The 115,343-nt window shown below is 34.4% G+C and carries 103 protein-coding genes and 2 tRNA genes (2 of these 105 cut by a window edge); 38 read left to right on the forward strand and 67 right to left on the reverse strand.

The window, feature by feature from the left end; all coding sequences use genetic code 11:
- Window positions 1-610: the 5' portion of a dihydrodipicolinate synthase family protein gene (locus tag OLM58_RS03635; protein ID WP_264531238.1), read on the reverse strand. The gene continues 305 nt to the left of window position 1, outside the view; the window shows 610 of its 915 coding nt (coding positions 1-610); its start codon is at window positions 608-610; its stop codon lies off the left edge, out of view.
- A 178-nt stretch (window positions 611-788) separates the two neighbouring features.
- Between OLM58_RS03635 and OLM58_RS03640 the strand changes: the two genes are divergently transcribed.
- The gene (locus OLM58_RS03640; protein ID WP_264531239.1) at window positions 789-1,634 is read left to right on the forward strand and encodes an AraC family transcriptional regulator; all 846 of its coding nucleotides are present in this window, start codon (window positions 789-791) and stop codon (window positions 1,632-1,634) included.
- A 190-nt stretch (window positions 1,635-1,824) separates the two neighbouring features.
- On the opposite strand, the gene OLM58_RS03645 is transcribed toward OLM58_RS03640, so the two are convergent.
- The 6 genes from OLM58_RS03645 to OLM58_RS03670 form a co-directional block, all read right to left on the reverse strand.
- Window positions 1,825-2,841 (reverse strand): endonuclease/exonuclease/phosphatase family protein, encoded by a 1,017-nt coding sequence (locus tag OLM58_RS03645; protein ID WP_264532420.1) that lies wholly within the window; start codon window positions 2,839-2,841, stop codon window positions 1,825-1,827.
- A gap of 48 nt (window positions 2,842-2,889) precedes the next feature.
- Window positions 2,890-3,753, reverse strand: a complete 864-nt coding sequence (locus OLM58_RS03650; protein WP_264531240.1) for a rhomboid family intramembrane serine protease — start codon at window positions 3,751-3,753, stop codon at window positions 2,890-2,892.
- Between the two features lie 43 nt (window positions 3,754-3,796).
- Window positions 3,797-4,609, reverse strand: coding sequence for a rhomboid family intramembrane serine protease (locus OLM58_RS03655; RefSeq protein ID WP_264532421.1), 813 nt, complete (start codon window positions 4,607-4,609; stop codon window positions 3,797-3,799).
- Complete coding sequence (mutL, locus tag OLM58_RS03660; protein WP_017494852.1) at window positions 4,609-6,567, reverse strand: DNA mismatch repair endonuclease MutL; 1,959 nt, start codon at window positions 6,565-6,567, stop codon at window positions 4,609-4,611. The genes OLM58_RS03655 and mutL overlap by 1 nt, the downstream gene beginning before the upstream one ends.
- A 218-nt stretch (window positions 6,568-6,785) precedes the next feature.
- A complete protein-coding gene (gene ribH, locus OLM58_RS03665; protein ID WP_264531241.1) occupies window positions 6,786-7,358 on the reverse strand; it encodes a 6,7-dimethyl-8-ribityllumazine synthase in 573 nt (190 codons plus the stop codon).
- A gap of 76 nt (window positions 7,359-7,434) precedes the next feature.
- On the reverse strand, window positions 7,435-8,214 hold the full coding sequence (locus tag OLM58_RS03670; protein ID WP_017494854.1) for a tetratricopeptide repeat protein: 780 nt from the start codon (window positions 8,212-8,214) through the stop codon (window positions 7,435-7,437).
- Window positions 8,215-8,593: 379 nt separating this feature from the next.
- Here OLM58_RS03670 and recF point away from each other — a divergent pair, with 379 nt between their 5' ends.
- From recF to OLM58_RS03725, 11 genes are all read left to right on the forward strand, one after another.
- Window positions 8,594-9,688 carry a DNA replication/repair protein RecF gene (gene recF, locus OLM58_RS03675; protein WP_264531242.1) on the forward strand — a complete coding sequence of 365 codons (1,095 nt, stop codon included), beginning with the start codon at window positions 8,594-8,596 and terminating at the stop codon, window positions 9,686-9,688.
- Window positions 9,689-9,795: 107 nt separating this feature from the next.
- Window positions 9,796-10,494 (forward strand): thioredoxin domain-containing protein, encoded by a 699-nt coding sequence (locus tag OLM58_RS03680; RefSeq protein ID WP_264531243.1) that lies wholly within the window; start codon window positions 9,796-9,798, stop codon window positions 10,492-10,494.
- Between the two features lie 10 nt (window positions 10,495-10,504).
- Window positions 10,505-11,182 (forward strand): DUF2461 domain-containing protein, encoded by a 678-nt coding sequence (locus OLM58_RS03685; RefSeq protein WP_264531244.1) that lies wholly within the window; start codon window positions 10,505-10,507, stop codon window positions 11,180-11,182.
- Window positions 11,183-11,469: 287 nt separating this feature from the next.
- On the forward strand, window positions 11,470-12,531 hold the full coding sequence (locus OLM58_RS03690; RefSeq protein ID WP_264531245.1) for a glycosyltransferase: 1,062 nt from the start codon (window positions 11,470-11,472) through the stop codon (window positions 12,529-12,531).
- Between the two features lie 109 nt (window positions 12,532-12,640).
- Complete coding sequence (gene hisC / locus OLM58_RS03695; RefSeq protein WP_264531246.1) at window positions 12,641-13,756, forward strand: histidinol-phosphate transaminase; 1,116 nt, start codon at window positions 12,641-12,643, stop codon at window positions 13,754-13,756.
- Between the two features lie 129 nt (window positions 13,757-13,885).
- Window positions 13,886-14,899: a UDP-N-acetylmuramate dehydrogenase gene (murB, locus tag OLM58_RS03700; RefSeq protein ID WP_264531247.1), complete on the forward strand. Its 1,014-nt coding sequence runs from the start codon at window positions 13,886-13,888 to the stop codon at window positions 14,897-14,899.
- Between the two features lie 156 nt (window positions 14,900-15,055).
- Window positions 15,056-15,670, forward strand: a complete 615-nt coding sequence (locus OLM58_RS03705; protein WP_264531248.1) for an FMN-binding negative transcriptional regulator — start codon at window positions 15,056-15,058, stop codon at window positions 15,668-15,670.
- Window positions 15,671-15,753: 83 nt separating this feature from the next.
- Window positions 15,754-16,860, forward strand: a complete 1,107-nt coding sequence (locus OLM58_RS03710) for a glycosyltransferase (RefSeq protein WP_264531249.1) — start codon at window positions 15,754-15,756, stop codon at window positions 16,858-16,860.
- Complete coding sequence (locus tag OLM58_RS03715) at window positions 16,851-17,402, forward strand: RNA polymerase sigma factor (RefSeq protein WP_264531250.1); 552 nt, start codon at window positions 16,851-16,853, stop codon at window positions 17,400-17,402. Before OLM58_RS03710 ends, OLM58_RS03715 begins: the two co-directional genes overlap by 10 nt.
- 155 nt (window positions 17,403-17,557) lie before the next feature.
- Window positions 17,558-18,382: an energy transducer TonB gene (locus OLM58_RS03720; RefSeq protein ID WP_264531251.1), complete on the forward strand. Its 825-nt coding sequence runs from the start codon at window positions 17,558-17,560 to the stop codon at window positions 18,380-18,382.
- A gap of 165 nt (window positions 18,383-18,547) precedes the next feature.
- Window positions 18,548-18,928: a PH domain-containing protein gene (locus tag OLM58_RS03725; RefSeq protein ID WP_264531252.1), complete on the forward strand. Its 381-nt coding sequence runs from the start codon at window positions 18,548-18,550 to the stop codon at window positions 18,926-18,928.
- A gap of 67 nt (window positions 18,929-18,995) precedes the next feature.
- Here the strand turns inward: OLM58_RS03725 and OLM58_RS03730 are convergent, their stop codons facing one another.
- Window positions 18,996-19,859, reverse strand: a complete 864-nt coding sequence (locus tag OLM58_RS03730) for a M48 family metalloprotease (RefSeq protein WP_264531253.1) — start codon at window positions 19,857-19,859, stop codon at window positions 18,996-18,998.
- Window positions 19,860-20,191: 332 nt separating this feature from the next.
- Here OLM58_RS03730 and lipA point away from each other — a divergent pair, with 332 nt between their 5' ends.
- The 3 genes from lipA (at window position 20,192) to OLM58_RS03745 (ending at window position 24,343) form a co-directional block, all read left to right on the forward strand.
- Window positions 20,192-21,058, forward strand: coding sequence for a lipoyl synthase (gene lipA / locus OLM58_RS03735; RefSeq protein WP_202701570.1), 867 nt, complete (start codon window positions 20,192-20,194; stop codon window positions 21,056-21,058).
- Between the two features lie 91 nt (window positions 21,059-21,149).
- Window positions 21,150-22,148, forward strand: a complete 999-nt coding sequence (gene gap / locus OLM58_RS03740) for a type I glyceraldehyde-3-phosphate dehydrogenase (RefSeq protein WP_264531254.1) — start codon at window positions 21,150-21,152, stop codon at window positions 22,146-22,148.
- A 26-nt stretch (window positions 22,149-22,174) separates the two neighbouring features.
- On the forward strand, window positions 22,175-24,343 hold the full coding sequence (locus tag OLM58_RS03745; protein WP_264531255.1) for an ATP-binding protein: 2,169 nt from the start codon (window positions 22,175-22,177) through the stop codon (window positions 24,341-24,343).
- A gap of 23 nt (window positions 24,344-24,366) precedes the next feature.
- Here the strand turns inward: OLM58_RS03745 and lpxK are convergent, their stop codons facing one another.
- On the reverse strand, window positions 24,367-25,389 hold the full coding sequence (gene lpxK, locus OLM58_RS03750; protein ID WP_264531256.1) for a tetraacyldisaccharide 4'-kinase: 1,023 nt from the start codon (window positions 25,387-25,389) through the stop codon (window positions 24,367-24,369).
- A gap of 84 nt (window positions 25,390-25,473) precedes the next feature.
- Here lpxK and OLM58_RS03755 point away from each other — a divergent pair, with 84 nt between their 5' ends.
- The 5 genes from OLM58_RS03755 (at window position 25,474) to rluF (ending at window position 29,919) form a co-directional block, all read left to right on the forward strand.
- Entirely contained in the window at window positions 25,474-26,568 is a 1,095-nt protein-coding gene (locus OLM58_RS03755) for a Nif3-like dinuclear metal center hexameric protein (RefSeq protein ID WP_264531257.1), read from the forward strand.
- Between the two features lie 4 nt (window positions 26,569-26,572).
- Window positions 26,573-27,352: a zinc ribbon domain-containing protein gene (locus tag OLM58_RS03760; RefSeq protein WP_026109806.1), complete on the forward strand. Its 780-nt coding sequence runs from the start codon at window positions 26,573-26,575 to the stop codon at window positions 27,350-27,352.
- Between the two features lie 192 nt (window positions 27,353-27,544).
- Window positions 27,545-28,396, forward strand: a complete 852-nt coding sequence (locus OLM58_RS03765; protein WP_264531258.1) for an alpha/beta fold hydrolase — start codon at window positions 27,545-27,547, stop codon at window positions 28,394-28,396.
- A gap of 146 nt (window positions 28,397-28,542) precedes the next feature.
- Window positions 28,543-28,890 (forward strand): antibiotic biosynthesis monooxygenase family protein, encoded by a 348-nt coding sequence (locus OLM58_RS03770; protein WP_264531259.1) that lies wholly within the window; start codon window positions 28,543-28,545, stop codon window positions 28,888-28,890.
- Between the two features lie 216 nt (window positions 28,891-29,106).
- Window positions 29,107-29,919 (forward strand): 23S rRNA pseudouridine(2604) synthase RluF, encoded by an 813-nt coding sequence (gene rluF, locus OLM58_RS03775; RefSeq protein ID WP_264531260.1) that lies wholly within the window; start codon window positions 29,107-29,109, stop codon window positions 29,917-29,919.
- Between the two features lie 73 nt (window positions 29,920-29,992).
- On the opposite strand, the gene OLM58_RS03780 is transcribed toward rluF, so the two are convergent.
- The 12 genes from OLM58_RS03780 to OLM58_RS03835 all read right to left on the reverse strand — a co-directional run bounded on the left by OLM58_RS03780 (window position 29,993) and on the right by OLM58_RS03835 (window position 46,663).
- A complete protein-coding gene (locus tag OLM58_RS03780) occupies window positions 29,993-30,919 on the reverse strand; it encodes a magnesium transporter CorA family protein (protein WP_017494877.1) in 927 nt (308 codons plus the stop codon).
- A 211-nt stretch (window positions 30,920-31,130) separates the two neighbouring features.
- Window positions 31,131-32,516 carry a DUF4173 domain-containing protein gene (locus tag OLM58_RS03785; RefSeq protein WP_264531261.1) on the reverse strand — a complete coding sequence of 462 codons (1,386 nt, stop codon included), beginning with the start codon at window positions 32,514-32,516 and terminating at the stop codon, window positions 31,131-31,133.
- Between the two features lie 143 nt (window positions 32,517-32,659).
- Window positions 32,660-32,950 (reverse strand): winged helix-turn-helix domain-containing protein, encoded by a 291-nt coding sequence (locus tag OLM58_RS03790; RefSeq protein WP_017494879.1) that lies wholly within the window; start codon window positions 32,948-32,950, stop codon window positions 32,660-32,662.
- Window positions 32,951-32,958: 8 nt separating this feature from the next.
- Window positions 32,959-33,576 (reverse strand): hypothetical protein, encoded by a 618-nt coding sequence (locus tag OLM58_RS03795; RefSeq protein ID WP_264531262.1) that lies wholly within the window; start codon window positions 33,574-33,576, stop codon window positions 32,959-32,961.
- Between the two features lie 634 nt (window positions 33,577-34,210).
- Complete coding sequence (locus tag OLM58_RS03800; protein WP_264531263.1) at window positions 34,211-35,095, reverse strand: bifunctional 5,10-methylenetetrahydrofolate dehydrogenase/5,10-methenyltetrahydrofolate cyclohydrolase; 885 nt, start codon at window positions 35,093-35,095, stop codon at window positions 34,211-34,213.
- A 130-nt stretch (window positions 35,096-35,225) separates the two neighbouring features.
- Window positions 35,226-36,578, reverse strand: coding sequence for a signal recognition particle protein (gene ffh, locus OLM58_RS03805; RefSeq protein WP_017494882.1), 1,353 nt, complete (start codon window positions 36,576-36,578; stop codon window positions 35,226-35,228).
- 306 nt (window positions 36,579-36,884) lie between these two features.
- The gene (locus OLM58_RS03810; protein WP_017494883.1) at window positions 36,885-38,570 is read right to left on the reverse strand and encodes an MBOAT family O-acyltransferase; all 1,686 of its coding nucleotides are present in this window, start codon (window positions 38,568-38,570) and stop codon (window positions 36,885-36,887) included.
- 1 nt (window position 38,571) lies between these two features.
- Window positions 38,572-39,903, reverse strand: a complete 1,332-nt coding sequence (locus OLM58_RS03815) for a GDSL-type esterase/lipase family protein (RefSeq protein WP_264531264.1) — start codon at window positions 39,901-39,903, stop codon at window positions 38,572-38,574.
- Window positions 39,904-39,985: 82 nt separating this feature from the next.
- A complete protein-coding gene (locus OLM58_RS03820) occupies window positions 39,986-41,470 on the reverse strand; it encodes an SGNH/GDSL hydrolase family protein (RefSeq protein WP_264531265.1) in 1,485 nt (494 codons plus the stop codon).
- A 249-nt stretch (window positions 41,471-41,719) separates the two neighbouring features.
- Entirely contained in the window at window positions 41,720-43,015 is a 1,296-nt protein-coding gene (locus tag OLM58_RS03825; RefSeq protein WP_264531266.1) for a T9SS type A sorting domain-containing protein, read from the reverse strand.
- Between the two features lie 76 nt (window positions 43,016-43,091).
- The gene (locus OLM58_RS03830) at window positions 43,092-44,501 is read right to left on the reverse strand and encodes an HmuY family protein (RefSeq protein WP_264531267.1); all 1,410 of its coding nucleotides are present in this window, start codon (window positions 44,499-44,501) and stop codon (window positions 43,092-43,094) included.
- Between the two features lie 8 nt (window positions 44,502-44,509).
- The gene (locus OLM58_RS03835; RefSeq protein WP_264531268.1) at window positions 44,510-46,663 is read right to left on the reverse strand and encodes a TonB-dependent receptor plug domain-containing protein; all 2,154 of its coding nucleotides are present in this window, start codon (window positions 46,661-46,663) and stop codon (window positions 44,510-44,512) included.
- Window positions 46,664-46,767: 104 nt separating this feature from the next.
- Here OLM58_RS03835 and OLM58_RS03840 point away from each other — a divergent pair, with 104 nt between their 5' ends.
- Window positions 46,768-47,670, forward strand: coding sequence for a DUF6607 family protein (locus OLM58_RS03840; protein WP_264531269.1), 903 nt, complete (start codon window positions 46,768-46,770; stop codon window positions 47,668-47,670).
- Between the two features lie 650 nt (window positions 47,671-48,320).
- On the opposite strand, the gene argS is transcribed toward OLM58_RS03840, so the two are convergent.
- Window positions 48,321-50,099 carry an arginine--tRNA ligase gene (gene argS, locus OLM58_RS03845; RefSeq protein ID WP_264531270.1) on the reverse strand — a complete coding sequence of 593 codons (1,779 nt, stop codon included), beginning with the start codon at window positions 50,097-50,099 and terminating at the stop codon, window positions 48,321-48,323.
- A gap of 313 nt (window positions 50,100-50,412) precedes the next feature.
- Between argS and OLM58_RS03850 the strand changes: the two genes are divergently transcribed.
- Together OLM58_RS03850 and OLM58_RS03855 are read left to right on the forward strand one after the other, a co-directional pair.
- The gene (locus tag OLM58_RS03850) at window positions 50,413-52,827 is read left to right on the forward strand and encodes a TonB-dependent receptor family protein (protein ID WP_264531271.1); all 2,415 of its coding nucleotides are present in this window, start codon (window positions 50,413-50,415) and stop codon (window positions 52,825-52,827) included.
- A 382-nt stretch (window positions 52,828-53,209) separates the two neighbouring features.
- Window positions 53,210-55,624, forward strand: a complete 2,415-nt coding sequence (locus OLM58_RS03855; RefSeq protein WP_264531272.1) for a TonB-dependent receptor domain-containing protein — start codon at window positions 53,210-53,212, stop codon at window positions 55,622-55,624.
- 98 nt (window positions 55,625-55,722) lie between these two features.
- Here the strand turns inward: OLM58_RS03855 and OLM58_RS03860 are convergent, their stop codons facing one another.
- Together OLM58_RS03860 and OLM58_RS03865 are read right to left on the reverse strand one after the other, a co-directional pair.
- Window positions 55,723-56,394 carry a copper homeostasis protein CutC gene (locus OLM58_RS03860; protein ID WP_264531273.1) on the reverse strand — a complete coding sequence of 224 codons (672 nt, stop codon included), beginning with the start codon at window positions 56,392-56,394 and terminating at the stop codon, window positions 55,723-55,725.
- Window positions 56,395-56,769: 375 nt separating this feature from the next.
- A complete protein-coding gene (locus OLM58_RS03865; protein ID WP_264531274.1) occupies window positions 56,770-57,777 on the reverse strand; it encodes a 3-oxoacyl-ACP synthase III family protein in 1,008 nt (335 codons plus the stop codon).
- A 264-nt stretch (window positions 57,778-58,041) separates the two neighbouring features.
- On the opposite strand from OLM58_RS03865, the gene OLM58_RS03870 reads away from it, so the two are divergent.
- Window positions 58,042-60,453, forward strand: a complete 2,412-nt coding sequence (locus OLM58_RS03870; protein ID WP_264531275.1) for a prolyl oligopeptidase family serine peptidase — start codon at window positions 58,042-58,044, stop codon at window positions 60,451-60,453.
- 162 nt (window positions 60,454-60,615) lie between these two features.
- Here OLM58_RS03870 and OLM58_RS03875 read toward each other — a convergent pair whose 3' ends face one another.
- From OLM58_RS03875 to OLM58_RS03890, 4 genes are all read right to left on the reverse strand, one after another.
- The gene (locus tag OLM58_RS03875; protein WP_264531276.1) at window positions 60,616-61,344 is read right to left on the reverse strand and encodes a DUF998 domain-containing protein; all 729 of its coding nucleotides are present in this window, start codon (window positions 61,342-61,344) and stop codon (window positions 60,616-60,618) included.
- 108 nt (window positions 61,345-61,452) lie between these two features.
- Window positions 61,453-62,403: an ABC transporter ATP-binding protein gene (locus OLM58_RS03880; RefSeq protein ID WP_017494898.1), complete on the reverse strand. Its 951-nt coding sequence runs from the start codon at window positions 62,401-62,403 to the stop codon at window positions 61,453-61,455.
- A 105-nt stretch (window positions 62,404-62,508) separates the two neighbouring features.
- Entirely contained in the window at window positions 62,509-63,204 is a 696-nt protein-coding gene (locus OLM58_RS03885; RefSeq protein ID WP_017494899.1) for an OmpA family protein, read from the reverse strand.
- 18 nt (window positions 63,205-63,222) lie between these two features.
- On the reverse strand, window positions 63,223-63,726 hold the full coding sequence (locus OLM58_RS03890; RefSeq protein WP_264531277.1) for a lipocalin family protein: 504 nt from the start codon (window positions 63,724-63,726) through the stop codon (window positions 63,223-63,225).
- 204 nt (window positions 63,727-63,930) lie between these two features.
- On the opposite strand from OLM58_RS03890, the gene htpG reads away from it, so the two are divergent.
- The 3 genes from htpG to OLM58_RS03905 all read left to right on the forward strand — a co-directional run bounded on the left by htpG (window position 63,931) and on the right by OLM58_RS03905 (window position 67,676).
- A complete protein-coding gene (gene htpG / locus OLM58_RS03895; protein ID WP_264531278.1) occupies window positions 63,931-65,814 on the forward strand; it encodes a molecular chaperone HtpG in 1,884 nt (627 codons plus the stop codon).
- Between the two features lie 183 nt (window positions 65,815-65,997).
- Window positions 65,998-66,828: a hypothetical protein gene (locus OLM58_RS03900; RefSeq protein WP_264531279.1), complete on the forward strand. Its 831-nt coding sequence runs from the start codon at window positions 65,998-66,000 to the stop codon at window positions 66,826-66,828.
- 131 nt (window positions 66,829-66,959) lie between these two features.
- Entirely contained in the window at window positions 66,960-67,676 is a 717-nt protein-coding gene (locus OLM58_RS03905; protein ID WP_264531280.1) for a DUF4369 domain-containing protein, read from the forward strand.
- 67 nt (window positions 67,677-67,743) lie between these two features.
- On the opposite strand, the gene OLM58_RS03910 is transcribed toward OLM58_RS03905, so the two are convergent.
- The 7 genes from OLM58_RS03910 to idi form a co-directional block, all read right to left on the reverse strand.
- Window positions 67,744-68,202: a hypothetical protein gene (locus OLM58_RS03910; protein WP_264531281.1), complete on the reverse strand. Its 459-nt coding sequence runs from the start codon at window positions 68,200-68,202 to the stop codon at window positions 67,744-67,746.
- Window positions 68,203-68,740: 538 nt separating this feature from the next.
- Window positions 68,741-68,814: transfer RNA gene (locus tag OLM58_RS03915), tRNA-Thr, on the reverse strand.
- A gap of 104 nt (window positions 68,815-68,918) precedes the next feature.
- Window positions 68,919-68,992 (reverse strand) — tRNA-Thr (locus tag OLM58_RS03920).
- Between the two features lie 76 nt (window positions 68,993-69,068).
- Window positions 69,069-69,335, reverse strand: coding sequence for a hypothetical protein (locus tag OLM58_RS03925; protein WP_017494905.1), 267 nt, complete (start codon window positions 69,333-69,335; stop codon window positions 69,069-69,071).
- A gap of 143 nt (window positions 69,336-69,478) precedes the next feature.
- Window positions 69,479-69,937: a peroxiredoxin gene (locus OLM58_RS03930; RefSeq protein WP_264531282.1), complete on the reverse strand. Its 459-nt coding sequence runs from the start codon at window positions 69,935-69,937 to the stop codon at window positions 69,479-69,481.
- Window positions 69,938-70,351: a 6-pyruvoyl trahydropterin synthase family protein gene (locus tag OLM58_RS03935; RefSeq protein WP_017494907.1), complete on the reverse strand. Its 414-nt coding sequence runs from the start codon at window positions 70,349-70,351 to the stop codon at window positions 69,938-69,940.
- Window positions 70,352-70,373: 22 nt separating this feature from the next.
- Complete coding sequence (idi, locus tag OLM58_RS03940) at window positions 70,374-70,901, reverse strand: isopentenyl-diphosphate Delta-isomerase (protein ID WP_229998834.1); 528 nt, start codon at window positions 70,899-70,901, stop codon at window positions 70,374-70,376.
- Between the two features lie 292 nt (window positions 70,902-71,193).
- Here idi and msrB point away from each other — a divergent pair, with 292 nt between their 5' ends.
- On the forward strand, window positions 71,194-71,748 hold the full coding sequence (gene msrB / locus OLM58_RS03945) for a peptide-methionine (R)-S-oxide reductase MsrB (RefSeq protein ID WP_017494909.1): 555 nt from the start codon (window positions 71,194-71,196) through the stop codon (window positions 71,746-71,748).
- 8 nt (window positions 71,749-71,756) lie between these two features.
- Window positions 71,757-72,383, forward strand: coding sequence for a peptide-methionine (S)-S-oxide reductase MsrA (gene msrA, locus OLM58_RS03950; RefSeq protein ID WP_264531283.1), 627 nt, complete (start codon window positions 71,757-71,759; stop codon window positions 72,381-72,383).
- 57 nt (window positions 72,384-72,440) lie between these two features.
- Here the strand turns inward: msrA and OLM58_RS03955 are convergent, their stop codons facing one another.
- The gene (locus OLM58_RS03955; RefSeq protein ID WP_264531284.1) at window positions 72,441-72,878 is read right to left on the reverse strand and encodes an META domain-containing protein; all 438 of its coding nucleotides are present in this window, start codon (window positions 72,876-72,878) and stop codon (window positions 72,441-72,443) included.
- A gap of 596 nt (window positions 72,879-73,474) precedes the next feature.
- Between OLM58_RS03955 and OLM58_RS03960 the strand changes: the two genes are divergently transcribed.
- A complete protein-coding gene (locus OLM58_RS03960; RefSeq protein ID WP_264531285.1) occupies window positions 73,475-73,852 on the forward strand; it encodes a cupin domain-containing protein in 378 nt (125 codons plus the stop codon).
- Between the two features lie 141 nt (window positions 73,853-73,993).
- Window positions 73,994-74,953, forward strand: a complete 960-nt coding sequence (locus OLM58_RS03965) for a quinone oxidoreductase family protein (protein WP_264531286.1) — start codon at window positions 73,994-73,996, stop codon at window positions 74,951-74,953.
- A 90-nt stretch (window positions 74,954-75,043) separates the two neighbouring features.
- Here the strand turns inward: OLM58_RS03965 and OLM58_RS03970 are convergent, their stop codons facing one another.
- Both OLM58_RS03970 and OLM58_RS03975 read right to left on the reverse strand, forming a co-directional pair.
- Window positions 75,044-76,126, reverse strand: coding sequence for a hypothetical protein (locus OLM58_RS03970; protein ID WP_264531287.1), 1,083 nt, complete (start codon window positions 76,124-76,126; stop codon window positions 75,044-75,046).
- Between the two features lie 68 nt (window positions 76,127-76,194).
- On the reverse strand, window positions 76,195-77,754 hold the full coding sequence (locus OLM58_RS03975) for an NAD(P)/FAD-dependent oxidoreductase (protein WP_264531288.1): 1,560 nt from the start codon (window positions 77,752-77,754) through the stop codon (window positions 76,195-76,197).
- A gap of 332 nt (window positions 77,755-78,086) precedes the next feature.
- Here OLM58_RS03975 and OLM58_RS03980 point away from each other — a divergent pair, with 332 nt between their 5' ends.
- The gene (locus tag OLM58_RS03980; protein WP_264531289.1) at window positions 78,087-78,326 is read left to right on the forward strand and encodes a hypothetical protein; all 240 of its coding nucleotides are present in this window, start codon (window positions 78,087-78,089) and stop codon (window positions 78,324-78,326) included.
- Between the two features lie 110 nt (window positions 78,327-78,436).
- Here OLM58_RS03980 and OLM58_RS03985 read toward each other — a convergent pair whose 3' ends face one another.
- From OLM58_RS03985 to recQ, 3 genes are read right to left on the reverse strand one after another with little or no spacing between them, the layout of a single operon-like run.
- Window positions 78,437-78,856, reverse strand: coding sequence for a hypothetical protein (locus tag OLM58_RS03985; protein ID WP_264531290.1), 420 nt, complete (start codon window positions 78,854-78,856; stop codon window positions 78,437-78,439).
- Window positions 78,857-78,860: 4 nt separating this feature from the next.
- Window positions 78,861-79,619 (reverse strand): hypothetical protein, encoded by a 759-nt coding sequence (locus OLM58_RS03990; protein WP_264531291.1) that lies wholly within the window; start codon window positions 79,617-79,619, stop codon window positions 78,861-78,863.
- Between the two features lie 8 nt (window positions 79,620-79,627).
- On the reverse strand, window positions 79,628-81,823 hold the full coding sequence (gene recQ / locus OLM58_RS03995; RefSeq protein WP_070907816.1) for a DNA helicase RecQ: 2,196 nt from the start codon (window positions 81,821-81,823) through the stop codon (window positions 79,628-79,630).
- Between the two features lie 87 nt (window positions 81,824-81,910).
- Here recQ and OLM58_RS04000 point away from each other — a divergent pair, with 87 nt between their 5' ends.
- From OLM58_RS04000 to lptB, 4 genes are all read left to right on the forward strand, one after another.
- Entirely contained in the window at window positions 81,911-82,876 is a 966-nt protein-coding gene (locus OLM58_RS04000) for a KpsF/GutQ family sugar-phosphate isomerase (RefSeq protein WP_264531292.1), read from the forward strand.
- The gene (tatC, locus tag OLM58_RS04005; RefSeq protein WP_017494917.1) at window positions 82,876-83,691 is read left to right on the forward strand and encodes a twin-arginine translocase subunit TatC; all 816 of its coding nucleotides are present in this window, start codon (window positions 82,876-82,878) and stop codon (window positions 83,689-83,691) included. Before OLM58_RS04000 ends, tatC begins: the two co-directional genes overlap by 1 nt.
- A complete protein-coding gene (locus tag OLM58_RS04010; RefSeq protein WP_017494918.1) occupies window positions 83,684-84,037 on the forward strand; it encodes a carboxymuconolactone decarboxylase family protein in 354 nt (117 codons plus the stop codon). The genes tatC and OLM58_RS04010 overlap by 8 nt, the downstream gene beginning before the upstream one ends.
- Before the next feature lie 87 nt (window positions 84,038-84,124).
- Window positions 84,125-84,865 carry an LPS export ABC transporter ATP-binding protein gene (gene lptB / locus OLM58_RS04015; protein ID WP_202702454.1) on the forward strand — a complete coding sequence of 247 codons (741 nt, stop codon included), beginning with the start codon at window positions 84,125-84,127 and terminating at the stop codon, window positions 84,863-84,865.
- Window positions 84,866-84,928: 63 nt separating this feature from the next.
- Here lptB and OLM58_RS04020 read toward each other — a convergent pair whose 3' ends face one another.
- Together OLM58_RS04020 and OLM58_RS04025 are read right to left on the reverse strand one after the other, a co-directional pair.
- Window positions 84,929-85,789: a glycoside hydrolase family 25 protein gene (locus tag OLM58_RS04020; RefSeq protein WP_264531293.1), complete on the reverse strand. Its 861-nt coding sequence runs from the start codon at window positions 85,787-85,789 to the stop codon at window positions 84,929-84,931.
- A gap of 10 nt (window positions 85,790-85,799) precedes the next feature.
- Window positions 85,800-86,516, reverse strand: coding sequence for a CDP-alcohol phosphatidyltransferase family protein (locus tag OLM58_RS04025; RefSeq protein WP_264531294.1), 717 nt, complete (start codon window positions 86,514-86,516; stop codon window positions 85,800-85,802).
- A gap of 296 nt (window positions 86,517-86,812) precedes the next feature.
- On the opposite strand from OLM58_RS04025, the gene OLM58_RS04030 reads away from it, so the two are divergent.
- Both OLM58_RS04030 and OLM58_RS04035 read left to right on the forward strand, forming a co-directional pair.
- Complete coding sequence (locus tag OLM58_RS04030) at window positions 86,813-87,796, forward strand: PorV/PorQ family protein (RefSeq protein ID WP_264532422.1); 984 nt, start codon at window positions 86,813-86,815, stop codon at window positions 87,794-87,796.
- Window positions 87,797-87,833: 37 nt separating this feature from the next.
- Window positions 87,834-88,970, forward strand: coding sequence for a DUF4105 domain-containing protein (locus tag OLM58_RS04035; RefSeq protein WP_264531295.1), 1,137 nt, complete (start codon window positions 87,834-87,836; stop codon window positions 88,968-88,970).
- 1 nt (window position 88,971) lies between these two features.
- Here OLM58_RS04035 and OLM58_RS04040 read toward each other — a convergent pair whose 3' ends face one another.
- From OLM58_RS04040 to OLM58_RS04155, 24 genes are all read right to left on the reverse strand, one after another.
- Window positions 88,972-90,366 (reverse strand): sugar transferase, encoded by a 1,395-nt coding sequence (locus tag OLM58_RS04040; RefSeq protein WP_264531296.1) that lies wholly within the window; start codon window positions 90,364-90,366, stop codon window positions 88,972-88,974.
- 56 nt (window positions 90,367-90,422) lie between these two features.
- Entirely contained in the window at window positions 90,423-91,772 is a 1,350-nt protein-coding gene (locus tag OLM58_RS04045) for an O-antigen ligase family protein (protein ID WP_264531297.1), read from the reverse strand.
- Window positions 91,772-92,797 carry a glycosyltransferase family 4 protein gene (locus OLM58_RS04050; protein ID WP_264531298.1) on the reverse strand — a complete coding sequence of 342 codons (1,026 nt, stop codon included), beginning with the start codon at window positions 92,795-92,797 and terminating at the stop codon, window positions 91,772-91,774. The genes OLM58_RS04045 and OLM58_RS04050 overlap by 1 nt, the downstream gene beginning before the upstream one ends.
- Before the next feature lie 47 nt (window positions 92,798-92,844).
- A complete protein-coding gene (locus OLM58_RS04055; RefSeq protein WP_264531299.1) occupies window positions 92,845-93,963 on the reverse strand; it encodes a glycosyltransferase in 1,119 nt (372 codons plus the stop codon).
- 13 nt (window positions 93,964-93,976) lie between these two features.
- On the reverse strand, window positions 93,977-94,975 hold the full coding sequence (locus OLM58_RS04060; protein WP_264531300.1) for a glycosyltransferase family 2 protein: 999 nt from the start codon (window positions 94,973-94,975) through the stop codon (window positions 93,977-93,979).
- A gap of 6 nt (window positions 94,976-94,981) precedes the next feature.
- Window positions 94,982-95,722: a class I SAM-dependent methyltransferase gene (locus OLM58_RS04065; protein WP_264531301.1), complete on the reverse strand. Its 741-nt coding sequence runs from the start codon at window positions 95,720-95,722 to the stop codon at window positions 94,982-94,984.
- A 7-nt stretch (window positions 95,723-95,729) separates the two neighbouring features.
- Window positions 95,730-96,800, reverse strand: a complete 1,071-nt coding sequence (locus OLM58_RS04070; protein WP_264531302.1) for a lipid II:glycine glycyltransferase FemX — start codon at window positions 96,798-96,800, stop codon at window positions 95,730-95,732.
- On the reverse strand, window positions 96,800-98,467 hold the full coding sequence (locus tag OLM58_RS04075) for a hypothetical protein (protein WP_264531303.1): 1,668 nt from the start codon (window positions 98,465-98,467) through the stop codon (window positions 96,800-96,802). Before OLM58_RS04075 ends, OLM58_RS04070 begins: the two co-directional genes overlap by 1 nt.
- Window positions 98,422-99,963: a glycosyltransferase family 2 protein gene (locus OLM58_RS04080; RefSeq protein WP_264531304.1), complete on the reverse strand. Its 1,542-nt coding sequence runs from the start codon at window positions 99,961-99,963 to the stop codon at window positions 98,422-98,424. Before OLM58_RS04080 ends, OLM58_RS04075 begins: the two co-directional genes overlap by 46 nt.
- Window positions 99,960-101,123, reverse strand: a complete 1,164-nt coding sequence (locus tag OLM58_RS04085; RefSeq protein ID WP_264531305.1) for a glycosyltransferase family 4 protein — start codon at window positions 101,121-101,123, stop codon at window positions 99,960-99,962. Before OLM58_RS04085 ends, OLM58_RS04080 begins: the two co-directional genes overlap by 4 nt.
- The gene (locus OLM58_RS04090; RefSeq protein WP_264531306.1) at window positions 101,124-102,005 is read right to left on the reverse strand and encodes a hypothetical protein; all 882 of its coding nucleotides are present in this window, start codon (window positions 102,003-102,005) and stop codon (window positions 101,124-101,126) included.
- Complete coding sequence (locus tag OLM58_RS04095; protein ID WP_264531307.1) at window positions 102,005-103,438, reverse strand: MBOAT family O-acyltransferase; 1,434 nt, start codon at window positions 103,436-103,438, stop codon at window positions 102,005-102,007. Before OLM58_RS04095 ends, OLM58_RS04090 begins: the two co-directional genes overlap by 1 nt.
- 10 nt (window positions 103,439-103,448) lie before the next feature.
- Entirely contained in the window at window positions 103,449-104,285 is an 837-nt protein-coding gene (locus OLM58_RS04100) for a hypothetical protein (RefSeq protein WP_264531308.1), read from the reverse strand.
- Between the two features lie 49 nt (window positions 104,286-104,334).
- A complete protein-coding gene (locus OLM58_RS04105; RefSeq protein WP_264531309.1) occupies window positions 104,335-105,732 on the reverse strand; it encodes a UDP-glycosyltransferase in 1,398 nt (465 codons plus the stop codon).
- A gap of 66 nt (window positions 105,733-105,798) precedes the next feature.
- Window positions 105,799-106,608: a polysaccharide pyruvyl transferase family protein gene (locus OLM58_RS04110; RefSeq protein WP_264531310.1), complete on the reverse strand. Its 810-nt coding sequence runs from the start codon at window positions 106,606-106,608 to the stop codon at window positions 105,799-105,801.
- Window positions 106,609-106,619: 11 nt separating this feature from the next.
- Window positions 106,620-107,495 carry an N-acetylneuraminate synthase family protein gene (locus OLM58_RS04115; RefSeq protein WP_264531311.1) on the reverse strand — a complete coding sequence of 292 codons (876 nt, stop codon included), beginning with the start codon at window positions 107,493-107,495 and terminating at the stop codon, window positions 106,620-106,622.
- Window positions 107,488-108,648, reverse strand: a complete 1,161-nt coding sequence (locus OLM58_RS04120) for an acylneuraminate cytidylyltransferase (RefSeq protein ID WP_264531312.1) — start codon at window positions 108,646-108,648, stop codon at window positions 107,488-107,490. The genes OLM58_RS04115 and OLM58_RS04120 overlap by 8 nt, the downstream gene beginning before the upstream one ends.
- 6 nt (window positions 108,649-108,654) lie before the next feature.
- Window positions 108,655-109,278, reverse strand: coding sequence for a class I SAM-dependent methyltransferase (locus tag OLM58_RS04125; protein ID WP_264531313.1), 624 nt, complete (start codon window positions 109,276-109,278; stop codon window positions 108,655-108,657).
- The gene (locus OLM58_RS04130) at window positions 109,247-110,407 is read right to left on the reverse strand and encodes a glycosyltransferase (protein WP_264531314.1); all 1,161 of its coding nucleotides are present in this window, start codon (window positions 110,405-110,407) and stop codon (window positions 109,247-109,249) included. Before OLM58_RS04130 ends, OLM58_RS04125 begins: the two co-directional genes overlap by 32 nt.
- A gap of 2 nt (window positions 110,408-110,409) precedes the next feature.
- A complete protein-coding gene (locus OLM58_RS04135; RefSeq protein WP_264531315.1) occupies window positions 110,410-111,480 on the reverse strand; it encodes a glycosyltransferase family 2 protein in 1,071 nt (356 codons plus the stop codon).
- Between the two features lie 43 nt (window positions 111,481-111,523).
- On the reverse strand, window positions 111,524-112,708 hold the full coding sequence (locus OLM58_RS04140; protein WP_264532423.1) for a glycosyltransferase family 4 protein: 1,185 nt from the start codon (window positions 112,706-112,708) through the stop codon (window positions 111,524-111,526).
- Window positions 112,708-113,610 carry a glycosyltransferase gene (locus tag OLM58_RS04145; protein ID WP_264531316.1) on the reverse strand — a complete coding sequence of 301 codons (903 nt, stop codon included), beginning with the start codon at window positions 113,608-113,610 and terminating at the stop codon, window positions 112,708-112,710. Before OLM58_RS04145 ends, OLM58_RS04140 begins: the two co-directional genes overlap by 1 nt.
- Before the next feature lie 25 nt (window positions 113,611-113,635).
- A complete protein-coding gene (locus tag OLM58_RS04150) occupies window positions 113,636-114,514 on the reverse strand; it encodes a glycosyltransferase family 2 protein (protein ID WP_264531317.1) in 879 nt (292 codons plus the stop codon).
- Window positions 114,511-115,343, reverse strand: partial view of a glycosyltransferase gene (locus OLM58_RS04155; RefSeq protein ID WP_264531318.1) — the 3' portion only. It continues 154 nt past the right edge of the window; 833 of the gene's 987 nt are visible here — the last part of the coding sequence; the start codon falls outside the window, past its right edge; the stop codon is at window positions 114,511-114,513. The genes OLM58_RS04150 and OLM58_RS04155 overlap by 4 nt, the downstream gene beginning before the upstream one ends.

Below are 115,343 nucleotides of genomic sequence, written 5' to 3' on the forward strand. Positions count from 1 at the left end.
CATCGGACCCCATCAATAAACTCTCTAAAGCCAGAGTGTCTACTCCTGATAAAATCTTTAATCGGTCACCGAAACGGTTAATCATTCTGGTAACATTCGAAATATCTCTTGTTGATTCTTTTACTGCCTGAATATTATCAAATTTCAACAGTTCTTCAAACATATCCAGTGTAACTTCAATTTTGTAATCTACCGGATTATTGTATATCATTATTGGAAGTGATGTATTTTTTGCGACTTCAGAAAAATACGTTACCGTTTCGAAATCAGAAGCTTTATAACGCATTGGAGGCAGCATCATTAAACCTTTTGCTCCATCTTGTTCGGCTTTATTGGCTGCTAAAATTGCGGCACGTGTAGTTTGCTCTGCAATATTCATAATTACCGGTACCTGATTGTTTACCAGACTAACCGTATTTTTCACTAATTCTCTTCTTTCCTCTTCCAAAAGAGTACTGGCTTCTCCTAATGTTCCGCCCAGAATTATTCCTTCAACACCTGCCTCTAATTGTGCTTGTAAGTTAACTTCAAACATTCTGAAGTCTAATTTATCATCTGCAGTAAATTTAGTTGTTACTGCCGGCATAACGCCTTTCCATTGAATACTCATAATATCGATTTTAATTAAAACCAAAATTATTTATATTGAACAAAGCAAGAGGCTTAAAAATTACCTCAAAACAATACTATATTACCCTATATAAACTGATTACACAAAAAACCAATTAATATATTGCTATTTTTTTGACAAAATAAAATATATTTGAATGAACTAACCTTGACCAACCATGAAAGTTTTTCCATTTAAAATCCCTAAATCGGGAGAAGATCCTCTTATATATCAAGAGGATAGAGAGATTGTTTTTTACGACAAACTCCATCAGCACGAAGAAATACAAATTAGTTTTATCGAAAAAGGACAGGGTGCCATTTTTGCCGGAGATACCATCTCGCATTACCGCGAAGGTGATATCTTAATGATTGGAAGCAATTTACCTCATGTTTTCAGAAGTGAAGTATATGACAATGAATCTTCCATTATGCGTACCTTATTCTTTACTACAAGCTCGTTTGGAAAAGATTTCTTCTCCCTAACCACTTTCAAAAACATCCAGCCTTTTTTAGAAAACAGCAAAAATGGATTTATTACGCACAATCCCCCAAAAAAAATCGTCAAATCTTTCAAAAAGCTGAATAAATCAGACAACTACGAACGCTTCATTTTGTTTCTGGAAATCATAAAGTGGCTTTCCAACAGTGAGAGAGAACAGCTCTCCAACCATTTGTACGATAAAAAAATTACGGATAATGAAGGCAAACGAATGCAGACGGTATTCGAACATGTAATGACCAACTACCAAAAAAACATTAACCTGGATGAGATTGCCTCGATTGCCAATATGACTAAAAACGCATTCTGCCGGTATTTTAAAGTCCGGACCAACAAGTCATTTTTCCAGTTTTTAATAGAAGTGAGAATCGAACATGCTTCCAAACTGCTGGCCAACAACAGTGAACTTTCGGTTCTCGAAATTGCCGAATTATGCGGCTTTAACAACATCTCCAATTTCAACAGAAAGTTTAAAGAACTGAAGCAGACTTCTCCGTTGCAATACCGAAAACTGAATCTATAAGTAGTTTATTGTGACTTAACCGCAAGGGACGCAAAGTTTTTTTGTCTAAGTTTACACATATAAACGCAAGGTTCGCAAAGCAATAAGATAAAGCTTTGCGAACCTTGCGTTTATATAAAATCTAATAAGTAAAAATTCCTTGCGTCCTTTGCCGTTAAATATTCTCGCTCCTTACGTGGTCCCAAAAACGCTACTCAATAAAAAGCCTCGTCATAATAGGATAATGATCTGAATTTTCAAAGTCCGAAAAACTCTCAAATTGTTTGACTTTCATTTTACTGTCCGTAAAAATATAATCAATACGTGCCGGATAATAACGAAACTTATAGGTGGCTCCAAATCCTTCTCCAGCTTCTTCAAAGGCATCCTTGAGTTTTCCTTTGATATTTCGGTACACATATGAAAACGGACTATTATTCATATCGCCACAAATAATAATCGGATTTTTGCATTGTTTGATATTTTCTTTAAAGATCTCGGCTTGTTCCTGCTGTTGTCTGAATCCTTTACTGATTCGGGTATAAATTAACTGCGATTTTTCCTGATTAACATGATCAATATTATCTGAAATATCACTTACATCCGGCGAAATTTTTATAGACTGCAGGTGCATGTTGTACACCCGAATAACCTCTTTGCCTCTTTTAATATCGGCATAGATTACGTTATTATCTGAGTTTGGAAAGATGATATTTCCCTGATCAATAATAGGAAATTTTGAAAAGATCGCCTGACCGGTTTTAATTTTATTTCCTTCGATGAAAATGTAACGATGCGGATACACTTTCAAGTCCAGATGAGCCGAGTTGGAATACTCCTGAATACACAGAATATCCGGATCTTTTTCGTCTATAAAAGCTTTTATATTGGAAGGAATATCGTCGCGATCGAGCCATTTAAAAACATTAAAAAGACGCACGTTATAGCTCATTACCGAGAAATCTCTCTCGTCTTTAACATATTCTTTTGTTGAGAATTTATAAAATTTACTGATAAAAGTAATTCCGGTTAACAATACCAAACCGGATAAAATAAGACGTTTTTTAAACTGAATTCCCCAATAGACGAAGAACAAACCATTGAGAACGAAGAAAGCCGGCATAAAGAGCGTTAAAACCGATAGAAGCGGAAAACTCTTTGGTGCCAGAAATGGTAAAATATAAATACTAAACGTCAGTACAGTTAGCACTATATTCAAAAAGAACATTATTTTATTAAACCATGAAAGGTTTTTCATATTGCGGGCCTAAAACGATTATTTTCCAGCTTTAAATAAAAACTCTTTTTCTTCTTTTGTCAGACAATCATAACCGGACTGGCTGATTTTGTCTAAAATTTCATCTATTTGTTGTTGCGTTTTGTCTTTCGTAACAATTCTTGACGTCACTTTTTCAGTAGGTTTTTTGTAATTTTTATGAACTTTTGTGAATGGGGTCGATGGGGATTTTTTAAATAAATTGGCAAAGAAATCTAATGTTCTGGAAACAATTTTACTAAGATCTGTACCGTTCTGAAGCAGCTTGATAAAAAGGAATCCAAAGAAAGCTCCTGCCAAGTGCGAGATATGTCCTCCGGTATTGTCTAAACGAAACTGCATTAAATCAAGAACCAGAATCACAGCTGTAATGTGCCAAAGCTTTACATTACCTATAAGCAGCAAACGCACATTCATCAAAGGCTGATAAGTGGTAACACCCATCAGGATTGCCATGATTGCAGCCGACGCTCCTACTATAGGCGCTGAAATATTTAAAAAATAAAAACTCAGTGCAAAAACAATCCCCGAAAAAATGGCTCCCAAAATATACAGTCCGAGATATTGTTTTTGGGTAAAGAAAGCCAGGAATAACTGACTCGCAAAATTCAACACCATCATATTAAACAATAAATGCAGAAAGCCATAATGAAAGAAAGCATACGTCAAAAACGTCCAGGGCTTGAACATAAAAACGGCAGGATCTGATGACAATGCCAGCCAGTTCGGAAAAGCAAACTGAGCTGTAGAAAAGTTATAGAATAACACTAATGAAATCAGGAAACAACCAATGTTCCAAAAAATAACACGCATGGCTATTCCGCCTAATCGATATTGTAATTTTAAATCATCCAGAATGTTCATAAAAGCTTTCTTTAATTTTTATTTGCAATATTAAAGTTAAAAATTAATTCCAACGATTGTTATTAAACTGATTTTTTTTCCAGTACCACATCATGAAGTACCCAATGACCGCACCTCCAATATGAGCGAAGTGAGCGACCCCTGTACCTCCTCCTCCGAATATAGAATCTCCTTTGAAACCTAAAAACAAATCAATGGCTAAAATTCCGGGTACAAAATATTTCGCCTTAATCGGAATTGGTATAAACATCAATGCAAGCTCAGCATTTGGAAACATAAAAGCAAAAGCCACCAAAAGTCCGTAAATAGCTCCCGAAGCTCCTACCATTGGTACCTGAGTAATTACAGAAGCATTAAATAATCCTTTAAACCCTTCTTCAGTAAGATTAGTCTTTCCAACCCCTTCCAATATTGGCTTAATTTGATCTAAAAACATATCGGATCTAAAACTCGTCCCGTCACTAAAATTTACATTTAAGATCTGATGTAATGTCGCATCTGATAACCCTAAGCTTCTTACCGGCTCTAAAGCTGCCTGGAATTGCAAATAATTTACCCCTATTTGTAATAAAGCGGCACCTAATCCACATGAGATGTAAAAGAAAATAAACTTCTTTCCTCCCCAGAAATGTTCCAAGGCCGATCCGAAAGAAACCATCGCAAACATATTAAAAGCAATATGTAAAATACCACCGTGCATAAACATGTGTGTTATAGGCTGCCAAAGCTTAAAAAAATCGCTTTCCGGAAAAAATAATGCGAAAAACTGCTCGGAAACAGGCACTAACTGAGCACCTATAAAAAATATGATATTAATTATAAGCAGTTGTTTTACGACAGGAGTCATGTTGTTCATCATAAGGCAAACTTTTTATCTATATCTTCTACACGCATGGTGATGAAGGTAGGTTTTTGAAAAGGTGAAATGTTTGGATCTTTACAGGCAAATAATCCGTTGACCAGATTGTCCTGTTCTTTTTCGGTTAAATAGGATCCGGTTTTAACCGCTAAACTTTTAGCCATCGACTTGGCAATGGTATCATTCTGACTGTAACTGTTGGCCGGAATTCCATCTTGTAAATCACTTAATAATTGTTCGATAACCAGAGAGACTTCACTTTCGGTAATATTTACCGGAATTCCCGAAATCACAATATGATCGGTCTGAGCTTCATCAAAAACGAAACCGGTTGTTTCTAAAGAAGGTTTCAATTCTTCAATCAGTTTCATTTCGGCCGAAGAATAAAATAAATTCAACGGAAACAATAATTGCTGACTGGAAGCCTGATTGACTGTCATATTCAACAAAAACTGCTCGTACAAAATACGCTGATGTGCTCTTTGCTGATCGACAATCACCATTCCGGATTTAATTGGCGAGACTATATATTTTTTATGAATCTGATACGTTCCCTGACTCGCTTGTTCAATTTCATTATCGTTAAATAAGGAGGAGGTCACTTCTTCGTTTTCGAAGGTAAACGGTGAACTTTCGATACTTTCTGTCTCCAAACCGGTATACAAACTTTCCCAGCTTGCCGTTGGCTCGACTCTTTTAGAATAACCGGAATAAGAATTTGCTCCTGAGCTATAACTTGAGCCTGAACCTGAATTGGAACCCGAGCCAGATCCTGAGCTAAAACCAGAACCGGAACTAAAACCGGAACCTGAGCCCGATTTGGCATAATGCTGATTGGTTTTATCATCTGTAAACGGATTAAAAGTCCCGTCAACCTGAATCGTTGGCGTTTCGGCTTCTAAATCTTTATAATGGTACGGAGTATCTAAATTCGCGTCACGTTCAAAATCTAAAACAGGCGCGACATTAAACTGTCCCAAACTGTGTTTTATAGAGGCTCTTAAAATAGCGTACAAGGCCTGCTCATCATCAAACTTAATTTCTGTTTTGGTAGGATGAATATTGATATCAATCGTATTGGGCGGAACTTTCAAATATAAAAAGTAACTTGGCTGCGAACCGTCTTTCAAAAGTCCGTCATAAGCCGCCATTACTGCATGATGCAGATACCCGCTTTTAATGAAACGATCGTTTACAAAAAAGAATTGCTCTCCTCTGCTTTTCTTTGCAAACTCTGGCTTGCAAACAAATCCCTGAACGTTAATAATCTCTGTATCTTCACTGACCGGAACTAATTTTTCATTGGTTTTTCCGGACATGATTCCCACAATTCGCTGACGATAACCTGCCGCAGGCAAATTATACAATTCGCTTCCATTGTGGTAAAAAGTAAAATGAATATTAGGATGCGCCATTGCCACACGCTGAAACTCATCCATAACATGACGAAATTCCACCGTATCCGATTTTAAGAAATTACGGCGTGCAGGAATATTAAAAAATAAATTTTTAACCGCAAAAGAAGTTCCCTTAGGCAAAACAGCTTCTTCCTGCGACACAAATTTACTTCCTTCGATTACAATATGCGTCCCCAGTTCTTCCTGATCCTGTTTCGTTTTCATCTCCATGTGCGCAATCGCAGCAATAGAAGCCAATGCTTCTCCACGAAATCCTTTAGTATGAAGCGAAAAAAGATCTTCGGCCTGGCGTATTTTTGAAGTAGCGTGACGTGCAAAACACAAACGTGCATCAGTTACACTCATCCCCATTCCATTATCGATAACCTGAACTAATGATTTTCCGGCATCTTTAATAATCAATTTAATGTCAGTTGCTTTCGCATCAACAGCATTTTCTAACAGCTCTTTTACAACCGAAGCAGGTCTTTGAACTACCTCTCCGGCAGCAATTTGATTCGCAACGTGATCAGGAAGTAATTGAATGATACTCGACATTAAAAAATTTGGGTTAAAGGTTGTCCATCGATTTTTATCGAAAATAATCCGCAAAATCTCAGGGTAATATTATTATTTCAATTCTGGTTTTTGAAACCAAGGTGTACAAATTTAATGAATTTCTGTTGGCTTTTTAAACAACAGCTATCATAAAAAAAACAAAAAACCTATACTATTTTACACAGTATAGGTTTTAGTATTATTAAAACAATTGTGTTTTATTCGTTCTCAATTTTTCTTGGCTTATCTTCGATCTGAAGTGCTCCTGAAGACAACAATGGCTGATTGAACGGGTGTGACATAGAAGCCTGTTGGCGAATATAAGCCATTTTAATTGCTGCGATTGCGGCTTCAGTTCCTTTGTTTCCGTGAATTCCTCCACTTCTGTCAATTGACTGCTGCATGTTATTGTCTGTTAAAACACAAAAAATAACCGGAATATCAGTCTGAACATTCAAATCTTTTATGCCCTGAGTAACACCTTCACATACAAAATCAAAGTGTTTTGTTTCTCCCTGAATCACACATCCAATTACAATTACCGCATCAACGTTTTGCGTTTGCAGCATTTTCTTGGCACCATAAACAAGCTCAAAACTCCCTGGAACATTCCAGCGGATAATTTGATGAGCCGGAACTTCACAATCTGTTAGAGCGTCAAAAGCGCCATTATAAAGTCCTTCTGTAACCTTTTCATTCCATTCAGAAACAACAATCCCAAATCGAAAATCTTTCGCATTTGGGATTGTGTTTTTATCGTATTCTGATAAATTTTTATTTTGAGTAGCCATCTGTATATTTTAGAGTATAAATTTTAGATTGCTAAAATACGAATCTAAAATCTAAATCTGAACTCTGCAATTAAAATTATTGTGCTAATCCGATCAATACATCAACAGCAGCAGCTTCCGGAGTCGCGTCGTAGTTGTCTTTGATATCTGTTAAGTACTTCAAAGCGTCTTCTTTTTGACCTAAAGCCAAAGCTGTTTTACCTGCTTTTAACAAGAAACGAGGAGTAGTGAAATCATTTTTATTAGATTCAGCTGCTTTCACGTAATAGTCTAAAGCTTCTTTTTGTTGGTTCTTTTGAGAATAAGCATCTCCAATAGCACCAATTGCCAAAGCTCCAACAATAGCTTCTTTTGATTTAAATTCTCCTAAATATTTAATCGCATCATCGTATTTACCAATGTTCAAAGAAGCAATACCTGCATAATAGTTCGCTAAATTTCCGGCATCAGTTCCTGAATATTCGTCAGCAATTTTAACGAAACCGAATTTACCTTCAGAACCATTTAAAGCCAATTTGTACAGAGAATCACTTGCTACACCATTAGTCGCTTTTTCGAAGTTTTGCTGAGCAACAAACATTTCGCTTGCAGCCTCATCCTGCTTAGGATTTTCAACAAATTTCTGATACGCTAAATATCCTATAGTAGCAATTGCAATACCAGCAACTAAACCAATAATGATTTTTTGATTTTTAGCTACCCAATCCTCAGTTTTTGAAGCAGTTTCATCTAACTTTGAAAAAACACCTGCTGTTGTACTGTCTTTCTCGTCAATAACTACCTGTGTTTCCTCATTTACTTCTTTAACTTCTTTCTCTTTTGGTGCTTTATATCCTCTTTTATTGTAAGTTGCCATTTAAAATTAATTTAGTGAACGGCAAAAATAAAATTTTTATTGAAACCGACGTAAAAAAAATCAATTTTATCACTATTTTAAAAAAAATAATTTCATCCACAGCAAGTCCTTCCTCCTCAAGCTGAAAATAATTCCGCTTCAAACCGATCAAAAGCCTTTTATATCGATAATTTTCGATAATTTGCACACTCAAATTTTTGATGATTTTAAACGACACTTTTCTTAGCCAAAACTATTTTTTTGCCACTGATTTTAAAGATTTACACCAATTAAAAGAGTTTTAGTGTAAAATTCCTTTTCATCCTTTTATCTATAGTAGAAGAAAAAGCTCAAAGAGTTCCTTAGAAAGCATCAAATTTTATCTTAGTATGTCTTAAAAATGTATTTAAACAAAATTTCTTTATTCAATTATAAAAACTTCACCGAAATCAATTTCGATTTCGACCGCAAGATCAATTGTTTTGTCGGCAAAAACGGAATTGGAAAAACCAATGTGCTTGATGCGATTTATCATCTGGCCTACGGGAAAAGTTACTTCAACCCTTTGGCCGTTCAAAATATCAAACACGGAGAAGAGTTTTTTGTAATTGATGCCGAATTAGAAAAAAACGACAGGACCGAACAGATTGTCTGCAGTTTAAAAAAAGGGCAGAAAAAAGTTTTAAAAAGAAACGGCAAAGCTTACGATAAATTCTCCGATCATATCGGGTTTATTCCGCTGGTTATTATCTCTCCGGCCGACCGTGATTTAATTGTAGAAGGAAGCGAAACGCGTCGTAAGTTTATGGACAGTGTGATTTCGCAACTGGATTCAACTTACTTGCATCAGCTCATCCAATATCAGAAAGTAATTGTACAACGCAATGCACTGCTGAAATATTTTGCACTGAACCATACTTTTGACAATGATACTTTATCCATATACAACGAACAGCTGAATACTTTTGGTCAATCGATATTCGAAAAACGAAAAGATTTCCTGGAACAATTTATACCTATATTTAATGTACACCATCAAGCCATAACCGGATCGGAAGAAACCGTACAATTGGTTTACGAAAGTCATTTGTTCGAAAAAGACTTATTGGCTCTGCTTAAGGAGAACATCAACAAAGACCGGGCATTACAATACACAAGCGTAGGCATCCACAAAGATGACCTCTCCTTTGAAATTGATTCACATCCCATTAAAAAGTTTGGATCTCAAGGGCAGCAAAAATCTTTTCTGATTGCTTTGAAACTGGCTCAATTTGAGTTTTTAAAAAAACAAAGTGGCGTAAAACCTCTGCTGTTGTTTGATGATATTTTTGATAAATTAGATGAAACCCGTGTGGCTAAAATTATCGAAATGGTTAACAGCGAAACTTTCGGACAGCTTTTTATTTCAGACACGCATCCTGAACGTACCGAAGCTATTGTAAAATCGACGCATCAGAGTTACAAAATATTTAAATTAGACAATTATACCAATTAGATAATGTGTCAATGAGATAATTAAATAATGATTTTGATTTATCTCATTAACTAATTGACTAATTAAAAATCATTATTTTAGCAGTTCCATTTTTTAAACACAATCTTATGAAGTTCTCTAAAATTCTATTCCTTATACTTTCGGTCGTATTCATTTCCTGCAACGAAAAAAAATCCGGCATTATTGAAGAAATTACTCCGAAGGATTTTGCTGAAAAAATTAAAACAACCGAAAACGCTCAAATATTGGATGTTCGAACTCCGGAAGAATTTGAATCCAATCATATTGACAATGCGGTAAATGTTAACTGGAACGGTGATGATTTTGAGACCAAAGTCGCGGCTTACGACAAATCGAAACCTGTTTTTGTTTATTGTTTAAGTGGCGGAAGAAGTAAAAAAGCAGCTGCAAAACTTAACGAATTGGGCTTTACCACCATCTATGAATTAGAAGGCGGTATCATGAAATGGAATGCAGAAGGATTTTCCAAACCTTCAACAGCTAACGCAGGAATGACCATCGATGAATTTAACAATTTGCTAAAGACAGATAAAAAAGTTCTGGTAGATTTTTATGCGGAATGGTGTGGTCCCTGCAAACTAATGGAACCATATCTTTTGAAAATGCAAAAAGAAATGGCGGACAAAGTGGTTATCATTCGTATTGATGTGGACAAAAACGAAACTTTAGCAACTCAGATGAAAATCGAACAGCTTCCTACTCTGATTTTGTACGAAAACAAAGCCGAAAAATGGAAAAACATCGGCCTCATCAAAGAAAAAGACTTAAAAAAACAACTGCAATAACAGAGAAGATATGTTAACGAAAGAATCATTGCAATTTTTAGACGATTTAAAGAAGAACAACAATCGGGATTGGTTTCTGGACAACAAGAAACGATATGAAGTTTTCAAAAAAGATTATCACCAATTAGTTAGTGATTTACTGGATGCGATGAAACCTCTGGATCCGGCACTGGAACTATTAGAAGTTAAAAACTGTACTTTCAGGATTAATCGTGATATTCGGTTTTCTAAAGACAAATCGCCATACAAAGCACATTTAGGAATATGGATGTCTTCAGCCGTCAAAGGCCTCAACCGAGCCGGATATTATGTACATATTGAAAAAGGAGCCAGTTTTATTGCGGGAGGATTTTATTCGCCTGAAGCCGAAGATCTGAAAAAAATACGCAAAGAAATTGCTTTTTTCCATGAAGACCTGGAAGCGATACTGGGAGATAAAAACTTCAAAAAAGAATTTGGCAGTCTGGATGTCAACGAAAGCAACGCTCTCAAAAACCCGCCAAGAGGTTATGAGAAAGACCATCCTGCCATTGCGTTTTTAAAATTAAAAAGCTTTACCGCTACCCAAAAATATGACATCGACGAAGTGACTCAAAAAAACTTCGTTTCGAAAATGAGCCAAAAACTCATCGCTTTAAAACCTTTAAACGAATTCTTTAATCGCGCTTTAGACATCGAAGAATTTTAGAGAAAAACACCGCCACGAATTCACAAATTTTTTAAATTAATTCGTGAATTCGTGACGAAAAGACTTTGTTTCGAAAATAAGCAAAAAACTCATCGCTTTAAAACCCTTAAACGAATTCATCAATCGCGCTTTAAACCATGAAGAATTCCGGAAAAGATACTTCAAAAAGGATATGCTGCGCCCCAGAAATGCGAGATAAAGTTTGGCGACAAATTTCACCTATTGCTCTACATCAAAAAATCCATTAAAAATCTTTTAATCTGTGGCAAAAAAATTAAGTTTGCCGAATGAAAAAAAGGAAAATACTTTTTCTTGGAGAATCTTATCGTGCTGACGCCATTACGTGGATGAAAGGCCTTGAAGAATTTGGCGGTTTTGAAATTTGCACCTGGGAACTTCAGACCCCCAACCATTCCAAACTCAGCCGATTCAAACGTATTTTAGAATATCTTTTCTCTCCCCTTTCGATTCGAAAAAAAATCAAACAGGAAAAACCGGACATGATTATTGCCGAAAGAACCACTAGTTATGGTTTTCTGGCTGCAATTTCAGGAATGCATCCTATTGCGATTGCACAACAAGGCAGAACCGATTTATGGCCGGAAGGTTCAATACTACTTCCTTTTAAAAAATTCATTCAGAAACACGCGTTCAAAAAAGCAGATTTAATACACGCCTGGGGACCGGTCATGACCTTTTCGATGAAAGCAATTGGCGTAGACATGAGCAAAGTTTTAGTCCTCCCAAAAGGAATTGATTTATCCCTTTTCACACCATCAATAAATAATTCGACAAAAATCGAAGCGATTGTCACCCGCTCTTTACAGCCGGAATACCGTCATGATTCCATTTTAAAAGCCTTTGGTATTTTACACCAAAAAGGAATTGACTTTTCATTAACCATCGTGGGCGACGGAACCCGACTGCAATCTTTGAAAGACTTAGCCGCAGCATTGCAAATTGAAAAAAAAGTAATTTTCACCGGAAGAATTCCGAATACAGAACTCCCTAAATTATTACAGCAATCTAACATTTACATCAGCATGCCCATTACCGAAGGGGTCTCGGCATCTTTATTTGAAGCCATGGCCTGCAATTGCTATCCAGTTATCTCGGACATTCCCGGAAACCAAAGCTGGATCAGACATCGCGAAAACGGACAATTGATTGAAATCGACAATATCGAAATGCTTGCCGAAGAATTGATCTGGTCTTTTGAAAATTCGGAATTAAGAAATCAAGCTATCATCCGAAATAGAAAATTTGTCGAGGAAAATGCAAATTACAGTACCAACATGAAGATTATTTCTGAGAAGTATCATGAATTGCTTGATTTAAAAAGAAATTAAGCTTTCTCAGAAAAATCTGTAAATTCCTTAACAAAAAAAAACGTAACTTTTCTTCCGTCGCAACGACCTACTTATTTCATTGAATTGTTTAATTTAATCTGATAAAAAGATGAGCAACAGAAGAATTTGGTTAAAACAAATTGGCCTAGGAACTATTGGACTAGGAACTATTGGACTAGGACTTTATCCTTTTGAAACATTTGCCACCGGCACTACTGAGCCTATAATACCCTCTACAGATAATTCACCCATATTGCTCCGTTCCAACGAGAACCCTTATGGTCCGTCACCAAAAGCACGGGAAGCAATGGCCAAAAGTATCAACATCAGCAATCGATACGGCTGGAATCTTTCACCAGAATTAATCGCTCTCCTGGCAAAAAAGAATACGGTTTCAGACAACAATATCCTTTTGGGCGCAGGCTCCACCGAAATTTTAGATTTAATACTTCAATATACCGCATTGCAAAAAGGCAATTTTATAATCGCCGAAACAACCTTTGACTACTGGACAGCTCCTGCTGAAAAATTAGGCATAAAAAAAATTGCCGTTCCCTTAACCAAAGACAAAAAACACGATTTAGCTGCCATGCTAAAAGCCATTGATAATGATACCAAAATGGTTTACATCTGCAACCCAAACAACCCGACGGGAACGCTATGTCAAAGAGAAGAACTGATTTCTTTCATCAAAGAAGCAACTCAAAAAACACTTGTTTTTGTAGATGAAGCGTACATCGATTTTACAAACGAACGATCGTTAAGTGATTTAGTGGTCACCAATAAAAATCTGATTATTACCAAAACTTTCTCTAAAATGTATGGCCTGGCAGGCGCCCGTATTGGCTATGCTCTCGCACATTCTGCCACGATTGAGGAATTAAGCATTTTGAAATCGTCTCCCAACTTATCCGTCAGTGTTGTCTCTATTGCCGCGGCGATTGCCTCCCTAAACGATGAAAGTTTCATTCGTCAGGTACGCACCTCCAATGAAGAAGTAAAAAAATACACCATAACACAACTGAATCTTCTTAATTTAACCTGCATCCCTTCCTATTCTAATTTTATTTACTTCTCATTAGAAAATTACAAAAAAGACTATTTCCAGCAATTGAAAGACCACAACATATCAGGAACAAAAATTTATGAAGAAAACGGCAAATGGACCCGAATTACCATAGGCACCATGAAAGAAATGCAACAATTTATTCAAGCCATAAAATAACATCAGAGAAAAGATCCAAGCTATTTTGTATCCTAATTAATAATGGTTATTTTTTAGAAATCCAATTCAAATAAATTATAATCCTTACTTTTGGAGTCAGAATTAATTCTTCAAAAAAGCCTTTTATTTATGGAAATCCAATCCAATTTTTCTTTAAAAAACTACAATACTTTTGGCATCGAAGCCAAAGCCAGACAATTTGTTGCCGTACATACGGTTGCTGAACTGAAAACTATTTTAGAAGAAAACAAAGACGAACAAAAATTTATTTTAGGCGGAGGAAGCAATATGCTTTTAACCAAAGACATCGACGCTCTGGTCATTCATATTGATTTAAAAGGAAAAACAATCCTCAAAGAAGACGATGATTTTGTCTGGGTAGAAAGTCAGGCCGGTGAAACCTGGCACGACTTTGTTCTTTGGACCATCGATAATAATTTTGGTGGTTTAGAAAACATGTCATTAATTCCCGGAAATGTGGGAACAACCCCGGTTCAGAATATCGGTGCTTACGGAACCGAGATCAAAGACACTTTTGTTTCGTGCGAAGCGATCAATATTGCTTCTCAGGAAATAAAAACATTCACCAATGCCGACTGTAAATTTGGCTACAGAGAAAGTGTCTTCAAAAATGAAGTAAAAGATCAATATATAATTACCTCGGTAATTTACAAACTAACGAAACGAAATCATAAAATCAACATTTCATACGGAGATATTACCGCTGAACTGGCTAAAAATAACATCACTATTCCTACCTTAAAAGAGGTCAGCAATGCTGTAATTGCGATTAGACAAAGTAAATTACCTGATCCGAAAGAATTAGGAAATAGCGGAAGCTTCTTTAAAAATCCAATTTTATTAAAATCGGATTTCGAAAAAATACACCAGAAGTTTCCCGAAATGAAATATTACGAGGTTTCGGAAACCGAAGTAAAAGTTCCGGCTGGCTGGCTGATTGAGCAGGCCGGTTTTAAAGGAAAACGTTTTGGTGATGCCGGAATTCACAAAAATCAGGCTCTGGTTTTAGTCAATTATGGCAATGCCACAGGGCAAGAAATTCTGGCAGTTTCCAAAGATGTTCAAAAAACTGTTTTTGATACTTTTGGAATTCAGATTGAAGCTGAAGTAAATGTGATCTAAAAATTAGATCTTTAGATTATTCGATTGTTGGATTGTTGGATTGTTGGATTATTAAACTTTTAACGGATTGAAAAATCAGAAAACTTCAAACCTTTGAAACTTTGAGCCTTTGCTTCTTTGTCCCTTTGAACCTTTGAACCTAAAAAAAGAAAAAAAATGTACACACCCGACTTATACAAAAACGAAGATCCGGAATCGATCCGAACTTTTCTAAAAGAAAACAGTTTTGGCATCCTGATCAATCAGACACACGGAAAATTATGTGCAACACATATTCCGATAGAACTTGAAGTGAATTCGGACGGAAAAGAAATTTTACAAGGCCATCTTTCCAAACTCAATCCACAAGCAGAAGGTTTTGCCGAAAACGATCAGGTATTAGCTGTTTTTACAGGTCCGCACAGTTACATTTCATCGTCCTGGTACGATCATGAAAATGTTCCAACATGGAATTATATAGCGGTACATGTTTATGGCCGAATCAAAATTGTCGACGAAACCACATCCATAGAACAGCTAAAAAAATTAGTCGACAAATACGAAGCGAATTCAGTGAATCCGGTTCGCGTTGAAAATTTATCGGCCAAAACCATGCGGGAAGCCAGAGGTATTTTTGGCTTCGAAATTGAGATTGACGAAATTCAGGCTACTAAAAAACTCTCCCAAAACAGGGACGATCACAATTATAAAAACATAATTTCGGAGTTAGAAAAAACCGAAAACCCTCAGGCTATTGCTGTTGCAAAAGAAATGGCAAAATGCCGAAAGTAAATCCGTTTTCGGCATTGAAAATTAGGATTTCATGAGTACATTTGCACTCGCAAGATTCAGAAATTAAAAGACATTAAAATCAGATGCTTATAACTTTATTTTACTTCTTTATTGCTATCGTTTTCATTCAGATTTTCTATTACTTAGGGATTTTTGGAAAGTTCGCTTTCGGCAAACCTCAGGAAATAACTCCAAAGAAAATTCCGGTATCTGTTATCGTCTGCGCAAAAAATGAAGAAGAAAATGTAAAAAAGTTCATCCCTCTTCTTGCGGAACAAAACTACCCTGATTTTGAAATTGTTTTAATTGATGATGCCTCAAGTGATGAAACTCTGGAGGTTTTTGAAGAATTCGAACAGCAGTACAGCAATATTCGTCTGGTAAAAGTGCAAAACAATGAAGCTTTCTGGGGAAACAAAAAATATGCATTAACTTTAGGAATCAAAGCTTCAAAAAAAGACTACTTACTCTTTACCGATGCAGATTGTTATCCAACCTCAACGGAATGGATCACGGCAATGACCTCAAGATTCACCATGAACAAAACGATTGTTTTAGGCTATGGCGGTTATGAAAAAGTAGAACGTTCTTTATTAAACAAAATCATACGTTATGAAACCGTTTTAACGGCTGTTCAATATTTTTCATGGGCCAAACTAGGACTTCCATACATGGGTGTCGGTCGAAACTTAGCCTATAAAAAGGAGGAATTTTTTAATGTAAACGGCTTTATTGAGCACATCCAGATTCGTTCAGGTGATGATGATTTGTTTATCAATCAGGCTGCAACTAAAAACAATACTACCATTGCTTACAACCCTGAAAGTTTCACTTACTCTAAACCAAAGGAAACTTACAGAGAATGGTTTACTCAAAAAAGAAGACATGTTTCTACCGCAGAACATTACAAATTTTTTGATAAAATGCAATTGGGGCTGTTTTTCACCTCACAGTTATTTTTCTTTTTATCAGCAATTGTATTGTTAGCATTTCAGTTTCAATGGATCGCTGTATTGGCTATTTTAGCAACACGTTACACTGTAGCATGGATTGTTATAGGATTTTCTGCCGGTAAGCTAAAAGAAAATGACCTAAAAGTTTGGTTTCCTTTTGTTGAAATCATTCTTATATTCACGCAAATTAATATCTTTATAACTAATATCTTTTCAAAACCGGTATATTGGAAATAAATTCTAAAATAGAAAAAGCTAAAAAAGGCGATCAGATCGCCTTTACTTTTTTATTAGATTATTTCTGGAATGAAGTGTACAGCTTTATGCTGAAGCGTACCGAAAATGAAACCATCGCCGAAGATATTACCATCGAAACCTTCTCTAAAGCTTTCGATAAAATAGCCAGTTACAATCCTGAATTTCAATTCAACACCTGGTTAATTGCTATAGCAAAAAACGTTTATATTGATTTACTGCGTAAAAAGAAAACCAGTCTTTTTATAGAAATCACAGACAACGAAGACCAACAGGCCTACAATATTGCCGACCCTACTCCTTCTGCCGAAGATGCTTTAATTAAAGAACAAAATCTTTCGCGCCTGCTTCAATGCATCAAAGAATTAAAACCTCACTACCAGGAAGTCATTCAGCTTCGTTATTTCCAGGAAATGACTTATCAGGAAATAGCGCTGAAAATCAACGAACCTTTGAGCAATGTCAAAGTAAAATTACTTCGCGCTAAAAAATTACTAGCAGAAATCATCGAACGTAATGGATAATTTATTATCTTTAGGTAAAGAATAAAATATCCACGTATTTTTTCTTAAAAAACCTATTTATCCACATACTAAAACAACAACATCTCCGTTGTTAGCTAAAACCAAAACCGTACTGCCTATGATTTAATGTTACCTAACCTTAAAATCCAAAAATCATGACTAAATCAAACATCTACGAAACCAATTGGACCGATCTTGTTTTCGAAAACAAGAACAAAGAGTACGGCGCTTATCAATTACGCCAGGAGAGCTCAAAAAACACAGTTACAGCGCTGTTTATGGGATTGCTATTATTGGCAGGTCTGGGAAGTGCGTCGGTATTGATTAATAAGTTTGGAACACATGGCCCCGTAGAAACAGAACCAACTGTTCTTACTGACCCCATAACACCTGTAGATCTAACTCCGATTCAGGTAAAACCTGAACCACCGGCACCTCCTGTAGCCCCTCAGCAGACTGCTGCTGCAGCACCCGTTACCAGTACACAATTGGTAAATCCGGTTGTAACAGCCGCAACTCAGGCGACACCTGATGTTATTGCAACAAATACAGACAATCATCCTGTTGTTGACAATGCAAACACCGGAACAGGAAATGCCGTAAATGCATTACCGCCAAGTGGTGGTGGCGTAGAAACTACAGCTTTAACCGTAGAAAGTAAAGATCCTGTTAATGTAGCCATCTTAGACAAACTACCTGAATTTCCGGGAGGAATGACTAAGTTTTATACTTATGTAGGAAACAATTTCAACAGACCGGAACTGGATGCTGAAAAAACCTTAAGAGTGTATGTATCTTTTGTAATTGAAAAAGACGGTTCCATTACAGACATCATGGTAAAAAACGATCCGGGATACGGAATCGGAAAAGAGGCTATCAGGGTATTAAAATCATTAAAAACAAAATGGAGCCCGGGTATTTTAAACGGAAAACCTGTTCGAACTGCCTATAACCTTCCCATCACAATAAAAACAGAATAACAATAAAAAACGAAAAAGCAGAATTTAGGTTCTGCTTTTTTCATTTCATTAAGTGCCGGCCCATTCTTAATTAAATCCCGATGCAGTAAAAAAAATTAACAAAATAAATTACTTTTACAGCTCCCTAAGAGGAAAATCAAATCTATTAAAATTAAAAACTAAAAAATGGGAATATTTTCAGCTATTCTAGGCAATGCCGGCTCTGTTAGTCAGGAGGAGTTATTAAAAAAATACGGACAGCTTTTAACGGACAGAGAAGAAATCGAAATGGGTTTTAAACTACTTCGTGATACTTTTATCTTCACCAACAAAAGATTAATTCTGGTTGATGTACAAGGATTAACAGGAAGCAAAACAGAATACAAATCTATCGCTTACAAAAGTATTACACGTTTCAGTGTAGAAACAGCAGGAACTTTTGATTTGGATGCGGAATTAAAAATCTGGGTTGCAAGCGAATTACACCCAAGCATTGTAAAACAATTTAACAAATCGGTAAATGTGTACGATGTACAAAAAGTACTGGCATTTCACGTTTTAGGTTAAGCCTTATACAACAAACCCGACAAGTTTTAAAACCTGTCGGGTTTAGTTTACGCGACTCAATATAGAATTATTTTTTCTTTTTAGCGGGAGCTTTTTTGGCAGGAGTTCCTTTTTTAGCCGGAGCAGTATTTACAATTTTCTGCTGTACATACGGCTTATACAAACCATCTTTCTCCGCTCTTTTCTTAGCATCTTCAGCTCTTTGTTTTGAATCCGGATGCGAACTCATCATCTTATCAATAAAAGAAGCTTCATTGCCTTCACTCATTTTGGCCAGAATTCTAAATGCCGATTCTTCAGCATTTACATTGTATCCGTTTTTCTTTAAAAATTCATAAGAAAACAAATCGGCTTCTGCTTCTTGCTTACGGCTAAACTTACTGTCGATAATAGCACTACCTATTTTACCCAACTGACTATCAGTAACACTTGCAATCGTAGCCGATTGAGAAGCAGCTCCTTCTAACAAAGCTTCTTTTCTATAAGCCGCTTTAATTGCGTCTCTGGAATCCTGATTCGCTACGTGACCAATTTCGTGACCAATTACTGCCAGTAATTCATTGTCATCCATAATATCCATCAATCCTGAATATACACGTACGCTTCCATCAGCAGTTGCAAAAGCATTAACCTCTTTTAATTTATAAACTTTATAATTTAAAGTGTAACCGTCACCTGCAGTATACTTTCCAAAAACTTTGTTCAATCTTAAAGTATACGGATCAGTTGCAGCTGCAACCTGATTTTCAGCATCCATTTTATCAACAGCAGCTTTTGACAAAGCAGCAGCATCTGCATTGCTAAAAGTAAAACCGCTAACTCCTTTTTGAACAGCACCCAATGCTTTTTCACCAAAATTAATCTGCGCATTTATTTTTGTAAAACCAAAAGCGGCAAACAAAACTCCCAATACTATAAATTTCTTTTTCATGTTCTATAATGATTACAATTTAACAACAAATGTAGCACAAACCCAATTCCGTTTGAATTGCATTTCGACTAATTTTTTAACAAATAAAGATATAAATTTTAAATGAGTAAAAATGAGCAGTCAACCAAAATTGTCACTCTTACTTGAATTGACAAACAAAAAAGAGGCATTTTACCTCACATCAATGCTTTAAAAATAAAATTTTAACACACTTACACGATTATTACCAAAAGTGCGTTATAGAAACTCCAAGTCTTTCAATACCAAATTAAATCTTAAACGAATCTCCAAATAAACTACATTGCTTATCTTTGTACTTTGAATTTTGATATATGGAAACAGTCATTGAAAATATACCAACGGGAAAACCTAAATGGTTAAAGGTTAAACTTCCTATTGGACAAAAATACACTGAACTTCGTGGTTTGGTTGATAAGTATAGTCTAAACACTATTTGTACTTCGGGAAGCTGCCCAAATATGGGAGAATGCTGGGGTGAAGGTACTGCTACTTTTATGATATTAGGGAATGTATGTACCCGTTCCTGTGGTTTCTGCGGTGTAAAAACCGGACGCCCTGAAACGGTAGATTGGGATGAACCTGAAAAAGTAGCCCGTTCTATAAAAATTATGAACATCAAACATGCTGTAATTACAAGCGTAGACAGGGATGATTTAAAAGACGGTGGCTCAATTATCTGGATTGAAACGGTAAAAGCAATCCGAAGAATGAATCCGAATACGACTCTTGAAACCTTGATTCCTGATTTTCAGGGAATCGAAAGAAATATAGATCGTATCGTAGAGGCTAATCCTGAAGTGGTTTCACACAATGTTGAGACTGTTCGTCGTTTGACTCGTGAAGTACGTATTCAGGCAAAATACGATCGTAGTCTGGAAGTTTTACGTTATCTGAAAGAAAAAGGAATCAACAGAACCAAATCCGGGATTATGCTGGGGCTTGGAGAAACTGAAGAAGAGGTTTTTCAAACGATGACTGATTTACGAAATGCAAATGTTGATGTGGTTACTATTGGGCAATACCTTCAGCCTAGTAAAAAACATTTGCCTGTAAAAGAATTTATAACGCCTGATCAGTTTGCCCGATATGAAAAATTTGGTCTTGAATTAGGTTTCCGTCACGTAGAAAGCGGACCACTGGTTCGTTCTTCTTACAAAGCACAAAAACACATTTTATAAAAAAGTCTAACCGTTTATTTGTTAAATCGTTTAATCGTAAGTACGATTAAACTAATCGACGATTAAACGATTTAACAAACAATCGAAAAGCTTGAAAACAAGAATCGCTATAAACGGTTTTGGAAGAATAGGCCGAAATTTATTTCGCTTACTTTTAAACCATCCTGAAATTGAAGTAATTGCCATTAACGACATTGCTGACAACAAAACCATGTCGCATTTGATAAAATACGACAGTATTCACGGAGTCTTACCTTTTAAAGTCAGTCATGACGAGGAAGGAATTATTGTTGATGGAAAACATTTTTTCTTTTTTCATGAAAAAAGCATTTCAAATCTGGATTGGAAAAGCCACAAGATAGATTTTGTAATTGAATCAACAGGAAAGTTTAAAACACACGAAGAACTAAACGCCCATATCGAAGCCGGAGCAAAAAAGGTAATCCTTTCGGCTCCATCAGAAGTTGACACCATCAAAACAGTAGTTTTAGGAGTTAACGAAGCCATTCTTGACGGAAGCGAAAACATTGTTTCGAATGCAAGCTGCACGACAAACAATGCGGCTCCAATGATAAAAATCATCGATGAACTGTGTGGAATTGAGCAGGCTTACATCACAACAATACACTCTTACACCACAGACCAAAGCCTTCATGACCAACCACATAAGGACTTACGTCGTGCGAGAGGGGCAAGCCAGTCGATTGTTCCAACAACTACAGGTGCAGCTAAGGCATTAACAAAAATTTTCCCTAACTTGCATCATAAAATCGGAGGATGCGGAATTCGTGTTCCTGTTCCCGATGGTTCCTTAACAGACATAACGTTTAACGTAAAACGTGCTGTTACGATTGAAGAAATAAATAAAGCATTTGAAGAAGCCTCAAAAACAAATTTAAAAGGAATACTAGATTACACAGAAGATCCAATTGTTTCTGTTGATGTAATTGGCAACACACATTCGTGTTTGTTTGATGCTCAATTAACTTCGGTTATTGACAAAATGGTAAAGGTTGTGGGTTGGTACGATAACGAAATTGGATACTCATCAAGATTGATCGATTTAATTTTACTAATAAGAAAAACCTAAGATTCATTGTAAAAGCATTGCCATACATGAAACACTATCTTTTTATTGTTGTTTGTCTATTAAATTCGTTTTTGTACTCTCAATCTAAAAAGAGTACGGATAGCATTTCCTATTACAACAAACTAACGGACACCAATCTCAGCAATAAAAAATACGAAAAGGCAATTTATTACACCGAGAAATCAATTGATTTTTGCGAGGCAAACAATAAATTAGAAAACCTGGCCAATCAGACTTTTAAGCTTGGGAAAATTTATTACCATCAAAAAAATTACGCAGAAGCTCTAAAAAACTTTCATAAAAGCGTTGCTCTGTTTGAAAACACAAAACCAACCTGCACAAAAGTTTTGGCATTGCACTATATTGGCTTAACCAATACCACAAAAAGCAATTACGAAACTGCGGCAATCTACTACAGAAAAGCCGAAGAGCTTTTAAACCAGTTAAAGATTACGGATCATGCCGAAATCCTAAGCTATCAAAAAGCAATAGCTCTAAAAACTGCTAAAAACCTGCCTTTAGCAGCTGAAACTTTTCGCAAAATAACACAACGGCCGGACAATACTGAGATTCTAAAAACCAAAACCGATTCATATTATCAACTAGGCTTAATTGAAACACAACTGAAGCGAAATGATTCGGCTATCGTTTATTTTGAAAATGCTTTAAATTATAATGCCAAAATAAATAATCTGGCCCAAAAATCAAAAATCGTTCTGGCCATCAGTCAGTATTACAGACAAAACAAAAAATTTGATCTTGCTTACTCGTACCTGGAAGAACATTATCAGCTGGAGAATTACATCTTAAAGCTGAAAAATACTCAAACGGATCACGATGAATTCGAAAAATTCAAGAAGAACGAATCCTTAAAAGCCAGTATTAAAAAGGAAAGCGAAGAGAAAATCCAGTTAAAAACCTACCGATACTCTAAACTGGTAAGTATTCTGGCCATTGCCCTTATTTCGATCTTATCTCTTTTGAGTTTAGCATTGTACAAAAACAATATTATCCGAAATCAGAATAATTTACTGTTAAGAGAAAAAAACAAAGAACTCATTCTGGCCAAAAACAAAGCCGAAAAGGCATCTAAAGCCCGAGCTGAGTTTTTATCTACAGTAAGTCATGAACTGCGAACTCCTTTAAATGCCATTAACGGAATCACTCATTTATTACTGGAAGATAACCCGAAGAAAAAACAACTAAAATATTTAGAATCTTTGAAATTCTCAGGAAATTACCTGACTACTTTTATCAATGAGATTCTGGAAATTAATAAAATTGATTCGACAAAGGTCGAAATAGAAAACATAAGCTTTAACCTGAAAGAGCTTCTTTTTAACATTCAGAGTTCATTAAAGGAACTGGCTACCGCCAACAAAAACTACTTTAACCTTGAAATAGACGAGGCTATTCCGGATAATATAATTGGTGACCCTACAAAACTGTCCCAAATCATCCTGAATTTAATCAACAACGCTTTAAAATTTACTCAAAACGGACATGTCAATGTAATTGCAAAATTATATGAACTGGAAGAAGACAACACAACCATTTACTTCGAGATTGTAGACACCGGAATTGGCATCCCTGAAGATAAGCTTCAAACTGTTTTTGAAAGTTTTTCACAAGGATCGATAGAAGTAAACAGAAAATATGGCGGAACCGGCCTTGGACTTACGATTGTCAAAAAACTAATTGAGCTTTTGGGTGGAGAAATCAAACTAAAAAGCGAAGTTGGCAAAGGTTCAACTTTTACATTCAAACTAAATTTTAAGATCAATAAAGAACAATTGAAAACGATTGAAGAAATAAAACCATACAACGACGTACAGTTAAACAACAAATCAATTCTGTTGATCGAGGACAACAAAATCAATCAAATGATTACTCGAAAAATGCTTGAAAATAAAAACATCAGCTGCGAAATCATCGACAATGGTGAAGATGCGGTTGAGCTTTTAAAAGTAAAACGTTTTGATATGATCCTCATGGACGTACACTTACCGGGAATCAACGGAACAACGGCTACAAAACTTATCAGAGAGTTTGACAAAACCACTCCGATTATTGCACTTACGGCTATTTCACTAGACGAAAACAGAGACATGCTGTTGTCTTACGGAATGAACGATGTGATTACAAAACCATTTGTTCCGGACGAATTCTACAGTATTATAGCCCGGTTTTTTTAGAAAGGTACTAAGAAGCTAAGGCTCTAAATTACTAAGTTTTTTTGTACGAACTCCAGAATAGTTGCATCGAAATTTTTACTGTTACTGATAAAGGTACTTTTTATCGGCAGATAGTACAATTGTGAAATCAATTTGGAATCTTTCAGCCGAACATAGTCTTTTTCTGTTGTAATGATTTTTCTATGATTGCCTTTTCCCAGGATATTTGCCACATCTACATCAGAAAAATGATGATGATCAGGAAAAGTCAAACAGTCATCTTTTTCATTTTTCAAGTAATCAAAAAACGGTGTAGGTTTTGCGATTCCCGCTAAAAGTAATTTTGATTCTGATTTAATATCTTTTACAGCAAGTTGCTCTTCTTCATTATAAATAAAATCATCATAGTTAATAAACGTAAAATACAGCTGCTGAGAGCTTCTTAACTTTAATTTCGACCTGATTTCTTCCTGCTTTTCCTCAGACAGTTCTTTTGGACATTTTGTTATAATTACAATATTGGCACGATCCGCTCCGCTTCTACTCTCGCGCAAGTTTCCGGTTGGCAGCATAAAATCATCAGCATACAAATCGTCATATGAACTTAACAGAATATAAAACCCGGCTTTCACTTTTCGGTGCTGGTAGGCATCATCCAATAAAATCACTTCGGGTTTTTCTTTTTGCGAAAGCAATTGTGTAATTCCGTTTCTTCTGTTCGCATCAACGGCCACCTGAATATTTGGAAACTTTTGATAAAACTGAAACGGTTCATCGCCTAAAATTTCGGCATTAGAACTTTCACTCGCTAATACATAACCTTCTGATTTTCTTTTGTAGCCCCTACTTAAAGTAGCAACTTTATATTTCTGAGATAACAATCGGATAAGATATTCTATTTGTGGCGTTTTGCCTGTACCGCCAACACTAAGATTTCCAACCGCAATAACCGGAATATCAAATGAAGTCGATTTTAAAATTCCTTTGTCGAAAAGAAAATTTCTCACTGCAGTGACACATCCGTACAAAATCGCAAACGGAAAAAGTATTTTTCTAAGTACATTCATTCTACGAAAGTATAATATTTTTCGTTAATTTGTTTCAAGTTTACACCACAAGACAGGACTTAAAACCTGAAATAAAACTAAAAAATGAAAATCAAAGAAATATTAGCTGTTCTTGAAGAAATGGCTCCTTTGGCTTATGCCGAAGATTTTGACAATGTCGGACTCTTAGTGGGTGATACCGAAACAGAAAGTACCGGAGTTTTGGTTTGCCATGATGCTTTAGAAATTGTAATTGAAGAAGCAATAGCCAAAAACTGTAATCTGGTAGTTTGCTTTCATCCTATTTTATTTTCGGGAATTAAAAAAATAACCGGTAAAAACTATGTGGAGCGTGCCATTTTAAAGGCTATCAAAAACGACATCGCTATTTATGCCGTTCATACGGCATTAGACAACCATTCACAGGGAGTTAATAAAATATTTTGTGATGCTTTAGGCCTAATCAACACTAAAGTTTTAATCCCTAAACAAAGTTTCATTCAAAAATTGGTTACCTACACCACCCCTGATAATTCAGAAAAAGTTCGCAATGCTATGTTTCAGGCCGGCGCGGGTACGATTGGAAATTATGACAACTGCAGCTTTAATACCGAGGGCTTTTTTACTTTTCAGGGAAATGAAAACAGCAATCCTGTAATTGGAGAGAGAGGAAAACTACACACGGGAACTGAAATCAAAATCGAAGTTGTATTTGAAAAGCACTTACAGTCTAAAATTTTAAAGGCTTTATTTGCCAGCCACATTTACGAAGAAGTAGCTTATGAAATTTATGATCTGAAAAATTCCCATCAAAATATTGGATTGGGAATGATTGGTGAATTTGAAACTGAAATGGATGAAAAAGACTTTTTACACTCCGTAAAAGACAAAATGATTGCAGAGGGAATTCGTCATTCTGCTTTTTTAGGAAAAAAAATAAAGAAAGTCGCTGTTTTAGGAGGCTCAGGCAGTTTTGCCATAAAAAATGCCATTCAGGCAGGAGCAGATGCTTTTTTAACTGCCGATTTGAAATACCATCAATTTTACGAAGCAGAAAACCGACTTCTTTTAGCCGATATTGGTCATTTTGAGAGCGAACGGTATACAAAAAACTATATTGTTGATTATCTTCGAAAAAAAATCCTTAATTTTGCCATCATTTTATCAGAAGAAAATACAAATCCAGTTAAGTACTTATAAGAATATGGCGAATACGAAAGAATTAAGTGTTGAGGACAAGTTAAGAGCAATATACGATTTACAGCTTATTGACTCCCGAATTGACGAAATCAGAAACGTAAGAGGAGAACTTCCTTTAGAAGTAGAAGATTTAGAAGATGAAGTTGCTGGTTTAAGCACGCGTTCAGAGAAACTAAAAGGAGAACTTGAAGTGATTGAAGAGCAAATCAAAGGGAAGAAAATTGCCATTGATGAGCACAAAGAGGTGATCAAAAAATACACAAAACAACAAGAATCAGTTCGTAATAACAGAGAATTTAATTCTTTGACTAAAGAGGTTGAATTTCAGGAATTAGAAATTCAATTGGCTGAAAAGCAAATCAAAGAAATGAAAGCTTCTATCGAACATAAAAAAGAAGTTATTTCTAATTTAAAAGAAAAACTTGACGCAAAAAGTTCGCATTTAAAACATAAAAAATCTGAACTGGATGCGATTATGGCTGAAACTCAAAAAGAAGAAATCTTCTTAACTGAGAAATCAGCAGAGTTTGCTTCACAAATCGAAGAGCGTTTATTAGCTGCTTACAACAGAATCAGAAGCAGTGTTCGTAATGGTTTAGCGGTAGTATCTATCGAAAGAGGAGCTTCAGCAGGATCATTCTTTACAATTCCTCCACAAACTCAGGTGGAAATTGCTTCAAGAAAAAAAATCATCACTGATGAGCACTCTGGAAGAATTCTGGTTGACAGCGCATTAGCTGAAGAAGAAAAAGAAAAAATGGAACAATTGTTCTCTAAAATCTAAATAACTGTCCCGATCTGATCGGGACTTTTTTTTGTGCCTCAGCACTATTTCTTTGCCACGAACTACACAAATTTTGCCAATTTCTATTTAGATACATTAAAGAATAAAAATTCGCGCTAAATTTGTGTAATTCGTGGCGAAACTTTTTTAGGTCGATTCCCGAATATTATTTTTATCACTAAATTATTTGTTTTGGGAATTAAAAAAGGAATCCGTTTTATCACTTTAAAATCGGTTGGGTCTTATATTAACTTTTTGAGCTATGTTCGTCCGCAAAAAGCGACGGAACTTTCTTATGCGCTTTTTAGCCAACCCAGAATTGGAAGACTAAAGAAAGAAGCACTGCCTAAAGTATTGAGAAATACAGAAACAGAGACGTTTCATCATAATGAACATCATTTTCAAACCTATATCTGGAAAGGTAACGAAACCAAGATATTGCTTGTTCACGGTTGGGAAAGTAATGCTTCGCGTTGGAAAAAAACCTTACCGCACCTTCAAAAATCAGGCAGTACCATTATCGCGATTGATGCTCCGGCACACGGACAAAGCAGCGGTAAAGAATTTAACGTTCCTCTATATGCTGAATTTATCAATAAAGCGGTCGAAAAATACCAGCCTGCCATTATTATAGGTCATTCCATCGGTGGTGCAGCATGTGTCTATCATCAGTATTTGTTCCCTAACACCAGCATCAACAAAATGGTCATTCTGGGAGCACCCTCTGATCTAAAAACACTGATTGACAATTATATCTCAATGTTAAGCCTGAACACCAAAATGTTTTCGCTTTTGGAAAGTAAATTCATGAATCGTTTCAATTTTAAACTGGAGGACTTTTCAGGACAACGATTTGCCTCAGAGTTTAATGTTTCGGGGTTAATTGCACACGACACTTCAGACAAGATTGTTGCTTTTGAGGAGGGCAAAAAAATCGCCAGCAATTGGAAAAACAGTCAGTTTATTGAAACTAAAGGCTTGGGTCACGGAATGCATGATGATGAATTGTATCAAAAGGTTATTGATTTTTTGTTTGCTTCTTAAAAAAGGTTCAAAGATGCAAAGGTTTATCTAAGACACTGAGATTCTAAGGCACTAAGTTTCTAAGACTAGAATCTAAAAATCTAACCATCTAAAAATCCAACAATCTAAAGATCTAAGAAGTCTAACCATCTAAAAATCTAAAAAAAATGATCGCTGTAATTTTCGAAGTAATTCCAAACGAAGGAAAAAAAGAAGAGTATTTGTCTATTGCCGCAAGTTTACGACCGGAATTAGACAAGATAGAAGGTTTTATATCAATCGAACGCTTTCAGAGTTTCAGTGATCCTGAGAAAGTTTTGTCGTTGTCATTTTGGAAAGACGAAGAAAGCGTTCAACAATGGAGAAATTTAGAAATGCATCGCCACGCGCAAGCCAGGGGACGTAAAGAAATTTTTAAAGATTATCACTTACGAATTGCCGCCGTAGTTCGGGATTACGGAATGTTTGACCGCAATGAAACCCCTACAGACAGTTCAGATTTTCATGCGAAGTAAAGACCACAAAGGTTCAGAGGTTCAGAGGAGCAAAGGCTCAAAGTTTCGTCAAAGATACTGAGATACTGAGATACTGAGGTCCTAAGGTTCTAAGGTTCTAAGATTAAAGTCTAACCATCCAATAATCTAACCATCTTACAAGTCTAACCATCCAACAATCTAATAATCTAATAATCTAATAATCTAAGAAGTCTAAATTTTGACTACTTTTGCACCATGGAAGAGAATTTAAAACGTCTGAATAAATTTATAGGAGAAACAGGATATTGTTCTCGTCGTGAAGCCGATAAACTTATTGAAGAAGGACGCGTAACAATAAATGGTGCTGTACCGGAAATGGGAACAAAAGTTTCTCCGGATGATGAAGTACGTATTGATGGAAAGCTGATTGTTGAGAAAAACGAAAAAATGGTTTATTTAGCATTCAACAAACCTGTTGGAATTGAATGTACAACCAATCTCGAGGTTCGAAATAATATTGTAGATTATATCAATTATCCTAAACGTATTTTCCCGATTGGACGTTTGGACAAAGCGAGTGAAGGACTGATTTTTATGACTAATGACGGTGATATTGTCAACAAAATTCTACGCGCACGAAACAATCACGAAAAAGAATATACCGTTACGGTTAGCAAACCTATTACAGATCGTTTTATACAGCGAATGGGAAATGGTGTTCCAATTTTGGACACGGTTACCCGAAAATGTAAAGTAGAACAAATTAGCAAATACACCTTCAAAATTATTCTGACACAAGGTCTAAACCGTCAGATTCGTAGAATGTGTGAATATTTAGGATACGACGTGACTGCTTTAAAACGCATCCGAATCATCAATATTTCACTCGATGTTCCGGTGGGCCGTTATCGTGATTTAACCGATGCTGAAATTAAAGAGCTGAATCATTTGATTGCACCGTCCAGTAAAACAGAGGAAGCCAGTCTCCCAAAAGAGGAAGCTCCAAAACGAAGAACCGAATTTATTTCGAAACACGATCCCCGATTTAAAAAAAGAGGAGACTATTAAAATATTCGCATAAAAAAATCCCTTCCGATAAAACGAAAGGGATTTTCTTTAATATGAGAAATTGTATTTTTTATCAGAACCATCTTCTTCTTTTGAATAGAAACACTCCGACTGATGATAAGATAACAGACACTAAAAGAAGAATCCAAATCCCATACTTGCTTTCTTCCAGACCATTCGGCACATTCATTCCATACAAACTCGCTATTAAAGTAGGAATCATCAAAATAATAGAAATCGAAGTCATTTGCTTCATAATATTATTCATGTTATTGGAGATTACCGAAGCATAGGCATCCATCATACCCGTCAAGATATTGCTGTAAATGTTCGCAGTATCCTGTGCCTGACTTAATTCAATATCAACATCTTCCAGCAAATCGGGATCAAAATGCTCTCTTTGAGCTTTTAGATTTTTGATTCTGTGAAATAAAACATCATTTCCTTTTAAAGAAGTAATAAAAAACACCAGACATTTTTCGATCTGCAAAAGCGCCTGTAATTCTTCGTTCTTGATCGATTTCTCCAGGTTGTCTTCGGCCAGTTTTATCTTTTGATTGATCTGCTTTAAATATTTCAAATACCAGACACTTGACGATAGAAGTAACCTCATCACTAAATCGAAATTGTCTTTGATTACTATATTTTTTCGTCTTGTATATTGAAGAAAATCGGAAACTATCTCGGTTTCATAAAAACTAATCGTAACGCAAACATCATCTTTAAAAATCAAACCTAAAGGAATGGTTTGAAAAGGAAGTTTAACATCGTTACTTTTTATAGGAACCCTCATGATAAACAAAGTCCAGCCGTCTTCAGACTCCATACGGGGTCTTTCGTCGATATCCTCAATATCGTTATAAAAGGCTTCAGGAATCTGAAGTTCTTCCAGTAAGTATTTTTTTTCTGTTTCTGAAGGAGATTCAATACTGATCCAGCAGTTTGGAGTCCATTCTTGTATCTCGATTAGTCCGTTGTTGTTTTTGTAAAAGGCTTTCATTTCAAAATTGCAGGTGTTTAGCGTAGCATTTTGAAAAAATTCAAAAGCTACTTTAATTAAATACTAACGAATAATAATCGTCCATTGGAGAAGTTTTTTTTAGTGCTGCAAAAGTATCCTTTATTTTTAAAACGAAAAACTTTAAACTACTAATTAATTATTAAAAAACCGCCCTATATAAATTCAATAGGACGGTTTTTGCAAATATTTACTACTTTTTCTCTACAAATTCGTAATAAAGTGCTTTTGACAAGAATGATTTGCTTTGATAATACCCAACATCATTATGTGCGTAAAAGTCATTTTCATGATCCCCGTAGTTAATAGTAGAGAAGTAAGCATTACGGTTATCATCATTAAAATTTAAACTTCGAAGGAATTTTGGCTCTACGCCCTTTTGAACTGAAATATTATATTGGGTAATGAAATCTCCCCAATTTACGAAACTGCATAAAAGTATCGTTCCGTAAAAACACCAGATCATTTCATTAAAAAGGTACGCGTTCGTTTTTTGTCTGGTGATTTTTAAAAAGGTAAAAATCAAACCAATTACCGCTAAAATCAGAAAAGCATATACCCCCAGTCTTTTATAAGTTAAGCCAAAGAATGCGACATATTCTGAGTTTTTAATAATGGTACTCACTATCAGCACACCATTTAAAACAATCCATACTTTAGCCAACTTTTTAAGACTAGCTGCCTTTTTATCAAAATTAAATCCTCCTTTAAAATAAAACAGAATCACTCCAACCGCCATAATTATCGAAAAGATTACGGCATTTACTCTTTCGTGAGTAGCTGAACTAAGTTTAGAAGTCTCGACAGCCTCGAAAAATTGCTCATAATTGTAGGTGATGATAAAAACCAAGAGCATAAAATTCAATAAGACTAATGTAATCTCACCACTTTTTCTTTCAAAATCCAAATCTAAAAACGAAAATGTTTTCTGATTCTTTATATCAATCACATTATCAAACTCATTGTCTAAAAGTTTATTTTTCTCGTAACACAGTTCGGGAACCCAATAATTCCAGAAACTAAATGAAATGTAAAACCCTAAAACCCCTATCAGAAGTACTTCGAAAATATCAAGATCTAAAGTATAGTCCGTTAATAAGGAGGAGAAATGCTCACTTCCAAAAGAATAGGCTGTAAAAAACACCACCAGGAAAATCAATGGAATAATAACGTATGCGACTAATTTCTTCGCAAAATTGTTGTGAATTTGTCTTTCCGGAAGCCATTGGCTGAACATAAAAACACGTCCTAACGTGGCGAAAGCGTTTAAAAATACAAGCGGGAAAATCTGAAGAATCTTCAGTTCCGGATCCTGTATTCTAAAATGCAAGAACAAAACAGACATGGAAAGTGCTAAAAATGAAGCAAAATCTCCGTACCAGGCAAAGGCAAGACACGACAGTACGGATGTAACCACCAAAATCAAATGAGATCGGTCGGTAAACTTATCCTGAAAAAAATAACAAATCAGGCCGATTAACAATAGTCCAAAAATGGCGAGGTTCACCCCCATTGATTCATGGTAAAAAAGCAGAATAAATATCAAACTGCAGGCTGGGATAACTTGGTGTTTTTTCATTGTTGTTAAATTTATGTATTAGAAGTCAAGTAGATTATCGTCTCGTTTATTGGTTTTCTTTGCAATATTTTTGCGACGATTTTACTATTTTAAATTTAAAAGTACTTTGTATTTCAAAGTTATTAGACAAAAAAATATAGCTCTTACGATTTCATTAATTTTTCGAGAAAAGAAAGGTGCTCCTTGAAAGCCGCACGCCCTCTGGGAGTTACCTGGTAAGATGTTTTAGGTTTCTTGCCTACAAACTCTTTTTTTACTTCGATATATTCTGCTTTTTCAAGAGCAGAGGAATGACTTGCCAGATTTCCGTCCGTAATATTCAGCAGATTTTTCATTTCAGTAAAATCTACCCACTCGTTGACCATCAAAATGGACATAATACCCAATCTGACACGGCTTTCAAAATCTTTATTTAGTTTATCAATAATTCCCATCGAATGGATTATTTATATTTTTTGAACATTATTAATCCGTACAAGATATGCAAAATACCAAATCCAATGATCCAAAAAATCAAACCGTATCCAATATAAAAAAGAGAAATAAATCCTAAAACTAGCTCGCAAAAACCTAAATATTTAATATCAGAATAGGTATACTTTTCCGCATTTATCAATGCCAGACCATAAAAAATTAAAGTAGCCGGTGCAATTAAACCATAAACCTCATGATAGATCAGCGCCAGACAAAATATACCTCCGGCCAATAATGGAATGGTTAAATTAAAAAGCATATTTTTAGTTGCCGATGTCCAAATAGGCAAATCATACTTTTTACTTTTTCTAACAGTAAAAAACAAACCGAAGCTAAAAGCAAAAGCTAAAATAATCAAACCCGTAAAGACCAGTTCTGAAACCAGGTCAGTAGAATATTGCTGCTCATAATCTCCACCAAAATATTCGGTCCCGTTTGCTTTAAACAATTGGTAAACATATAATCCTCCAATTAAAGCCGAAAGTCCCGCAAATACTCCTGAAAGGCCGCTTAGCGATATAAATCTTGAAGAACGCTCCATCATGGAACGAATATGGGCTAAATCTTCTTGGTGCTTCTGATTCATAATTAAAGTACTTTGAGATACAAAGTTAAGTATTAATTTGAATTGACAAACTAATTTTTGGAAAAATTTCGCAGAGATGCATAGAGATGGCGCAGAGATACACGAAGATTTTTATCGTATTACTTTGTGTAATCTCTGCGAGCCTCTGCGGAACCCAAAAAATTCCACGAAGACTCACGCTGGCACAGAGATGCACGGAGCCTTTTATGCATTCTTTTCTAAAAAAAAAATCCAAATCCCAACTTTATAAAACATGGATAGTCCCTATAGGACATTTTTTCTTATTTTTTCTACCGAAATGTGACTCCTAACGGAGTTTATATTGTAGCGAATAAATAAACGCTAACAACAACAGATAACTTACTTTTTTCTGCAGATATGTGATCCTAGCGGAGTCTATATCGTAGACAATAGGTAATTACAACACAATAGCCATTACAGCATTTTTCTACACTAACATTAAACTCCCGAAAGAGCTTATCCCATAGGGATCAAATAAAGGTAACACAACAACTAACCTGATTCGTCTTGTCCCGTAGGGACTACACCTTGAGATTCCAACATTAACTTCACCCCATCCAAAAAAAGCCTGTTCTCTCGAACAGGCTTTAATCTAAAATTTATTTCTACACTATTAATTTTTAGCGCTTCGCATCTTTCTTGCCAAAAGTGTGTTTTTCAATAACATCGCAATGGTCATTGGCCCCACTCCACCAGGAACCGGCGTAATAAATGATGATTTTTTACTTACTCCGTCAAAATCAACGTCACCTGTAATCACATAACCTTTTGGATGCGAAGCATCTTCAACTCTTGTAATTCCAACGTCAATTACTACTACTCCCTCTTTTACCATGTCGGCTTTTAAGTAATTTGGCACTCCTAATGCCGTGATAATAATATCAGCACTTCTGGTATACTCTTCAATATTTTGGGTTCTGCTGTGTGTTAAAGTAACTGTAGAATCTCCCGGATTTCCTTTACGGCTCATTAAAAGACTCATTGGTCGGCCCACGATATGACTTCTGCCAATAACAACGGTATGTTTTCCTGCAGTTTCAATATTGTAACGCTCTAATAACTGCATGATTCCAAATGGTGTTGCAGGAATAAAGCTGTCCATCTCTAAAGCCATTTTTCCAAAATTAGCAGGATGAAAACCGTCAACATCTTTGTCGGGATCAATAGCCATTAGAATCTTTTGTTCGCTGATGTGTTTTGGCAAAGGTAACTGAACAATAAATCCATCCAGATTATCGTCTTCATTCAGTTCTTTAATTTTTACCAGTAGTTCTGTTTCTGTAATTGTTTCGGGTAAACTCACCAAAGTCGAATCAAAGCCTATTTGCTGGCAAGATCTCACTTTACTTCCTACGTAAGTTAAACTTGCTCCGTCAGTTCCAACGATTACTGCTGCCAAATGAGGTACTTTCCCTCCGGCATCTTTTATCGATTGAACTTCGGCTGCAATTTCGTTTTTAATGTCTTCAGCTGTTTTTTTACCGTCTAGTAGTTGCATTGTTTTATTTTAGTTTCTGATTTAAAATTTCCGGCTTCACGTTAAAAGCGAAACACCTATTTATATTAATCAAAAAAGTTTCAAGTTCTAGTTTCATAACCTGAAACCTTAAACTTGAAACTTTTTTATTTTATCTCGGCATTCCGCCTGGCATTCCTTTCATTCCGCCCATCATCTTCATCAGATTTTTTCCACCCGGACCCTGCATCATCTTCATCATCTTGCTCATTTGGTCAAACTGCTTCATTAACTGATTTACCTGCTCGACTTTGGTTCCGGAACCTTTAGCGATTCTGGCTTTTCTTTTCACGTCGATTATCGAAGGTTTACTTCTTTCTATCGGGGTCATCGAGTGGATGATCGCCTCAATATGTTTAAAGGCATCATCTTCTATCTCTACGTCTTTCATGGCTTTTGAAGCACCTGGTATCATTCCAACCAAGTCTTTCATGTTACCCATTTTCTTTACTTGCTGAATTTGCGTAAGGAAATCATCAAAACCAAATTCGTTCTTAGCAATTTTCTTTTGAAGTTTTCTGGCTTCCTCTTCATCAAATTGCTCCTGCGCTCTCTCTACAAGCGACACAACGTCACCCATACCTAAAATACGCTCAGCCATACGATCCGGATAGAAAACATCAATTGCCTCCATCTTCTCTCCTGTACCTACAAATTTGATTGGCTTGTTTACAACCGATTTAATCGAAATTGCAGCTCCACCACGTGTATCACCATCTAATTTTGTTAAAATAACTCCATCAAAATTCAGGATGTCATTGAAGGCTTTTGCGGTATTTACAGCGTCCTGTCCTGTCATAGAATCTACAACAAACAAGGTTTCCTGAGGCTGAATTGCTTTATGAACACGAGCAATTTCATCCATCATTTCCTGATCTACTGCTAAACGACCAGCCGTATCGACAATCACTACGTTAAAGCCATTTGCTTTTGCATGTTTGATTGCGTTTTGAGCAATTTCAACAGGATTTTTATTTTCCGGCTCTGAATAAACCTCAACACCTATTTGATCTCCCACAACATGTAACTGATTAATCGCCGCAGGACGGTAGATATCACACGCTACTAGAAGTGGTTTCTTATTTTTCTTTGTCTTTAAGAAATTGGCCAGTTTCCCTGAGAAGGTTGTTTTCCCCGATCCCTGAAGTCCTGACATTAAAATAACAGAAGGATTTCCGGAAAGATTAACACCGGCAACATCACCCCCCATCAATTCCGTTAGTTCGTCTTTAACTAACTTCACCAGTAATTGTCCCGGCTGAAGCGTTGTTAAAACGTCCTGACCAATTGCCTTTTCTTTTACTTTAGTGGTAAAATCTTTAGCAATTTTAAAGTTAACATCGGCATCAAGTAAGGCACGACGAACTTCTTTTAAAGTATCGGCAACGTTTACTTCTGTAATTTTACCGTGTCCTTTTAATATATGGAAGGCTTTATCTAACTTATCACTTAAATTATCAAACATACTTTTTTCTTTATTTGAAGTGCAAAGATAATCTAATTAGGCATTTCAGGCAATTTTTATTTAATCACATTTAAACTTGAAGTGTACGCTAATTTTACCGCAAGGAGCGCAAAGTTTTACGTAAAATTTACTATGTTTTTTTGTTTGCAAAGACGCAAAGTCGCAATATCTTTTCTCGCAGATTTAGCTGATATTTTTTCATACATAATCTTAAGAAAAAAGAATCTCTCTAATCTGCGAAAACAAAAAAGACGCAAAGAATAAACCTTTGCGCCTTTGTAACTCTGTCCCTTTTCCCCCTCTTAATTAAAACTGGAAGTAAATAAACGGCTGTGAACCGGCAACTGCTGTTGCATAGACTATCCAATACGTGAATCCCAGAATAATTGCTTTTCCGATCAAAGGTGTTTTATCAAAAACTAATTTCATTTTAGAGGTGATCGCTTCCGGCAAGACGTGCCAAACGTATCCGAAAAGCATCAATAAAAACACATTTTTGTAACCTATTATGATTGCCTGCCAATGTTCCGGCTCAAAGGTTAACTGACCAATATTATTAATCACCTGAAGTGCTGTTTCAAAATCTCTGGCACGGAAAAATATCCAACAGAAAACAACAAAGTGAAAGGTAATGACGATTGAAAAGAATTTCCATAAAAATCCAGAACCTTTGCCTTCTTTTTTTGGAGGAAAGAATTCCATGAAAATTTTATGAACGGCTAATGCCAATCCGTGTAATGCTCCCCAAACAATAAACTGTGCACCGGCTCCGTGCCACAATCCTCCTAAAAGCATCGTGGTAAACAAATTGAAATTGGTCACCAAGGTTTGGTTTTTCTTTTTCGAAAGTAAAAAGGTCAGGCAGAAAAGCACTAGTGCCCCAATTGCGATCCCTAGTGGAATGAAACTTTCGTTTATGTTTGAAATTCCCCAAAGCAATAATCCGAAGAAGAATAAACTTGGAAATAAAAACCCTGCGAATGTTCCTTCACGATTTCCACCGATCGAGATATACAAAAAGTCTTTCAGCCAGGTGGATAGTGAAATATGCCATCTTCTCCAGAAATCAGTGATAGAAGTTGACTTATAAGGCGTTCTAAAGTTGGCCGGAAGTTTGAATCCTAACAGCAAAGCGATTCCGATTGCCATATCCGAATATCCTGAAAAATCGCAGTAAATTTGAATAGCATATCCATAAGATGCCATTAAATTTTCGAACGAAGTATAATTCATTGGAGTGTCAAAAACACGATCGACAAAGTTTATAGAGATGTAATTTGAAATTACCGTTTTCTTAATCAATCCGCCAATAATCAAAAACAAAGCGTTGTTTACATCTTCTCTGGTCAGGTTTAATTTCTGATAAATCTGAGGTAAAAAATCCTTTGCTCTAACGATTGGTCCTGCCACCAACTGCGGGAAGAACGAAACGAAGAACAGATATTCGATGTAATTTTTGGTTGGTTTAATTTCTTCACGGTAGATTTCGATAATATAACTCATCGACTGGAAGGTATAGAATGAAATTCCAACCGGCAGAAAAATATCGTGCAGTTCATAATTTCCATGAAACATATCATTGAAAGTAACAATCATGAAGTTCATGTATTTGAAATACCCCAACAATCCCAGATTCAGAATTACACTGATCACCAGATAAATTTTCTTTGTACTGTCTTTTGCTTCTCTGTAAATAATCTGACTCAGTCCGTAATCAACAACAGACGAAAGTAATAATAGCAGAAAGTAAATTCCACTTGACTTGTAATAAAAGAAAAGCGAAAAGAGAATAACGTATGTTAATCTCAAATAAAATGTTTTGCGTAAAAAGGCATACACAAAATAAAAAACCAGAAATAATCCGAGGAACAAACCGGTATTAAACAGTAATTTTTCTTCAGGGTTGTATATAAACCAGCTTTGAACCTGCTCCGGAGTAATCGCGCCAAAATTCTGAATGAACCAATTATTTATGCTATCTATTGTAATCAACTTAATTCTTTAATTTAAAATTATCGTATGCTTTTAAAAATGCTTCTGCAAACAAGTTTCCTTGTTTTTCGTATCCTTTTTTAGAATAATGAACCCAATCCGGGCCAATTAATCCAGAGGACTTTAAACCTCGGATTCCTTCCATCGCTCCCAGTTCATCGTATAAATCCCAAACTGCAAAACCGTCTGTCTTTGCAATTTCAATAATACTTTTTGCGTAATCGCGAATATAAACATTGGGTCTTCTTGCTTTGAGTAATGAAGGAGGCGGAGTCATCACAAGGATAGAAACCTTACTATTGTGTTCTTTCACATTTTTTATAAAATCTCGCAATTCCTTTATATACGCCGAAGCTTCCATATGATCGTAGCTTTCATTTGTTCCCAACGAAAGAACTATAAGGTCGCTATGCAATGCTTTTAGCTGTTCAAAAAATAACGGGTACTTATTATAATCTGAAAACTTGGCTCCATTTACCCCAATGCTGCTGTAAATTAAACCGGGTGTATCTCTTTCTAAAACGATCCCGCTCAGTTCGTACTTTGAAGCTTCTTTATTTGGAAGTAGAAAAATACGACTCAACGTTTTTTCAGAGTTATAATAATGAGTAAACGAATCCGATTCCAAATTTAAAGGAACAAATTCTGAACTCGTAATATTTCTGGGTTTAGTCTCGTTTGTTCGGATTTTAAGCGTTCTTCCCGCACGAATGTTATTCGATTTCAGATGATTGTCTTTTCTAATATCAGCTACTGAAACATTGTATTTGTCAGCAATTGTCGAGATCGCTTCTCCTTTTTTGATCTTGTGCGTAATTACTTTTCGCTCTGTAGACTGAATTGTTTTAGTTTGAGAGGATATCGCTAAATCAAACATGTTCTGATTTTGAGGCGTAATAATTTTGATAGTATTGAAATTATACGCAGCATCTTTAACATTCAGTTCAACAGCAAAACCACCATTGTCTCTCCAAAGTGCAATTCCGCTTAAACCAACGGGAACATTTTTGACAGGATGAATGTTTCGATAACTTTCCCAGCCTCTGTTGGAACGAAACCGTTCGTTATAAGAACCATTTGTTTTGGCCAGCTGATACGGAAAAACTAACCCCCGACCGCCATTACCAAACTTTTGCTGTAGTTTTTTCCTAATCTCATTGGTCATTAAATCACTCTGAATGTGCGAATCTCCCACATGGACCATATTGATTTTTTGACTATTTTGACTTTCGTTCGACTTCAATTTCAAAAAAAACGGCACTAAGACTTCTGCATTATAAATCCTGTCTCCTGAAAAAGAATCAACAGCGGCTGTATCGGCTTTATGCATCATATTTTTTGTAATTGGAATTGAATCTGTCTTTGGTATTTTATCGTTTGTTGAGAAAAAAAGACAACAAAAGAAGATAATTAATCTATTCATTTACGCTATCTGTTTTTACCGCTACGGAATCTGTATTGGTCTTCCTGGCTGCTTTCCGTTTGTTGGTATCAGTCTCTCTGTTTACCCGTAATACTTTATATTGCTCGTAACCTTTGTTCAATTGATCGTATACTAATTTACCAATAGCTTTTGCCCCACGCTGGTTAAAGTGTGTATAATCTTTATTGGCTCTGGCCGGAGATTCATCTACCCATTTCACCATTGATCCGTCACCTCCCATTAAGGTGTACAAATTCACAAATCCGGATTCGGTTTCAAGTGCATATCTTTTTTGTGCTCTCATTAATGGAACAACGGCTGAATCGGTTTTCATTTCTAAATCGTATTTGGTAGATTTATCGGCTGTAGAAATGATCAGAATCGAAACTCCCGGAAAAGATTCTTTAATTTTATTCACCGCTTTGGTCATCCCTCTTTGGTACCAATTGTAATTCTTGGTTCCATAATTTAGAACGTTGGTTCCGTAATGCAGAATAACTAAGTCGTACTTTAAACTGTTATTGAACCCTTGCATCACATTGGTATTAAAAGTAGAAATCGGCAAACCTGAATTTCCTCTTTGCGAGAAGTTGTCTACATGAACCCCGTTTCCGCTATCAAAATTAAAACCGTAGATTGGAATAGAATCAGCATGAATAAAATTGGCTTTGAATCCTTTTATGCTTCCCGAAGTTACTTTTAAAGTATTAATCAAATTATTCGGCACAAGGCTTTTTCGCAAGGTATCTTTGCCGATAATAAAATTCACATTTCCTTTTTTAGATCCTCTGCCATAATATAAAGTCGGACTATCTAAAGTTGTTGCGTGTTTGTTTAAACCTGCTTCGTACTGAACCCAGGTAGTATTTGATTTATCATTGGCAAAAAACACGTGCCCGTTTACTCCAAATGGACTCGTTGGATGTTTTACGTTCAAATACGATTGCATTTTCCAGTTTTTGGAAGCCGAAGATTTTACAGAACCACGTGATGCCGCAGATTCTGAATTGATCGACACAAAGCCAACTCCGCTTCCGCCAAAACGTTCCTGGTAATTGGCGCGAACATCCTGCACAATTAAATCACCATCGGTCATGGAATCTCCATAATAGGCAATTCTGACTTTGGCTTGCGGATTATTCTCTAACTGGTATAATTTTTCGTAAAAAGAAATCAGGTATTGGTACCCTTTGTAGTTATCGAAAGTTTCAGATGGAAATTCGATTCCTTCCGAAGCATCGAAAACAATCTTTTCCCTCATTTCATTTTTCTCCTCTTCGGTCAGACTGTCTCCATCCTGTTCCAGAGAATCATTTGCGACTGACTCTAAAAGCAGACTATCGATTAGTACGTTTTTAGAATCTACTTTACTATCCGAAAATATCTTGTCCGGCAAGATTTGCTTAAATCCGATGAAAGCTATAAATGCCAGTGCCACAATGGCAAAAGACTGAAAGAAATAAGATTTTGTATTCACTCGTAATAATAAATTTGAAGAAAGGATTTACTAAAAATTTGATTTCAAAATTCCTGTTAATTCCTTATAAAAAAATACCCGCAAAGATAGAATTAAACAATTAATTTCTAGGTTCTTTTTAACATTAAAATAATACAAAAAAAAGAGGCTGAACAAATCCAGCCTCTTGATCAAAAAAAAATAAAAAAAACAAAGTCAATGATTAACTAAATTTTGAAATGAATTGAGTATAATTTACTCTTTGTATCTTTATTGAACTATAATTTTACCCGTTTTAATTTCCTTGTTTCCTGAACGAATTTTATAGAAATAAATTCCTTTTGCATAACCTGAAGGAATGTTCCAGCTCACCACCTGATTAGGTGTTACTGTTCCTCTAAAAACTGATTTTTCGTTTCTTATACTTTCAGAATAAACTACTATTTCAATTTCTTTATTGGTTGAAAAATTTGTAGCAAAATTTACAACTTCGGTTGTTGGGTTTGGGTAGATTAACAACGAATCTTCTTCTGATTGAGTCTTTAAAGCTTGTTGTTGTAATTGAGAGGTACCATACAATCTTATCTTATTACTATTCGAGCTATGTGAACTATTTACAGATTGAACAGTTCTTAATATGAATGCAGTATGATCATTCTGTAAAATACTTATTGCACGCAAATATGGTGTCAAATCCAAATCCTTTGTCGTTTCATCAAATATAATTGGATCTTCTTGGCTTCCCAAAAACCATGAATACTTATAATCGCCAAATGCTCCAGTTGGCTGACTCCCTGTTATTGTAGTGCCACTTATTGATATGATATTATTTTCTATAGCAGGAACGTGAGGTAAAGTTATGGTCACTACATTACTTATAGGTACATTCATGGTACTACCTGTTTTTTTTGCACTTCTTCTGTACTGAGTTGTCTCTAAAAGAATGCCAGGTAAAATGAAGTCCTTTGTTTCTCCTGGAATCGGCATCCAAACTCCATTAATGTTTTTTTTCTCCCATTGATACTCATATCCTAATGGTACAAAAGTCCCCCCGATTAGAGGAGCTGTGCTCCCCCTATCAATACTTAGATCCGAAATTATTGTATTCTTGTAATTATGAAAAATTGTAATTTGATTATCAAACGTTGGATTTGTAGGATTGGTAACTGTTGCCTTGTAATTTACGGTAATCTTAATCATATCGGCTTCATTCTGAAAACAACTCCCATTAGTTGAAAATTTATAAATAACCTGAGTATCAGAACTCACAGTCTTTTTAAATTTAAAAACAATGTTTGTTTCGTTCTGATAGTAATTCATTATGCTTCCTTTCGAATAGCTAACTAACTGAAGACCATCCGTATTGCCACAGGACATGGTTTCAAGAAAAATAGAAGCACTCTCAGTACTACCATAAAATTTCACCAGAATACTTGCTGTACCTTCAACTCCTGAAGCAACATCGATGGATTTTGTTTTAGAATCGTACTTTACACTACCTTGACAGAATGCTAATTGTATAAAAAAAAGCATCAAAAATAAAAAACTTAAAGTAATTTTTTTCATGTTAAATTAAATTAAAGGTTAAAAAATAACCCCGAACCAACTGAATTTAGCTAGTTCGGGGTACTAGATTATACTATTATTTCAACAATGCATATTGAAATTTAGGATATCCTCTTTCACCAGCTTCATTTGCACCACCAGTAAATTTCAATTTGTACACATTTCCAGCAGGGTCTTTAATTACAAAGAAACGATCCGTTCTAAGAACGAATTGAGAAACTGGGGTTCCATCAGGTCCTGTAGCACTAGTACTTCTCCAGTTAGAACCAATATTTCTCTGATCAGCGGTAAACTTACTATTATCAACATTAGCCAATGTAAAAGCATCGTATGTAAAAGCAGTTGTAAGTACTTGGTAAGATTTTGCTTCACCTTTTACGTTACTTAAAATAAAATCCGGGAAGAAATATGGCTTAGGTGTAGTACCCGGTAGAACATTTGTGAAAGTTGTAAAACTAATGTCCCATTGGTTTTTCTGAGGCTCAACATTCACCACTTTCTTATCTAACAAACTAAAAAATGTAAAGTTGTAAGCACTATTCTTAGAAACAATAACTTCCTGGTGAGTAGTAGCTGCAATATCCGCATACTGAACCTTGTAATCGTTCCCGCTTCTTAAAACTCTAACTTTTTTCCATCCTCTGGAAGTTCCTCCTGCAGCTCCTTCTGAACCTGTCGCCGGTTTAGTTGTAGCAGGATTACTTCCCATATTAATTAAATACACTTTATTATCTGCATCTGTAGCAGAAACTGCAGCAATAGTTGTTTTAGTAATATCTCCGGCAGGATCATCAATTTGAGTTGTACTCCCCTCACCTTGATTAATAATCATAGTTGCGTCTTCAGCTTGAACTTCATCAATATTTACACTTGTTGTTTGCTTAGCCGACATTTTTACACTACTATTTAATACAACTCTAAATTCTGACCCTGAGTAAAACCCCAGATCCCAAGATGTTCTAACTACAGTAGTTAATTTCCCACTACTCAAATCAACATAAACTTGATTTGGCTGCATTGGACCACCAACTTCTGGTGATAAAGCAGTTCCTAACGAAGCAGTTTCATTAAAATTCAACTGGATTGTTTTATTCCCTACTACATTAACATTAATAGAAGAACCATCAATTGTAAAAATTACATTCTTAACCTCCGCGCCTACTGCATTTTTAATTTTGTTAAAAGTAAATTCAGCAGATGTCGCATTTTGAGCAAAAGGTATTACTATTTTATTTGCTGCTGCTGTGGGAGCAGTAGTAAAATCTGTGGTATAAGCTGCAGCCGTAACCGTGTACGAAACTGTAATTGTCCCAGCAGAAGGTGCCGGAGAAGCAAACTTAATCTGAACTTGAGTTGCAGCACTCGTTAAATTATAAGAAGACTCAGCAAATGCTACAGCTACAGATTCTCCGCCATTATCGTCGCTATTACAAGCCGTAAAAGCCAGCAATACGAAAGAAAGTATTAAAATAAAGTTTTTTTTCATGATATATATTAATTAAAATTTAGATTATACGTAAGTTTAATAAAGTAAGAGCGTCCATATCCAAGCATTAAGTCTGAACTTGTGGAACCATGTGCTCCTCCAGTTGAACCTCCTCCATTCCTCACAGACTGAACGTCTGTAATGTTAAATAAGTTTCTGGCGCCAACCATTACTTCAAACTGATTTTTGAAAAACAATTTACGAACAGAAGCATCCATCCAACTATAAGGCTTTATTTCATTTAAAAAGAATTTAGCACTTCCGTCTGTGTCTGTTCCAGCTACAAACTGCTGCTGCTGTCCATTATACTTGTAGTACAATGCTACCAGGGTGTTCCATTTTGGAATATTATAAGAAATACTTGAATTTAACTGAAATGAATACAGATACTTATCATCAGTAGTCAGATTTAGTGCCGCCAAATCTAATTTTCTGGAAATACCAACTAAAGCCGCCCCAATTTTTACATTCCAGTTTTTGTATGAATATTGTTCAGTAGTTGATGCATTCCACATTTTATACGCGTTGATATTTACATATCTATAGCTTAATGAAGGAACAATTTGAGTCAAAACCATATCGATTCTATCATCAACACTCATAAAGGTAAAGGCCACATTATTCGAAATTTGCGCGCCTGAACGAAGTTGACAAGATCTTTTAAAACTAAGCTCATATGAGGTACTATTCTCAGGAACTAAATCAGGATTACCCTGAACATTATGATTAGAATCTACAAAATAAGTATAAAGCTCATCAAAGTTAGGAGTACGATATGATTTACCCATTGAAGCTCTAGTCTCTAATCCCTGTTTAAAAATATATCTTAATCCTAACGAACTAGCATATTGATTGTCAAAATTAGATTGAATCGAATAACGAAGCCCTGGACGGATAGAAAATTTATCGGTCAGATTAACCTCTGCCACAGTAAAAATATCATAATTTTCAAGTCGCTTTCTTATGTCTTTAAGCTGTTGCTGATCGTCCTTAAAAGTACCTGCAGTCGCATCATAAAATCCATTTTCATTTGTAATTTCATAACCCAATTGAAAATCGACCTTTTTACTATTGAAAAAATTACTTAGAGTTCCTGTAGAATAGAAAACTTCTTTTGATTGGTAAGTTTGTCTCTTATTATCAAACTCCTTTCCTGTTTCCATTTGATAATTAAACCTTTCTAAATCACGTTCTTGTTTCTGATGTGAGAGCGAGACATTATAATTTAACTTCGAAAACAATTTCCCGTTAGAATTTAAATGATGATAAAATCTATTGGTTATAAAACGTTTATCATTTGCATAATAAGTTTCAGGAAAAGGGTAATTATCTTGCGGAATTAAAATTGGATTATAAAAATGAACATCCTCACCATAGTAATCAAATTTGTAAAATATTTTAAAATTTCCTTTTTGATAACCTAAAAGTCCATTTCCAACTAACTGATCTTTCGGAAGCCATTTATAACCTCGTAACCCATTATTCATGGCATAATCTTTCCCCTTCATATTATCATAAAAACCAGCAAAATCATTGCGGTTCCCACCTATATTAACGAACCAGTTTTCGTTAAAATTATGAGCTATTTTGGCTGATTGAATATGACGGCCTTTATTAAAAAGTGCATATTCATTACCTACAGTTTCTTCCTGAACGGTTGTACTAATCTGCCATCTGTATCCTCCACCTTTTTTAGTTATGATATTCAAAATACCACTTACGGCATTTGCTCCATGAGTTACTCCCATTGAACCTTCAATAATTTCGATACGTTCAACATCGTCAAGATTTACCTGTGTTAAATCGACATTAGTTCCCATTCCGGTATCACTTACTAGTGGGATGTTATCAATTAATATTTTAAAATATTGCGAATCCAATCCAAACATAGAAACGGTTGAACGTCCATCACTCCCGCTATTCCTAATCGTTATATTTAAGTATTGATTTAAAACATCTGCAAGATTGTTTGCTGCCAATTGCTTAATATCTTCCTTTGAAATCACACGAACATTAAACACTGATTTTTTTATAGACTGTGGCTCAAACTGCCCGGTAACCACCACTTCAGAAAGTTTATTTACAGCCGTGGTATCTTTCTTTTGTGCAAAGGAGATTTGACAAAAAAGAAAAGCTGCAAAAAAGATAAATTTGATTTTCATTATTTTTATTCAATCTTAATAATGGCGCAAATATATAAACTATTTTTATTTGTTCTAAATTAAATACATATATTTGCGAAAATTTAAAAACAAAATATTACATTATGATTTCAAAAAGCCTCTATTTTTCAGCTGTTATGGCTTTGACTTGTAGCCTTGGTTTCAGTCAGGATAAAAAGCAACAAGACATCAAATCCATCAAATCTATGTGTGGTTGCTACGAAGTGAAGTTTAATTTCGCAGAAACTTTTCAATACGCTAAAGATTCGGCGACTTATAAACCATCTGAAACCAAACACGAATCTGCATTAGAATGGGTAGAGTTACTAGAAGACACTCCTAACAAAATTGTAATGCAACACTTATTAATAGTGAGTGATGACATGATCATCAAACACTGGAGACAGGACTGGTTGTATGAAAACACTGATTTATATACCTTTAATAAAGGAACTTCATGGAAATATAAAAAACTGGACAAAAAAACCGTAAAAGGTCAATGGACACAAAAAGTATTTCAGGTAGACGATAGTCCGCGTTATGAAGGATCTTCGACATGGGTACACGTAGACGGACAAAACTACTGGGCAAACATTGCTGATGCACCACTTCCAAGAAGAGAGCAAACGAAACGTAATGACTATAATGTTTTAAAAAGAAGAAACATTCACGAAATTACAGCTACAGGATGGAATCATGAGCAAGACAATGACAAATTGGTGCGTGACGACAGCGGAAAAGATGTTTTGTTAGCTCAGGAAAAAGGTTTGGACGTTTACACTAAAGTTCCGGATATTAAATGTATCGCTGCCCAAAAATGGTGGAAAGAAAACAACGCGCTTTGGAAGAATGTTCGTGACAAATGGCAAACTCTTTTTGACAGACACCAGGACTTAAACTTAGAAGCTAAAGTAGACAGAAAAGCACTTTACTCTCTCCTGTTTGATTTAAAACCAACTGCTACAAAAGCAGAAACTGATGCAATCATCAACAAATTCGTAAAATAAGAAATTATTTTCTACTTATATTTTAAAAGCCGATAGTGACAAACTATCGGCTTTTTTATGCATAAAAAAAACCGCCTGAAAATGAATTCAAACGGTTTACTACCTTCTATGTTTAATAAAGCTATTAGCTTACTAATTCAAAACAGCATAAATCAACTAATAAAAGGTTGGTATTTTTAATCTCTATGATAGATATTCTGGAATAATCCTCGCGGAAATGCTTAAAAAAACTCTTGAAGTGATATTAGAGTCTGTAGATAAGGATGTTAGAATCCTGTAATACTTTCTTTATTAAAGTAGGAAAATTAACATATTATTTTATAACACACAAGCAAATAACAGACTTTTTTTTCTTTTTTTCTACAAAGCTAAAATCCAGTATTTTAACTGTAGTAACCGAGAATGCATAATAAGGATTAAAAAAAACAAAGCAAAAAAGGCCGATACTGTGATAACAATCGTCCTTTGATTCATGCTATGCATAAAAAATACATTTTGCATCAAATATTAGTTACCTACTAGGTTGTAGCGGCCTTTCTTTTTCTGCTGTCGAAAATCGATACACTTTGCGATTTCAAGTTGACATAAAAAAAAGTCGATAATTACATTTATAATTATCGACTCTTTGCATTTTATCTTTTGTTCAGCAATTACATGCGCTCCGGAACTTCTATTCCCAACAAACTAAAAGCGGCTTTGATAACCTCTGCTACTTTTTGCGAAAGCTGCACTCTGAATACTTTTTTAGTTAAATCTACTTCTCCTAATATGTGCACCGACTGATAAAACGAATTATACTCTTTTACCAAATCGTAGGTATAATTAGCAATCAAAGCCGGACTATGATTGTGTGCGGCATTTTGAATTACTTCCGGGAAAAGCTCAATTTGTTTTACCAGCTCTTTTTCTTTTTCGTGTAATTCTTCTGTACTCGTTTGAGCTGAAAAATCAAAATCAGCTTTACGGATTATCGATTGGATTCTCGCGTAAGTGTACTGAATAAACGGCCCCGTATTTCCTGCAAAATCAACAGATTCTTCCGGATTAAACAAAATACGTTTTTTAGGATCTACTTTTAAGATATAATATTTCAATGCCCCAAGACCAATTGTTTGGTACAATTTAGCTTTTTCTTCGGTTGAATAACTGTCCAGTTTTCCTAAATCTTCAGATATTTGTTTCGCTGTGTCGGTCATATCTTGCATCAAATCATCAGCATCTACAACTGTTCCTTCACGGCTTTTCATTTTTCCTGAAGGCAAATCAACCATTCCGTACGATAAATGATACAAGCTTGAAGCCCAGTCAAAACCTAGTTTTTTCAGAATTAGAAACAGAACTTTAAAGTGGTAATCCTGTTCGTTACCTACTGTATATACCATTCCGCCTACATCCGGCATGTCTTTTACACGCTGAATTGCGGTTCCGATATCCTGCGTCATATATACGGCAGTTCCATCTGAACGCAAAACAATTTTACGGTCAAGACCTTCATCGGTAAGGTCGATCCAAACGGAACCGTCAGGATCTTTTTCAAAAACTCCTTTGTCCAGACCTACCTGAACCACATCTTTTCCTAATAAATAGGTATTGCTCTCGTAATAGTATTTATCAAAATTAACACCCAGATTTTTATAAGTGATAGCAAAACCATCGTAAACCCATTGGTTCATCATTTTCCAAAGCGAAATTACCGCTTCGTCTCCTGACTCCCATTTTTTAAGCATCTCTTGTGCTTCAATAATGATTGGAGATTGTTTTTTTGCCTCTTCCTCTGTTTTTCCGGTTTCCATAAGTTGAGAAATCTCAGCCTTGTAAGCTTTATCAAACTCAACGTAGTATTTACCTACTAATTTATCTCCTTTTAGATTTGAACTTTCCGGAGTTTCACCATTACCAAACTTCTGCCAGGCCAGCATCGATTTACAAATATGAATTCCACGGTCGTTGATAATTTGTGTCTTGTATACCTTTTTCCCTGATGCTTTGATAATTTCAGCTACAGAATACCCTAACAAATTGTTACGTACGTGCCCCAAGTGTAAAGGTTTATTAGTATTTGGCGAAGAATATTCGACCATAATTGCTTTATCTTCCGGATTTGGAGTTACATATCCGAACTTGGTATTGTCTTTTATTTCATTAAAGAAATTCAAATAATAACTATCTGCAATGACAATATTCAAAAATCCCGAAACCACATTAAAGCGTGCTACTTCGGAAACGTTCTCTACCAGATAATTTCCAATTTTATTTCCCAATTCGACAGGATTGCTTTTAATCACTTTCAATAAAGGAAAAATCACCATTGTGATGTCGCCTTCAAATTCCTTACGGGTGGTTTGAAATTCGATTTTCTCAACAGTAACATCAAATAATGCTTGTATTGCTTTTTGTATAGAAGGTGTAAGAATTTGTGATAATGACATGTAAACTTATTTTAAAGTGAGCAAATATACTGCTTATTCATCAATTACAGAAAATCAAAAACATATTAAATCGAATAAAACACTTCTAATTTCTTAAAAAACTTTTGTTTGCAAGTGTTAAAATTATGTAAAAATCAAAACACTAACTTGTTATAAAACAGACGATCCTGCGAAATAAATATTTTTTTTCGTTTTTTTTTGTAACATATCGTTAGCAAAAGAGTCTTAATAGAGACTTCACATTAGTTTGAGGGTAAAAAACAAAAACAAGAAAACAATCATCATCAATCCATCAAAAAATCATTATTACATTATGAAACTAAAATTCTTTCTGTTTGTATTACTGGGTGTAATAACAACGGCAAATGCACAGAATTCAGGAAGTGTTTCCGGAAAAATTACTGAAAAATTAAACAACGCTCCTATTTCTTACGCGACCATCTCGATTAAAGAGAACGGAAAAGTAGTTACGGGAGTTAATTCTGATGATCACGGAGATTTCTCTATCAAAAATCTGGCTTTAAAAAGTTATACGATCGAAATTCAATACATTGGATTTCGAAAATATGTAGGCTCTTTACTTTTGAGTGATAACAAAAAAACGGCAACCATTAATGTATCGCTTGAAGAAGAAGCTACTCAGCTTAAAGGAGTGAACATTGTAAGTGAGCGTTCGACAATCGAGCAAAAAATTGACCGAAAAGTAATTACTGTCGGAAAAGATTTAACTACTGCCGGAGCTTCTGCATCTGACATTATGAACAACATTCCATCTGTAAACGTAGATCAGGACGGAAAACTTTCGCTTCGCGGAAATGAGAACGTTCGTGTATTGATCGACGGAAGACCTTCAAACATTGATCCTGCTCAGTTGTTGAAACAAATTCCATCAACGTCAATCAAAAAAATTGAGTTGATCACCAACCCAAGTGCCAAGTACAATCCGGAAGGAATGTCTGGTATCATCAACATCATCCTGCACAAAAACAGCAATACCGGTTTCAACGGAAGTTATAGCGGGGGAATTACTTTTGGAGAAGTAGCCAAATACAATCAGTCATTAGATTTGAACTACAAGACAGGAAAAGTAAATTTCTTTGGAAACGTAGGACAAAATTTCGGAACTTATTATAATGATGGTTTCATCAACAGATACGATCAGGACATTCGTCAGAAAATTGATGTTGTGAACGAAAATGATTCTTACTTGTATAAAATTGGTATGGATTATTTCATCAATGATCACAATACAATCTCTTTTTATACCAATCAGAACAAATCAAACGGTAAGTTTTTTGTAGACACCAATATTGATTACAGCAATGTAAGCAGTTCTAATATTGCTAACATTTTACAAAAATCAAAATATACTGGTCCGGATAACGTAGGAACTTATAATTTAGCTTACAAACACATCTTTAAAAAAGAAGGTCATACCTTAGATATTGAAGGAAACTATAGTAACAATAAAGAAACCCAAAATTCAGGTTTTGATACGCAAACAAGAAAAAAAGACAATAGTTTAAACAATCAGTCTTATAACAATTATATTGCCGGTACTCGTAAATTGAGCACTATAAATGTTGATTATGTAAATCCGTTAAACGACAAAACGACTCTTGAAGCTGGTGCCGAGGCCAGAATTACAAAAACAGATAACAATTATATCACCGGAGAACCGTTGGCAGCAATTCCAGTTTCTAATTATACTTATGACACTGATATTTACTCTGCTTATGTAACATTCGGTCAGAAATTCAAAAAATTCAGTTATCAGTTGGGAGCTCGTTTCGAAAGTTATAAAGTGGTTGCGAATTTAAATCATGGTTTTAAAAAATTCAATGACGATTACATTACGTTATACCCGTCGGCATATTTGACTTACAACCTAAATGAGAAAAACACGTTACAGCTAAGCTACAGCCGTCGTGTAGACCGTCCGAGTTTAGAGCAGACAAAACCTATTCCTGAGTTTTCTACTCCTTTAATTACAGCATTAGGAAATCAAGAATTAAGACCTCAGTTTACCAATTCTGTTGAAGTAAATTATACTAAAACTTTCGAAAAAGGAAGTTTTACTACAGGTGTTTTTGTGAGAAGCATTAACGACCAAATCAGCAGAGTTTTATTTCCGGACGAAACAGACACAAGTGGTAACAAACAAATCCTATCGTATGCCAACTTTGATCGCAATACTGCTTACGGTTTTGAAGCTTCTTTCACTTATAAAATTACAAAATGGTGGGATATTTCTCCGTCGATTGACTTTTCAAGCATTAACCAACAAGGTATAGTGTTTAAATACGATCCTGAAAGTGGAGAAAGCAAACCTGAAGAAAGAAAAATTACGGTTGCTGCCTTTAACGGCCGTATGAACTCAAACTTTAAAGTAAACAAACGTTTAAGCTTTTTATTATTCGGATTTTACAGAGGTGAAGTTGAAGGACTTCAAAATAATAGCCATGCCATGTATAAAATGGATATGGGATCCCGTTACACCTTGTTAAACAATAAAATGAACATTAGTTTACGTTTCAACGACGTGTTTAACACCATGAAATATGCTTTCGACTCTATGTATCCTTACTCACATTCAGGACAATTTACATGGGAGAGTCAAACGGTTTACCTAGGGTTAACTTACAACTTTGGAGGTTCAAAAATCAAAAACCTGCAACGTAAACAAAGAGAAGACAATACCAATAAAGGTGGAGGCGGATTGTTCTAATCCAACTTTTTCTAATCGATTTTAATAGTTTTTTAAAAAGCCCGGAGTTTGCCAACTTCGGGCTTTTTTTATGGGCATTTGACAACTTTAACTAAAATTGAATTGCTGTTTTATTCCTGCCATACTTACAATACTAAGACGCACCTCCTTTGTAACCTCCTTATTCTATTGAAGAAAATAAAAATCTATCCGGAATTTAAACCTACAAATTGTTAAAACTATCAAAAAATTAAAAACTAATTCACTCTAAAACAGCACCTCACAAAAAAGGCAATTTCGATTTTAATTTTTACTGTAACATCCAATTGAAAAGACGGTCTCTAGTGATATATTTTGAAATATTTCAAAAGAAACAATCATCAATCAAATCAATCACATGTTCATGAAATTAAAATTACTTTTACTGGTCTTAGTGACCACAATGACAACTCTGCACGCACAAACTTCCGGAACTGTTTCCGGAAAAGTTAGCGAAAAATCAAACCATGCTCCTATTTCTTATGCTACAGTTTCGCTTAAAGACAATGGAAAAATTGTCTCAGGAGTTAACACTGACGATAATGGTGCTTTTACCATTAAAAATCTGGCTTTAAAAAATTACACGATCGAAATTCAATATATCGGATTTAAGAAATACACGGGATCTGTTATTTTAAGTGAAGATCAAAAAGAGGCTACTATTAAAATTGCTCTCGAAGAAGAAGCGACACAACTTAAAGGGGTTAATGTTATTAGCGAACGTTCAACCATTGAACAAAAACTGGATCGAAAAGTAATCACAGTCGGTAAAGACCTGACCACTGCCGGAGCTACAGCTTCTGAGATTATGAATAATATTCCATCTGTCAATGTAGATCAGAACGGAAAAATTTCGCTTCGCGGAAATGATAATGTGCGAGTATTAATTGACGGAAGACCCAGTAATATTGATCCGGCTCAATTGCTAAAACAAATCCCGTCAACTTCTATTAAAAAAATTGAGCTGATCACCAATCCAAGTGCCAAATACAATCCGGAAGGGATGTCAGGGATCATCAACATCGTGTTACTTAAAAACACGAACATCGGTTTCAACGGGAGTTACAGCGGAGGGATCACTTTTGGAAAAGCGATGAAACATAATCAATCCTTAAATTTGAATTACAAAAACGGAAAAGTAAATTTTTATGGAAATGCCGGTCAAAATTTAGGAACCTATTTTTTCGACAGTTCCCTTCAAAGATTCGATCAGGATCTTTATCAAAAAATAAACTTTAAATCGATTGCCAACTCTCATCTGTATAAAATCGGAATGGATTATTTCATTGACGCGCAAAACACTATTTCTTTTTACACGAATCAAAGTAAATCCAATCAGGATGTATTTGTTGACGCTAATATCAACTACAACAATAATCCTGAAATCAGCAACATCTTGCAAAATTCCAGATACTTCGGCCCTCAAAAAATGGAAACTTATAATCTGGCTTACAAACATCTCTTTAAAAAAGAAGGCCACACCTTAGATATTGAAGGAAACTTCAGTAAATACAATGCCTCGCAACAAGCCCATTTTGACACTCAAAACAGTGCACCTGACAACACTGTCAAAAATGTAAATTATACAGATTTAAACAAAAGTCATCGTAAACTAAATACAGTCAACCTGGACTATGTTAATCCGCTGGACGAAAAAACAACTCTCGAACTGGGTGCCGAAGCCAGAATCACAAAATCAGCAAATGATTATGCCAGAATAAACCCTGCTAATCCAACCGAGGATCAACTGCTCTACTATACTTATGATACTGATATCTACTCCGCCTATGTAACATTCGGTCAGAAATTCAAAAAATTTAGTTATCAATTAGGCGCACGTTTTGAAAGTTACAAAGCTGCTGCCAGTTTTAATCATGGTCAGGATAAGTTTAATGACGATTATATCACGCTATATCCATCTGCTCATTTTACTTATAATCTAAATGAAAAAAATACCCTGCAATTGAGCTACAGCCGTCGCGTAGATCGCCCGAGTTTAGAACAAACAAGACCTATTCGTGAGTTTTCGACACCAATGGTAACGACATTAGGAAATCCTGAATTAAGACCTCAATTCACGAATTCAGTAGAGATAAATTACACGAAGACCTTAGAAAAAGGGAGTTTAAATTTGGGAATTTATGCCAGAGGTATCAACGATCAGATCAGCAGAGTCATAGATACGGATTATAATGAGGCAGTGGGCAATAAACTAATTGTATCTTATACCAATTTTGATCATAATACGGCTTATGGATTCGAAGCTTCTTTTAATTACAAGATCACAAAATGGTGGGATATCTCACCATCGATTGACTACTCAAGTATCAATCAGCGAGGAATTGTTTTTTCATTAAACCCAATCACAAACACAGGAACGCCAATCGATCGAAAAATTACAGTTTCAGCTTTTACCAGTAGAATAAGCTCTAATTTTAAAGTCAACAAACGTATGAGTTTTTTACTATTTGGACTTTATAACGGACCAAGTGACGGCCTTCAGGGCAACAGCCATCAAATGTACAAAATGGACATAGGCACACGTTATACTTTGTTAAACGACAAAATGAATATTAGCGTTCGTTTTAATGACGTTTTCGATACTATGAAATATTCTTTCGACACACAATATCCTTACCCGCACGCAGGACTGAGTACCTGGGAAAGCCAGACGGTTTATTTAGGTCTAACTTATAATTTTGGAGGCGCAAAAATCAATGGTATGAACCGTAAACAAAGAGAGGAAAACAATATCGGCAGCAGCGGCGGGGTCCTTTAATATAGCATTCATCACTAAAGTTTAGTTATTTATTTGAAAATAAAAAGTCCGGAATTAGTAAATTCCGGACTTTTACTATTCATATAGGTAGCTTCCGTTTACAGGAAGTTTTTTAATTCTTTTATTTCCTCAGGATTTGCTGTTTCTGTCTGATCTGTAATGGCAGACGAATGATAAAAAGTAGGCTGTAATTTCTCCTGTAACAACTTAATATTCGAAGAGCGCAAACCACCTCCTGGCATGATTTCGATTCGGTCACCCGCTAATTTCTGAATCAATTCTAAATCCAAAATCCCTTCTTCAACATTTTTCCCGCGTCCTGAAGTCAGTATTGTTTGAAAACCACATTCAATCACCTCTTCCAGTCCTTGTTCTATCGAATTTACCACATCAAAAGCACGATGAAAAGTACAGGAAAGCGGACTGGCCAATTGTACCAATTCCGAATTCTGTTCTTTATTTATACTGCCGTCCTGATTTAGAATTCCGAAAACAAAACCATCAACTCCAAGTGCTTTCAATTGTTTAATATCTTGTTTCATTTCCAGAAACTCTTCTTCCGTATAAACAAAATCACCACCACGAGGCCGGATAATAACGTGCATTTTGATGGTTAGTTTTTCCCGAACTCTTTCTGCTGTTATCAAATTTGGCGTTGTCCCGCCAAGCTGCATTTCATCACATAATTCGATTCTGTCCGCACCATTGTCTTGCGCAATTATTGCCGATTCATAATTGAAACAGGCTATCTCCAGTTGATTTTTTTTCATTTGATTGATTTAAAGAATTGCACCAGATTGATGATGCCAAACAAAAATATAAATTAAAAACTGAACGATCAAAGCAAATCAATGGTTAGAGTAAGCATAAAGGCTTCGGCTTCGCTCAGCCGGACAGTAATGGTATGAGAAAAAAGGCTGTAAACAAAACCGAGTGTCACCCTGAGCGAAGTCGAAGGCTCACAAACCGTAAAGGCTTCGAATTCGCTCAGCCGGACAATGTCAATAAAAAACAAAACCCGAGTGTCACCCTGAGCGGAGTCGAAGGCTCACAAACCGTAAAGGCTTCGACTTCGCTCAGCCGGGCATAAAAAAACCTGCTCTAAAAAGGAGCAGGCTATGAAATATAATGCAAGATGAATTAATTTACCACTTAATGATCGCACTTGCCCAAGTAAAACCACTACCAAAAGCAGCCAAAACAACTGTATCTCCTGATTTGATTTTCCCTTGTTCCCAAGCTTCTGTCAAAGCAATCGGAATAGAGGCTGCAGTAGTATTCCCGTATTTCTGAATATTATTGTGTACCTGATCGTCACTCAACTTGAATTTATTTTGAATGAATTGTGAAATTCTTAAATTCGCCTGATGAGGAATCAACATATCAATATCTGAAACCTGTAAACCATTTGCTTCTAGTCCTTCATTGATTACTTCAGCAAAACGAACCACTGCATTTTTAAATACAAACTGTCCATTCATATAAGGATAATAACTTTCATCATTGGGATCATTATCAGCTATAATATCGGTTACCCAGCGCGCTCCCATTCCAGGTGCCTGCAGAGCCAGTTCTTCGGCATGCTGTCCTTCCGAATGCAAATGTGTTGATAAGATTCCTTTTGTCACATCTTCTTCACGGCTTAGAACCGCTGCTCCTGCTCCATCTCCAAAAATTACCGAAACTCCACGGCCACGAGTAGTCATATCCAGTCCTGTTGAATGAACTTCTGAACCAATTACCAGGATATTTTTATACATTCCGGTTTTGATGTACTGATCGGCAACCGACAACGCATAAACAAAACCTGAACATTGATTTCTAACATCCAGTGCTCCTACAGTACGTAATCCTAAATCACGCTGTACCAAAACTCCCGGTCCTGGAAAATAATAATCCGGACTTAAGGTAGCAAAAACTACAAAATCAATATCTTCTTTGGCTACGCCAGAACGTTCTATAGCAATTTTAGCTGCTTTTACACCCATTGTAGTTGTGGTATCTTCCCCACGAATAATATGTCTACGCTCCTGAATTCCAGTTCTCTCCTGAATCCATTCATCATTGGTATCAATTATCTTAGACAAATCATCGTTGGTCACAACATTTGAAGGGACATAATATCCTAAGCCCGCTATTTTTGAATGATACATATTGTTTTATTATTTGTTAAAAAATTGTAATGCAAATTTAAGTATACTTTAAAACATTAACGTCCAAATTAGTGTTTTTTTCGTAATTGGCAATTCAATATACTTTAATTATAAATAGGATTCTGACAGTTTATATTCTGAAAAAACATTTTTTGCCTGAAAAATGTGAAAAGTATCAAAAATAACACCTAAAATGTAACAAGTTTGAAGTATTTTAGTCAAACATATAGGAATACCAAACTCTAAACTCCTAAAATTCACATTATGAAATTAAAGGTTACATTACTGCTATTTCTTAACATTGGCTTTTTTGCCTTTGCACAGGAAAATCTCACTTACCAAAAACCATCAAAATCTATCTTAGATTTAGCCGATTACGAAAAAGCTCCTACAGTATCAATGGATACAAAAAAGGAGAATATGCTATTAATGTACAGGAGTACATATAAAACACTCGATGATTTAAACCAGGATGAACTTCGCTTAGGAGGTTTAAGAATTAATCCGGTAACAAATATTTCCAGCTCTGTAACTTATACAACGAATTTAAAGCTAAGAAAAATTAGCGGTAAAGAAGAGGTTCAGGTTTCAGGATTACCGCAAAATCCAAAAATAAGCAACATCCTTTGGTCTCCAAATGATAAAAAAATATTGTTCTCTCACACCACAAGTTCTGGTGTCGAACTTTGGTTTCTTGATGTTGAAACTGCAAAAGCAACAAAACTTACCGAATCAACTGTTAATGCCAATTTAGGAAATCCGTTTAGCTGGTTCTTAGACAATGAGACTATTTTGGTAAAAATGCTTCCAAAAAACAGAAAACCATTATTGGATCCTAAAAATGATTTACCAACTGGTCCAATTATCTCTAATACAGCAGGAACAAAATCTCAAAACAGAACGTTTCCTGATATGTTGAAAAATCAAAGTGACGAAATTAATTTTGAAAACATCACCACTTCTGAACTGTACAAAGTTAATCTTAACGGAAATGCTACATTGTTTAAAGAAGCTGCAATGTATTACGGAGAAAGAATTTCACCAGACGGTAATTTTATTATGCTGACCACGATTCAAAAACCATTTTCTTACGTAGTTCCTTTGTACCGATTCCCATCCAGAACTATTGTTTATGATGCGAGAGGAAAAGAGATCAAAATAGTTAATGAAGTTCCGTTAAGCGAAATAATGCCAAAAGGTTTTATGGCTGTTCGAAAAGGAAAAAGAGAAATGGCATGGAGAAATGATAAACCTTCAACCTTATCTTATGTTGTAGCTTTAGATGAAGGTGATCCTGCTAATAAGGTTGATTTTAGAGATGAAGTTTTTCTTTGGAACGCTCCTTTTACAAGTGAGGCAACTTCTTTAACAAAAGTACCGCAACGTTACGCCGATATAACATGGGGTAATGACAATGTAGCTTTTCTAACGGATCAATGGTACGACACCCGTAACACCAAAACCTACCTAATTAATCCGGCAAATCCAGCTCAACAGCCAAAAGTAATTACAGACAGAAACCAACAGGATGTTTATTCAGATCCGGGAGTTTTTGAAACCAGAAAGAACGAATACAACAAATATGTTCTGGCGATTGAAAAAGACAACGCTTATCGTATTGGAGATGGATACACCAAAGAAGGACAATTTCCTTTTATTGATGAATTCAATTTAAAAACATTACAATCTAAACGTATTTACACTTCTCCATACAAAGACAAAAAAGAAGATTTACTTGAAATTGAAGATTTTAAATCGGGGAAAGTTTTAGTACAAATTCAGTCTAAGAGTGAATATCCGAATTATTACTTTAGAAATATCAAAAAACAAAACAGCTTAACACCAATTACTTCTTTCAAAAATCCGTTTGAGAGCATTAAAAATGTGAGTAAAGAAGTGATCAAATACAAGCGCAAAGACGGTGTTGAACTTTCGGGAACTTTATATTTACCGGCAGGTTACGATAAAGCGAAAAAAGAAAAATTACCTTTATTAATCTGGGCTTATCCAGCTGAATACAAAGACAAAAACAGCGCTGGACAATCGACTCAAAATTCAAATGAATTCACTACTCCTTATTACGGATCGTTTGTGTATTGGGTAACCAAAGGATATGTTGTTCTTGATGATGCTGCTTTCCCTATCATTGGTGAAGGGACGACTGAGCCTAATGATAATTTTATGCCACAATTAGTAGCCAACGCAGAGGCTGCAATTGATGCGGTTGATGCTTTGGGATATATTAACCGTAAAAAAGTAGCTATTGGAGGTCACTCGTATGGTGCTTTTATGACTGCAAACTTACTGACTCACTCAAACCTTTTTGCTTGTGGAATCGCCCGAAGCGGTGCTTATAACAGAACGCTGACTCCTTTTGGATTCCAGACAGAACAACGCAATTACTGGGAGGTTCCGGAAGTGTATACTAAAATGTCTCCTTTTATGAATGCAGACAAAATGAAAACACCTCTTTTGTTAGTTCATGGTGAGGCCGATAATAATCCGGGAACTTTTACTTTACAAACAGAGCGTTACTATCAAGCTTTGAAAGGTTTAGGTGCGACCGCAAGAATGGTTATCCTACCGAAAGAAGCACATAGTTATGTTGCCAAAGAAAACATTTTACACTTGCTTTGGGAACAAGATCAGTTTTTAGAAAAATATCTTAAAAACTAAATCAATCTATAAAAAAACAAACCGGACAGGTTCTTGAAACCTGTCCGATTTAATAATAAAAAAAGCCCTAAACTTAATTCGTAAGTTTAGGGCTTTTATTTTATAGATAGTTCAAACCTAAAACGGCTTATTCTGATTATGATATTCCTCAAATGCTTTCTGTTACGGATTATCCTCCCTGTATAAGATCCTTCCTATTCTACCATTTGATCCCAGTGCCCGGCCTTTCACTAACCATGATATACTAAAGCTAATAAATGCACAAGTTTCACTGATGAGCATGGCTTGCTTTACATGCCAATGTCTTATTAAAGGCAATAAAACGATAAAACTGAATACCATCAATAACCCGCATACAATGTAGAGGTAATTCTCATTTAAAAAATGAATGGGGATTTTTTTATTTTCCTGCTGCCCTATTGTAAATACAAAAATAGAAATCATAGCCAGACAAGTAAAGGCTATTACAGCGAGATAATTGTGCATCTGACTTAAAAACGGCAGATCAGTCGGAATAAGAGAATAAATCTTTATTTTGCCATGAGTCGGATTAGTAGGAAATAGCGCTACTAAAAGAAATGCAATCCCTGCAAGATTAGAAAGAAAATTGTCATTTTTCCAGAATTTCCACCATACAGAACTTCCAAATCCTTTGTATGTAATTAAAAAAAGTGCCAGGACACTGAGACTACATGTAAATACGTCTCTTAAGTTTGTGTAGTAATATGCACTAAAAGATACCTGAAGAGTTAGATAATTTGGGCGACTCAATAAGGAAGCAGTTATAAACGTCAATGGTAAAAAACCAGCTAGAACTCCAATCGCTTTTCGCAATCTCAGGTAACTAATCCTTTCTATTTTAGAACTATCGGTTCTTTGATTAAAAATCATGATCAAAATATTAAAATTACAAAAACAAATATCTTGTTTTTACCAGAATATTCCTACATTTTTTTAAAACTATTGAAAGTTTTACACAAATAACCTTTTCCTCCTTACTTATAAATAATTCAAACCTAAAAATATTTCCTGCTCCAAAGGCAGATCAATTTCACTTTCAAAAAAGATTAATTGTCTTTTATAAACCGTTTCGATGAGATAGTGATTTCCTCTAAAATAAGTTCTTCTGATTTTTACCGGTAAATTAGACTCGGTAACCATTTTAAACTGATGCGGATATACCAACGTTTTATGCATTTGATCTTCATACGGAACCAACAAATGTGTAGGAACTTCGTTTACCTCTCCAAAAAGCGAGGCTACATATTTCGTTTCAGGATCTTCGTAAATTTTTGTTGGATTGTCTTTAATAATAACTTCTCCATTTCGCATCACAATGGCTTCATCGGCAAATGACAAAGCATCTGTACTATCGTGTGTAGCAATAATACAGGTAATTCCTTTTTGTTTCAAATAGCGAAATAAGTTTCGGCGTAATGCATTTTTTCTGAACGCATCAATTTGACTAAAGGGCTCATCCAATAAAATCACTTCAGGTTCTAATGCCAAAACTCTCACCAGCGCCACTCTCTGCTGTTGACCACCACTCAAAAATTTAGCTTTCACGTTTGAAAACTGTTCCATTTCCACCATCTCCAATAATTCCTGAACACGCAGTTTTTTCATGTTTGCAAAACCATTCGAAAGAAACTTCCCAACATTTTCCGCAACTGTTTCATAAGGAGACAAATCAAAATCCTGAGCCAGATATTTCATAAATGGCATTCCGGGAATCAAATTGTACTTTGGTCCTAAAATAGGCTTCTCATTATAAAAAATCTTGCCTTCATCCAGGTTGTACAAGCCGTACATAAGTTTTAAAAGTGTACTTTTTCCACAGCCGCTTTCACCAATAATGGCAATATTCTCGCCTTTATTTATGGTAAAAGAAACGTTTTTTATAACAGGGTTTTCGGTGTACGAAAAAGAGATATTTTGAATGTCGAGCATGGGTTATATTTGAAAGTCCAAATTTACAATGTTTAATTTCTAAAGTCAAAAAAAAGCTGCTTCAATTATGAAACAGCTTTTAAGAAATTTTATTGTAGTTTGAAACTATTTTCCAGCCTGAGCTTTAGCATCATTTACCATTTTATCGTTTGCAGTGATAGAAAACTCTACACGACGGTTTTGTGCTCTTCCTTCCGGTGTGTCGTTTGTCGCAATTGGATCAACTATACCTAAACCTGAAGTTTTGAAACGGCTTGATTTTAATCCTTTTGAAACTAAATAAGCCTGTACCGAAGCAGCTCTTTGTCCTGAAAGTGTCAAATTGTATTCCGGTCTTCCTGTATTATCAGTATATCCAAAAATTTGAATATCAGTATCTCCATACTCGTTGAATACTGGTACCAGTTTATCTAAATTTGCTTTAGCCTGAGGTGTCAAAGTAGATTTATTAGTATCAAAACGTACTGCATTTTCATTTAAAGTTAAGTGAATTCCTTCTCCTACTCTTTCTACGTTTGCACCTGGTAAAGCCTGATCAATTTCACGGGCTTGTTTGTCCATTTTGTTTCCAATAAGAGCACCGGTTCCTCCACCTACAGCAGCTCCAATTGCAGCTCCCAAAGCAGCATTTCCGCCTTTTCCAAGGTTATTTCCTAAAACAGCACCTATGATACCACCCGCAACTACTCCAATTCCGGCACCTTTTTGTGTGTTATTTGCATTTTTTACTGAGTCACAGCTTGTAAAAAAACTGGCTAATACTAGCAAACAACTCAAACTTAAAACGGTTATCTTTCTCATCTTTCTATATTTTTATTTTTAATTGGCTCTTTGAAATTGGTATACTACATCTTTTGTTTGTCCACCTACGTTAATGTTATCGATCAACTGAAATGAATTATCAGTCAAACCTGCTACTTTTAATAGGTATCCATCTCTTACCTTTTTAGCTTTTATCCCAGCATCCAAAATTTTAAGAACAAACATTCCCTGATTATTAACACTCCAAACAATTGGTGAATTAAATCCGGTGCAGCTTGGTGATGTTAAAGCCATTGATCCTTTGTTGTTATTTGAAATGAAATTCCACGTACTTCCGATGAAGCATTTAGAATCTGCAAGATCAAAAGAATTTACCTTGATATATTCAGAACCGGGATAAGAAACATTGGTTAAAACCCAATTTCCTTTAATAGCTACCTGAGTAGGTCTGTCAAGTTTAGTCGATAGTGTAGTTGCTCCATTTGAAGCTGTTGTAGACGATGCTGATTTACACGCAAAAAACATCGTGGCCATCATGCAAATGAAAATAATTTTCTTCATTTTGTACATTTTTTTTAGAGTTAATACTGACACGTTTAACAATTATTATACTGCAAAGATACAATTCATAGGAATATCTCGGGTTTCAGAATCTAATTATTTTCTTTCAAAATTAACACTTACGCCATTTTGTCACCCAAAAAACAATTGGTATTCTATTTGAAGAAATGAAAATCATCACATTAAACTAAAAAATAAAAAAATATGACAACAGGTAAAATTAATGTTTCGGTAGAAAACATCTTTCCCTTAATCAAAAAATTCTTATACAGCGATCACGAAATTTTCTTACGTGAGCTTGTTTCCAACGGAACTGACGCTACTTTAAAACTAAAACACCTTATTAGTATTGGCGAAGCTAAAGTAGAATACGGAAATCCGGTTATCGAAATCAAAGTAGACAAAGAAGGAAAAAAAATCCACATTATCGATCAGGGTCTTGGAATGACTGCTGACGAAGTGGAAAAATACATCAATCAGGTTGCCTTTTCAGGAGCTGAAGAATTCCTGGACAAATACAAAGATTCTGCTAAAGATTCAGGAATTATTGGTCACTTTGGTCTTGGTTTTTATTCTGCTTTTATGGTTGCAGAAAAAGTAGAAATCATCACAAAATCATACAAAGACGAACCTGCAGCACACTGGACATGTGACGGAAGCCCTGAATTTACTTTAGAACCTGCTGACAAAACCTCACGTGGTACTGAAATCATCCTGCACATTGCTGAAGATTCTCTTGAATTTTTAGAAGATTCAAAAATCAGTGGATTACTGAACAAGTATAACAAGTTTATGCCTGTGCCAATTAAATTTGGAACCAGAACAGAAACACTTCCAAAACCGGAAGATGCTCCTGAAGATTATGTAAATGAAACGGTTGAAACCGACAACATCATCAACAATCCAAATCCGGCATGGACGAAACAACCAAATGAATTATCTGATGAAGACTACAAAAACTTCTACAGAGAATTATACCCAATGCAGTTTGAGGAGCCGTTATTCAACATTCACTTAAATGTAGACTATCCTTTTAACTTAACCGGAATTTTGTATTTTCCTAAGTTAGGTTCGGACATGCAGATTCAAAAAGACAAAATTCAATTGTACCAAAACCAGGTTTACGTTACAGATAACGTAGAAGGAATTGTACCTGAATTTTTAACAATGTTAAAAGGTGTTATTGATTCTCCGGATATTCCATTGAATGTTTCCCGCTCAGGATTACAAGCTGATGGCGCTGTTAAAAAGATCTCAAACTATATCACTCGTAAAGTAGCCGATAAACTAAAAGCTTTGTTCAATGAAAATCGTGCTGATTTTGAACAAAAATGGAACGATATTAAAATCGTTTTAGAATACGGAATGCTTTCTGAAGATAAATTCTACGAAAAAGCCGGTGCGTTTGTGTTGTACCCAACAGTTGACGATACCTACTTTACTCTGGAAGAATTAAAAGAAAAACTAAAAGAAAATCAGACTGACAAAGACGGAAAACTGATCGTCCTTTATGCCGGAAACAAAGATGCACAGCACTCTTATATTGAAACAGCAAAAGAAAAAGGATATGAAGTATTACTTTTAGACTCGCCTATTATCTCACACTTAATTCAAAAAATTGAAGGTGATAATAGCGGTTTAACTTTTGTACGTGTAGACTCTGATCACATTGATAATTTAATCAAGAAAGAAGAAAATACTATTTCTAAATTATCCGATGAAGAAAAAGAAACATTAAAAACATCTTTAGAAACTTACATCCCTAAAGCATACTCTGTACAATTGGAAGCAATGGACAGTCAGGCGGCTCCGTTTATCATCACGCAACCTGAATTCATGCGTAGAATGAAAGAAATGAGTCAGTCAGGTGGTGGCGGAATGTTCGGAATGGGCAATATGCCGGAAATGTACAATTTGATTGTAAACACCAATTCTGACTTAGCGTCAAGCATCCTAAACACAGAAGACAAAACACATCAGGAACACTTGGTTAAACAAGCTTTAGACTTAGCTAAATTGTCACAAAACTTATTAAAAGGAGAAGCTCTAACTGCTTTCGTAAAAAGAAGTTTTGAAATGATTAAATAAAACTTTTAGCAATACAAGTTTTCAAGATTAAAACACAGGCCCTGCAAATAAACTTGCAGGGCTTTTTACTTTAAAAAAAACACACCCAAAAGCCCCTTTGATTCCAATTGATTTTTTTATTGCATTTCATTTTTTTCATTACATTTGAACGCCTTATAATCTAATCGAAAAACAAAAACTACTATGAAAAAGACAGCTTTTTTACTCCTAACCATTTGCACAACAGCACTAACACAAGTTTCCTGTTCAAGCAATGACGACACAAAAAAACAATCTGAATCTGATGTCACGTCAGTTGGAGCTTCACTTACCATCGATGCCATTAACGATATGGACATCAAAACCGGGTTAATAGTTACAACAAAAAACACCTCCTCAGCAAAATCGGACGAGACAACACCCGGAATCTGCGGCACAATTACAATCACACAACAAAGTCCAACCTCTTATCCTAAAGTTTTCACCGTTGATTACGGAACCGGATGCACCGACAATCTGATCAACAGAAAAGGAAAGTTAAAAATCACACTTTCAGGACCGATAATTACTACCGGAAGCAAAATAACCATCGAAAGAATCGACTATTCTTTTAATGGCATAAAATTGGAAGGAACAATAGAATACACCAACACAACAACTGTGGCAACTGTACCACAATGGAGCCGAAAAGTGACCAACGGAAAGTTCACTGATTTAGAAGGCAGAGTTTACCTTAACTCAGGAAACTGGACTGTAAAACAAACTGCGGGTGTCGATACTCCTTATGTTCTGGAAGACAATACATATGAAATGACTGAAGGAAACCACACTATCACCAGCTCAAACGGAGCTGTATTAACCTTAACCGTTCAGGAATCATTGATTAAAAAATATTCTTGCGATTTTATTTCCAAAGGAAAACTGAAAGTTCAGGGCAATTTACTAAACGGAGTGGTTGATTATGGCAACAATGATTGCGACAAAAAATTCACTTACACGAACGAAAACGGAACTACATTTAATCTCTCCATGTAATACTCTTTATTCCCAAAAATATCAAATCCCGATTTAGAAATAGATTGGGATTTATTTTTTCGCAAAATTTAAATGCCACCACAGTACATTCAAACTATTTTCTTTATTTTGCAGCAAAATCTAAAAAACCAATGAAAAAATCAATTATTGCTTTTGTTACACTTGCCCTATTGGCATCATGCAGCAAAAAAGAATCAACTGACGGTTTGCACCTTACAGGAAATATAAAAGGATTAAAAAACGGAACTTTATATATTCAGAGAATCGTTGACACATCACTTGTTGCTATTGACAGCATTAAAATAGACGGAAATTCTGCATTTGACACTAACATAAAACTGGAATCCCCTGAAATGTTATATTTATTCCTGGATCGCGGAGTAACCAATTCACTGGACAACAATGTTATGTTTTTCGCAGAACCCGGAAACATCAACATCGACACGAATCTGGATAATTTTATCTATGGCGCAAAAATTACAGGATCTAAAAATCAGGAATTGTACGATGAGTATAAAAAGATAAATTCCCGTTTCAATGACGAAAGCCTTGCAATGGTAGAATCAAAATTTAAAGCTGTAAAAAGACAAGACCAGAAAGCCATTGACAGTATTAACGTCAAACAAGAATCCAACATCAAAAGAAAGTACCTATATGCTACCAACTTTGCTCTAAACAACAAAGATCATGAGATAGCGCCTTATATTGCTTTAGCGGAGATTTACGATATCAATATTAAATTTTTAGATACGATTCAGAAATCAATGACACCAAAAGTGGCCAATTCGCTATACGGTAAGAAACTAACAAAATACGTTGCCGACATCAAGAAAGAGCAACAAAAATAAAATCCAATAAAAAATGTCCTGACTAGTCAGGACATTTTTTTTATATCAGATTTCACCACTTTAATTCCTATCTTCCAAGCAGAGCACCCAAAATTCCAAACACAAATATAAGTCCGTACAAAGCAAGAATAGCCAACATGAAAATACCTATGAATTTATAATGTGATTTAAGATACCCGAAAGAACTGGTCAACAACTCTGAATCGTTCTCTCTAAAAGCTCTCTTTGTATTTACAGCAAACTTGTACAGATAATAAACCGGAAAGAAATTGATCGCTGCAATAAAAACATAAAAGAACCCCACTAACGCTCCAAAAGAGCTTCCAAAACCTCCCATTCCTGACATACTATTTCCCATAGCCGAAAAGATAGTTCCCGCAAAAACGCCTATTAAAACCATCAATCCAATTCCTACGAATCCTAAAATAGACAGGAAATAAGCCCATTTGGCGGTTTCCTTTAAAAAGTCCTTAGCAGTTTGGTCAAGCTGCAATTCAAATTTTTCAAAAACTGATGTTTCTTCCATTATTAATATGTTTTTTGGTTAAGCAACAAACATATGAAAAATAGCATTACAAACACCTCCATCAAAAATAGGTCAGATGCAAAAAAGATAGCTTCTAGGGTATTTCGTTTAATTCCCAGCGAGTTTCGCACAGATCTCTTATAGACACTTCCAATACTACACCTGCATACTTTACACAAAACCTTGCACTCTTTGGGGCTAGAAAAAAGCCCACGGATTACACAGATTCGTTTCACGAAAACGCGGATCTGCACGGATTTTTATTCTAAAGCAATACTACACCCGCATACTTTGCGTAAGACTTTGCGTTCTTCGCGGTTAGAAAAAAGCCCACGGATTACACAGATTCGTTTCAATAAAACGCGGATCTGCACGGATTTTTATTCTAAAGCAATACTACACCCGTGTACTTTGCGTAAGACTTTGCGTTCTTCACGGTTAAAAAAACATATGCAGATTCATTTCACAAAAGCACCAATCTAGACAGATTTCGCTTTGGAGCAAAAAAAAACCACTCACAAAATGTGAATGGTTTTTGAGCCGATAGAGGGACTCGAACCCACGACCTGCTGATTACAAATCAGCTGCTCTAGCCAGCTGAGCTACATCGGCCTTTTAACGCGTGCAAAACTACAATAGTTTTTTATATTTTCCAAAATAATTTTACAACTTTTTTTGGTAAAAAAACCACCCACAAAGTAGGTGGTTTTATGTTGAGCCGATAGAGGGACTCGAACCCACGACCTGCTGATTACAAATCAGCTGCTCTAGCCAGCTGAGCTACATCGGCCTCAATACGGGTGCAAATATAGAGCGGTTTTTCGTTTTCCCAAAATAAATTTGCACTTTTTTTATACTTTTTTTGCTTACAATTCGTTGATTTTAGCAATCAATTGATTAGCAGTTTCTTCCAATTCAACATTGATTTGTTTGAAGTGCGCTTTTTTGTTTTCAACATTCTTAGCGTTCACTTTTGTGATCAAAGTATCAAATGCAGCGATAGCCTGATCAACCAAAGCATTCGTTTCAGGGGTAGGATTTCCTGTTGTTGACATTTCAAATAAGTAAATTGCCTCAATAATATCTCCTAATACAAAATTGATATCTTTCTTTAAGTTTTTAACGTTTGCCATTTTTATTTTAATTTAAATTTGCGACTGCAAAAGTACATATAATCTTTTTATTACGCGCTATGAAATGTAAATTTCTAAAATTGAAGCATTTCCATTTAAAAGAAATGTATTTATCTCAGTTCGAAACTAATACCTTTTCTACTCTACAATACCAGCTCTTTAATCATTTCCATTGCTTTCTGAATGTGTTTTGCGGCATTCATACTATCAAAAATCAGAATAACTACTCCATTCTTATCAATAATATAAGTAACTCTTCCCGGCAAAAGACCAAATAACCTATTACGCACTCCAAAAAGATGTCGCAATCTTTTATCCTGGTCAGATAATAGTATAAAAGGCAATTGATGTTTATTGGCAAATTTATGATGCGATTTTACACTATCGCTGCTTATACCAATAACTTCAGCACCCAAATCCTTAAAATCTTCGTATTGATCTCTAAAACTACAAGCTTCTGTCGTACATCCCGGTGTATTGTCTTTTGGGTAAAAATAAATCACGAGCGGCTTTCGTCCCAAAACACTTTGGCTTTCGAAAACTTCTCCATGATTATCTTTAGCAGTAAAATTCGGAACTATATCTCCTATTTTTAATGACATTTATTCTTCTCCTTTATAAGTTACAAAATTGCGGTCGGTTTCATTCAAAACAATTTCTAAATCAAAATCGGGTTGAATTCTCTTTTTAATTTTATTCCATATCACAACAGCAATATGCTCCGCTGTTGGATTCAAATCCTGAAATTCCGGAACATCCAGATTCAGGTTTTTGTGATCGAACGGAATCTCTACTTCTTCACGTATGATATCCGCTAATACTTTCACATCCAGAACAAAACCGGTTTCGGGGTCAATTTTTCCTGTAACACTTACTGTTAAACCATAATTATGACCATGAAAATTGGGGTTATTGCATTTTCCAAAAACAGCATCGTTTTTTTCAAATGTCCAATCTTTCCTGTACAATCGATGTGCAGCATTAAAATGTGCTTTTCTTGATATGGTTACTTTCATTTTGGTTGGTGGTTGGTTTAGTTTAAAGTTTATGGTCTTCTAAATAATGATAAAATTCATCAAATATTATTTTAAACCATACGGTATAAATTTCGGGCTGTTGTTGAATATCTTCTTTTACATCTTCTATTTTCATCCATTTCCAATCCTCCACTTCATCTGTATTGATAGCCGGATCATCATTAAAATATCCAATCATAACGTGATCGAGCTCGTGTTCTGTCAAGCCATTATCAAAAGGAGCTTTATAAATAAAATGAAAGAGTTCCTTTAAGTCTGTCTTAAACCCCATTTCCTCAAAAAGTCTCCTGCTTCCGGCCTGGACATTTGTCTCTCCTTCACGCTGATGACTACAGCATGTATTTGTCCAGAGTAAAGGTGAGTGATATTTTTGATGAGCACGTTGCTGCAACATTATTTCATTCTTATCATTTAAGACAAAAACCGAAAAAGCACGATGCAACATCGCTTTTTCATGTGCTTCCAATTTTGGCATTAAGCCAATTTGTTCATCCTGTTGGTTTACTAGTATTACGTTTTCTTCTATCATAGGGCTTATTGATCAAACAAAAATACGAAAAAAGAAATGGCTTGAAAATCCTGAAAGAGATTGTGAAAAGTTTAACGAGCTTAGAATTCCACAAAAAACTAGCTATCAGCAAAATACAAACCAATTAATCTTCAAAACTCTTTAAATACAAGCCTTAAAACTGAATTCCTTTGTTTTACGTAAATAATAAAAGTTAAAACATACTTAAAAAAATCTGAATTGTAAACTACGCGACATTTCCAGGCGAAATCTAGCCGTATCTTTGAAATACAGAATTAAAGCATTCCTAACAATGAAAACAAAAACTCAATTTCTCAGCCTTTGCTTTTTAATTCCGCTCTTTATTCTACAAGCATGCGGGCAAAATGCAAAAAAACAAAATACAACAACGACGGCCATGGAAAACAAAATCAGCAAGCCCGGAAATCCTTATTATTCCAATACCGACACCACTAAACTCAATGTTAGTAATGCCGAATGGAAAAAAGTACTCCCTGAAGATGTATATGCTGTAATGCGCGAAGCGGATACAGAAAGACCTTTCACCGGAAAATACTGGAAAACAGACGAAAAAGGAACTTATTATTGTGCTTCCTGCGGCAATAAACTTTTTCGCTCGGGAGCTAAATTTGCAAGCAGCTGCGGATGGCCCAGTTTCTTCGAACAAGACAACAAGAAAAGTGTTGTTTACAAAAATGACAACTCCCTTGGCATGGAAAGAATTGAAGCTCTATGCGGACGTTGCGGCGGACACTTAGGTCATTTATTTGATGATGGACCTCCACCAACCGGAAAACGCTACTGTATGAATTCGATTGCGCTTGACTTTATTCCCGATACTAAATAAAACTAAAAATGAAGAACTTATTTTTAATTAGCCTATTTGCATTGTCCTTAAATGGATTTGCACAAAACAGCAAAACAAAAAGCACCTCAAATCTGGAAACAATTACACTTGGCGGAGGCTGTTATTGGTGCGTTGAAGCCGTTTATGAAAATCTGGCAGGGGTAAAATCTGTAGTCTCCGGTTTTTCAGGTGGAAAAGTCGCTAATCCAACCTATGAAGAGGTTTGCACAGGAACAACGGGTCATGCCGAAGTAGTCCAGATTACTTACGATAAAAACGTTACGGATATCAATGAAATTTTCAAAGTTTTCTTTACCGTTCACGATCCAACAACCTTAAACAGACAGGGAGCGGATGTTGGCACTCAGTATCGATCTGTTATTTTTTATAAAAATGACGAACAAAAAAAGGCTGCAGAAAGCATTATTGCAGAACTTAACAAAGCAAAAGTATACAGCAGCCCGATTGTAACAAAAGTAGAACCTTTCAAAGTTTTCTACAAAGCCGAAGATTATCATCAGAATTACTATGCCAACAACAAAAACCAATCGTATTGCAAAATGGTGATCCAGCCCAAAATAGAAAAATTTGAAAAGGTTTTTAAGGATAAATTGAAAAATAAACAAAAGACATAATTGCACAAAAAAGGGGAAATGATTTTTCATTTCCCCTTTTTCTATATTGCATTTAAACTATTGTTTAGCCACTTTCTCAAATCTCATTACTGGAATATCTCCCTGAATTAAATTTAGTTTTCCATCTTTATCAATGCTAAAGCTTGTAATTTCTTTTATTTGTTTTAGAAATACTTGTTCTCCTCCTCCATCACAATACATCATTGTAGTCGGTCCAGCTTCTCCAAAAGTCAAAGATTTTCCGTTTAGAGTATATGTCGCACTGTAACCATTGCATCCGTTATTTCCATAAACCTTCGCTTCTTTTTTATCAAAAGTAATTTGAGGTTTTTTGTTTGGATACAATCCATTAAACACAATTCTTGGTCCCGAGATATATTCTAATTCCCAAGTTGTACCAAACAAATCATCTCCGCTTGAAACAGATTTTGATACCGAACATGAAGAAAACAACAAAGTTAAAACTGAAAGGACTGCAAATGTGTATTTTTTCATAAAAGTTGATTTTAAAAATTTATAATTGCTTTTTGAAGTTTAAAATAATTCTATAAAAACTCTTTTCTCAATATTCATGCCCAGTTACATGCTTATCGAAGTTTTGTTTTCAGCACAAGCCTCTACTTTCTGTAGCTAAGTTACTACGCTTTATTTAAAGCTTTATCGTTCAAATGTTTAAAACAAAACAAAGACAGCATTTTTTTGTACTTTGAATGAATCAAAAAGCCAAAAATCATCAATAAAAAATGAAATTTTTTCGTAAATTAGTAGTCCCAAAATAGACACTATTTATCGCTCTTCAATTTCCCAAATCAGTGAAGGTAAGCCGAAAAAAACGGCGGATTCAAACAGGCGACATGGGGATCTACATCACCTAAATCTAAGGATCTCACATCTGCAAATGAAATCCAATTTTCTAACTAAATATCCTAACCGTAATTTTTCGAATTAGGAAAATTCTGCCTCTTCGCATTAATTTAAAAAAAACATTGCAAGAGAACTTTGTCTTTTCATCAAACGAAACCACGATAAAGTTCTAAAAAAATATGCAATAAACAATTCTGGGAAAATTTAACCAATAAAAAAGAAATGAGATGAAAACAATTAAAAAGAATTTAATGTCTCTATTCATACTATTACTTTTAACATTAAGTGTGAATATCTATGCGCAAGACCCTTTAAAAGCAGCGCCTAACGCGTATAAAAAAGTACTTCTTGAAAATGAGAGAGTAAGAATAATGCAAGTTGAGATTACTCCAGGAGAAACAATTCCATGGCATCATCATCCTGACCACACCATCTATTCATTGACTGATGGAAAAATTGAAATAACAGATAAAGGCAAAGCTCCCATCATTATGGATATTAAAGCTGGAGATGCCATGTACATACCTGCAGTTACTCATATGGCAAAAAATTTAGGAGATACAACTGTGAATTTGATTGTAACAGAAATAAAAACTAAAAAATAAGCCATTACAGGTATTTCAACCTTTTTAATTTAACTCAAAGTAACAACCTGAATTCAAGTTGTTACTTTTTTTATTTTTAAGATTATCTTTAAAAGGGAGCCAATATATTTTCCGTACTTTGTATCCTTAAAAAAACTAAAAATGAAAGCACTTACCTTTTCTTCTTTTGGAAATTCTGATGTTTTGGAATATATTGAAATTCCGAATCCGCAACTAAAAAACGATGAGATTTTAGTCGAAATGAAAGCCATCGGATTAAACTTTGCCGATGTTTACAGACGAAAAGGAAACTACCATTTAAAAGGAACCCCTCCTTTTATTGCCGGTTACGAAGGTGCCGGAATAGTAGTAGACGCTAATAATCATCCTGAATACAAAACAGGTGATCGTGTGGCTTTCGCCGATGTTCCTTTTGCAAATGCCGAATTAGTTGCGGTAAACATCAACCACGTTTTACCTTTACCCGATACAATTTCATTTGAAACTGCAGCAGCTGTTTTACTGCAAGGTTTAACAGCGCATTACCTAGCAACCGACAGCCATAAAACTCAAAAAGACGAAACAGTATTGATTCATGCTGTAGCCGGAGGAGTTGGACAAATTCTAACCCAAATCAGCAAACTTTTAGGCGCAAAAGTAATTGGTCTGACCTCATCTTCAGAAAAAGCAAAAGTAGCATTTGAGCAAGGTGCCGATCATGTTTTTCTTTATAGCGAAGACTGGAAGTCACAAATCTTCGAAAAGATTCCAAAAGGCGTTGATGTTGTGTACGATAGTATTGGAAGCACTTTAAACGAAAGCTTTGAAGTTACAAAAGAATGCGGGCAAGTAGTTTTCTTCGGAATGGCAGGTGGTGATCCAGAACCGGTAGATCCGAGAATGTTAATGGACGGTTCTAAAACTTTAACCGGGGGAGATTTATGGAGCTACCTGAATTCTAAAGAAGAAAGAATCAAAAGAGCAACACAATTGTTCCACTGGATTTCTGACGGAAAAATAAAACTTTCAGCACCAACTTCTTTTAAATTATCAGAAGGAAAGCTAGCGCATGACTATCTGGAAAGCCGAAAAAGCACCGGAAAAATTATTCTGATTCCTTGATTTTTTTTTGCCACGAATTCACGAATTATTTAAAATAAAACTCGTGAATTCGTGGCGATATTTTTTATGTAAAAATCCAAGTGATTCCTCTTAAACCAACCTGTCAATTCCCATTTCGGTTATTTCAGACAATTCTAATATTCGGCTTACATCCTTTTTATTGGCTACAAAAAACAAATAACTATCTCCTTGGGTATCGTAGCTCATTAATTCTAAATCTTGTTTTGCTAATTCCTCTTGAATGTACGGAAACAAATCATGACTGTATGTTTCTTCAGGATATTCAAAAGTAAAAGTTTCACCAATCATTTCTGAGATGAAATATTCAGCATCTTCGGAATCAAATTTCCAGTCGCTGTGCCAGGAATTTATTCCTTCAAAAAAGTCGAATTCGTAATCATATTCTTCATCCCCTTCCTCTAATCCAAAATTATCAAAAAGCACTTGAGATTGATCTTCCAGCAGCTCCTCTTCAATATCTCCTCGGGAAAGCAATTGTAAAAACTCTCTAAAATGCCCGACTGAAACCTCATCCGGCATTAAACTTTCTGCAGAAGGACGAATAACTGTTGGCGCCAATTTAAGACCCATGTACTCGCAAATTCCCTGAAGAACTGTTTTGAAATCATTAAAACCTATTTCTTCAAGTTTATTCTTTGGCGCTTCGATATCAATTGGTTCGGCTTCCAAAAATCCTTTGGTATAGTCATAAAAATAACTATTTGAATACAGCAGCTTAAAATCATTCGTCTCCATACTATTGGTACAACAAAAGAAGATAATAAAGTTTTGCAAAACGTGCTTCAAATGTTTTTTCATCTCTAATGAAGGCTCCGAATAAAACTCAATATGAAGATAATTGCAAACAGGTTCCTCCAACATTTCTTCATCAGAAAGCGGTGCAATATTTACCTTTTTGTATAATTCATTTAAAACTTCATACGAATTTTTAAATCCGCTCTTTTTTATTTCAGCCCTCCCTTCTTCATGATCAAATGAATCCGGAAAAGAATACATCGTCACAGAAACTGTGTCATGAATTCCTTTCATTTTAAAATTCACTCGACTTGACTCATTTTGCAGATATGTATAGATAGAATCCAGAACATCAAAAGAAACGATTGATTCCGGATTGTTATTTCTTCCAAAGAAATTAGCAAAGAAGTTTTTCATAAAAAATACTAGAATATAAAGTTAAGAATACGCTTTACAAACATACTACTTTTACTATAAAAAACACTCTATTTCAAGGTCTCAGCAATCATTAAAGCACATTTTTCTCCATCAATGGCTGCAGAAATAATACCACCCGCATATCCGGCACCTTCTCCACACGGATACAATCCTTTAATTTGCAAATGTTCATAAGTCGCAGGATCTCTAGGGATTCGAACTGGTGATGACGTGCGGCTTTCCGGAGCATGCAAAATTGCTTCATTGGTTAAATAACCGCGCATTGATTTTCCAAATTCTTTAAACCCTTCACGTAAAATTTGAGACAAAAATCCCGGAAAAACCTGCCCCATTTCAACCGAAGTTGTCCCGGGAACATACGACGTTTTTGGAATATCAGCCGAAACTTTATTCTGTGTAAAGTCTACCATTCGTTGCGCAGGAACTTTTTGAGTCTGTCCTGCCAAATGCCATGCTTTTTGTTCGATACTTTTTTGAAATTCCATTCCGGCCAAAGCTCCAAACTTTGCAAAAGGTTTAAAATCTTCCAACTTTAATTCGATTACAATTCCTGAATTTGCCGTAACCTGATCTCGTTTCGAAGGCGACCAACCATTAGTAACCACCTCACCCGGGCTCGTAGCACAAGGCGCAATTATACCCCCCGGACACATACAAAACGAATACATTCCGCGACCGTTGACCTGTTTTACAATAGAATATGGCGCAGGAGGCAGATGCTCCCCGCGATAATCACAACTATACTGAATACTATCAATTAATTGCTGAGAATGTTCTGCACGAACTCCTAAAGCAAAAGGTTTTGCTTCTATAAAAATTTTCTTTTTGTCTAATAACTCAAAAATATCACGTGCCGAATGTCCTGTTGCCAGGATTAATTTATTTGCCAGAATCTTATCACCGTTTTGAGTAACGACACCTTCAACTTCATTATTTTTTATCAAAATATCGGTAACACGTGTATCAAACAAAACCTGACCACCAAACTCTATGATTTTATTACGAATATCTTCAATAATTTTTGGCAATTTATTGGTTCCAATGTGTGGATGTGCTTCTATGAGAATGTCTTCAGAAGCCCCAAAAGCAACAAGCAATTCTAAAATTCGGGTTACATCTCCACGTTTTTTAGAACGTGTGTATAATTTTCCATCTGAATAGGTTCCTGCTCCGCCTTCACCAAAACAATAATTAGAATCTTCGTTAACGATATGTTCCCTATTTATTGCTTTTAAATCACGACGACGTCCACGCACATCCTTTCCGCGCTCCAGTACAATTGGTTTTAAACCTAGCTCTATTAATTGAAGCGCTGCAAAAAGCCCGGCCGGACCTGCTCCAACTACAATTACTTCTTGTGCCGACGAAACATTCTTATATACAGGTAACTCTATTTTAGTTTCCTGAAAAGGTTCGCCTTGCAGATAGATAATGACTTTTAAATTGATTTTGATCGCTTTTTGACGCGCATCAATAGATCGTTTCAAGATCGAAACGTGTTGAATTTCTTTGGGAGAAACTTTTATTTGTTTAGACAAATGGTCTTTCAGCAACAATTCATTTGCTGCTATTTCCGGTGTTACCTGAAGTAAAAGTTCTCTTGGCATTGTATTTTATTTATTCAAATTAGCTTTTCTTTCTATGAAAAGAACATGCAAAAGTACTATTTTGAAATGAGAATACATCAATTGAAAATTTTATCTGAATAGGATGATAACGTTCTTTCACATTGAGTGAAGTTGAAATGCAGCATCGGTTCTCGACTTCGCTCGAACCGACAAAGGTTCTTAACTCCGCTCGAACTGACAAAGGTTCTCAACTTTGCTTGAACCGGCAAAGATTCTCGACTTTGCTCGAACGGACAATAAGACAAATTCAAAGTGAAACTTCAAACCAACCTTTGTACCTTTGCAACTCTAAACCTTTGCACCTATAAATAATGTCCAGAAAAATAAAACTAATTTGGGATTTCCGTGGTCCTGCTTCTGCTAAAACAGCTGAGCATCATGAAATTCACTTAAAAGAATATATCGCTATCGAAAAACTTCCGTTAAACATTACGGGGTTTTCAATAATAAACGACATGCATGCGATCGCTTTTATGGTCGTTACCGATGAAAATATGATTGCTGTACGTGATGCATTGAAACCGCATCGGGGGGAAGTATTTGAAGGGTAAATTCCAATTTTTGGGATGAAATTCCAATAAAAATAAATTCCAAATTCCAATTGCTTAACCAGCTTGGAATTTGGAATTTATATCTTGAGTTTTTTTTTATTTTGCAGCAATTAGAAATTAATTTTATAATCGCTAAATATATAGGTATCCTTTTTCTCTCCTGAAAGTTTTATGCTTTTAAATTCTACTACTTCATCATTCTTTAATTCATAACTATACACTTCTGGATTTTTTGCACTCGAAGACAATTCATAAAATTTTCCTTTTTCTGTCCACCATTTCCCTTTTTCAGTAAAAGTTTCTATTTGGCAATCCTCTTTTGTGGTAAACATAATTACATAGGTACCGTTTTCAAATCTTTGTTGTATCCAGTGCTTTTCTACGCCTTCAATCTGTTTTTCAACTTCAAAACCTTTCCAGACTCCAATTAATCTAGAATCTTGTTCTTTACTTTCTGTCGAAAAACTAAAAATTAACATCGCCAATAGCAGAAAACCAAGTGATGTAAATAAAAATGATGTTTTTTTCATATAATTAGTTTAGAGGGATTTCAATTGTTTTCATATAATCGTTTGAAAAAATAAACATGAAAGATTCCACTTTCTTATCGGCTTTGTAATCAGCTTCTTTTTGCTTTAAATATTTATTTTCTTTATTATTACTATTTGAGTTTTCAAGTGTCAATTTGTTTAAAACCTTATCACTTTCAACCGTGATTTCTTTAAATTCTTTTGCTTTTTGTTTGTATTCATCAGTCTTTTTATAATATTTAAAATATTTCTTTTTAAAATCCACAAATTCTTCGGCGGTTAATTTTTTAGATTTTACATTTACTCCATCTTTTAGTTCTATCAAAGTATAATTTTCAAATACAGAACTATATCCCATATGAACATACTGCAACATTTTTCCTGAAGGACAAATTAGAAGACCAGAATAAAAGTTACATTCAAAATTTTTGTTTTCACCAAAAATAGCTTCATAAATAGAAGTCAAGAAAAAATTGCTTTCGCCCTTACTATTCTTCTTGTAATCCTTCTTATATATATTTTCAACAACCAGTTTTCCTTCTAAAAACTTAAAATAGGCGATATAGCCTCTCCAATTTGCACTAGAGACGGTAGTTATTAAATTTTCAGGAATAGGATGTATCTTGAAATATTCTTCTAATGGATTTGACTGAATTCGCAATGTATCTTTATCAATAATCAAATAATCTGAAACCTGAGCAGTTGCAAACGATTTGGTAGATATCAATACGACAAAAATAAAAATAGCTTTTAAAAACTTCATAAAACAACCTAGTTTGCAACCTCACTAATAAACTTAATTCTCATCAAACGCAACTCATCAATATCATAGTCACCATCGAATTCTTTAAGAGCATCCTCGATTTTATCCGATTCCGATTCCATAAAATAATCATGAATTTCTTCTTGCTGATCGTCATCCAGCATGTCATCAACCCAGTATTTGATATTTAGTTTGGTACCCGAATAAACAATTTGTTCCATTTCTTTGATCAAAGCGTCCATCGAAAGTCCTTTTGCAGAAGCGATATCACTTAGCGGCAATTTTCTATCGATGTTTTGAATGATATATAATTTATTAGCTGAGTTAACTCCTGTAGATTTAACTACTAAATCATCCGGACGAATGATATCATTATCCTCAACATATCTGCTGATTAAAGAAACGAAATCACCGCCATATTTTTTAGCTTTCCCCTCACCTACACCATGAATATTAAATAATTCGGTTAAAGTAATTGGGTATTTCAAAGCCATATCCTCAAGAGAAGGATCCTGAAAAACAACAAACGGAGGAACTCCTAATTTTTTAGCAACTTTTTTACGCAATTCACGCAACATGCCCATTAAGACTTCATCGGCTGTTCCTGACGATTTTCCTGCAGTTACAATTGCTTCATCTTCAGATTCACTGTACTCATGATCTTCAGACATCATAAATGAAACCGGTTTTTTAATGAAGTTCAAACCTTCTTTCGTGATTTTCACCACACCATAAGTTTCAATATCTTTTGACAGATAACCTGCTACCAAAACTTGTCGGAGCAAGGCCATCCAATATTTCTCATCGTGGTCAGAACCCGATCCAAAAAACGACTGGGTATCTGTTTTGTGTGCTTTAATTACAGCATTTACGCGGCCAATTAAGGTAAACACAATTTCTTTTGACTTATAAATATGCTTGGTATCCCGAACAATTTCCAACAATTTAACTACCTGATCTTTGGCTTCAATTCTTGTTTTAGGATTACGAACGTTGTCATCCATATCTGCACCTTCACCGGTCTCGCTGTCGAATTCTTCCCCAAAATAATGCAATAGGAACTTTCTGCGCGACATTGAAGTTTCGGCATACGCCACTACTTCCTGCAAAAGAGCAAATCCAATCTCTTGTTCCGCCACTGGCTTCCCTGACATGAATTTCTCCAACTTCTCTACATCTTTATAGGAGTAGTAAGCCAGACAATGCCCCTCTCCTCCGTCACGACCGGCACGACCTGTTTCCTGATAATAACTCTCCAATGATTTTGGAATATCATGATGAATTACAAAACGAACGTCCGGTTTGTCAATCCCCATTCCAAATGCAATAGTTGCCACTACCACATCAACATCTTCCATCAGGAACATATCCTGATGTTTGGCACGGGTTTTAGCATCTAAACCTGCATGATACGGTACAGCGCTGATTCCGTTAACTTGTAAAACTTCGGCAATCGACTCTACTTTTTTACGGCTTAGGCAGTAAATAATTCCGGATTTGCCTTTATGTTGTTTGATAAATCGAATAATATCCGACTCTATATTTTTTGTTTTTGTTCGAACTTCGTAGTACAAGTTCGGCCTGTTGAACGATGCTTTAAAAGTATTCGCATCGGCCATTTCAAGATTTTTCAATATATCCTCCTGAACTTTTGGGGTTGCAGTGGCGGTAAGTCCAATAATAGGCACTTTCCCTAATTGTTTAATTATATTTTTCAGATTACGGTATTCCGGTCTGAAATCATGCCCCCACTCTGAAATACAATGCGCTTCGTCAATCGCTACAAAGGAAATGGATACGCTTTGTAAGAAAGCCACATACTCTTCTTTTGTTAACGATTCAGGTGCTACATATAAAAGCTTAGTCAAACCTGAAGTGATGTCTTTTTTAACCTGGGCAATTTCTGTTTTGGTGAGAGAGGAATTTAACACATGGGCAATTCCGTTTTCGGAGGAAAGGCTTCGAATAGCATCAACCTGATTTTTCATCAAAGCTATCAAAGGAGAAACAACTATGGCCGTTCCATCCTGAATTAAAGCGGGTAATTGATAACAAAGAGACTTTCCACCGCCAGTTGGCATAATTACAAAAGTATTCTTCTTCTCTAAAATACTCGTAATGACTTGCTCCTGCAAGCCCTTAAATTGGCTAAAGCCGAAATACTTCTTTAATTCCTTGTGTATTTCAATTTCGTTTGAATTCATTCTTTATATTAATGGATATTTTGTATAAATTTGCAACACATAAAGATACAACTTTCTTTTATACATACAAATTTTAAATATTCTGTTTTGATCACAAAAGAAAATATATTGGCGATCGCCAAAAAAACCATACTATCTGAAAGCGAAGCAATTACAAAGCTAATTGATTTTCTGGACGAAAATTTCTACGAAGCTGTCCAACGTATTTACGAAACTAAAGGCCGATTGATCGTTACAGGCATCGGAAAAAGCGCCATTATTGCTCAAAAAATGGTCGCTACTTTTAACTCAACGGGCACGCCTTCTATGTTCCTTCATGCCTCAGAAGCCATACATGGTGATTTGGGAATGCTTCAAAATGAAGACATCATAATCTGCATTTCAAAAAGCGGAAACAGTCCTGAAATAAAAGTGTTGGTTCCTTTGTTAAAACGTTTCGGAAACATCTTGATTGGAATGACCGGGAATGTAACTTCCTTTTTAGCCAAAGGCTCTGACTATGTATTAGACACCACTGTCGAAACAGAAGCCTGCCCGATCAATCTGGCACCAACCAACAGCACCACTGCTCAACTTGTTATGGGAGATGCCTTAGCGGTTTGTTTGATGGAAATGCGTGATTTTAAACCTGAAGATTTTGCGGTTTATCATCCTGGCGGAGCTTTAGGAAAAAAACTATTGCTTCGTGTTAAAGACATGATTGAGCATTCATTAAAACCAATGGTTACTCCCGATACCTCCATCAAAAAAGCGATTTTTGAGATCTCTGAAAAAAGACTGGGAGTAACTGCCGTAATCGAAAACAATACTATTGTTGGTATAATTACGGATGGTGACATTAGAAGAATGCTGAACGACAGAGATTCTATTGCAGATTTAACCGCAAAAGATATCATGTCAAAAAATCCTAAAGTAGTATCTTCAGAAACAATGGCGGTTGACGCTTTGAATATCTTAGAAGATTTTTCGATAACGCAGCTTATTGTTGCTGACAACGGAGAGTACAAAGGTGTACTACATTTACATGACATTTTAAAAGAAGGAATCGTATAATGGCAAAAAAAAACCTTGGCGAGATGTCATTTCTGGATCATCTTGAAGAATTAAGATGGTTATTGGTTAGAAGTACAATTGCAACTATGATAATGGCATTTGTAACCTATTTTATAAGTGACTATTTATTTGACGAAATTATTCTTGGCCCAACCCGACCAACTTTTTTTACTTATGTTTGGTTCTGTGATTTATCACACCAACTAGGCTTTGCTGACAGCATCTGTATCACACAGCTGAACTTCATTATTCAAAATACAGAAATGGAAGGTCAGGTAAATATCTTTGTATGGATGTGTCTTTTAGCCGGTTTTATTCTGAGTTTTCCATATATTTTATGGGAAATCTGGAAATTTATCAGCCCCGCTTTATATGAAAAAGAGCGAAAAAATGCAAGAGTATTTATTTTCACCTCTTCTTTACTTTTCTTTTTAGGGGTACTGTTCGGATATTTCGTCGTGATCCCAATGTCGGTAAATTTCGTTGCCACTTTTTCTGTGAGTGATGTTGTAAAAAATCAATTCACCTTAGACTCTTATATGGGAATGGTGAAAACAAGTATACTGGGAAGTGCTATCTTTTTTGAACTGCCAATTGCCATTTACTTCTTAACCAAATTAGGATTAGTAACGCCTGAATTCTTAAGAAAGTACTGGAAATACGCCGTTATTATTATCCTGATTATCGCGGCGATTGTAACACCTCCGGATGTCGTGAGCCAAACTATTGTAGCGATACCAATGTTGCTTATCTACGAAGTAAGTATCCTGATTTCTAAGATTGTTTATCGAAATAAAATGAAAGAAAATGTCTGATATCATAAAAGAATTTAATGATTACCGTTCTAAAATGAACGAAAAATTGTTGGCTGACAATAATAAAATTGTAAAAAGAATTTTCAATCTTGACACAAATGCTTATGCTCCGGGAGCTCTTGATGTTAAAACAAAAGAGCTTTTAGGATTAGTAGCCTCAGCCGTTTTGCGCTGTGATGATTGTGTAAAATACCATCTTGAAACCAGCCATAAAGAAGGTGTTACGAAAGAAGAAATGATGGAAGCTATGGGGATCGCAACTTTAGTTGGCGGAACCATCGTAATTCCACATTTAAGAAGAGCATACGAATTTTGGGAAGCTTTAGAAGAAGCTGAAACTAAATAATTGTTAATACGTTTATTTGTTGAATCGTTTATTTGTTAATTTGTAGCGAATAAACGATTCACACGTTTAAACGATTAAACTTAAAAAATGAAATTAAGAGCCGATAATTTAATAAAAACCTATAAAGGACGCAGTGTTGTAAAAGGAATTTCTGTTGAAGTTAATCAAGGAGAAATTGTAGGCCTTTTGGGTCCTAATGGCGCAGGAAAAACGACTTCGTTTTACATGATTGTAGGATTGGTTAAACCTAATTCAGGAAACATTTATCTGGACGACCTGAACATTACCGATTATCCTATGTACAAACGTGCTCAACAAGGAATTGGCTATTTAGCACAGGAAGCTTCTGTTTTTAGAAAATTAAGCATTGAAGACAATATTCTGAGTGTTTTACAATTGACTAAGCTATCGAAAGAAGCGCAGATCGCCAAAATGGAAAGTTTAATTGAAGAGTTCAGTTTAGAACACATTCGTACCAACCGTGGAGATTTACTTTCAGGAGGAGAACGTCGTCGTACTGAGATTGCACGTGCTCTGGCAACAGATCCCAAATTTATTTTGTTAGATGAACCTTTCGCAGGAGTTGACCCTGTTGCGGTTGAAGATATTCAGAGAATTGTAGCACAGCTGAAAAATAAAAACATCGGAATTTTAATTACCGACCACAACGTTCAGGAAACTTTAGCTATCACCGATAAAACATACTTAATGTTTGAAGGTGGAATTTTAAAAGCCGGAATTCCTGAAGAATTAGTGGAAGATGAAATGGTTCGCCGCGTTTATCTGGGACAAAATTTTGAACTTCGTAAAAAGAAACTTGAATTTTAAAAAAGTATACAGTCGCAGTTTTCAGTATCAGGAAAACTGAAAACTAAAAACTGCGACTGAAAACTATTCCACAGTAATAAACTGCAATTGTTCTAAATCTCCGTTGTAAATATTCACATCTACGGTACGCTTGATTCCCGGCAAAGTTGCTTTTTCTGTAAATTGCCAGAATAACCAATCGTCTTCTATTTTCTCTCTGTAGAAATTATAATTAGCGATCCAGAATAAATACTCTCCAAATTCTTCTTTAAGGAAATCACCATAGTAACGCTCTCCGGTATAAATAATCGGACGTACCTGATAATGTGCCTCCACCTTATTCAACCAGCGTTTTAATCCTTTCTTCAAACTGTCTAATGACTGATTTTTAGGTAATCTTTCGATATCTAAAACCGGAGGCAGATCTCCTTTTTGCAGTTTTACTGTTTTAATAAAAAGATTAGCCTGTTCTATCGAATTTTCGTTAGGACGATAGTAGTGATAAGCTCCGCGAATAATTTTATGCTTTTTCGCACCTAACCAATTGTGCATAAACTGCCTATCGACTTTGTTATTTCCTGCAGTAGCTCGGATAAAAACAAACTGCACCGGATATTTTTCTTCCAAAACCTCAACATCACTCCAATGTACGGTTCCCTGAAATTCAGAAACGTCAATACCGATTACTTTTCCTTTGTGATTTTCCAGCACCTGGACGTTTCTAACATCAGAAAGATGTTTCTCTACAGCATCCTCTTCCAGAACTTTATTTGATTTAAAGCCAAGATAATAAGCCAGTCCATCACGATAATGATAAACTGTTGCAAAAAAAAGCAATACTAAAAAAGAGTAAATAATAAAACGAAGTCCGCTCGCTAAAATCGACCTCTGAGGTTTCGATTTTCGGGAGTAAGAAGCTCTTCGGGTGGTCGTTTTTCTTGCCATTCCAATAAAACTACTTTTTCAAAAAGATATTATTCGCTACGGAAAGCAACACATAAATGATAATAATTAACGGAATTGCCATATACTGCAATAACACCACCAAAACCAGAGAAATCAATAAAAATACAATTTGCAGGACATTATCTTTTACTGTAAACTTTTTAATCTTTAAGGCGAACAATGGAATTTCTGCATTTAAAATATAAGCACTGCATAAAGCAATCCCCAAAAGAACCCAATGATTGGTTAACATTTCAAATATAAATAATGAATCAGAGAAATCGATAACTAATGGAAGACTTAAAATAAAAAGCGCATTCGCCGGAGTTGGCAAACCAATAAACGAATCCGTCTGACGTGTATCAATATTAAAATTAGCCAATCGGTAACAAGAACCTAATGTTACAATAAATCCAAGAAAAGGTACAATTGTTAATGCAACTTCATTGTTCGGGTCGGCGCTTTTTAAGAACAAACTGTACATTACATAACCCGGAACAACACCACTGGTTACCATATCTGCCAACGAATCTAACTGCAATCCAAGCGGGCTTGAAACTTTGAACAATCGGGCAAAAAAACCATCAAAAAAATCAAAAAAGATCCCTAAGGAAACCATGCAAAAAGCCATTAAAAAGTTCTCTTGAGAAACAAAAACAACAGCAATACAGCCGCAGAACAAGTTGATTAATGTGATTAAATTAGGAATGTGTTTTTTAATGTTCATGATTTATATTTTTAACAAATGGTGAAGGGCAAATTTCGTATAAATAAGCGACATTAATAGCAAAAATTTCTATTAAAATTCTCTCCTTTCAAAAGCTTTATAAAGATTTTCTCATGAAAAATTTAAGTTTAGCAATAATTTCAATTAGATGAGTAAAATATTATATTTTTGATAAAAATTAAAACAGACTCCGGTTTGCTAAAATATATCCGTTGAAGAAAATCTTTGTATTTGTATTATTGTGGAGTTGCACCTTACAGTATGCACAAACCGTTCGAAAATATTCGAATGAGTTTATGAATATTGGTGTTGATGCAGCCGCCTTAGGAATGTCGGGTGCTGTTGTCGCTTCTACCAATGATGTCAATTCTGTTTATTGGAATCCGGCTGGTCTTACTCATCTTGAGGATCATCAAATTTCGTTGATGCACGCCAATTACTTTGCCAATATTGCACAATACGACTACATTGGATATGCCAGTCCGATTGATGACCGAAGTGCCTGGGGAATTTCGATGATTCGTTTTGGAGTTGATGATATCATGGACACCACTCAATTGATCGACAATCAGGGAAATATAGATTACAACCGAATCAGACTGTTCTCTACTGCCGATTATGGTTTTACTTTTTCTTACGCCAGGAAATTACCTGTAGATGGTTTTCAGTATGGTGTAAATGCAAAAGTAATCAGAAGGGTTATTGGAAAATTTGCCAATTCCTGGGGCTTTGGCTTTGACTTTGGCCTTCAATTTGAAAGAAATGGATGGAACTTTGGTTTGATGCTTCGAGATATTACCACTACTTATAATGTATGGAATATTAATGAAGAAGAATACAAGAAAATTGCCAATGCTATTCCGGGAGAAAACAACGAATTACCAGAAAGTACCGAAATTACTTTACCAAAAGCTCAACTGGGAGTTTCTAAGAAAATTGAGTTTCACAACGATTACAGTCTTTTGGTCGCTACCAATTTAAACATGCGTTTCGAGCAAACCAACGATATCATTTCGTCAAAAGTGGTGAGTATAGATCCTGCTTTGGGATTTGAGTTTGGTTATACTGATCTTGTGTTTTTAAGAGCAGGAGCAGGAAATTTTCAAAACGTAACTCAACTGGACAATACTGAAAAGCTCAACTTTCAACCCAACATTGGTCTTGGTTTTAAGTACAAAGGCATTCAGGTGGATTACGCTCTGACTGATTTAGGAAATCAAAGTACAGCTTTATACTCTAATATTTTTTCATTAAAAGTAGATTTAGGTATCTTTAGATAATATTTGTTAACCATTAAACTTCTTAAAATTTTAAATTATGAAAAATGTCCTTTTCAAAAAAACACTTTTTAGTTTACTATTATTATTAAGTTTTTTAGGTTATAGTCAAAATGTACCCTTATCAAAAGAGGCTAAAATAAGCGTTATTACCTGCGGATTGGGTAACGAAAGTTATAGTTATTTTGGCCACACTGCCTTTCGTGTTGCTGATCTGGCGAACAATATCGATGTTGTCTACAATTACGGTAATTTTGATTTTAGAACGCCTAATTTTGTCGCTAAGTTCGCGAAGGGGGATTTACAGTATTTTGTCAGTGTACGATCATTTCCTGAGTTTATAAACGATTATACTAACGAAAAAAGAAGTGTTTTCGAGCAGGAACTTTTGATCTCTCCAGATTTAAAACAAAAACTTTTTGACAATTTAAATGCGGCCGCATTCTCTGAGGAACGATATTACACCTATAAATTTATCGACAAAAACTGTACTTCGATGGTTGTAGATGTCATCAATACATCTTTAAATGCAAATATTGTAACTAAAAAAGGAGATACAACTGAAACCTATCGCTCTATTCTGTTTCCTTACTTCAAAGATCATTTTTACGATCAGCTGGGAACCAGTATTATTTTCGGAACAAAAGTAGACCAAGCAGGTACGAAGATCTTTTTACCCTTCGAATTAAAAAACAGTTTAGAAAAGACTACTTTTCAGAATCAGCCTTTAGTAAGTAAAAGCAAAACGCTGCTAAGTTTTGAAAAAGAGATTCCAAGTTCATGGTGGAATAATATTTACACTTACCTCCTGCTATTGGGCTTTGTAGTTTTGGCACACCATAAAGTGGTAGATGAAATCTATCTTTTAATCTTATCGTTGATAGGAATCTTTTTTGTTACGGTTGGGTTCTACTCGCTTCATCAGGAACTGGCAATGAACTATAATGTACTTTTATTAAGTCCGCTTTTATTGGTATTAATCCTCTTTTCGCTCTTAAAAAACAAAAGATGGACGTATCGATTCGCAGTTCTACATTTACTTTTCCTGATCGTTTACACCATTTTTATGATCAACAAAGCTCACTTCTTTATTGTTCTGCCAATGATCATAACTAGTGGATTTGTTTTGGTGAGAGTAGCTATCCGAAATAAAAAACGTATTCCAATTATTATCTAATTTACTGTCCGCGGTAAAACAGAACGGTGGTAATCGTTTTAAAAGTAATGCTTAAATCTAAAAAGATACTTCGGTGTTTAATATAGTATAAGTCGTACTGCAGTTTGATCAAACTCTCCTCTATAGATTCTCCGTAAGAATAGTTTACTTGCGCCCAACCGGTAAGTCCTGGTTTTATAACGTGTCTAGTCTCGTAAAAAGGCATTATACGAGCTATTTCATCCACAAAAAATGGTCGCTCAGGTCTTGGTCCTATTACGGCCATATCGCCCTTTAAAATATTAAAAAACTGCGGTAATTCATCGATTCTTGATTTACGCATCATTTTACCGAAAGGTGTAATCCGTTTATCATTTGAAGTAGCGAAAACAATCCCATTAGACTCCGAGTTTTCAACCATAGTTCGAAACTTATAGATTTTAAAAACAACTCCGTTTTTACCTACGCGTTCCTGTGTGTAAAACAAAGTCCCTTTATTCGCTAACAAATTCGTAATAAAAATAACAGGAATAAACAGAAAACAAACCAACAGCCCGGTAATGGAGAACAACAGCTCTATGAAACGAACAAAAAACAAGTATAATTTATTACTATTGTTTCTGCTGAAGGGAAAGAATCTATAAAAATCGCGGGCTATATAGTGCACCGGAATGCGCTGTGTTTTACTTTCGTAAACCTGAGTATACTCTCTGATGATATTTCCAGATTCTAATAAGTGAAGTAACTGCTGGTATAAATCCGCTGTGATTCCATCTGTTTTTTGGGAAGCAATGACAATCTCCGAAACCTGATTACGAACTACAAACTCTTCTAAATCCTTCTTTTTAACTTCTTTTACATAATGAAAGTTTGAATCTTCTTCTGAAATTGCATCTGAATTTACAAAACCAATAATTTTATAATGCGGATCAACATTCTCAAGTCCTAAAACCAATTCTTCAACCTGATTCTGGTCACATATTAAAACTACATTCTGAGAAAAGCGATGTGATGCCAAAAAATAAACATAAAACAAACGCCACAATAGCAATGTAGCAAGTATTGTAAAATAAAAAATTACAATAATCAATCGCTGCTTAGGTAATTCTGGAGATAAAATTGGGGTAAACAAATACGCCAGACTCGAAGCTGTAGCTGTAAAAATTACACTTTGAAGAATTTGCAACTGATTACTGGCTACCTGTAAATTGTACATTTCGAATATTATTCCAAAAGCGTATACATAAGTTAGAAGCAAAAAAATACTTGGAAAATTACTCTTATCAAAAACAAAATAGTTATAATTAAAAACTAAACTTAACAGATATAATGCGGACAAAATAAAAACAACATCAAAAAGAAGAAGTAATACTTTTCTTTCCGAAATTTCAAAATGCATTTTAGTCTTTGAAAACATTTAATAAGTTTGTTAGGGGCTTAAACTTGAGGCAAATGTATTATAAAAAAAAGAACTTAATCGACGGAATTTTCTGCTTTTTCAGGAATTTTAACCTGAACAAAAAGTAATGATAGTGCATATACGAAAGCCGGCGCTGCGGTACGCATGGCGGCATGATTTATCGTTAGAAGCCAAAAAATAAAAAAAGAGAAAAAATACAGATGCTGTCGGTTGTTTAGATAAATAATAAATGGTGTTAAAAGAAGTATAAGGAGTCCAAAAACACCAAACAAACCATGTTCGCTTAGCATACGTGTTATTTCATTGTGAGAAGCTGCTTCTTCTCCCGAAGTTTCCTTTCGGATCTCTTTACCCATTCCGGCTCCGACACCTAGAAGAGGGTTATCCATAAAAAGTTTTAATTCTTCATTCATAATTTGCTCCCTTCCTCCTAAACGATCTTTCTTTTGTCTACCTCGAGCATCCTGATTGGAATAACGTTTTTCGATGAGGCCATTTGTTTGTAAAGAAGAATAACCCCATACTCCGGCAGCTATCAGACCCGTTAATACAAAAACAAACACAAACTTCTTCTTTCCTTGAGCATTTGAAAAACTATAGAGTAAAAACAGTAAAAAAACGATCATAACGACGGCCGTTATTACCCCCCCTCTTGAAAAGGTAACAATGCCTCTATACATTATAAAAATTAGTAATGCTCCATTTAAAATCATCATTCTTTTCGATTTAGAGAACAGTACTAATTGCGTAAAAAAGATAAATATCCCTAATCCTAAGACTGTTGAAACCTGATTGGGTCCGAAACCTCCTGAAGTTTCAAAATTAGATTGGGTTCCGGTTACCACGTCTCTAACACTAGGATTGTACAAAAATAAGTAAACCGTTGTACTCACTATTGGTAATCCCATTGCGACTAATACATTTTGCAAATCAGAAAATAAAATTTGCCTTTTAAGCATGTAAATAGAACATATTGCTAAACAGACGGGGCCTGACAAATTAAAGACTACTGATTTCTTAATGTCTACAGAAACATCAACTATTGTAGCTGTAATTAAAATCCCCGGGATTAACAAAATCAAAAAAAAGGAGTACACAAATGCGTTACTGGAAAAATTGCTATATACCATGCCCAGGAGCATGAAAAAAATCACCGTAAACTTTACAAACTCATTATTAAAATTACCTCCTGTCATGCGCAAAAGAACCTCAGCTCCAATCAGGTAAGCAGAAACCAAAATAACCTCATTGTTTTTATTCTTGGTTCGATAAACAAGAATAAAACCAAAAATGATAATTAAGAGTGCATAAAATTTAGACAGGAAAGGAACTGCAAAAAGTGCTAAAGCAATTGCTGCATGCAGTATAAGCAAATAATTATAAGATAACAGAACACTTTTCATCACTTACTTATTTTATACGCTAAAATTAATTTTTCAATTACAATTTCTTCTGAGTAATTTCTCAAAACAGATTGATTCAATTTATCCGCCATTTTCTCTCTAAAAATTTTATCCTCTATTATTTTTATCAATTGACTCTTTGCTTCAGAGACTAAGGATGGATCAAACAGCAATCCATTAGAATTATTTTCAATTATCACTGAACAATATCCTGCGTTTGTAGAAACAACAACCAAATTTGCTAATGCGTATTCTATTAATGTCACTGGAAATCCTTCATCTGTTGAGGCTAAAACTCCTATTGATGCTTGCGATAAGACATATTTAACATCACTCTTTTCTCCATACAAATGTATGTAATCCTTTAAGGAATGTGATTCTATAAATCTTTTTAAATTATCGGAATAGGAATCACAATAATCTTTACCAATTAAATGAAGACTCCAGCCGGCTTCGCCTAATTTTAGATCCCGAAATGCCTCCAAAATTAAAATGTGATTCTTTGGATTTCTTAAATTCGCCAGAAAGACAATTCTTTTGCCTTCATTTCCTTTCAGTCTGGTTATTTCCTGATTTCCATCTTTAGAAATTACAAAATTAGGAATAAAAACGACCCTTGAGCACTTCATGTTTTTCTTACTCCAACTTTCTAATTGATGATTAACCACAAAAATGGAAGAAAAGAAAACCGATAAAAAAATCAAAACTCTGTTTCCTTCCTTAGTTTCTTTTTCTCTCATTCCATAGTGGTCGTGCCAAATAATTTTTATTCTGGGCAAAGTCAATTTGACTAGTACTGCAATAAAAAATGAGGAACTATGCGCGTGAATTATTTCAACTTTATTTCCCGTTATGTATTTCCTTAGACGATAAATGGCGCGTAGATCAATTCGTCCTTTCTTTTTTAAAAACAAGTAAGACACCTTATTATCAATTTGTTCTTTCAAATTTCCTTCGTCTCTCGTTGCAATTAAACCGGAAAATTGTACTTTATTCGTTAAAGCGTTAGCATAATTAACAGCCATTCGTTCTGCGCCTCCGGCATTTAAAGAATCTATGATTTGAACAATTCTCATTTGGCTAGGAGCTTTTGTATTTCAGTTTCAAAAACATCTGTGGTATAATTTTGAGACCATTTGACCGATAATTGACTTTTTATATCAAAACTGCTTTCAGTCTTTATTAATTTTTCGATTTGTTCTATATCCTGATCTAAACTCATTTCTAGTAATATTCCTCTAGCACCATAATCTAACATAAAAGGAATACAGGAAACCTTACTTGCAATAGGAACACATCCCCAAAACATCCCCTCGGCTATGGCTTTAGGCCAACCTTCACTTTTTGATGGTAAGATTACAAAATGGCTTTTTTGATAGGCTTCTTTTAAAGTATTACTATCTTTATTTCCATGAAAAATGATAAATTTTTCGAGATTATTTGTCTTAATGTACTTTTTCAAGGCGTTACTCTCAATACCTTCTCCATATACATCCAGCATTACTTTATGTCCATTATTTTTTAATTTTTCAATCAGTTTTACAGCATACAAGGGATTTTTTCCCGAAACTAAAGTCCCTACAAAAATGAATTTTAATAGGGAATTAAGATCCGTTTTCTCTACAAATACTTTTTCAGATTCTGAATAAGTCGCGGTAAAAAAGGATTTTACATTTTTGTTTTTTTTAGGCCAGTCTCCATAAACCAAAACCTGCATATTTCTTGTAAAAAAAGTATTACTTAAAATATACTTCTGTAATTTATAAGTAAAGGGTTGTTTACTTTTCGGATCCCAGTTACCAGCGTACTTGGCAGTTTTCTTTTTCTTCGGAAATAAAACCTGAACCAAACATCCTAATAAGCCAATATTACCGGGACAACGCAAATGAATATGATCAGCACTTTTCATTGCCCAAAATAGACTCCAAAAAACTACCGGAATTTTAAACAGTGAATATGAAATATTCTTAAAACTGTTAATACTAAAACCCGGAATTTTCCTAAAATCTATATTCGGGTGCTGATAAGTAATGTCTATAATTGATTTAGTTTGTTTTACTAATGGAGCAACAATAATAACTTCATCTATATATTTAAGCCAAATATTCATTTCGCGTACATACGGTGCATAACCAAAAAAATGCTCTTGATCTTGAATATGTTGAACATGTGTGATTATTACTAATTTCACTTCTTTATGAATATTATTGTTTTACTGGTTTATTAAATAGTAAACTTAACCATCCTACTTTTCTTCCAATTACTTCTGTAAAAGCAGCTTTTCTATTTTTAGAGGAAAATACATTTGTAAATCGCACTAAAATTAACAAAAGAGTTATTGCATTCCATTTAAAACGATCTGCTAATTTAGGGTTAGGGTTCTTTATACGCCAAACATACCAACCATTTCGCACCACCATTCTTCCATATTTGTATCGATTTGGACGACCCGATTCGGCATGAAAATGATCCAATTTTGCCTGAGTATTCAGATATAATTTTCCAACTTTAGAAACTCTTAAAGTAAAATCTGCATCTTCATACAAACCGTAGCCTTCAAAATAAGTAGAGAACGAAAAATTGTCAAAAACTGATTTTCTAAAAGATGACACCCCTCCCATTAATTGTTCAACTTCATATATTTTGTCACTAGGAGGCAAAAAACCTACACTTCTACCATGCGAGAAAAGTGGAGAAAAACCTGGTGGGCAATCACTGTCTAAATTAAGTTTCTTTCGTAAAATAAAACGACTTCCTTCTTTACGCTTCCATCCATCAAAATAAAATTCACTTATTTTAGGAATAAAATTTTCAACCATTTTTTCCCATTTTACTTCATTACAAATGTATCCCCCTGCACCTAAAGCCTTGGGAAACAAAACATATGTTTGTAGCAAATTCTTAAAGTAGTCCGGTTCTAAAACTGTATCATCATCTAAAAAACATACAATTTCGACACCTGCATCAACTTTATGAATACCAAAATTTCGTTGTTTAGTCAGTCCTCGATCCTGACCATCAACTAAAAAGTATTTTAAATTTGTAAATTGATTTTCATTTAAGATAATTTCTGTTTTATCATTTAATGATCCATCAACTATAATTATTTCATTTGGATACAGCGACTGCTTCTTAACCGATTGCAATAATTTAAGCAATGGTTCGGGGCGCATATAGGTACAAATGATTAAAGAGAATTTCATAAAATATTATTTGGATGCTATAAATATCAAATTATTATATCCTCTTTTTCTATTGTATCTATGACCATTCATAGCATACAATTCCTCAATTGAATAAACTTCTATATCTCGAAATCCTGATTCTTTCAGATCTCTAACTAAACCTCTTTTAGTATAATAATATCCCGGAACTTTAAAACCTTTAAACCCTGTATCCCTGTTCCCTACTTTTTCGCCTAAAAAAACAGAAAAAAGCCCTCGCATTTTAAAATAAACTGTTTTCGCTAAAACCCCAATTTGGTTATGCACGGTACCTATTAAAACGCCCTCTTCAACCAAAATCTGATGGCTGTTTTTAAAAATTTTCAAACGGTCTTTCCGAAGAGGAACATAGGTTAACATACTGTTTAATATGGTTACTAATTCAAATTCGTTCACGAGTTTATCAAAATCTTTTGCATCGCCAACAATAGTAGTAGTAATTCCATCAATACTCCAAACTTTTAAGTTCTCGTTACATTTCTCAATCATATTATCCGAAATATCAGAGGCAACAATTTTATTTGGAGCATAAACCGTTGCAATACCTTTAAGTTCTCTACCGGTTCCACAACCAAAAACTTTTATCCGGTTTATTTTTCCTTTTTTATCATAACGTTTTAAACTGTTTTCAAACATAAAATGTTCAAAATCCGAAATAGATGTCAGTACCTCCTGCGTAGCGATAATATCTTCTCTTTCCCAAAAATTCTTGTTTTCAATTTTCATTTAAATATTATTTGATTCTTTTTAAAATCCTAGATATTTTTGCTTTATTCTTCTTAAAATACTCATTTAAAAATAAATACATTTTAAAAATCCCTGACCTGATTATTAAATGATAGTGCGGGTGATCAAAAAAAATGGGTTCGGCCATAAATTTTGCTTTAAAATCCAGAACTCCTTGAGAGCCTCCCATAGATATGTTATAACCTCTAAAACCTAGCTCGTATGACTTTTTTATCGCTTCCCAATGAATGATGTAACCAATATTTAAGTCCGGTTTTTCTTTTTTCGTACCTCCCGAAATGTAACTTAAATAGTTACCACAATTAACAATAAATGCAGCTCCTTTTATTTCATTATTAAAACTAACTGTCAGTAAAAATGCTTTGTTTTTATCGATCAGGCTTAATATTGTGGTTTTAAAGTCTTCGAATGCCCGAACGGAGTAATTGCTCTGTTTTGCATTATCTTCAATTAATTTATAGGCTAACCTACAATCCTCTTCACTTTTTGGATATCCTATTTGAATATCATTTCTATAACCCAAATTAATATTACGTCTTGCCTGTATGGTGAATTTCTGTAACAATTCTTCTGCAGACGTTGTTTCATTAAAACTCAACCAATTTATTCCGTATGAACTATAAACATATTTAAATAAATTTCCATTTGATCCTAAGCCTTCTATTTGATCTTTTAAATCTGATCCATACGAATAAGATGCAATTGCGGCATCATTAGAAAATGGTAAACTATATTGCAAGTAACAACATTTTACTTTTTTTGCACGTTTTACCAGTTCTTTAATCACAAATGCAATAATGTTCTCAAAACCTTCATTAAAAATAGGGCCATGAGGAACAATGTAAAACTTAAAGAATCCCATTTTTGCAATTACAGCTCCTAGACCTCCCACTATTTCATCATTGTCAAGACATATTCCTAACTCAAAATCAAAACCATACGACTTATAAGATGCTAACCAATCTGAAAGTATTAAATGATTTCCTCTATTGTTGTTACTAACAAATTCATCCCATTTGTCGAGCCAATAACTTTCTTTAGTAAAAAGGATCTGCATCAGGTAAATTTTCTAAAGATTAAATCAGATTCACTCTTAACAAAAGTATCGCCATCAGAATCAATATCCAGCACTACTTTTTCAAAACCCTGCCAATATTCTATTAACTGCATAAGCGTCGGATTCCAAATTTCTTTATTTTTAATTTTATCAGACAAGAACTTAAATCCTTCTTCTATTTCTCTATTTATTTGTTTTTCAGTTAACATCAATCTTCCTTCATGATATTTCATTGGAACTGAGAAATAAGTATGTGCTATAAAAACGCCTTTTTCATTGATCAGGGTAGTAACATTTTCTTTCGATAATGCTTTTCTAAAATCTAACAGTTCTAATGTCTGAAAAACATAAAACTCTTTTTGTGCTATATAATGTTTAAATAGAATTGGAGAATACTTTGCCAATTTATAAGGTTTTATTTTATTGGTCTTCCATAATAAGAAGACTGCCAAAATAGAGCCGCTTAATCTAAAAAAATCTTTTATTAAGGGAAGAAATGAGGCAAGCCTTTTTTGAAAAAATACTTTTTTGAAATTTTTCGCTGTTTCTTTATACTTCAATATCATATTCTCATCGTTATAATAATGAAAAACAATGTTTTTAATCATCAACTGTATTTGCTTGATCCATTTAAAATCTTTAGTTCCTTTTAGAAAGCTGGATAAAGTAAAATGTTCTTTATTTAACTGATTTATTACTCCGTCTGCTGCAGTTCCTGAGTCAATATAATTCCAGAGAACATTAATCTCTTTATCTTTTAAAAGGTTACTAAAATCTTCTTCAGGAATATTATTTTTTTTAAAAAGGGAGAAATTATATGGTTGATATCCGTGATCTATCCAAACTTTCAAATCGCTTAATGGCGGAACAAATTTCTTAAAATCGTCGAAACTTTCAGCATTTGGCTTGATCGATTGTGAAAGAGAATGATAACACAATTCATGCCCATCATCCTTCCATTTTAAGAGCTCCTCCTTTTGATTCTGAAAAGATGCATTTTCCTCTCGTTTTGAAAAATGATTTAAAAAAAATCCTTTTGTTACTTTTATTTCGTGCTCTTTGAAAAATCGCCTCTGAACTGATAAATTTTCGGCTGTATCAAAATCGCAGTGATCTGTAAAACAAGCAATAGCCGAAAAAGGAATTTTAGATCTACTAAACTCAATCACATGAACCTTAGGAAATAATAATGCCGGGCTTTCGTTAAACTTGAACTTTTGTTTTGCTGAAGAAATAGTTTTTCTATTTTCATCTCCTAAATAATTTACAATCGGAGAAGCATATTCCGGGTTAAAACGCCAAAGCAAAATTGTCGGCTCTTTAGGATCAATTTCCCAAACCCCAAAAGTTAAATTAGATTGTACGATTTGACCATTCTGTAATTTTATTATTTTTGGACTAAACTCATTTGCTACATAATATTCTTTACGCTTTTTCCAGGTATAATCATGATTGCGAAACTCTGCTATTGGCTCTGAAAAAGCGATTTTTATATCGAATGCGTTACAATCTGAAAGGCCAGCCAGAGATAAATCAATACTCACTTTGTGTGATTGCTTATCAAATGCAGGTATATGACTTTCCGAGAGTCTTATAATAGTTATAGATTGTATCAAGCTATTTATTTCGTAATTAATTGATTCGCCCAATACAAACTTTGTTTCCATTGTTTTTGGAAATTCTTGTAATAACGTACCGGATTCTTAGTATTTTGAACTTTGTAAAATTTAAAAAACAGAATCATTTTATATCCATTTATTTGTTCCTCTGTTAAATGTAATTGTTTATACAACATTACTGTAGGAGAAGGCTTCGGCTGAATGCTATCATTTTGCCATTCTAGCACGGGTTTTGTTCTAAAGCCACCAATCGGAGCTTTTAAATGTAAAATTTCAGGCTGCGTGAAGTAAATAATATCTACACCTTTATTTCGCAATTGCATACCAAAATCAGTATCCTCACCATAACCAAATTCGAAACCTTTTCGGTATCTAATATTTTCTATAGATTGCCGCTTTACAATACTACAGCCAGACCCAAATGTTTCCCATTGTATATTACTGTAATTTTCTTTACTATTATCATACATGGCTTCATTGCAGGCAAACGTAATCTCGTCAAGTCCAAATTTATTTATTTGAACAAAAGCTTCTTTCAAAAATGATTCTTTAATTCTAATATCGTCGTCGGCCATAAAAACCCAATCGTTACTCACCTCTTTTAAAGCTACATTTCTCGCATTACAAGCACCCGGCTGATGCGTAAAAATGTGCTTTATTCCAAAAGGCCAATTTTCTTCTTTAAGATAATCAAGCTCGGAACTACTTTCTACATTGGTATTTTGCTCTACTATGATCACATTTTTAGGCAGATGACTCTGTACTGATAAATCTTTTAAAACATCATATAGATATTGCTTTCTTCCTATGGTTGGGATTATTACATCTATAGTTTTGGTACTAAATATATTTTTTGTTGACTGAACCTGAATTTGCTCCAATGAATCATCAGCAAGTTTTCTTCTGCGATAAATGAAACAGTGGATTAATGGAAAAATAGCAAATTTTCTTTTATACAATAACAAATTCATGAACAATAAAAATACCCAACGGGTTCGATAATGCTGCTTAACAAATCGAAATAAAATATAGCTATTGTTTCTCTTCTCTTTTAATTCTGTTGAATTATCAATTAATAATGTTGGATCTGAGTAACAAAATAGCCCTGTCTCCATTGCTAATTTTGCTAAAGAATGTAAGAAATAATCAAAGTTAAAAGTTGCTTTTATTTTTCCATTCAGCGCTACTAAAACAGCTGCATTAAGTCCTCCAACCCAACTGCTGGTCTGCCAGGTTGGATAATTAACCTTCCTATTAATTTTTATAAATGGCGATTCCTCCACGTAGCCAATAGAATCCGGTAAGAATGTTTTAAAAAATGGACTGTAAGATGCCATTATTTTAGAATGATGAAAAATATCCTGAAATTTTGAAACATTTAAACTTGATCTAAAATCAATATGACACCAAACTATTAAACTTTGAGGATGCAAGGCAGCCATTTCGAATAGTGTTTTTGCAATATTCATCTGAGAAACACATATCGTTTTCTTTTCAAACTCTACCTCAACGACTTTATTTTCTTTATGATAAACAATTATCATTGTGGTTGCAAATTTTTACTAATTATTCTTCTGTAAAACTCAATATTTTCTTGTACAATTTTATTAATATCAAATTTAGCTTCTACTCTTTCTCTGGCGTTTTCTCCTATTTTTAAACAAAGTGACTCGTCTTTAAGTAATGTTGTAATTCTATTTGCAAACAAATCATGCTCGGCCGGATGTACTAAATAACCGCTTTCGCCATCGACAATAAGTTCCTGAGCCCAACCGATATTACTATTAACAACTGCTTTTTGCATTGCCATAGCTTCAATGGTTACCATTCCTAAAGTTTCAGCAAAAGTAGGGAATACACAAACATTTGCTTTCTTGATATAATGCTCAATCTCATTGTATGGAATTTTACCGAGATAATCTACATTTCTCAGATCATCATCTTTAAATTTACTTTGCATCAATTGCCATGTTGAGCCCGAATTTGTTTTTATATCATAGGAATCACCTCCAATTAAAACCAACTTTAAATTGGGAAACTCTTTACGTACTTGGTTAAAAATTTGAGGCAATTCTAAAACTCCCTTTTTTCGAATTAAAGTTCCAACATATAAAAGTAGACCCTTATCATAAATAGTTGGAGAATTATTGGTAAAATTTTGCAGTTCTAACCCGTAATGGATTGTTTTTATTTCTTTATTATTTATTCCAAAAAGTTTCTTCGAGAGATTCCCTGCAAAACTTGTAGGCGCAATAAAAGCTGCTGCACGATTCAGAGCCCATTTTTCAAACCAAAAATTTTTAAGTTTCTGTTTTCTGTTTTCCAAATGGCAAAAATAGGTGTCACTTCCGTGAAAACGGATTATTAAAGGAATTCTAAATTTCATGAAAGCCGTAATTCCTGTCCAATCCGGTGCTTCAATTACAGATATACTTTCTTTTTTTATTACAGCATTACAATATTTCTGAATGTATTTTCTATGAAAGAACCAACCTAAAAAAGAATATTTTCTCTCTTTAATTAAATGAATTCTAATTTGATTTTCTATAATTATTTCCTCTGTTTTTTGTCCATAAACAAAAACAGAAACACTTACTCCTTTCTTAACTAAAGAGGTAGCGAGGTTTTTTATACTGGTTCCAATACCAGCAGCATGTTCCACTTTTGCATGGGGAAATTCCGGAGTTAAAAGGGCTATATGCATCTACTTATTAAAAAAATCTTTTATGATTCGGGCTGTAAATATTCTCGCTCCTTCATCAGTCATATGTCCACATGAAGAAAAATATTTATCCTCTACAACGACATTTTCATAATTATAAATTTCAGGATACATTTTTTTTACTTTGTCAAAATAATTCATTCCCACAACATTTTCACACATAGGTGTCATCACAGTAATTAAATTGATCTTGTTTTGTTTACAAATCTTTTTAATTTCTTCATAATACTTATTGTGAGGCAGCGGATTCAGATTGACAATATTATTTTTCATATTTCCGTTTTTATGCTTCTCTAATGGATAATAACCTAAATTATCTGAAGCATTCGTTCTTTTTTGAATTCCCGTGAAAAACATTTCTCTGAATCCTATTTTTTCCCCGTATTTTATATACCTATAAAATGGAATATAATACAGTTCATTAAAATTCTTTTGAGTTTGAAAATGTTTCTTTACAATTTCAGAGTAATGAATATAGGGTAAATAGGCACAGGCAATTCCTTCTGACTGATCAATACTCGATAGATTTAGATCAGCTTCAAGAATAATATTTTTAATTTGATACTTTCGCTCTATCATAAGCTTTAGCATAAGTGCACTTTCAAATAAATGTGATCCGCTCATTCCATAATTAAAAGCTTTCAACCCTTTTTCTTCAAACATAGGAGCTACAAAATGATTATTGGCTCTTGATGATCCCAAGATTACAACATCATATCTTTTTGCTTTAGAATTAACAACGGTTTCTATTTTCCCTCTATTTTTAGATTTCAAAAAAACATAGGTATAAATTCCGTCCAAAACCAATGCAATTAAAAAAATCGTAATTACTATTTTGGCTGTATAAATTAAAAAACGCTTCATTAAAATTGAAAATATATAAATTCTTTATAATCTGAAAAAGTACCAAAAGCCATGATTGCCCCTATTGCCAGGGCTATTTTAAGGATATTTCTATTACCAGAGAGAGGTTCTTCCTTAGTTCTATTATTCCATTCGATTAAAACAAATATTCCTAACAAAAGTAGCAACTCATAACTATAACGTTCATTATCTAAATACTGAAATTTAAAATCTCTATTTGTCACAATTCGCTTTAAATACGAAATAGCATCTGTAATCGTTTTGGCTCTAAAGAAAACCCAAGCTATACAGGTAAGGAAAAAAGTACAAACGATACTGATTACAACTTTTACAGAATCAAAATTAAATTTCAGCTGAATAGCATCTATATTATTTCTATTACTATTTGATAAAAGTAATGGAAGGAAATAAACAGCATTTATAAATCCCCATACAACATAAGTCCAATTGGCTCCATGCCAAAAACCACTAACTACAAAAATGATAAATGTATTCCTGATTTTCATCCAGATTCCACCTTTACTTCCTCCGAGAGGAATATATAAATAATCCCGAAACCATGAGGAAAGTGAAATATGCCAACGACGCCAAAACTCTGCTATATCTCTTGAAAAGTATGGATAATTGAAATTTCGCAGCAGATCTAAACCAAACAATTTTGACACTCCCAAAGCAATGTCTGAATAACCTGAAAAGTCTCCATAAATCTGAAAAGCAAAGTAAACCGCCCCTAAAATTAAAGAAAATGTATTCATTGATGTATAATTATCAAAAATGGCATTCGCATAAGTAGCACAAGTATCTGCTACGATAACTTTTTTTACGAGACCCCAAATAATTTGACAAACCCCTTCTTTGGCCTTTTCAAAATCAAACTCTCTTTTTACTTTTACCTGTGGCAATAAATGGGTAGCTCTTTCTATTGGTCCTGCTACCAAGAGTGGAAAATAGCTCACGAATAAAGAATAATCGACAAAATTATATTCCGCTTTAATACGTTTATAATAGATGTCAATAACATATGATAATCCGTGAAAAGTATAAAATGAAATTCCAACTGGAAGGATTACATTCAATAAAAATGGGTTTACTTTTAGCCCTGCCGAATTTAACAATTCGGAAAACGAAGAGGCAAAAAAGTTGTAATATTTAAAGATTCCTAAAAATCCTAAATTGACCAAAATACTAAGCCAGAACCAAAACTTACGGCTTTTTTCAGACTTTCCTTTTTCAATCTGAATTCCAGTATAGTAATCCAGAAAAGTTGAAAAAACTAACAAAAACAAAAATCTCCAATCCCAACAGGAATAAAAATAATAGCTGGCAACAATTAATAAAGCATTTTGAGTGCTCTTGTTTTTATTAAAAACGAACCAATATAAGGAAAAAACGATTGGTAAAAAAATAGCAAAAGCAAGGGAATTAAAAAACATACTTAATATATTATCTTTCGGATTTAATTTTATGTGACATAATTATTGAAAATTCTTTGGCTCCTCGTTCGTTAAGATGATACCCATTTTTAAATTTAGTATCATCCGGAATAGATTTTGAAAAATCCCAAAGTCCAGGGTATTTTCCTGACAATAATTGAATAAAGCCTAAATTTTGAGTATCATTCCTAAAAGGCGAAACAAAAAATTTTGATTTTATCTTATTATCTCTCAGGAATTTTAATATCTGTTTATTGTATTTATTGTACTCCGTAATCGTGTCTGGCAAAGTTCTCTGCCATTTATCTCCAAAACCATAAAGAGACACAAATCCTTTGCTCTCCTCAAATTGATTTTTCCTTCTTAGAGATGCTAACAATTCTCTTACTCCTAACTTTGAATCATTTTTACAGAATCTATAAAAAGGGCAGTAGTACAATAATAAAAAATCACCTTCCTCTTCATAATAGTTTTTTATTGAAATATCCTCCCTAATAAAAGGCATCATATCGATATATAAAAAATTTGATCTCTCAGAGGAATTGTAATAATAATCTGTCTGAATAAAAACTGAATCATACTTAATTTCGTATAGCTGCAAAAGTTTTAATACTGTCAAAATATCTTTAGGCCTTGCGTCCATTATTCCAAAATTAACACTATTGACCTTCAAACAAGAATCTACAATCTTTGCATTTATGTCATTGATAACTCTTGAAGATCCCACGAAAACATAATCGAAATGCTTGCCTTTCTGATTCTTTATGAAATTAAACTTAGTAGTATTAACGAATCGCGTATTTAAATAGGTATAACCAACATCTAATAATGCTGCTAAGGAAAACATCACTATTAGAATTTTTAATATAAATAACACGAATCTTTTCAACGCTTTCCTATTGTTTTAAAATTCTATCTATACTATTCCAAATCTTATCTGACGCAATAGTAGGATTTGGTCCGACTATTACTTCAAACCATTTTTTACCTTCGAAAACGCTTGATGACCTTGCATCTATAATATCTTTAACCGTTTGAGTTAAATTTTCTTTACTTCTTATCCATAATGCAGCTTCTTTTGAAGGCATTGAGCGAAAATGAATATAATTATAGTTTTGCCCTATGTCTCTAATTCCCTTTTTTAATTGAGGCTGCTCGTAATCAAAAAACAAACATGATTTATTATGAGCAACAAAGTCAAAAACCATAGATGAAGCAATATTCCCAACGAATTCAGTATGTTCGCAAATATTAGATTGCAGCGCAAAATCTTCTTTTGAAGGCATAATTTCATTCCAGTTTTTACCAACTGGCCGCCACAATGGATCAATTGAAACAATGACATCCTGATATTCTTTTAAAATTGCATCATAACGATCTGTAAAATCAACCGGGCATTTACGATAAATGATTCCTAAAGAATATCCTTGCTTATTCAATTCACGAACTGAGATGGCCAAGTCTTCTAAATAATATTGATCCAGAGGTGATGTAACAATGTCATCACCAGAAAAACAAATATACTTCCTGCCCAAATCTAATTTGTGCTCTGCAAAAAAGTCTTCTTTCGATTGTATCAAAGTCGAATCGAAATGACTTTCAAATTGTGGTGTTCCGGTTACGAATATCTTTTCCGAAGCAATATAAGGGCAATACATCAGAAGTTCTTTCTTCATGTGATCGCTCCAGACGAAATAAAAATCGGTTTCGATTAGGGTTGTTGCTTTTGGTAAATTATCCCATGAAAATATAAAAGTTCCCGTTGGAATTCCTAAGTCTTTAGCAGCTAAAATTGGTGCAATTGCCTGAGTTGGTCTCGGATTAGTACAAAAAATAAAATCGGGTTTATTTTCTTGCAATTGCAATTTACAGCTTTGATATTTAGATGATTTTCGTTCCAATTTTTTAATACGTTCACGAACAAATTTATTTCCTGCGGTATTAGAACCAAAGAAAACCAAAAGATCTACTAAAATACTTTTTGCTGCATTTGTAACCGAACTGTAACTTTGAGGAAAATTGTAAGTATTATAAACTGTTTCTTTATATTTCTTATCAAAAATATTTAGTTCAATTCGTTTTCTGGCACGGGCAAAAACAGTTGTCAAAGGATGGATCTTTTGATCTTTAATTTTTACCTCATCATAATTTAACTCTCCGTTAAGTGAAAAAGGGGTATTATTCCAGTACGTAATTTTAAAATTATTCTCTTCGCCTATCGATTTAAACTTTGTAAAAGCAAAATTCCTCAATCCGACACCATCAGGCAAAAAGATAAAAATATTATTTTTCATGTGTATTTTCTTTTTCAAATAATTACTTATTCAAAAACTCTAAATTCTTTTTTATAAACAAAACCATTAAGCAAAAGGACAAACTTCCATTAGCCCGTCTCTAAGCTTCTCTAAAACATTTTCTTTTGGTAGACTTGGAAACTGTTCAAATAATGCTTCTAGTTCTTTTGCACTATAAGGATCTAATCTAATTTCAGGCTTGTAATTTTCTAATTCTACCGATTCAAAATAATCCTGATATTTGATGTCATCTCCAAAAACTTTATCTGAAAATCGCTGCCAAACCGCCGGGATTCCGTAAGCGTGTGCTACAATGATACCGTGCAAAGACGATGAAATAATTTTTTCACATTGCAAAAACTCGATGGTTTTACCTTCAATATCATTTGTCATCATACTAAGAACGCAAATGTCATCTGTTTCCAGATTCATCGCTTCAATAAAAACGGCGTCGTCATAATGTGGAATAATTCCGTAACGATATTTTTTTTCTGTTGGGGGATTAAAATAACGAGGCAGTAATAAAGCCGGATCTCCAAAAACTTCGGGAACTTCATGATTTTGTTCTAACAAAAAGTTACGCGTATACGGGCCTCTAACTGCCAAAAATTGGGCTTTCTTAATTGGATATTCTTTGCTGATTATTCCACTTCCCCAAACAATACATTTATGATTGACATTGGTTAAAATACTTCCAATTGTAACATATATTGGATTAAATAAATCCGCAATTCTATTTTTTTTGGGCCAGGCAAAAATTACTTTTTTTCCTGAAATCTTTTCAACTAAATATTTCCCTAATAAATCACCATAATTCTCTTTCGTCTTCCCTTGAATAATTCTTTCATTCCACCAAAAAAGCCGAATACTTTTCATAGACTAAGAGATTAAACTTTTTGGTTTTTAAGCTTATCCCGCTGCACTTGCTCGATCGCCAGAATATCTGTTTTTTTGAATGTCAACGCTTGATGAACTGCATTTAAATCTCTTGACAGTTTGCGTAAACCCATTGGTTCAAGTGAAGCTGCATGATCGGTTCCTTTCCATGTTCTGTCGATGGTATAGTGACGTTCGATGATGTTTGCTCCCAAAGTAAAAGCTGCAATATCTACTGCAATACCTAAATGGTGACCTGAAAACCCAATGTGTTTTACTTTGTCTCCATATTTTTGAATTAGAATATTAATATCTAATAAACATACATCATCAAAAGGTACCGGATATCCCGACGTACAATTGTATAATACTAAATCCTGATTTCTGTTTTTTTGAATAAAGAAATTTACTAAATCATCTGTTTCTTCTTTTGTGGTCATTCCGGTTGAAATATGTAATTCTCCACTATAATTTTCACAAAGCCAGGATAACATTTCGTAATTATTATTACACGCTGATGGAATTTTAATAAACTCCGGTTTTAAAGAAGCAATTTCTTTTGCAGAAGTTGTATCCCAAACAGAAGTTGAATACACAATTCCAATTTCTTCGCAATATTGTTTTAGAATTGCATGCTGTGCTAAATCAAACTCTAAAAATTCACGATGCGCACCATAAGTATCACCATAGGAATTAGAAGCATTTGGATGAGGGGCATTATATTGCACTTCCGTCAATAATTCTTTATTATTTCTCTTTTGAAATTTTACCGCATCCGCATTGCAAAATATTTTAGCAATTTTGATTAGCTCTTTTGCTATTTCAATTTCTCCTTTATGATTACATCCAATTTCAGCAATAACATAAGGCTTTTTGTAACTATTCATATCTTTCATTGTAGGCAATTATTTTCTCGCATGCTTCTCTAATAGCACCTGCAGCTGCAGACTTAGTGAGCAGATAATCTGCTTTTTGTTTTACTATTTCTGTTGCATCAGCCGGAGTAAATGACCATCCTACACTGCAAATATTAGTCAGGTCGTTCACATCATCTCCGATATAGGCAACGGCGGCAAAACTACTATTTCTATCTTTAATAAATTGCCTCAAAAACGAGTATTTATCCTTAACTCCTAAAAATGTATTTGATATCTGAAGTTTCTTCATTCGCTGGGCTACTAATTCAGAATTTTCAGACGTCATAACTATTACTTCCACCTTATGCTGGCGTAATATCTCAAGTCCCATTCCGTCACGCATGTCAAATGCTTTTGCCAATTCTCCTTCAGCTGCATAAAATACTTGTCCATTTGTAAAAACACCGTCAACATCCAAAACTAAATAATCGATACGCTGATGTGATTTGCTTTTTTTAAGCCGGTTTACTAAAAGTTCTTCTACAATTTTCCAATCGGTCATCGAATCGATTTCAACCAAACTGGTTTCCTCCATTTTTACTAATCCGATAGTTCCGCTTACACGATTTTTAGTTTCCAGAAAAGCCTCTTTCGTAGTGGCATAAACAGCTCCGTTTTCAATAAGTAAACCCTCAAAATCCTGTCGTCTCGGGCGATTAAAAATGTCATAATTTTGTGGCGTCCCTTCTGAATTCCATGTAAAACGATGTGTATTAACCACTGTCAATGCAGCTGTTTTTTTATGGGTAATAATCTCATTTAAAACTGCATTAATATCTTCTGAAGTTGTCATTGGAGATGTCGCTTGCAGCAAACAAAAAATATCAAAATCGTTCGTTACCTCATTTGCAAATTCTATCATAACGCTTTCTGTCGAAGCAGTATCATTTGCATTCTGCTCTCCACGTAATTCTACCTTTACTTTTGGTGACCAGTAATATTCTTTTTTAATAAACGTAATGATTTCGATATCGTCCGTAAAAACATAGATTTCATCTAAATCAGAAAAAATAGCTTCGGTCAATACCCATGAAAAAAGTGGACGGCCTAACATCTTTTTTTTATTTTTACCAGGTATTCCTTTTGATCCTTTTCTAAGCGGAATAATAGCTGTCTTTTTCATAACTATTTAGATTATTCGTTTTAAATTATAAATAGATTGTTGTCTCCACTCTGTATAACTTTCGACTTCAAAATCGTACTTTTTGAATATTTGTTCTAACTCTGGTCTAGTGTAATCACTTAACCACCCATTCTTTTCTCTTGTTAGTTTTACTATATCTGAACAGCAGTATGACAAGACAATTTGTTTTGTATTCGATTTAATTTGTTTAAATACATTTTCAATATCATAAACATATTCCAAAACTCCACTAAAAACGATCGTATTATACTCCAATAAATCTAGAGAAATTGGCTCATTTAAATCACATACTACCGTTTCTTCAAATCTCTTTAGAATATCTGATGGAGTATATTTTGAATAATTTTTTAAATAAGTTTTCAAAATCATATTTCCAGCTCCAAATTCAAGAATAGTAGCATTAGGGTGAATATAATCACCTAATATTTTTGTTCTTTCATTCCAGTCTTCATAAAGCTCTTCGTTCTGACTCCATCTTTCAATGTCGGATTTTTTTTCTGATCGCAATGCAGTTATTTTCTCTAATCTATCTTCAGCATTGCTGACTTGCTTTTTAGATTTATTGAAATTTTTAATTTTATTTATTAATCTCACAAGCAATTTCTCCATATAATTTTAAAATCTGTTCTCTTACTTTTACTCTATCGTATTTATTTCTAACATTTTCTATGTTGTACAATAAAGCACGGGTAATTATTTTTTTATTATTTATAGCTTTAATTATTAAGCGTTTTATTTCGGCTATATCTTCTGCATCATTTATCAAAAATCCGTTTACACCATTCTCTATAATTTCTTCTGTAACCCTACCCGGATTAGATTGAATAGGGAAAGCTCCCATTCCCATTGCTTCAATTAATGCATTAGGGATACCATCTGAAAGACTGTTACCGATATAAATATAACTTGTACCCATCAAACTTATTAAATCGACATTAGAAATAAAATTATTCTTTAAATACAATGTACATTTTAGTTTGTTAAACCTATTATTTTGGGCAATATACTTTTGTATCGTTTCATCTGCTCCGAAAATAACAACTTCATAATTTTCTACTAATGAAATTAGTTCTTCATCGAATGCCTTAACTATATTTATCCCTCGGCCAATTTCGTCATTATAACCTTTGATTAAAATAATCTTTCTTTGGCTATCATTTAACTCTGATGGTATTGTATCAAAATTGACTCCTCCATTTCCAGGAAAAACTCCTAAAAAAGTTTTCATGAAACCTTTCTCTAAAGTAATTTTGTAATCACGATTACAATCTGTAATTAAGTAATCGATTCTTTTAAAACATTCTTCAGCTTTGTTATCTTCAATTCCGATTTCTTTAGAATAAAAAACATCGCTTCCCCACGATGAAAAAATCCATTTTACGCTGCGGTATTTGTTCATTACAGGTAATATAGACAAACCTGACAACTGCAAAGCAAAACTATGGACTGCATCTGGTTGAATTTCACTTAGATATTTTTCAAAAACAGCAGCTGTCTCATGTTCATTGTAACGCTGCAAAAATTTATAGGTCTTAGGAAAATGAGTTTTTGCAAATATTCTTCCGGGAAAATTGTATTTCAATTTCCAATTTACTTTCTGATGCAGCCAACTCAATTTATCGGATTTGACGGCCATCCCCGAAATATCAAACCAAAACACCTCATGTCCTGAATCTTTCAACTGATCAGCCCATCGAAAAAAATGAAGTGATGGTATTGAAACCATTACAATTTTCATAATTAAAATCGGATGATTAGAGTAATGATATTTTTTTGACGATCAAAAGTATATCGATAAGGATTGTTTCTGTAAGTTTTAATAATTTGAAGTAAAATTGTATTATTTATATTTTCCATTGGTATATAGGATAAATATTTTCTCCCTAATAACTGCTTAATTCTACTTTTTAATAGAACCGAAAATGAAACTTTTTCAATGGTAATCTGAACTGTCTCACCTGAAAAATTATCCATTTGAGCAAAAAGTGCTTCTAAAATTATTTGGGAATTATTTAAACGAAGATCGGAATCTGCTTTTTGATCAAGTTTTTCATACTCTGAAAATACTGTTTCTTTGCCAAAACCCAGTTTGTCATTTATTACTGTTCTTTTACTTTGAAGGGTCTGATGCATATAAAATTGATTTATACGCTCTAGCTGGCTCTGAAATGGATGCTGACTTTGCTTACTTCGATAAGCCTTTGGATGCCATTGGTGTTTTATTAAAATTTTCTGATCATAAAAAGTAACCTTTAATCCTGCATTTTTCATTCGAATGTGAATATCGGTATCTTCAGCTCCCCATCCATGATAAAATTCATCGTAACCGTTTAACTTTTTTAATGCCGAAGTTGGAAAAATAGTTGTCCCGGTGACCTCATCGCTTCCTGCAAAATCAACTTTATAATCTTTGAATTCTTTATCTAACAAGGATTCCTTCTGAGATAAGAATCCATACTGAAAATAATGCACCTCATCAACTGTCATTAAATCATAACATTTTTGAATAAAATTTGGACTAAAAATCAAGTCTATATCCCCTACCAAAAAATATTCTGAGGTGGCTTGCTGCAAAGCAATATTTATTGCACGGGATTTGTTCCATAGCTGCCCGGAAACGGGGCATGAAATAAATGTTATTTTTGGGAACTGCAATAACAATACCTTTAGCTCCGGCAAATAATCTAAGTCACTTCCATAATCAACCAGAAAACAAGTAAATCTAGCTGTATTCTGTTGCTGTAGCGAATCAAGACATTTTTTTACGATACGTAAATCACGATTACGATTCGTTAGGACTAAGGTTATCATAATCTATTGTTGAATTTATAAGTTTTTTATACAAAACTAAGAGTTAAAATAACTTTCTGTAGCTGTCATTAAATTTCTCAATCCCAAAGTTTGCTCTTGAGTATTCAAATGCATTTTTTGAAATAGTCTCTCTTTGTTTTTTATACAAAATCATTTTCTCAATTTCAAATACAAAATCATTAATAATTTGTTCTTCTTCAATACTTTCAATTAAAATTCCATTTTCATGATTAGAAATATGTTCACTAATACCCCCAACATTTGTTGAAATTGGGATAACACCATAAGCCATTGATTCCATAATAGCCATTGGGAATCCCTCATATAAAGAAGGCAAAAGAACCAAGTGCAATTCTTTATACAATTTATCCAAAATCGTTTTGTCTGTTATTTCACCCAAAAAATCAACACCGGATGCCACAATTATATCCAAATTGCTTTTCATCCCCGACCCTGCCATTACAAAAGAAATGAAAGGATATTTGCTCCTTGCTTTTTTTGCAATTTCCAGAAAAACTAATGGCTGTTTCTCTTCACACCATCTTCCAATAAAACCGATTTTAAACTTATCCTCTTTTTTTTCGCCAAAAACAGCTTCATCGAATTCAATTCCATTTTCTATAATTTGCAGTTTATCAGAATAAGAAGAATCAACTTTGTATTTTAAATAAAACTTTAGAATATCTTGCCTGGCTGCCTCATTGATAACAATTCGATTTGTAATTAACGGTGCTGAATTTACAATCGCATCTTCACGGCGATCATTTTCTACAAAACTATGAAACAGGTCGTTTTTTATAATTGTTCCTTTAATTTTGGGCAATATGTCATAATAATAATCTGTATTACAGCCAAATATCGTTTTAACTGACTTGCTCGAATTAATTATTTGAATAATTTTATTTTGCAGTTTATGATTAACCCATCTGTTTTTTTTATTCAAAATTGGATTCAATTCAATAACATTTCCGCAAGATTTAAATTCTTTATAAAAACTTTTTGTTGCAGAACCATGTGTAAAAACAATAGTACATTTTTGATCTTTCAATGCTTTTAAAATTGCAATATGAACCCGTTCAGCTCCACCTAAATGATAATAAGGAAAAAAGAAAACATTCTCTGCTGATTTAATTTTATACCCCTTGACCAATTCAAATTGAGCAAGGTAAAAACATCCAAGTATACTATTAAAAATTGGTTTCAATATCCTTTTAAACTCTTTTATCATCAAAACAATTCCTTTTTAAGTGAGCTCAAGTATACTCTTAACGAGTTTAATTTAGTTGGCGTGATAATCCATACTCGTATTAATTTAAAAAAGGCTTTAGAATATTTCTTCTGTCTATTTAACTTAACGATTTCAAAGCATTTTTGGTAGTAAAAATGTTTTTGAAAGATTTTTCTTTTATTTTTAAAGTTTATATCCTCATAAGCATCCTTCAATATTGACTTTACTATTTCTTTTTGATTAACTAATTTTGAAGCGACTCCGATATTAAGTCTATAAACTGCTGTTATATCTTCCAAACAATAAATTTTACCTTCATTCTTTAAAGTCCATAAATAAGTCGGCAAATCTCCATACGGATACTTTAAAATCCAGGAAGGCAATGCATCATATTTTTGAATATTCCTAAACATTGCAGTTACAGAATAAATCGTATTGTTTTCTATTAAATCTGCAAAGGTTGATAAGCTGTAGTTTTTTTTGTGATGTAAAACTTCTTCAAAGCTCCCGTCAGTAAGCAACAACTTCAAATTAGTGTGAACGATATTGTATTCTTGATTTTGTTCTAAAAAATCAACTTGTTTTTGAAGTTTTAAAGAATCTGTCCAATAATCATCTCCATCACATATTGCTATATATTTCCCATCACATTCTTTTATCGTTCGCATATAATTGGAGATAAGCCCCATATTCTTTTGAGGACTTGGAAGCAATTTTATCTTATCTCCATAGCTGTGAACAAATTCTTCACAAACGGCTCTGGTGTTATCAGAACTACAATCTTCTCCTATCACTAATTGAAAGGAAAAATTCACTTTTTGATTTAAGATACTTTCTATGGTCTGCGAAATAAATTCTTCCTGATTATAGGTAAGTATAAAAATACTGACGGTGTAGTTCATTTAAAAATAAAAATTTAAGAAACAATTATTGCAGTATCCTTCGAACTTTCTTTCTGATATGCTTTAATTTTCTGATTATTTTAGGCAAAAAATAATTTTCATATTCTTCTCTAACAACTTTTTCTAAATTATCTACGACTAACATTTGTCTCTCAAGAATAATATTTTTTAACTTTTCATCTTCAAGATAAGAAAGCAGACATACAAAAAAATTAAGCGTTTTTTTTATGCTCATTAATTTAGAGTTTGTAGAATGTATCCCAACATTATATCGATAAATTGCCATATTTTCCTTTAAATATTTCAATTTACCCTTTTCTGCAAGTAACATATACAAAAAATAATCGCCGATTGGACTCAATAAAAATTCAAATGGAATTTTTATTATTACATTTCTAAAAACGACAGATGGAGTATGAATATAGTTTCCTAATCTTGCTAAAGTTTCTATATCCTCATAATTTTCAGGAACTTTTGTAATAAAATCTTCTACAATCTCACCATCTAATTTTAAAATATTTACTGCATGAAAGCAAAGTACATAATCTGGATTACTCTCTAAAAAATCAACTTGTTTTTGAAGTTTTAAAGGATCTGTCCAATAATCATCACCTTCGCAAAGTGCAATATATTTTCCTGAACATTGCCGGGTGGCAAACGTAAAATTAGACATCATCCCTAAATTGGTTTCATGACTAAAATATTTAACCGTATATTTCTTAGGATGATTTTCTAAAATTTCCCTAATAATTTCGTCAGTCCTATCCAAAGAACAATCATTTGCAATAATTAGTTCTATATCGAAATTACATTCTTGCATCAGAACTCCCTTAATTGCTTCACGAATATAATTTTCGTGGCCATAGGTAATCATACAAACACTAACAGTAGGTTTTTTTTTCATCTTAATTTCTGTCTTAAAACACCCAGGCCAACAAGTGATAAAAGAAGTTTTAACCAAATATCAGCTTTCATTTTTCTTCTGAAAACACTCCAACTACAAAATTTAAAAACTTCTAAAATTAATAGATTTTTCAGCAATTTTAAAGTATCTAAATATTTCTTACTTACAAAAGCGGTATTTATTAATCCTCTATTCGTATTACAAATAGAATCTGACAGCCAAATTCTGTTTAAATTATTTCGTTCAACAAAACTCTTCCTGCAAAAATAGGTGTCTTTTAATGCAAAGATGTATTTCTCAATTTCTTTAGGATGACTTGCACTACCTTCAAGAATTCTATATACTGCTGTTGTTTCGTTTAAATGGTACAATCTTGATCTATATACCGTTTCAAGGATTATTCTGGTGTCGCCTATTACTTTACCTTCAAGCTCTTTACGGAGTATTTTTATAACCCTGTCTAAAATTGTTTTTCTAAAAACGGTAGAAGCAAATTCAACAAATTTACTTTTTAGCATTTCAGGAATCACCTCTTCCTCGCTTTGCACAAATCTTGCTGGTGATTCTATAAATTGTCCTGTTTTCTCAATAAATTGCTTTGTATTAGAGTATACTAAGCCTACTTCTTTATTCTTTTCTAAAATATCAACCTGTTTTTGAAGTTTGTCTTTAGTGATCCAGTAATCGTCTCCTTCGCACATTGCAACATAAGTTCCTGAACATTGTTCCAAAGCAAAAAATAAATTTGACATAATCCCTTTATTCTGGGCATAATTAAAGTACTTAACCCATGATTTTCTGGGGTGGTTTTTTAAGACGTTCTGTACGA

Source organism: Flavobacterium sp. N502540 (assembly GCF_025947365.1).
GTDB lineage: Bacteria > Bacteroidota > Bacteroidia > Flavobacteriales > Flavobacteriaceae > Flavobacterium.

Coding starts and splice junctions, on each gene's coding strand:
- OLM58_RS03905 (WP_264531280.1), top strand. CDS start 66,960: ATGAAAAAATCAATTATTGCTTTTGTTACACTTGCCCTATTGGCATCA.
- OLM58_RS03790 (WP_017494879.1), bottom strand. CDS start 32,950: ATGGGAATTATTGATAAACTAAATAAAGATTTTGAAAGCCGTGTCAGA.
- OLM58_RS03855 (WP_264531272.1), top strand. CDS start 53,210: ATGAAATTAAAATTACTTTTACTGGTCTTAGTGACCACAATGACAACT.
- OLM58_RS04025 (WP_264531294.1), bottom strand. CDS start 86,516: ATGAACATTAAAAAACACATTCCTAATTTAATCACATTAATCAACTTG.
- OLM58_RS03650 (WP_264531240.1), bottom strand. CDS start 3,753: ATGAACATTCTGGATGATTTAAAATTACAATATCGATTAGGCGGAATA.
- OLM58_RS03965 (WP_264531286.1), top strand. CDS start 73,994: ATGAAAGCACTTACCTTTTCTTCTTTTGGAAATTCTGATGTTTTGGAA.
- OLM58_RS04150 (WP_264531317.1), bottom strand. CDS start 114,514: ATGAAAAAAAAACCTACTGTTAGTGTTTGTATGATTACCTATGGCCAC.
- OLM58_RS04080 (WP_264531304.1), bottom strand. CDS start 99,963: ATGATAATTGTTTATCATAAAGAAAATAAAGTCGTTGAGGTAGAGTTT.
- ffh (WP_017494882.1), bottom strand. CDS start 36,578: ATGTTTGATAATTTAAGTGATAAGTTAGATAAAGCCTTCCATATATTA.
- OLM58_RS03975 (WP_264531288.1), bottom strand. CDS start 77,754: ATGCCAAGAGAACTTTTACTTCAGGTAACACCGGAAATAGCAGCAAAT.
- OLM58_RS03880 (WP_017494898.1), bottom strand. CDS start 62,403: ATGCTCGACATTCAAAATATCTCTTTTTCGTACACCGAAAACCCTGTT.
- OLM58_RS04090 (WP_264531306.1), bottom strand. CDS start 102,005: ATGAAGCGTTTTTTAATTTATACAGCCAAAATAGTAATTACGATTTTT.
- recQ (WP_070907816.1), bottom strand. CDS start 81,823: ATGAATTCAAACGAAATTGAAATACACAAGGAATTAAAGAAGTATTTC.
- OLM58_RS03990 (WP_264531291.1), bottom strand. CDS start 79,619: ATGAAGTTTTTAAAAGCTATTTTTATTTTTGTCGTATTGATATCTACC.
- OLM58_RS04120 (WP_264531312.1), bottom strand. CDS start 108,648: ATGAAAAAGACAGCTATTATTCCGCTTAGAAAAGGATCAAAAGGAATA.
- OLM58_RS03745 (WP_264531255.1), top strand. CDS start 22,175: ATGAAACACTATCTTTTTATTGTTGTTTGTCTATTAAATTCGTTTTTG.
- OLM58_RS03680 (WP_264531243.1), top strand. CDS start 9,796: ATGAAGTTCTCTAAAATTCTATTCCTTATACTTTCGGTCGTATTCATT.
- OLM58_RS03925 (WP_017494905.1), bottom strand. CDS start 69,335: ATGGCAAACGTTAAAAACTTAAAGAAAGATATCAATTTTGTATTAGGA.
- OLM58_RS04115 (WP_264531311.1), bottom strand. CDS start 107,495: ATGAATAGTTACAAAAAGCCTTATGTTATTGCTGAAATTGGATGTAAT.
- OLM58_RS03705 (WP_264531248.1), top strand. CDS start 15,056: ATGTACACACCCGACTTATACAAAAACGAAGATCCGGAATCGATCCGA.
- OLM58_RS04035 (WP_264531295.1), top strand. CDS start 87,834: ATGAAAAATGTCCTTTTCAAAAAAACACTTTTTAGTTTACTATTATTA.
- OLM58_RS03720 (WP_264531251.1), top strand. CDS start 17,558: ATGACTAAATCAAACATCTACGAAACCAATTGGACCGATCTTGTTTTC.
- OLM58_RS04050 (WP_264531298.1), bottom strand. CDS start 92,797: ATGGCTGTTAATTATGCTAACGCTTTAACGAATAAAGTACAATTTTCC.
- OLM58_RS03955 (WP_264531284.1), bottom strand. CDS start 72,878: ATGAAAAAATACACATTTGCAGTCCTTTCAGTTTTAACTTTGTTGTTT.
- OLM58_RS03840 (WP_264531269.1), top strand. CDS start 46,768: ATGATTTCAAAAAGCCTCTATTTTTCAGCTGTTATGGCTTTGACTTGT.
- OLM58_RS03815 (WP_264531264.1), bottom strand. CDS start 39,903: ATGATGCATAAAGCCGATACAGCCGCTGTTGATTCTTTTTCAGGAGAC.
- htpG (WP_264531278.1), top strand. CDS start 63,931: ATGACAACAGGTAAAATTAATGTTTCGGTAGAAAACATCTTTCCCTTA.
- OLM58_RS04130 (WP_264531314.1), bottom strand. CDS start 110,407: ATGAAAATTGTAATGGTTTCAATACCATCACTTCATTTTTTTCGATGG.
- recF (WP_264531242.1), top strand. CDS start 8,594: ATGTATTTAAACAAAATTTCTTTATTCAATTATAAAAACTTCACCGAA.
- OLM58_RS04030 (WP_264532422.1), top strand. CDS start 86,813: ATGAATATTGGTGTTGATGCAGCCGCCTTAGGAATGTCGGGTGCTGTT.
- OLM58_RS03870 (WP_264531275.1), top strand. CDS start 58,042: ATGAAATTAAAGGTTACATTACTGCTATTTCTTAACATTGGCTTTTTT.
- argS (WP_264531270.1), bottom strand. CDS start 50,099: ATGTCATTATCACAAATTCTTACACCTTCTATACAAAAAGCAATACAA.
- OLM58_RS03900 (WP_264531279.1), top strand. CDS start 65,998: ATGAAAAAGACAGCTTTTTTACTCCTAACCATTTGCACAACAGCACTA.
- OLM58_RS03960 (WP_264531285.1), top strand. CDS start 73,475: ATGAAAACAATTAAAAAGAATTTAATGTCTCTATTCATACTATTACTT.
- OLM58_RS03985 (WP_264531290.1), bottom strand. CDS start 78,856: ATGAAAAAAACATCATTTTTATTTACATCACTTGGTTTTCTGCTATTG.
- lipA (WP_202701570.1), top strand. CDS start 20,192: ATGGAAACAGTCATTGAAAATATACCAACGGGAAAACCTAAATGGTTA.
- OLM58_RS04110 (WP_264531310.1), bottom strand. CDS start 106,608: ATGAAAAGTATTCGGCTTTTTTGGTGGAATGAAAGAATTATTCAAGGG.
- msrA (WP_264531283.1), top strand. CDS start 71,757: ATGAAGAACTTATTTTTAATTAGCCTATTTGCATTGTCCTTAAATGGA.
- OLM58_RS04020 (WP_264531293.1), bottom strand. CDS start 85,789: ATGGCAAGAAAAACGACCACCCGAAGAGCTTCTTACTCCCGAAAATCG.
- tatC (WP_017494917.1), top strand. CDS start 82,876: ATGGCAAAAAAAAACCTTGGCGAGATGTCATTTCTGGATCATCTTGAA.
- OLM58_RS03890 (WP_264531277.1), bottom strand. CDS start 63,726: ATGAAGAAAATTATTTTCATTTGCATGATGGCCACGATGTTTTTTGCG.
- OLM58_RS04045 (WP_264531297.1), bottom strand. CDS start 91,772: ATGAAAAGTGTTCTGTTATCTTATAATTATTTGCTTATACTGCATGCA.
- OLM58_RS04140 (WP_264532423.1), bottom strand. CDS start 112,708: ATGATAAAAGAGTTTAAAAGGATATTGAAACCAATTTTTAATAGTATA.
- OLM58_RS04065 (WP_264531301.1), bottom strand. CDS start 95,722: ATGAAAATTGAAAACAAGAATTTTTGGGAAAGAGAAGATATTATCGCT.
- OLM58_RS03980 (WP_264531289.1), top strand. CDS start 78,087: ATGTCCAGAAAAATAAAACTAATTTGGGATTTCCGTGGTCCTGCTTCT.
- OLM58_RS03850 (WP_264531271.1), top strand. CDS start 50,413: ATGAAACTAAAATTCTTTCTGTTTGTATTACTGGGTGTAATAACAACG.
- OLM58_RS04145 (WP_264531316.1), bottom strand. CDS start 113,610: ATGAACTACACCGTCAGTATTTTTATACTTACCTATAATCAGGAAGAA.
- msrB (WP_017494909.1), top strand. CDS start 71,194: ATGAAAACAAAAACTCAATTTCTCAGCCTTTGCTTTTTAATTCCGCTC.
- OLM58_RS03825 (WP_264531266.1), bottom strand. CDS start 43,015: ATGAAAAAAATTACTTTAAGTTTTTTATTTTTGATGCTTTTTTTTATA.
- OLM58_RS03930 (WP_264531282.1), bottom strand. CDS start 69,937: ATGTCATTAAAAATAGGAGATATAGTTCCGAATTTTACTGCTAAAGAT.
- murB (WP_264531247.1), top strand. CDS start 13,886: ATGGAAATCCAATCCAATTTTTCTTTAAAAAACTACAATACTTTTGGC.
- idi (WP_229998834.1), bottom strand. CDS start 70,901: ATGATAGAAGAAAACGTAATACTAGTAAACCAACAGGATGAACAAATT.
- OLM58_RS03910 (WP_264531281.1), bottom strand. CDS start 68,202: ATGGAAGAAACATCAGTTTTTGAAAAATTTGAATTGCAGCTTGACCAA.
- OLM58_RS03770 (WP_264531259.1), top strand. CDS start 28,543: ATGATCGCTGTAATTTTCGAAGTAATTCCAAACGAAGGAAAAAAAGAA.
- OLM58_RS03655 (WP_264532421.1), bottom strand. CDS start 4,609: ATGAACAACATGACTCCTGTCGTAAAACAACTGCTTATAATTAATATC.
- OLM58_RS03795 (WP_264531262.1), bottom strand. CDS start 33,576: ATGAATCAGAAGCACCAAGAAGATTTAGCCCATATTCGTTCCATGATG.
- OLM58_RS03725 (WP_264531252.1), top strand. CDS start 18,548: ATGGGAATATTTTCAGCTATTCTAGGCAATGCCGGCTCTGTTAGTCAG.
- OLM58_RS04040 (WP_264531296.1), bottom strand. CDS start 90,366: ATGTTTTCAAAGACTAAAATGCATTTTGAAATTTCGGAAAGAAAAGTA.
- lpxK (WP_264531256.1), bottom strand. CDS start 25,389: ATGAATGTACTTAGAAAAATACTTTTTCCGTTTGCGATTTTGTACGGA.
- OLM58_RS03885 (WP_017494899.1), bottom strand. CDS start 63,204: ATGAGAAAGATAACCGTTTTAAGTTTGAGTTGTTTGCTAGTATTAGCC.
- OLM58_RS04095 (WP_264531307.1), bottom strand. CDS start 103,438: ATGTTTTTTAATTCCCTTGCTTTTGCTATTTTTTTACCAATCGTTTTT.
- OLM58_RS04100 (WP_264531308.1), bottom strand. CDS start 104,285: ATGTTTTCCTTAGCAGCATTATTAGATGTTGGTTATACCTATTTAAAT.
- OLM58_RS03640 (WP_264531239.1), top strand. CDS start 789: ATGAAAGTTTTTCCATTTAAAATCCCTAAATCGGGAGAAGATCCTCTT.
- OLM58_RS04105 (WP_264531309.1), bottom strand. CDS start 105,732: ATGAAAAATAATATTTTTATCTTTTTGCCTGATGGTGTCGGATTGAGG.
- OLM58_RS03670 (WP_017494854.1), bottom strand. CDS start 8,214: ATGGCAACTTACAATAAAAGAGGATATAAAGCACCAAAAGAGAAAGAA.
- OLM58_RS03755 (WP_264531257.1), top strand. CDS start 25,474: ATGAAAATCAAAGAAATATTAGCTGTTCTTGAAGAAATGGCTCCTTTG.
- OLM58_RS04085 (WP_264531305.1), bottom strand. CDS start 101,123: ATGCATATAGCCCTTTTAACTCCGGAATTTCCCCATGCAAAAGTGGAA.
- OLM58_RS03800 (WP_264531263.1), bottom strand. CDS start 35,095: ATGCAACTACTAGACGGTAAAAAAACAGCTGAAGACATTAAAAACGAA.
- OLM58_RS03645 (WP_264532420.1), bottom strand. CDS start 2,841: ATGTTCTTTTTGAATATAGTGCTAACTGTACTGACGTTTAGTATTTAT.
- OLM58_RS03860 (WP_264531273.1), bottom strand. CDS start 56,394: ATGAAAAAAAATCAACTGGAGATAGCCTGTTTCAATTATGAATCGGCA.
- OLM58_RS04010 (WP_017494918.1), top strand. CDS start 83,684: ATGTCTGATATCATAAAAGAATTTAATGATTACCGTTCTAAAATGAAC.
- OLM58_RS03785 (WP_264531261.1), bottom strand. CDS start 32,516: ATGAAAAAACACCAAGTTATCCCAGCCTGCAGTTTGATATTTATTCTG.
- mutL (WP_017494852.1), bottom strand. CDS start 6,567: ATGTCGAGTATCATTCAATTACTTCCTGATCACGTTGCGAATCAAATT.
- OLM58_RS03690 (WP_264531245.1), top strand. CDS start 11,470: ATGAAAAAAAGGAAAATACTTTTTCTTGGAGAATCTTATCGTGCTGAC.
- OLM58_RS03830 (WP_264531267.1), bottom strand. CDS start 44,501: ATGAAAAAAAACTTTATTTTAATACTTTCTTTCGTATTGCTGGCTTTT.
- OLM58_RS04075 (WP_264531303.1), bottom strand. CDS start 98,467: ATGGAAACAAAGTTTGTATTGGGCGAATCAATTAATTACGAAATAAAT.
- OLM58_RS04135 (WP_264531315.1), bottom strand. CDS start 111,480: ATGATAACCTTAGTCCTAACGAATCGTAATCGTGATTTACGTATCGTA.
- OLM58_RS04060 (WP_264531300.1), bottom strand. CDS start 94,975: ATGAAATTCTCTTTAATCATTTGTACCTATATGCGCCCCGAACCATTG.
- OLM58_RS03760 (WP_026109806.1), top strand. CDS start 26,573: ATGGCGAATACGAAAGAATTAAGTGTTGAGGACAAGTTAAGAGCAATA.
- rluF (WP_264531260.1), top strand. CDS start 29,107: ATGGAAGAGAATTTAAAACGTCTGAATAAATTTATAGGAGAAACAGGA.
- OLM58_RS03780 (WP_017494877.1), bottom strand. CDS start 30,919: ATGAAAGCCTTTTACAAAAACAACAACGGACTAATCGAGATACAAGAA.
- OLM58_RS03730 (WP_264531253.1), bottom strand. CDS start 19,859: ATGAAAAAGAAATTTATAGTATTGGGAGTTTTGTTTGCCGCTTTTGGT.
- ribH (WP_264531241.1), bottom strand. CDS start 7,358: ATGGCTACTCAAAATAAAAATTTATCAGAATACGATAAAAACACAATC.
- OLM58_RS03710 (WP_264531249.1), top strand. CDS start 15,754: ATGCTTATAACTTTATTTTACTTCTTTATTGCTATCGTTTTCATTCAG.
- hisC (WP_264531246.1), top strand. CDS start 12,641: ATGAGCAACAGAAGAATTTGGTTAAAACAAATTGGCCTAGGAACTATT.
- OLM58_RS04125 (WP_264531313.1), bottom strand. CDS start 109,278: ATGGAGAAATTGCTTGTGAGATTAATAAATAAAATTAAAAATTTCAAT.
- OLM58_RS04070 (WP_264531302.1), bottom strand. CDS start 96,800: ATGCAGATCCTTTTTACTAAAGAAAGTTATTGGCTCGACAAATGGGAT.
- lptB (WP_202702454.1), top strand. CDS start 84,125: ATGAAATTAAGAGCCGATAATTTAATAAAAACCTATAAAGGACGCAGT.
- OLM58_RS03875 (WP_264531276.1), bottom strand. CDS start 61,344: ATGATTTTTAATCAAAGAACCGATAGTTCTAAAATAGAAAGGATTAGT.
- OLM58_RS03935 (WP_017494907.1), bottom strand. CDS start 70,351: ATGAAAGTAACCATATCAAGAAAAGCACATTTTAATGCTGCACATCGA.
- OLM58_RS03685 (WP_264531244.1), top strand. CDS start 10,505: ATGTTAACGAAAGAATCATTGCAATTTTTAGACGATTTAAAGAAGAAC.
- OLM58_RS03865 (WP_264531274.1), bottom strand. CDS start 57,777: ATGTATCATTCAAAAATAGCGGGCTTAGGATATTATGTCCCTTCAAAT.
- OLM58_RS03970 (WP_264531287.1), bottom strand. CDS start 76,126: ATGAAAAACTTCTTTGCTAATTTCTTTGGAAGAAATAACAATCCGGAA.
- OLM58_RS03835 (WP_264531268.1), bottom strand. CDS start 46,663: ATGAAAATCAAATTTATCTTTTTTGCAGCTTTTCTTTTTTGTCAAATC.